This window comes from Siphonobacter aquaeclarae, assembly GCF_900103285.1.
GTDB lineage: Bacteria > Bacteroidota > Bacteroidia > Cytophagales > Spirosomataceae > Siphonobacter > Siphonobacter aquaeclarae.
Window position 1 is genome coordinate 1 of the sequence record NZ_FNGS01000001.1, and the last position, 115,343, is coordinate 115,343.

The following is a 115,343-nucleotide window of genomic DNA, read 5'->3' on the forward strand; positions in this document are numbered from 1 at the left end:
TCCTGATGCGCATACAGACCCGTCAGGTACAGCCGGGTATTGTCGGGCGAAAACGAGACGCCGTATTGTCCCGTAAAATTTCCCAGGCTGCGCGCGTTGGTGATTTCTCCTTTGCCGGCATCGAAATCAAATACCTCAAAAGGACGATCTGTTCCGTAAACAGCGGCCGCCAGCATTTTTCCGTTCGGGGAGGCTTTGAGATAGCCCATCGACTCAGCATCGCTGACTTTTCCTTTCGCATGAAAACTGCCCACCGCCATCCGTTTGCTTTCGGTGATGCCTTCCGACGTCAGCAGATAGACCAGAAAAGCGTCACTGTTCCAGGCATGGGCAAGAATCCAGTAGTCGTGCCCGTTGGCATGCGGAACGGCTGTCAGTTTCTCCGTCGTCATCGACTCAAGCAACCGGTTCTTCTCCGTGACATCACCCAGGCCGTTACGGAGCCGGGTGTCTACCACCGAGTAATGGAGGCCGCCGTCGGGGCCGTCGTCATAGGCTTTGACAGAAAAAAGGTAATACTGCCCCTCCCGGCCCGGAAAGGGAACGATGAGTGCAGACTGGGTGGAGGTCGGACTTCCTTTCAGACCAGTTCCGTTGGGAAGTAACTGATGGTCTTTTCCCCAGACGCTCACGCCGTCGGAGTAAAAGAGGAGCTGCCCGCTTTGGGCGTCCGAAACAACGGCGCTTCCTTCCAGTTGCCGTATCCGGCTTGCTTCTCCGGCCTGAGACAATCCGGACCCGAAGCGAAAGAAGGAGTAGTTACCGCATGCCCAGTGATCGGTTTCGTGCTGGGCAAAGCAGGGACTGCTCACCGACAGCCACCAGGTGCCTGCGAGGAATAAAAACTGTTTCATAGAGAGATTTGGTTGGTAATTTCAGTGGAGAACGGAGTTGAATATTTTCCGGAACGAAACCGAATGGTGCCGGCGGTCTGGTGTAAGGAAGGGTTTTGAAGGAGATAACGTACTTTGTTTTACCTTTCGATACCGGCTTCATAGGTTTGGTTGGACAGGAGGAACAATCAAAGAAACACAATAGGTAAAAAATCTCATATTATTTTCAAAAAAATATCAAAAGGAAATGACTGACCGGCGGAGACCCGGTCAGTCGCTTCGGAAAAATCGGTTGATTAACGATGGAAATAACCAGGCGGTTTGACCGCATTCTGCGGTTGTTTTTTGTGCTTCAGTCCCGGTCTGTGGTCAGCATCGAAGAGCTGCAAAACCGTTTTGACGCAAGCAAGCGAACCATTTACCGCGACCTGAACGCGTTACAGGCGGCTGGTGTGCCTATCGTTCAGGAACACGGAGTGGGTTATTCCATTATGGAAGGATACCGGATTCAACCGTCCCGGTTCACACCCGAGGAAATTCTGAGCCTGACTATTGCAGAAAAGGTCATGCAGGGGCATCAGACGCAGTTTATCAAAACGAACTTTGAATCGGCCCTTACCAAGATCAAAGGGTCTTTTGAGTTGCGGCAGAAAGACCAGGTTCAATCCCTGGAAGACAAGCTTCTGTTCGCGGATCAGACCCGGACCACCGAGTACCTTCCGGATATTATCGACGTCCTTCTGAAAAGTACCGTCACACAAAAAATAGCGCATATCCAATATATAAAAAGCAGCGGGACGGATGCCGTAAGCCGAGAGATAGAGGCTGTCGGCGTGTTTTACCAGAACCAGTTCTGGTATGTACTGGCTTATTGTCACCTGAGACAGGATTATCGGAATTTCAGGCTCGACCGTATCCGCGAAGTGCGGCTTTCGGGGAAGGGGTTTACCCGAAAACACCCGCCGGTCGACGAACTGCGCAGGCAGGATATAGCAGCTTATGCCACCCGGATCGTGATCCACGTCGACCGGGAATTTGCACACTACCTCTTTTGGGAACGGCAGGTATTCGGTTATGAACGCGAAGAGCGGGTGGATGGGCACGTAGTGATGTATTTCACCTGCCGCATGCATCCGACGGCGTTCGTCCGCTGGTTCCTGAAGTATGTAGACATCGGCCATATTGCCGAGCCGGAAGGTTTGCAGGAGGAAGCACTGGCAATTGTCCGGGCGGGATTAAAACGAAACCCCGTCGCCTGACGAGGCGTATTGGATAACCTGCGGAGAACGGTTTTACGGCTTGCCCGGCCGGCGAAACGCTTTTGGCATCAGCCCTTCCGTCCCGTTCCGGATGATTTCGTCAATCCGGGTATGTCTCGTTTCAGGCGTTTTGGCCAGAACGAGCCATTGCAGAAGTACTTTTTGGGCTGATGGGCTCAGTTTGCTGAAAAACAGCTTCGCTTTCGGGGCCGGTATCAACGCCTCCCGCAGATCTTTGGGTACTTTCAGCGCTTCCACCGAATCGAGCAGCGTCCAGGAGCCGTTCTGCCGGGCGACTTTGATACAGGCGAGGCCCGCGGGTTTCATTAAGCCGCTGGCGATCAGTGTTTTCACCTTTTCCTTGTTGATCTTTGACCAGGTACTCCGGGGCTTCCGCGGGCTGAAAAACTGGGCGTAACGCTGTTCATCCAAAGACCGCGCGGTACTGTCTATCCACCCGAAACACAGGGCTTCGTCTACTGCATCGCTCCAGCTCAGGGTGCGGGAGCCCGTCTGTTTCTTGTAGTTAACAAGCCAAACCCCGGTTTTTTCGGCGTGGTTTTCTTCCAGCCAGGCTCTCCATTCCGCCTTGCTTTCTACATAGAGCAGATCCGCTTCGTCGATAATTCTGTTCATTTTAGTCAATAGTAAAAATACCCCGGGCCAACGGTAGTCAACCCAGGGTGGTGAAGTCATTATTTTACGACGGTAGCTTCGAGTTCAATCGTCAATCCGGCAAACAGGCCCTTTACCTCAATGAGCGAGGTAGCCTGCCGGACGTCGTGTTCGGCGATCCACTCCTGATACAAATCGCCACAGGTCGCGAAAAAATCAGTAGTCGATGTAGTATAAACATTCAGCCTGACGATGCCGCTGCAGGCATATCCGGCCTCGCCGATCAGTTGTTCGAGGTTGTGGAATGTTTGCGTCAGCTGTTCCCGCATTGCTGCGGCGAGCGGTGCTCCGTTGGCGTCAATAGCAGCCTGGCCGGAGCAGTAGAGCGTGCCGGAGGGTTGCCGGATCTCGACAGCTTGTACAGAATTCGTGTTTTTACCCCAAGCCCACGGGTCGATGGTTCTTTTTTCCATGATTCGTTATTGAATAGTTCATTGGATGCAAGTATCAGTCCGGACTGACGCTGCAAAGCAAGGATTGGCTGGTGACAGCTGTTTGTCACACTTTTTTGAGAGGGTGACATTTTTTGCCGTGTATGGACCAGACAGGTTGTTTCTCGGATCACGGAAAGCCGGTATACCCAATACGCTCTGTTAGCAAAAGAAAGTACCTGAACCGATACCGGCTACCCCAACTGATCCGCTAAACCGGTATGCTAAGATGATACAGTCACCCGCCAACATGGTAGACATTTCCCCCTGGAAGCCGATATAATTTTGTCAAGCCTGAATTGACTGATTACATGACGCGCATTCTCTTCCTTCTGTTTGCTGCTTTGCCGTCGTTTGCCCGAACGGGACAAACTGTCACATTGGTTTTTCCCGATCATTCGCGTGTGCGCTTCGGCGTTGGAAAAGTAAGAGAGGCTTTGACGACAGCCGGATACCACGTTGTTCCGTCGCGCGGGAAAACTCGTATTGTTGTGACATTCAAAGCAGTATCCGCTGATTCGGTCGGCTGGCCGGGAAAGGAGGGATTTTTCCTCGAAAGAAAATCGGGAAAAAACCTCGTTGTACGCGGGGGAGACGCGTCAGGCGCACTCTACGGCTGCCTGGAGCTCGCGGCGCGTATCCGTGAAAGCGGAAAAATTCCTGAAACCTTGCTGGTAAAAGATCAACCCGAAATGGTCCTGCGAGGCACCTGTATCGGGGATGCATACGCTCCGATTCGGCAAAGGCGTTTGCCTGTTGCTTGGCTTTGTTTCGGGAAACGAAGACCTGCGCACCCGCGAAATCCGCACGAATGTTGACTGATTCATGAGAACCTCTTTCCTCTTTTTGCTGCTTTTCGCGGGAACGCTGTCGGTGCAGGCCCAACGTCTGTATGTACTCAATGGCGACCGTCTCCGGAAAAACGTGGCGTATTTCAATGCCGTCGACGCCGAAGAAGCGGTGAAGAACTACGTACCCAATGCCGCCTCGTACGACTGGCTGATGGCGAATGTCCCTCTTTTCGACTGCCCCGATTCGGTATTGCAGACGGTATATGATTTCCGGTGGTGGTCACTCCGCAAACACCTCAAGGAAACACCTGATGGTTTTATTTTCACCGAATTCATTACCAAAGTCAACCACGCCGGCAAGCACAATGCCATCAGCAGCGCGCTGGGGCACCATATCTACGAGGGGCGCTGGCTGCGGAATCAGCAGTACCTGGACGATTACATCCGTTTCTGGCTGTATGTCGACCCGAAGCATAGCGTGCAGCGTTTCCATGCGTTCAGCAGCTGGATCGACGACGCGGTGTATGCCCGTTACCTCGTGCAGCCCGACGGGGAATTTATCCACCAAAATCTCCCCGCGCTGGCAGCAGACTACCGCCGGTGGGAAGAAGAGCGGTGCCTGCCGGGTGGGCTTTTCTATCAGTTTGATGTAAAAGACGCCATGGAGGAATCAATCAGCGGTTCCCGCAAAGAGAAAAACCGACGTCCGACGATCAATAGTTATATGTTTGGCAATGCGCTGGCAATCAGTCGCATGGCGAAGCTTATCGGGAACGATTCCCTTCAGGTAGTTTATAAAAAAGAAGCGGACCGGCTGCAGAAACTGACTGTTGACAGCCTGTGGGACGCCCGGGCAGTATTCTTCAAAGTTAAAAAGGAAAAAGGCGGCTTCGCCGACGCGCGCGAAGCGATCGGGTACATTCCCTGGTACTTCAACCTGCCTGCCGATAAGCCGGAGTATGCTGCCGCCTGGGACCAATTGACAGACGAAAAAGGATTCCGCGCGAAATGGGGACTGACGACTGCCGAGCGCCGCCACCCGCTTTTCCGGACGCATGGCTCCGGCCACGGATGTGAGTGGGACGGCCCCGTCTGGCCCTATGCTACTACCCAAACGCTCAAAGCCCTCGCCAATCTTTTGGATAATTACCGCCACCACGGTACAATGACCCCGCCCGTGTTTTACGGAGAGCTGCTCCGGTATGCCCGCTCCCATACCCTTAACGGGCATATCTATCTCGGTGAGTATCAGGATGAAAAGACGGGAGAATGGCTCAAAGGAGATATTCCGCGAAGCAAGTTTTACAACCACTCCGGCTTTGCGGACCTGGTCATCAACGACCTGATTGGTATTCGCCCCGCTGAGGGAAATAGTCTGGATATCAAGCCATTACTGCCTGAAAACACGTGGGACTGGTTTTGCCTCGACGGCGTACCCTATCACGGCAGGACGCTGACGGTGCTGTACGACCGCACCGGCCGGAAATACGGAAAAGGAAAAGGATTTTTGGTTTTTGCCGATGGAAAAAAAGTGGCACAGGCCCGGACGGTCCGCCCGCTTCGGGTTACTCTCTAAGCTGATTCCGGTACTCTGGCTGACAGCCGGTATGGTTTCGGCGCAGCAATACGTCGATGTGACGCGTTTCGGCGCCCGCCGGGACAGCAGCCAGTTAGCGACAACGGCTATCCGGAAGGCGATCGAAGCAGCGGCAAAGGTCGGCGGCGGAACGGTCTATTTCCCGCCGGGTCTGTACAAAACAGGTCCTATTCACCTGAGAAGCCACATTACCCTGCTGATCGACGCCGGTGCGGAGATTCATTTTTCGGATGATTTTGACCAGTACCTGCCCATGGTACCGTCCCGTTGGGAAGGTACCGACGTGATCAATTTTTCCCCGCTGATCTATGCCGATCACGCCGAAAATATCGCCATCCAAGGACGGGGATTATTACATGGGCATGGACGAAAATGGTGGCACTATTCCGAAGTAATCGTCAAGAATTCGCCAGGGTCGAAATGGCAGGACGAATTCCATCGTCTCAACAAAGACGTATTACATCCGGATTTACCGGGGTGGGTGGAAAGAGGCTTTCTACGTCCTCCGTTTATCCAGTTCATGCATTGTAAAAATGTGCAGATAGAAGGAGTCACGATTACGAACTCTCCCTTCTGGACGGTCAACCCCGAGTATTGCGACAACGTGACGGTTTCGGGAGTAACGATCGACAATCCCCAATCGCCCAATACCGACGGCATCAACCCTGAATCCTGTAAGAATGTGCATATTTCAAACTGTCACATCAGTGTCGGGGACGATTGCATCACCATCAAATCAGGCAAGGACAGATCCGGCCGGAAAAGCAATGTACCCGCTGAGAATCATACGATTACAAACTGTACCATGCTCTCGGGGCACGGAGGCGTCGTGATCGGCAGCGAGATGTCGGGCGGGGTGCGGAACATCGTGATTTCCAACTGCATTTTCGACGGAACGGACCGCGGCATCCGCATCAAAACCGCCCGCGGTCGCGGCGGGGTAGTGGAAGACATCCGCGTCGACAACGTCATCATGCGGAATATCCGGGAGCAGGCCGTCGTCCTCGACACGCAATACGTCAAAACAAACCCCGAACCTGTTTCCGGGCGGACACCCGCCTTCCGGCGGATTCACCTGTCGAATATATCCGCCAGCGGTAAACAGGCCGGGTACGTCAACGGACTGGAAGAAATGCCGGTTGAGGATATCAGTTTTACCGGATTGCGGTTCCGAACCGAAACCGGCTTTGTACTCGGAAATGCCCGGCAGGTTGTTTTCCGGGATGTTACGCTGACCACAACACAAGGTCCCGCCGTGACAGCCGATCGCGTTTCCGGCTTGGAAATCAACGGATTAAGGACGGAGAAGGCAGTAGCAGGCGCTCCCGTTATCGACCTGAAAAATGTGACAGAAGCCCTCGTTTCCGGGTTATTTCTCCCGGCATTAGCGGACGTCTTCCTGCGCGTCAGCGGATCGGAAAGCGCGGGTATTGTCGTTACCGGAAATCACCTGAAGAAGGCAATCATCCAACGCGAACAGGAAGTACCTGCCGACGCCATTGCCCGGCTTCCATGAAAAAAATACTCGCTTTAGGCTGCTTGCTGTTTGCCGTCGCGACGGTGAATGGCCAACCTTACCGCCTCTGGTACCGGCAACCGGCCGTTAAATGGACGGATGCCCTGCCCCTGGGAAACGGCCGGATCGGCGCGATGGTGTTTGGCGGTACCACTAACGAACGGATTCAGTTTAACGAAGAGACGCTCTGGACGGGCGCCCCGCGCGATTACAACCGTCCCGGCGCATCGGCATACCTCGCGCCGATCCGCAAATTACTTTCCGGGGGAAAACAAAAAGAGGCAGAAGAATTGGCCCAGACGCATTTCATGGGCCTGAAAAGCGAGGAAGAAAGCCGGGACGTCTGGCTGAAAAAAGTCCGCTCCGGTGCCGGAATTCCCGGTAATCCGGCTGACCCGGAGGACGATGACGGCACTTGGGCGACCATGCCTGTCCCCGCCTACGAGGGTTGGGAGAGCGTTGGATACGAAGGCCTCGACGGGGCCGTCTGGTTCCGGACAACGTTTGAACTACCCGCCGGCTGGCAGGGTAAAGACCTGATACTGGATCTGAATCGGGTTCGGGATCAGGATGTTACGTACATCAACGGCGTCAGGGTAGGGGAGACCACCGGTAGCGAACCCCGCAAATACCGATTGCCGAAGGAGGCGCTGCGCCCGGGCCGGAACCTCCTCGCCATACAGGTTCTCAATTTCTTTGATAAAGGAGGCATCGGAGGATACAAGGATACCTCCCGGCACATCGGTATCTACCCTGCCGACGTACCGGCTGGAGACAAGCTATCCCTCAACGGCCACTGGAAATTCCGGATTCAGGACGACGACCCGCCGGCGGTGGGGAAGTACCAGGCGGACTACCAGCCCTTTGGCGACCTGATCATCCGTATGCCTGATCTCGGTAACGTGGCAAACTACGAGCGGGAACTCACCCTGGAAGATGCGGTTTCCCGTACCCGTTTTCAGGCAGGAGGAGTAGGGTACCTCCGGGAAGTATTTGTGAGCCAGCCGGATCAGGTACTGGCGGTACGGCTTTCAGGAGACCGTCCGGGAAAGGTATCTTTCGATGCCATTCTCAAAAGCCCGCACGAAGGATTTTCGACCCGGAAAATCGACGACAATACACTGGCGCTCCGCGTGGCCGTCCGCAAAGGGGCGCTATTTGGTGAAAGCTGGCTACGGATTGAAGCAAACGGAGGTCGTATCCTGGTTACCGATACCTCGGTTTCCGTATCCGGCGCCGACGATGCCCGCCTGTATCTCACCGCGGCGACCAATTTTGTCGATCCGCACGATATTTCCGGCAAGCCGGACCGTACCTGCGCGCGGGTTCTCGGCGCGTTGTCCGGCAAATCCTGGGAAGTACTGCGCGGGCGGCATATCCGGGAGTACCGAGCGTATTACGACCGGCTGACTATGGCCTTTGGAGAAGAGACGGATCCGAAACCGACCGACGAGCGCCTGGCCCGTTTTTCCGAATCGCCCGATCCGTCGTTTATGGCCCTGTATTTGCAGTATGGCCGGTATTTACTCATCGCAGCGTCGCGGCCGGGTACACAACCGGCCAATTTGCAGGGTATCTGGAACGAGTTGCTCTCGCCACCGTGGGGAAGCAAGTATACCACGAATATCAACCTCGAAATGAATTACTGGCCGGCAGAAGTACTGAACCTTCCGGCGCTGCACGAGCCTCTGTTCATGATGATTAATGAACTGATAATCAATGGAAAAGAAACTGCCAGGAAGTACTACAACGCCCGGGGCTGGGTATTGCACCACAACACGGATCTCTGGCGGGGAACGGCCCCGATCAACGCCTCGAACCACGGTATCTGGGTGAGCGGCGCGGCGTGGCTCTGCCAGCATCTGTGGGAGCATTATCTGTTTACGGGAGATGTCGTTTTTCTTCGGGAGAAGGGCTATCCGGCGATGAAAGAGGCTGCCGGATTTTTCTGTGATTTTCTGGTGAAAGACCCCGCAACGGGCCGGTTGATCAGTACTCCCTCCAACTCGCCGGAAAACGGCGGACTCGTGGCCGGTCCGACGATGGACCACCAGATCATCCGAACCCTGTTCCGCAATACGGCCCGTGCGGCGGAGGTACTGGGCGCTGATGATACATTCCGTCAGGAGCTGTTGAAAAAAGAGCAGCAACTGGCGCCCAACCGCATCGGCCGGTACGGGCAGTTGCAGGAGTGGCTGACCGATCTGGACGATACCACTAACCGCCATCGCCACGTATCGCATCTGTGGGGCGTGCACCCGGGAGACGACATTACCTGGCACAAATCGCCGGAGCTGATGCGGGCCGCGCGGCAGTCGCTGACGTACCGGGGCGACGAAGGTACCGGCTGGAGCCTGGCCTGGAAAATCAATTTCCGGGCGCGCTTTCTGGAAGGAGAGCATGCGTTGAAACTGGTCCGCCTGCTGCTGCGACCGACTTCCGGATCAGGAGGTTCGTATACCAACCTGTTTGACGCGCATCCGCCGTTTCAGATCGACGGCAACTTCGGTGGTGCGGCGGGTATCGCTGAAATGCTCCTGCAAAGCCACGACGGAGCCATTGACCTGCTGCCTGCTTTGCCGGCTCTTCTGAAAGACGGAAAGGCAAGCGGTCTGCGCGCCCGTGGCGGCTTTGAGCTGGAGTATGCGTGGAAAGACGGCCGGCTGACAACGCTCCGTGTCAGATCCCTGGCCGGACAACCCTGCCGCCTCCGGTATGCAGGCCAGGAAACGACGTTTTCGACCGAAAAAGGAAAAACCTATGAACTGGATGGCGCCCTGCGCCGCCGGTAGGCACTACTTCGTTTTGTTGAAGTATTTTTTCTTGTACTCCATAGGCGTCACGCCGGTGACTTTCTTGAAATGCCGGTAGAAGTTGGAGACGTTGTTGAACCCGCAGTCGAAGCAGATGACTTCCGTCGGAACCTTGTCTTCCACCAGTGCCCGACAGGCATGGCTGATGCGGATTTCAATCAGAAAATCATAATACGTTTTGTTCGTCATCATCTTGAAGTACCGGCAGAACGACGTGACGCTGAGGTTACTGATCGATGAAATCTCCGCCAGCGTAATCTCCTTGCGGTAATTCGCCAGGGTATAATTGCATACCTTATTGAGCCGCAGCGTATCGGATTCGTTGGATTGATAGAAGACGTTGTGACCGTTGACGATGGTCGAGTACTCGTCCGTTTCCGCCAGAATCTTGAGGATGGAAAGTAGCAGAATAATCCGGTCGAGGTTAGTGGCTGCCGCTGCCGCCTGCATCAGCGGAATGAGTCTTTCCCGCGCTTCGCCTTCGATGACCATGCCGCTTTTCGCCTTTTCATAGAGGCGGGGCAGGAGGTAGGCTTCCGGTAGCCGGAGCAGAAAATCGCCCAGGCAGTTCGGCAAAAACTGCAGCACAATCACTTCAATATGCAGGTCGGGATCATTTCGGAAGTACTCGTCGGAGCTGCGCCAGGTATGGGGCAGGTTTTCGCCGACGAAGACAATCTCCCCATGCGAAAAGTTGCTGATATTATCTCCGATAAACCGCACGCCTTCTCCCCGGACGATGTAGTGCAGTTCGAGCTCCGGATGGTAATGCCAGATATTTTTAAAATGCGGTAACTGGTTGTGCCAGACCGTAAAGGAGGTCTCCGGACTGGCCGTTACCTTGCGAAAAAGAGGTTTCATCGTCAATCGGTCAAGAGGGAAAACCTTTCCGAAAAAGGTCTGTCGTAACAAGAGACGGCTGCCGGAGAAACTTTCCCTGTTGTTTGGGAGAACCGGAGATTCTTCTCTTCAATGCCGTATCACCCGGCATTTCTGTGGCATAGCCCCGTTTTTTACAGAAAATGCCGATTATTGACGGCAAATATAACAATATGGGTATATTATATGATAATTTCATATAGTAACTTGGCAATAACCAGCACAAAACCAGGGCCGTTCCGGGAGAAATTTGTACTATCCTATTGAAAAATAGAACAAGAACAGAATCACATGAATCTTCGAATCGGTTTTTTGGGATGGTGCCTGCTGCTGGTGAGTGCAAGCGGTGTACGGGCGCAGGACGACGCCTACACGCGGGTGATCACAGAGCGTGCCGCAAAAATTACAGCGACACTCGGGCTGACGGACGCGGGCAAAGCCGACCGCGTCACGCAGCTGATCGCCGGCCAGTACCGCCGGCTGAATGACCTGCAGGAATCCCGGAAAACAGAGGCTGCTGACCTGAAAGCCAAAGAAGCCCCGGCCGCAGAAATGACCGCCCTTGAAACCCGCACGGAAAAAAAACGGAACGAACTACATGACGTATATATTAAAGCGTTGTCGTCTGAACTGACGGCTGCGCAGGTTGATCAGGTCAAGGATGGAATGACCTACCGCGTACTGCCGATTACCTATCAGGGCTACCTGGACATGCTTCCGAACCTCACCGCCGAGCAGAAATCGCAGATACTCAGCTACCTGACCGAAGCCCGCGAGCATGCGATGGACGCTGAAACGTCCGAGAAAAAACACGCCTGGTTCGGCAAATACAAAGGCAAAATCAACAACTACCTGTCTGCCTCCGGTATCGACATGAAAAAAGCCGGGCAGGAATGGCAGGAGCGCCGCAACGCGCGTCACTGATACCCTCACTCCTGATACTACGCTAAACTTCTCTGGTAACGATGAATCGAATTCTACCCAAACGGGCAGACCGGCGGATCGCCCTTCTCTGCCTGTCTGCGCTGCCCCTGCTTTGCCCGCCGCTCCGGGCGGAGACGGCGGGCGACCCTCACGCAGGCAGTCGCCTGTCGGTCAGCCGTCCCACCGAAAACATCACCGGGTCGGTCAAAGACAAGAACGGCAAGGGTATTCCCGGCGTCAGCATCCTGATCAAGGGAACCAAAACCGGTACCGTTACAAACGCCAACGGGATCTTCAATATCAACCTGCCAACCGGAAAGGAAACCCTGATTATCAGTTCAGTAGGGTATAAAGTACAGGAAGTATCGGCCAACGGGCAAACGACCATCGAGATCGTGATGGAGGAAGACGCCGCCGCGCTGGACGAAGTGGTGGTCGTGGGATACGGTACCCAGAAAAAGATTCACCTGACGGGCGCGGTCGCGACAGTCGACATGAAGAAAGTACAGGACCTGCCCGTCGGCAGTCTGTCGGCGGCGCTGGTTTCCCAGATGCCGGGTGTAGGGGTTTCCGGCGGAACGAGCCGCCCCGGAGACAATGCGCAGATTACTATCCGCAACCCGATTGTTTTGTCGAAAGACGGAGGCACGCTTCGGCCGCTGTATGTCATTGACAACGTGGTCCGGTCGGAAGACGATTTTAACCTCCTCGACGTCACCGAAGTAGACCAGATTTCCGTCCTCAAAGATGCCGCTGCTGCGATTTACGGCGCGCGGGCCAACCAGGGCGTGGTCGTCATCACGACCAAAAAGGGAAAAGCCGGAGCGCCTAAATTCAGCTACAGCGGTTCCTATGGGATTTCGGACGCGGCGATGCTGCCGAAGATGATGAACGGATACGAGCTGGCTACGTATACCAACGACTACAATTTCGCCGGTGGCAAAGCCGCTTCGGACCCGTTGATTTACAGCCCGGATGAGCTCGATTACTTTAAGAAAAATAACCTGGACTGGCTCCGCACCGCGTGGAAGCCTTCGTCGGTACAGCGTCATGCGCTGAACGTGAGCGGAGGAAATGAGCGGTCGACCTACTTCGCCAGCGTATCCTACAACAACCAGGACGCTAACTTCGACAACGTCAACGCCGATAAATGGACCTTTCGGGCGGCGGCCGATGTCAAAGTAGCCAAAGGGTTCAAAGCCGGTCTGATCGTGGCCGGAGACCTGTCCCAGAAACGCATGTACTTCCTCAAGCAGGGTGGTGAAAGCCCGGAAAAAGACATGCAGAGCCTGCTTTATACGGCGCAATTCAAGCCTGCTTATGTAGACGGACTCCCGGCGCTGACGACGAACTCCTCCGGTTCAGCGAGCGAAAACTTCCACTTTTTCGAAGTGCAGAAAGGCAATAACTACACCATGACCCGGAACACGGGCCTGAACGTGACTGCCAACCTGGAGTACGACATGCCGTTTATCCCAGGCCTGAAGGCGCGGCTGCTTTTCAACAAAACGATGGACAATAACTTCGGGAAGCAGTACGGCACGAAATACAATGTCTATACCTTCAACATGCTCGGCGACCACAAGCATATCTACGGCGGTGGGGTGAAGAGTATCGTATCCCTCAACAACGGCGACCGCATCCGCATTAACCCCGGGTATACCGATTCCTATCAGTTCAACGGATACCTGAATTACGACCGGGAATTCGGTAAACATGCTATTTCAGCGATTGCATTCTTCGAGCAATCCGAGACGTCGGTCGACGGTACCACCGCCATGATTGAAGGCATTATTCCCGACGGTCTCGACAACATGGGCTACGGGACGGGTACCAATACCGTGACGGAGGTGGCGTCGGAATCAGGGACGCTGTCGTTTGCCGGGCGGGTCAACTATGTCTATGACGGCAAGTATCTGGCTGAACTGGCCATCCGCCGGGATGCGTCTACCAACTTCGCACCGGACAAGCGCTGGGGTACCTTCCCGTCGCTCTCCCTGGGCTGGGTGATGTCGGAAGAAAACTTCTTCAAATCGAACATACGCTTCGTTAATTTCCTGAAAATCAGGGCGTCAATCGGGATGCTGGGCGGAGACGCCACCCGGGCTTACAACTGGATTTCCAGCTACTCCACGGCGCAAACCGGCAAGGGCCCCGTATTCGGCGGGAACGCGGACCGGACCATCGTCTTCACCACGAAAAACGCGATGGCCAACCCCAATGCCCGCTGGGACGACAACACGAAGTACAACTTCGGTATTGACGCTCAGTTCTTTAACGGACGCCTGTCGACCAACCTCGACGGGTTCTACGACCACCGCTACAACATGCTGACGGCGATTTCGTCGTCGGTACCACTGACCGTAGGGGCGTCGCTGCCTTCGGAAAACTATGCGTCGGTAGACGGTTTCGGGGGAGAATTTTCGGTGAACTGGAACGGCTCCTTCCGCAAAGACTGGAGCTACCGGATCGGCGGGTTCTTCTCCTGGAGTGATAACAAACAGATCAGGGTGGACGTCGACAAAGGTTTCGTCGGCACCTACCGCGACCCCAACGGTCGCTCCACCGACCGGGGTATCCTCGGCTACCGCTATGCCGGTATGCTGCGTAGTCAGGCGGATGTTGACGCGCTGCTGGCAAAGTATCCCAGCTACACCATTGAAGGCGTAGCGCCCAAACCGGGTATGCTGTACTACCAGGACGTACGCGGGCTGAAGACCTTCAGTGCCGACGGCACGGTGAGCTACGGCGCACCCGACGGCAAAATCACCGAAGAAGACAAGGAATGGCTGACGCCCAAACAGAGCAACCACTTCGGCCTGGGTCTCAACTTCTCGACGAGCTATAAGAAACTGTCCTTCTCGTTTGTCATGGGCGGAAGCTTTGGCGGCAGGGCCATGATCGAAAGCGCCGCCAGAGGCTGGAATACCAGCGCGCAGGTCAACGCCATCACCAATGTGCCGTTTTTCCTGACGGACCACTGGACGCCTGAAAACCCGAACGCGACGTATGGCAGCCCGTACTACCGCGGCCAGAATCAGCTGGATTCCGATTTCTGGTTCAAGAATTCGTTCGAACTATCGGTCCGGAACGCGAACCTGTCGTATGAGCTGTCGCCCACCGTGGCCCGCAACATCGGCGTATCCGGCGTGCGGTTGTACCTGGTGGCGACAAACCCGCTCAACCTGTACAATCCCTATAGTTACAAAACCTATTCCGGCAATTACGATGCATACCCCGTGTTGCGGTCGTTCTCCCTCGGTATCAACCTGAATCTGTAACCGGACTTCAAACAGCATGACGATGAAAAAAGGATATTTCGGGCTTCTGATCGCTGCGGTGGCGCTGGCCGGATGCAAAGACGTACTCAATAAAACAGACCTTTCGGCGGCTGATCCGTCGATTATCTTCAGGGATTCGGCCCTGGCGACGCTCAGCCTGAACTACGTGTACGACCAAAACCTGCCTGCCTGGGGCGGCCCGACGGCCACTACCAGCCTCGGCGGCAGCAGCTATACCGACGAATCATACGGCGAAAGCAAGTACCTGGAAGGGTCGCTGACGGTCACCGACGTCACCGACTTCGGAACCGCTCTCAACGCTACCAACAGCTACGGGAAGATCCGTACCATCAATTCCTTCCTCCAGGATTTGAAAAACGGAACGATCAAAGGCGGTACCCGCAATCGCCTCCTCGGCCAGGCGCTGTTTTTCCGTGCGTGGCGGTATTTCGAACTGGTGAAACTATACGGCGGCGTTCCGCTTGTGCTGACGCCCCAGGAGGCTGTCGGCGTAGAAGCACGGGAAGCGGCGTTTCTCCCGAGAAATTCCACGTCGGACTGCTACAAACAAATCTCGGCGGATCTGGATTCCGCCATCGCGTACCTGCCCGCGAAGTGGAGCAATCCGGCGGTCGACTGGGGCCGCATTACCAGTGGCGCCGCCGCCGCGCTCAAAGGCCGGGTACTGCTCTATGCCGCCAGCCCGCAGTTCAACCCGAACGACGTAACAGACAAGTGGAAAGCCGCGTATGACGCCGGCAAGCAGGCTGTCGCCATTCTCTCGGCTAATGGCGGCGCGCTGCATGCTTCCTTCGATCAGATGTGGTTTCAGGAGCAAAGCAACCCGGAGGCGGTCTTTATCACCGGATACAATACCTCTTCCGGCGACCAGGCGAAGAAGAACAACGGCTACGACAACGCGACCCGCCCGAAGTACACCGGAACCGGCGGTGGCTCGAACCAGCCGTCCTGGGAAATGGTCAAAGCCTTCCCGATGCTCGATGGTAAAAAGCCCGGAGAATCGACGAAATACGCCTACTCCGATTCAACCTTCTTCAAAAACAGAGATCCCCGTTTCGAGAAAACCATTGCCTATAACGGCTCTACCTGGCCGCTCAACGGCAACGCCGGGTACCGCCTCTGGACGTATTATGTCGGGGGAAAGACTACGGAGTCGTCGGCTACCAACACCGGTTTCTATACGCGGAAAGCCATCAATCCGACGCTGGAAGCCAGCCAGGTACAGTATGCCGGAACCGACTGGATCGAAATCCGCTATGCCGAGGTACTGCTGAACCTGGCGGAGGCAGCGGTCGGTATCGGTCAGCTGGAAGAAGCCTATACGCAACTGAAGGCGATCCGGAAGCGGGCGGGTATCGAAGCGGGTACCGACGGGCTGTATGGCCTGAAGGCAAGCATGACCCGCGCCGAACTATTCGACGCTATCCTGTATGAACGCCAGATCGAATTTGCGTTTGAGGGAAAACGTTTCTGGGATCTTCGCCGCTGGAAACGCATTGAAAAAACCCTGAACGGAAAGCGCCGGACAGGGGTGACGGTTGATCTGAAAGCGTCTGTCGACGCCGGTACCTTCCTCACCATCCGCGACGGACTGAAGCTCGAAGAAGCCTATTCCAACTACTTCACCATCACGGTCAAGAACCTCGATACGAAGTACGCCATCAACTGGAAAGACAGTTATTACTATTTCCCGATTCCGTCGTCTGCCATTGACAACAATCCAAAGCTGATTCAGAACTCGGCCTGGGGCGGCGGATTCGACCCGCTGCAGTGAAAATCGGTTTGTATAAAAAGCCCTCGGACGCGTTGTCTGAGGGCTTTTTTGTGGTGTATCAGGCTGGAATCAGCGGGAGTTTTCTGCCGGAAAAAGCGCCAGCAGGTCCTGAAGGCTATTGGAAGACGTCAGAAACCGTTCTTCAAAAGCTTTGAATGCATTGGGGTCGATCCCGCTATTGAGCAGGCTTTCCCGGAAAAAGACGTAGTCGGTTTTGGCACCGGAGGTATGAAGAACGCCGGACAACCATTGCCAGATCCGTTCCTGCCCGAATTCCTGCTCCAAAGCGGTCATCAGCAGCGGAATATACTGATACCGGTAAGTATGATTAACCTCGTTTGTGTTGGAAATACGTCCGAGCGGAACAAAAGAGGTCAGTTTCCGGCTGGCTTCGACATACTGGCTTATCTGCCGGTCGTAGTAGGATTTTCCGACAAGATCCCGGACGGCGAGCAGCGACATATATTCCGTCATACCCTCCAGAAAGGCCCAATGCAGCGTGGAATTGGGTCTGAAAACGGAACCGAAATAGTAGTGCCCTAGCTCATGCGCCAGAAAGGAAAGACGGGCAGAGTCGGAAATGGTCATTGTTTTTTCGTCGACCAGCGTATTCAGCCAGTTATCCGGACTGACGGAGGCGATCGTCGGATAGGTAACGAACATCCAATTGTTGCGTTTGGACACCGGGGTGCTGGCCAGCAGCGTAATGTCGGTTCCGTAGGGAATTTGAAGATGTTCTTCGTAGTACTTTCGGAACTTCGTAAACCAGCCGTCCACGACAAGTGCCTGCCCGGCAGTGAAAGTGGTATTGACAAGCCAGGTATTCCGCTCTTTCTTAAAATCAAAATCGCCGGCAAAAAGCATCAGGGGGTAGGGAGTTGTGGTCTGAAAGCGGACCTCCGGGCCATACTGAGGCGCGGAGCCATTGAGGTAATGGGCTTTGGCGCCGGGGGTGTGAAAGGTCAGGTCATAGGTGACATCGGTATAGGCCCTTCCTTCTTCGGGATCGAGGATGACCGGGTACCAGACGGATTGTTCGGTAGCCCGGATAGTCTGTCCGTTGAACGCGATATTGCCTTTCCAGTCACCCCGCTCGCTGCGCAGAGCCGGATCGTCATGAACAGGAAACGCGCCTACATAGCTGATCCGAAACCGGCCGGGCAGGTAGCGGCCTTTTCCATCCGGTGCAGGAAGCCAGTACTCGCAGCTTTCGGCTGATTTCCCGGTGTCACAGGCCCGCTGGAGGCTGTAGTTGAAGGTGTTGGTACTGTCGCGCAGGAAGCGGATCGCCATGCCCGTATTCAGGCGGAGGAAATAGCGATTGGCAGTAGGCAGGCCGGAGACTTCCAGGTCGGCCCGGAGGGTACCGTCTTTCAATGAAATGAATACATTTCCGGAGATATGCGGCGTCTGAGCTTCTGCACAGGTTCCGGTCAGAAACAGAATAAAAAAACAGAAAAGAGAGCGTGTCATACAACAGTCTGGCCGCTGTCGGGCGGGCAGGGAAAGGACAAGGAATCGGCCGGAATGTTGCATAAGGCCATCCTTTCGACACAGGAAACACAGATTCTCCGCACGCGGTACAAACCGGAACCGCAGAATAATCCATCCCCGTCAGCGAAATAGCTATTTCCGGACACCGGCCGAAGAGGGATTTTGGCGGACTCATTCTGATGCTCTATGAAAAAAACGCTCTGTTTCTGCTTGCTCCTGTTGATGGCCGGCTCCGTCCGCGCGCAGGAAAAAACGCCCCCGGCCGCCCTCGACCGTTTTATGGATCACCGCTTTGGTCTGTTTATTCACTGGGGGCCTGTTGCGCTCAGGGGTACGGAAATCGGCTGGAGCCGCGGTACATCCGTACCGGTTGGCGACTACGACAATCTCTACGAAGAATTCAACCCGACACTGTTCAACGCTGAAAACTGGGTGCTGGCTGCGAAAAATGCCGGGGTTAAGTACCTGACGATCACTGCAAAACACCACGACGGTTTCTGCCTCTGGCCGACAAAAACCATGAACTATTCCATCGCGCATTCACCGTTCAAGCGGGATGTCGTCGGTGAACTCGCCGCTGCCTGCCGAAAACACGGTATCCATTTCTGCATCTATTTTACGGTGCTGGACTGGCATGACCCGGATTATCCGGTGCATTTGCCCGACGGCAAGGGCATCGACCCGAAAAGCGATATGAAACGCTTTGTGGGACGTATGAAGGCGCAATTGAAAGAGCTCGTTACCAACTACCACCCCGAAATGCTCTGGTTTGACGGCAACTGGGAATCGCCCTGGACCGAAGATCTCGGCAAGGACATCTATGCCTACCTGAAATCGCTCGATAAAAATGTTGTCATCAACAACCGCCTCGGCAAGGGCAAGCACCCGGAGCTGGGCAACGGAACGGTAGGGGATTATGCCACACCGGAGCAGTTCGTCGGCGCATACAATCCCGGTATTCCCTGGGAATCGTGCATTACAATCTGCCAGCAATGGGCCTGGAAACCAAACGACAAGCTTAAGTCAACGGATGAATGCCTCAAGACGCTGGTGAAGACCGTCGCCGGCGGGGGTAACCTGCTTTTCAACGTAGGTCCGATGCTCGATGGGCGGATTGAACAGCGGCAGGTGGACCGCCTCGCCGAGATGGGTGCCTGGCTGAAAAAGTACGGAGAGGCGGTTTATGGCACACGCGCGGGCTTGAAAGCGCCGGACAGCGTGTGGGCGTCGACCGTGAAGGGAAACAAGGTATACGTCTTCGTACTCGATCCGAAAGCCCGGAAGATCGTACTGCCGGCAGGCGTGAAAGTACGCCGGGCCGGGTTTATCGGTGGTGCAGCCGTAACGCTGGGCGAAGAGAGCGGCGCGCCGGTACTGACCCTGCCCGCGCAACTGCCGGACCCTGTATGTTCGGTGATTGAACTGGAGCGGTAAGGCGACGGGACGGGGCAAGGGGCTTGTGTTAAGCGCTTTGTCCCATGCTCTCCAATTGGCGGAAGATCGGAATCATCGCCTGGCCTTTGGGCGACAGGGCATATTCGATGTGGAGCGGCTTCAGCGCGACGACGGTTTTCACGAGCAGCTCCTGATCTTCAAGTTCCTTCAGCGCCGTCGAGATGGATTGTTTGTTAGAGCCTTCGAGCTGGCGGAGGAGGGAGTTGAAACGTACGGGGCCGTCGACCGCCAGGCGGAAAATCTGAGGTTTCCACTTTCCGGAGAGCTGTTTCAACAAGGTTTCTGCCGGACAATCGGACTGGGGAGCCTGGGTTTCTTTCATCGCTTGGTAGTTGAAAATCAGCAGGTAAATGATACGAACTGCCGGCTTTTTCCGGCACTGCTGATCGGGTAACGTATCATTCCGACCGATAAATTTCCGGTCAGAAAAAAATGACTAATTGACTGGTCAGACTGACATCACGAACTTTGCCGCATCGTTCAACTACGTAATTATTTATTGGCGGTAATTATCCAACCCGCGTTTTCTTCCCGCCTGATTGAGAGAGGACCACGTGCAGTCAGAAACCCTTCGCGATGATGAATAAGCCATCCACCAATCCGCTTTTGTGCGACATTGAGTCGGGTATGTGTGAAATGCCCGAACCGATTGTCGAAACAACAAAAAACGTTGTTTCGGCTGAAAAAAAACCACTAAAGGTAATTTATTATACCGATCCGATCTGCTCTTCCTGCTGGGGCATTGAGCCGCAGTTACGGAAGCTCAAACTGGAATACGGGCACGCACTCGATATTGAATACCGGATGGGCGGCCTGCTGCCTGACTGGAGCTATAACAGCGGCGGAATCAGCAAGCCTTCGGATGTGGCGCATCACTGGGACGAGGTAAGCGCGTATTACGACATGCCGATCGACGGCGACGTCTGGCTCGAAGACCCCCTTGATTCGTCGTATCCGCCGTCGATTGCTTTCAAAGCGGCGCAGCTGCAGGGTGCGAAGAAGGCCATCGCCTTTCTCCGCAAAATCCGGGAAATGGTCTTCCTGCAAAAAAAGAACATTACCCGGCCCGAATACCTCCGCGCAGCGGCGGAAGCCGCCGAACTGGACGTGGATCGGTTTGAACAGGATTTCCCCGGACGTGCCCGGGAACTCTTCCAGGAAGACCTGGCCCTGGCCCGGCAATTGGGCGTCCGGGGTTTTCCGACGATGTTTTTCGTCGACGAAAACGGGCAAATGGAAAAAGTCTACGGAACCAAGCCTTATGCGGTTTACGAGCAGGCCTTACTCGGACAGGCGCCGGCAGTCCGCAAGGCACCCTACGCGACAAACTGGGAAAGCCTTTTTGCCGTGTACCCGACCCTGACGTCACGTGAGTTTGCCGAACTGGCGGAAACAGCCCGGAAAGACGCCGATCCTTTCCTGCAGCAACTCGCCGACGCCGGCGCGCTGGAGAAAGAAGGAAGCAAGAACGGGGTACTGTGGAAGAGAAAGTAAAACCCGCATCTCGTTGATAAACGCCCGGCCTTCACGGTCGGGCGTTTTGTTTTACGGAGTTTCGCTAGTAGCTTAAGTAGCTGAACAACAGGTGGTTATTTGCCGTTGACAAGCGTCTGCCGCCGGTCCGGTCCGACGGATACATATGAAATCGGTACTTCCAGGCTCGATTCCAGCAGTCTGATGTAGTTTTTCAGCTGATCTGGCAGGTCGGTAACCGAGGAAACCTGCGTCAGGTCTTCTGACCACCCCGGCAGTTCGGTAAATACCGGTTCGGCCTGCGCGCAGTCATACGGCATGTAGTCGATCAATTCACCCTCTACCCGATAATGCGTGCAAACCCGGAGAAACGGGAGACCGCTCAGTACGTCCGCTTTGGTCAATACCAGTCGGGTGACGCCATTGAGCCGGATGGCGTATTTCAACGCAGGAAGATCGAGCCAGCCGGTTCGCCGCGGGCGACCGCTCACGCTGCCAAACTCCCGTCCGTTGTGCCGGAGGGTCTCGCCGGTTTCATCGTCAAGCTCGGTCGGAAACGGTCCGCTGCCTACCCGGGTAGAGTATGCCTTGACAACGCCAATGACCTCGCCGATCTGCCGGGGAGCTACGCCGAGGCCTGTACACGCGCCGGCGGCGGTCGTATTGGACGACGTCACAAACGGATACGCGCCGAAATCAACGTCCAGGAGCGTACCCTGAGCGCCTTCTGCGAGAATCTTTTTTCCCTGGCGGAGGTACTCGTCCACCACCCGGTCGGCATCCACCAGCGGAAACTGCCGGAGCAGCGCAACGGCCTCGAAAAATGCCTGCTCTTCGGCTTCAAAATCAGGCATTTGCCGGTATAGCGCCTGCAGGGTATAGGCATGCTGCGCCGATAGCCGACGGTAGCGTTCCGGAAAATCCGGCCGGACAATATCGCCGATACGCAGGCCGTTCCGTCCGGCTTTGTCGCGGTAGGCGGGACCGATGCCTTTGAGGGTGGAGCCGATTTTCCCGTCGGCGAGTTGGCGTTCGGATGCGGCGTCGAGCAGGCGGTGCGTCGGCAGAATCAGGTGAGCACGCCGGGAAATAAGCAGCTTCTGTGACGCAAGCAGGTCGTACCCGGCGGCTTTGAGGCGGTCCAGTTCCGCTTTGAGACCGATGGGGTCGATCACCACACCATTCCCGATGAGGTTGACGGTATTTCCGAAAAAGATTCCGGAGGGAACCGTATTGAGGACGAATTTCTTTCCGTCAAATTCCAGCGTATGACCGGCATTGGGACCGCCCTGAAACCGGGCAACCAGGTCATAATCGGCACTGAATACATCGGCAAGTTTTCCCTTGCCTTCGTCTCCCCACTGGAGACCGAGTAATACGTCGACAGCCATGCTGATTGGTTTTGATAGTCCGGCCCTTCGGAAAGGGCAATAGAAATCCGTGCAACGCGGACGTTGCTTTATGAAACAGCCGTTCAGGGAAAAGTCAGGGGATATTCCGGCGTATCCGGCTCAGCGACGAAGGAGTAATGCCGAGAAACGACGCCAGCATCGCCTGTGGTACGCGGTTGGCGAGGCCGGGATAGTGTTCCAGAAACGTCAGGTACCGGGTCTGGGCATCCTGGACGAGCATATTGCCCGTCATCTTTAGCTTGTTTTCGAGAACGTAGTACGTGATTTTATGAAAGAGGTCGTGCCATCCCGGTATTGTGGAGGAAAGCTCCGTAAATCCTTCCTTCGAAAAGAGAATCACCCGACAATCGGTAATGGCTTCGATGTACTCGGCAGAAGGAGTTTCGTCCCGGAAACTATTGATATCCACCACAAAACGATTCTCATAAACAAAATAGCGGGTATAACTGTCGCCGGTTTTGTCGTAGTAGCATACCCGGAAAACCCCGTCCGTGACATACCCGATATGCCGGGATATTTTTCCCGCTTCCGCGAAGTAACTTCCTTTCGGATAGGACTTGACGGTTGCCAGGTTTCGTATTCTTTCGCCATCTGTCTCGCTGAGATGGCCAAACTGGCGTAAGTAGGCAATCAGGTCTTCCATACGTCGATAGCCGAAGCAAGGCAGGCGTTGTTTCGGCTGCAAAATTCAGACAGGGAAGAGAATGTTGTATTGCCAATTGGCAAAAAATAGGCGGAGGGAGAGTACTTCGCATCCGTAGGTATCAGAAAGAACCCCAAAACAGCGGCGCTCACAGGAAGGTATCTCCTGTGAGCGCCGCGTGGAACAGACAGCTGCCTCATCGTTTTCCCCGTCGGCCGGGCAACATCCCATACCGTTTATTCCGGAGATCGAGGATCAGTACGGACCGGAGAAACAGCGTATTTCCAGTCATACCGAAACCGGCAGCAACAACAGCATTTACCTCGAATGATAGCGGATTTATCCTTTGACTTCAAACGTATTGACGGCGTCTTTGCTGTCGGGGTTTACCTGGTAAATGAGAATCTCTCCATCTGCGAAGACTTCCACGATCCGGTACCCGGAATAGGGAACGCCCCAGCTTCCGGCAATGTGCCCGTCGAAGAAATAGGCTTTGCCGTTTTTTTCCTTGACACCGTCTTCGGCATGGTCGTGGCCGTGGAATACGCCCCGGAGATTAGCCTGTTTGCTGAAGAGATCCACCAGTTCGGGGCAGTCGATACCGTATTGTGTCCACTTCACGGGCGTGATGTGCATGAAGACGAAGAGGTGCTTTTTGTGATCGTATTTGGGTAGGTTTTCACGTACCCAGCTCATGTCCGGGCAGATGTATTTGCCGGTGACGTCGGCTGTATTGAGGACCAGAAAACCGCAGTCTCCGTACTCGAAACCATAATGCCAGGGTTTGCCCCAGGTTTGCTGCCAGGCATCTTCCGGCACCATATCATGGTTGCCGTGGCTGATGTAATACGGCATTTTCAACCCGTCCCATACTTTTTTTACTTCGGGAAGGAGGCGGGCGTCGTTGTGGAAAATATCGCCGTTGAGGAAGAAAAAGTCCGGCGCTTCCTGGTTCAGGCGGTCCACCATCGCCTGGTGCCGGTCGGTAAACGGTGTGTTCGGTTCGCCGTAGTGCCCGTCTGATGCCGTCGCAAAGCGCAACACGGGTTTTTTGCCAAAAGGAATGGCAAGTGCATCGATTCCGGTGAGGAGAGTACCGCCTACGGTCAGGCGGAGAAAATTGCGTCGGTTGAGCATAACAGAGGTTGACGTTTGCCTCCGAAATAGACGCTTTTTTCGAAGGCAGCCAAATACCCGCGGAGTTTTTAACCGTATTATAAAGCAGAAGTGCCGGAATCAAATCCGGTCGTCTCAAAAGATAACGTAATAACTATACGTCAATAAAACCTGCTCTTTATCCTACTTTGACCGGTTTAGGAATGACAAACTGATTGACGCGTTGGGTGACTTCCGGGTTAACCTGAAATGTTTCGATTTCGCCATTGGAATAGACCTCAACTACCCGGTACCCGGAGTAAGCCGTACCCCAGCTGCCGCAGATATGGCTGTCGAAAAAGTAGGGTTTGCCGTTCTTTTCCTTGTAGCCGTCTTCGGCATGATCATGCCCGTGGAAGATTCCCCTCAGATTGGCTTGCTGACTGAACAACGCTACGATCTCCGGACAGTCAATACCCCATTGCGTCCATTTCATCGGCGTGATGTGCATAAAAACGAAGAGGTGTTTCTTGCCTTTGTATTTCTGGAATGTTTCCCGGGCCCAGGCAACATCCGGACAGATATAATTCCCCTTAATATCAGACGTATTGAGCATCAGAAACGCAGTATCGCCTTTCTCGAACGCATAGTGCCAGGGAGTACCCCAGGTCTGTTGCCATACCTCTTCCGTTACCATGTCATGGTTTCCGTGGGTGACGTAGTACGGCATCGTCAATCCGTCCCAGACCTTTTTGACTTCAGGAAGAAAAGAAGGTTTGTCGTGGAAGAGGTCGCCATTGACGACAAAGAAATCGAGCTGGTGATTTATTTTTTCCTGGTTGAGCCAGCCGATGAGTTTTTGGTGCGTTTCCTCGTAAGGGGTTTTCGGTTGGCCAAAATGACCGTCAGACGCAGTCGCAAAGCGCAGCAAAAGAGATCTTTTTTCCGGCTCTTCCGGGGTGACTGTCTCAGATCGACAACCCGTCAAAGCATATTCGGTACTAATCAGGACAACCCCTTGCAAAGTAAGGGTGAGAAAATTTCTCCGGTTGAGCATATAGTTTAAGTCAGGGGGGTAGTAAATCTTCACACAAGATCATAATTTTTTTTTGAACTAGGCTAATAATTAGTAGTGAATCCATGCACCAACACTGAAAAGCGAAACGCCGACCTGCAACGAATTGCGGCCGGCGTTTTCAGGTATTCTCCGGGTACTACCAGCCCGGGTTCTGCGGAGCGAGTTTCGGATTGAGCGTCAGCTCCTGCGTTGGGATTGGATAGAGGTACATTTTGTCGTTCCAGGTACGCGCCGATACGCTCGTGTAAATGCGGATGTACTGGTTGGCGTCCACCACAACGCCCGAAATCTGGCTGGCAGGGTACTGCGCCCGCAGTTCCGGCGTGAGTTTCATTCCCAGAATCGTCTCCGGATTTTCGATGAGCTTGCCGGCTTTCCACCGAAGCAGGTCGTCCATCCGGAAACCGTCAGCAGCCAGCTCGACACGGCGCTCGCGGCGGATTTCGTCGAGCAGCGCCGGCAGTGCCGGGAAATCAGAGCCAGGGTCTTTGGCAACGTCTGCGGTGAGTTTCGGCATGCCGACGCGGGCACGGATTTTGTTGACCGTACGGTCCAGCAGCGCCTGGTCTGCCTGCCCGAGTTCTGCCTTCGCTTCGGCCAGTATCAGCAGGGTTTCGGCATAGCGGAAGATGAAGAGGTCGAGGGTAGACTGGTTCGCATTCCACTGCGCGAGGTCCGGAGAGCGGCCCTTGATGACCTGGTAGCCGGTAGGGGCAAGGCTCGTGCCGATGCGCGGCAGGTTGATGGTATCCTTCGTGCCGGTAGCGCCGATCTGGAAGACAAACCCCTTGGTACCAATGAGTTGCTTGTAGCGGGGGTCGCGGTTGGCGGCTTCGTCGTCGGGGGTATTGTCGCCTTTATAGAGCGGACTGAGCTTCGTCGGCAGGCCGTCTTTCATCAAAAATGCCCGCGCAAAGTTCTTGCTGTACCCCGTGCCGGATTCTCCCAGCTGGCGGGTCAGGTTATGCATCAGGATATCCTTGAGGTACCGCATCGGCAGAATCGCCTCCTTGTTGGTATTCAGTTCTTCCTGGATAAAAAGGTTGTAATAGTCGGTATTGGGGTTTCCGGTACTCCAGATGTCATACAGGCCGGATCCTGCAACCAGCTCCGCCGCCGAAACAGCCTCCTGCAGAAACTTCTGCTCGTCTCCGAGTGCCTGGTACTTCCGGAAGGTACCTTCCCACAGCGAAATACGGGCTTTGAGTGCGGCAGCGGCGTATTTGTGGAGCCGGCCCGCTTCGGCGTCTTTCGGCAGCGGAAGGTTTTCGACGGCATAGTTCAGGTCCGCCAGTACGGAATCCATCACAACCTTGTGTGAATTCTTCGGATCGTACAGCTCGGCAGACTGATCGTTGAGGTCCTTGCTCAGCCAGGGTACATCGCCGAACTGCACCACTTTCCGCCAGTAGGTATAGGCGCGGAAGAAACGGATTTCGCCGGCGTATTTGGCTTTGATGGCAGACGACGCGTCGGCTTTTCCGTACCGGTTGAGGAAGAAGTTGAGGTTGCGCTCATTCGTCCATGACCAGCCGCCGCCGGAAACCGGCACGATGTATTGCCCCGACAGGAATACATCCTGGGAGTTAGGAACGAAGTTGTCCGACCCGCTTTCCGACTGATAGCTCCGCTGCACCGGCAGCATGGTATAGAACTGGTTGCAGTACAGCTTGAGGTCGCTTTCGTTTTTAAAGAAGGTAGGTTCGGTGATCGAACTCTGCGGGAACCGGTCGAGGAAGTTCTCGTTCCGGCAGGAAGCCATTGTCAGTGCCGACGCGGCAAGGAGGAATAAGGATTGATAGCCTTTCATGTCGTTTCGGGATTATCACAGTCCAAATTGAATACCGGCAGAAACCGCCCGGTTGAGGGGATACACCGCCTGGTTGACGGTTTCCGGATCGAGCGCCTTGTAGAACGAAGTGATTTCGAACAGGTTCTGGCCTGTTACATACACCCGCACGTTTTGCAGCTTGAGCCGGTCGGTGACGGCTTTCGGCAGGGAGTACCCGAGTGAGATATTCTTCAGACGGGCATAGGCGGCGTTTTGGAGGTACTTGGTTTGGGTGGCGAAGTTTCCGCCGCCGCCAAAGCGCTGCCGGGGATAGTAGGCGTTGATGTTGTCCGGCGTCCAGTAGTTGAGGTGGTGAAGGAGGGGCACATTCCATTCACTCGTAAAACCCCAGAACTCCCGGCCACCCACAGCCATATCCCGCTTGCCCACTCCCTGAATGAGGAAGGAGAAATCGAAGTTCTTGTACCGGAGATTGGCGTTTACCCCGAAAACATAGCGCGGTGTACTGTTACCAATGATCCGCTGATCGCCGGGATTGCCAACCGTATTGTCGCCACGCGTGATCTTTCCGTCTCCGTTAAGGTCTTTGTACTGAATATCGCCTGCGAGCCAGGTGCCGGAAAAGAGTTGCTTCTGGTCCGCTTTCGCAGCGGCGTCGTCTGTCTGGAAGAAACCGACGGTTTCATAGCCCCAGATTTCGTTGAGATTCTGGCCTTCGTAGTAGTTTGATCCACCAAACGTCTTGGTTGAGTTCAAGTCGTACTTGGTGATTTTCGTCTTGTTGTCAGAAAGGGATAACGTCACGTCATACGACCAGTCGCTGTTGATCCGGTCACGCCAGTTCGCACTCAATTCCCAGCCTTTGGTGATCAAATTGCCGGCATTGCGACTCGGAGGTGAGGTGCCGAGGATTCCGGGAAGAGGAAACGCGCCGACGATCATATCGCGGGTTTCGCGGGTATACCAGTCGAATGAGCCAGTCAACCGGTTCCGGAAGAAGCCAAAATCTACACCGAAATCCAGTGTCGAAACCTTCTCCCAGGTAAAGTTGGAACTTACCAGACCCGGCGTACCTACGCCGATACCCAGCTGGCTGCCCATGACATAGTTGACCTGACCAGCTGACATTGTCGGGAGATAGGGATAGTTGCCAAGGCTTCCGGTTGCCTGATTCCCCAGCTTCCCGTAAGAAGCCCGGAGCTTGAAGTCGCTGATGGCATTGCGGAGCGGGGCAAAAAAGGCCTCGTCCGATACCCGCCAGCCTACTGAAGCCGAGGGCAGGAACACATACCGGTTGTCACGCGGGAAGCGGGAGGTACCGTCATACCGGCCGTTGATTTCCACGAGGTACTTGCCGGCGTAATCGTAGTTGAGGCGAAAGAACGTACCGCTTACGGCCCACTCGCCGCGGCTGCCGCCGACGGTCGGGTTGGGATCGTTGTTGAGGTTGATCGCCGGCATTGTCTGGTCGATCAGGTTTTTGGCAGAAGCGGAATAGTATCGCGTCTGCTTCAATTCCTGGTTAAACCCGACCATACCCTTGAAATTATGCTTGTCGGCCAGCGTTTTTGTATACTCCGCATAGGCGTTGACAGCGGTGTAATAGTCGTTGTTGTTCTCTTCCGTCACACGGCTCGGGCGCGACCACGGAAACGTACCCAGCAGCACGCCGTTTGCCCCGTATTCGTTGTATTCTTTCCAGTGGCGGATGCTGTTGGCATTGTATCCGTTCCAGGTATAAGTCGAGACGATTTGCAGCCCCGGCAGCGGACGAAGGGTAACGCCGCCGGTCAGCCAGAGGTCGTTCGCCGTCGTCACATACCGCCCGTTCAGCTTCGCCAGTGCGATCGGGTTGGTAAAGCTTCCCTGCCCGGCAAAGTTGCCGTCGGGGTGATACACCGGCATGATCGGCCGGAGGTCGTTGCTGAGCCAGCTTTCGGCGGTACCGCCGGTATTGGCGGGAGTAGGCCGGTTGTTGTCAGTCCGGTTGAGGTTCAGGCGGAAATTCAGCGTCAGCCAGGAATTGACGTCCGAGTTGATTTTCAGCCCGGCGTTGTACCGCTTGTATACCTCTTTGTTTACTTCAATCAGACCTTTCTGATTCAGATAACCGAGGGAAGCCGAAAAAGACGTTTTGCCTTCTCCGCCGGAAAGCGAAAGGGTATGGTCTGTCATCGGCTCCCAGCCGTTGTACTGCTCCTTGATCCAGTCGGTGTTCCCGACGTACCGGTACTTGGAAGGATTGGCGGGGTCGATGTACACCGGCAGGTTATGGGCCGGGTCGTTGAAGTACTTCTGAGCGTTTTCAACATCCAGGTCCGTGAATTTTTCCGTAGCCTGGGCGCCGTTGGTTTTCGCGCCGGTGGCATCGGCTTCGCGGTGCATGCGGATGTAGTCTACTGAATTGACATACTTCGGCAGGCGAGTAGGTGTCTGCATCGTCACCGAGCCGGAATAGCTCACCCGGAGCGGCGCGTTTTTCTTCGGCATTTTGGTGGTAATGAGGATGACACCATACGCGCCCCGTACCCCGTAGATCGCTGCGGAAGCGGCGTCTTTCAATACCGTGACGCTGGCGACGTCCTGCGGGTTGATCAGGTTGGGGTCCATCTGAACACCGTCGACCAATACCAGCGGATCGCTGCCGTTGATCGAGCCCGTTCCGCGGACGTTAAACGTAGCTCCACGGCCCGGCGCGCCGCTGTTGACGTTGATATTCAGGTTGGGAACCAGCCCCTGAAGCCCTTGAGCCAGATTGACGAGCGGGCGGCTTTCGAGTACCTCACCACCGACGGAAGCGACGGCCCCGGTGAGGTTTGCCTTGGTTTGCGTACCATAACCCACCACGACTACTTCGCTGAGGGCTTTCAGGCCGGGTTTCATGCTGACAGTCAGAGTAGTGCGATTACCGACCGTAATTTCCTGTGTTTCGTATCCGACAAAGCTGAAGACGAGCGTTCCGTTTTCGTCCGGAATAGCAATGCGGAATTCGCCGGAAGCATTGGTCGTGACGCCGCGGATGGAGCCTTTGAGGACGACGGATACGCCCGCCAGGGCTTCCCCGTTTTCCGCGGTGACCTTTCCGGAGACGGGCCGCTCTTCTGCCTGAGAGGTTTCTCCGTATGACTTCGACGACAACGGACCGGGCGTGTTGACCGCCTGCGGCGTCAGAATAATCTGCCGGCCGGCTACTTCATACCGGATTTTGATAGGTGTGAACAAGCGGTCGAGTACATCCGCGAGCCGCTCGTTCTGAGAGGTAAGTGAGATACGCTGATCGGCCTGTACGGCCTTGGGACGGTAGGAAAACCGGACGTTGGTTGCCCGCTCAATTTCGCTCAGTACCTGCCGCAACGGCTGATTGGCGACCCTGATATTCACCGATTGATTGAGAATGTCCTGCGCGCCTACCGGCCCGGCGTGCGTGACGCCCTGGAAGACAACACCAACGGCCAAGGGCGTCAGCGAAGTCCTGAGAAGGAGTGAGAAAAGACAGAGTAGCGAGTTCCGCATAGTGGTATACGTTTAGGCATTCGGACAAAAGAATCCTGTTCCTTCGCCGGGCGAAGGAGGAGAGAGAAGGACAGAGGGTGAGCGAATAAGATTACCGGACGGGGGAGGCGTTGTTCTTCATAAAGCGTAACTGGAAGTGGTTAAAGGAATTACTCGGTACAACCTGATCCGCTGACAACAATCTGGGCGTCAACAACCTGGTACGTCGCGCCGATGACTTTGCAGAGGACGTTCAGTTTTTCGAACAATACTTCATCGGTCAGGGACGTCGTGATCCGGCATCGGGCAAAGACCTCTTCGTCGTACACGATCCGGACACCGTAGGCTTTTTCCAGCGCATCGAAAATCTCGGAAAGCGGAGCGTCGTCGAACACAAACCGTTTCAGGTTCTCCTTCGGCACCAGAATCCGCGGGTCCTGAATCAGCCCGCGGCTGAGTTGCAGCTCCTCCCGGAGGAAGGAAGCCTGCTGGTTGGGCGTCAGAAGCAAACCGGCGCTCTCCGGATGAGGACCGGCGGCTTCACTGGGGTACACGGCTACTTTTCCGGTGCGAACCTGGACCGTCACGCGCGGGTCGCGCTCGTAGGCCGTTACGCGGAAACTGGTGCCTAATACTTTGGTAACCAGTCCGTTGGCATAAACAAAGAACGGATGCGCGGGGTCTTTCCTTACCTGAAAAAACGCATCGCCCGAAAGGTAGACTTCCCGCCGCTCGCGAAACGTTGTATCGAACCGGAGCGTACCTGACGGCTCCAGGCTGACCGTACTGCCGTCACTCAGGGTGATGATCTGCACCTGTGTGCCGGTGTTGCGGATTTCCCGGGTTGCGCTGCCGGAAACGGACGCGACCATTTCCCGTACCTTTTCCACCGGTTGTCCGGTATCCCAGATAAACCAGCCGGCTACCAGGGCAATACCCGCGGCGGCCCACCAGAGGGGCCGGAACCGGCGGACCGGCTGCGGCCGGATTTGGCCCTGCACGCGTTGCCAGAGATCCGTGACGTCGCTTTCCGGAACGTCCGGGTAAAACTGCGCCATCTCCCGGATGCGGCGGCGGGCTTCATCCATCACCGGTACCAGGTGTGGATGTGCCGACGCGACCTGCTGCCAGTACCGGTTTTGTCCGGCGTCGGGATATTTTACCCAGCGAACGAACGCATCGTTCTCCAGAAAATCATCCAGGCTGTAATCGGCAAACGGGTCCATCCGGTCGTAAGGGTTTCAAGGATTAGATACAGCGACCATACGGCGTGTACTCACCTATTCCCGAAAATTTTTTAAAAATCAGACAGGCTGTGAAAACAGGAGAAGAAGTATGGCAGAAGGCAACTGTCCGCGAAGCTGGCGGACGGCGCGGAAGAGCAGGTTGCGGGCCGACTGCTCATTGACTTTCATGATGCGGGCGATCTCTTCCGTCGAAAAATCATGGTAATACCGAAGCTGGATCACTTCCTGCTGGCGGACCGGCAGGCGTTCCAGCGCAGCCTGTAACCGGGTCAGCTCCCGGTGCCGGTGTTCGGTTTCTACCCAGGTGGGTTCGGCGTCGACACCGTCGGGAAACCATTCCTCAGACAGGACGCCGTCGACCGTCGGAATGAGCCTGTTGGATTCAATAGACCGTAAAATGCGGTTCCGAAGCGATTTATACAGGTAAAAACGAGGCTCCTGTACATGGCCGAGCCGGTCCCGGTGGTTCCAGAGATGAACAAAAAGGTCCTGAAGGTGGTCCTGCACCAACTGGCGGTCGGACGAAATGCGGTAGCCATACCGGAGCAGGTCGCGGACATAAAAATTATAGAGTTCCGCAAAAGCACCCTTTTGCTGATAGGCGTCCCAGATCTGCTTGTCGTCTGCCATTCGTGACCGGTTGTTTCCCGGAAAAGACCCCGTTGAGTCGTTCATACTCTTTCCGGGAAAAAAATGAATAATCCCAAGAACAAAAAAGGACGGGTAACGCCCCGTCCTTTTTTGTTCCGTACCTGAAATCATCAGGACTTCGGTTTATTGAAAAACTGCTGCATGAAAAGCAGCTGGTACGAAATGGCGTTGTTCCAGTACGGCCAGTTGTGGCCGCCGGGACGGGTGATGTAGTCGTGGACGATGTTGCGCTCCAGCATTTTCTCGTGCAGGTTGTTGTTGACCCGGAAAAAGAAATCGTCGGTACCGCAGTCAATGATCAGCGCGATGGAATTCGGTGTAATCAGGTGAAGCTGATTGATAACCGTATTCTGTTCCCAGCGCTCCGGATTCTGGGCGTAGGTGCCGAGTCGTTTCGCCATATCCCAGTTGTTGGGGAAGGGGCGGATGTCTACGCCGCCGCTCATGCTGCCGGCTGCGCCAAAAACATCCTGATGCCGGATACCGAGATACAGCGCCCCATGACCGCCCATACTCAGGCCTGTAATACCCCGGGCGGAACGGTTTTTGATGGTTTTATACTTGCTGTCGACCCAGTTGACAAGTTCTTTCGAAACATATGTTTCGTATTTCCAGGCCGGGTCTACGGGGCTGTCCCAGTACCAGGAGGAGAAGTTGCCGTCGGGACAAACGAGGATCATCTGGTATGTATCAGCAGCGGTGCGGAAGGCGGCGGATTTTTTAACCCAGTCGCTGTAATTGCCGCTATACCCGTGAAGGACATAAACAACAGGATATTCCTTGCCGGACGAATAGGAATCCGGTGTAAGCACGACCGCTTTGATGGTTTTATTCATCGAGGTACTGAACGTCTCAACGGTATCGATTTTGGCGGCGGAGACGCCGAGGGTTGCCAGCAGGCAGAGAACAGCTATGTACAGGGTTTTCATAAGAAGAGGACAAAATAAACGACCGGCAAGATAGTCGATTTTCGACACGGGAAGCTGATTTTACCTGGGGGAATGACCGTCGTCATGTACAGGTATTACAGGAATAAATAGCTTTGGGGCTATTTTCTTACTTGATACCAATGAATATGACACAAGATGTTTGCGTGCTGTGCGGAAAGAACGAAGACCTGAGTAGCTATGAAGTACCCCCGGCCGGCCACGCCGCCGGTGAAGTAGTACTATGCCGCCCCTGCCTCGATCAGATTGAACGGAAGGCGGAGCTCACGCCGGACTACTGGCGTTTTTTGCCGGATGCCATGTGGAGTGAAGTTCCGGCGGTACAGGTATTGGCCTGGCGGATGCTTACCCGCCTGAAAAACGAAAGCTGGGCGGCAGAAGCGCTGGACGTATTGTACCTCGACGAAGAAACCGAAGCCTGGGCCAAAGCGGTAGGGGAGGAAGACGACTTTGTAGCCGGTCTGGTGCACCGCGACAGCAACGGCGCGATCCTCCAGACCGGAGATACGGTGGTACTGACAAAAACACTCGATGTCAAAGGCAGCCAGATCAGCGCGCGGATGGGAACGGTGGTGAAGAACATCCGCGTCGTCGAAGACAACGCCGAACAGATCGAAGGGAAAGTCGAAGGTCAGCAGATCGTGATCCTGACAAAGTATGTACGGAAGCAGAACGTATAGCGTGTGACGGTAGTTTGCGGGAGAAGGGTTTACAGTTTTCGGTTTTCAGTTTACAGTTTTCAGTTTGGAGGACGGAGCAGGTCGCCTGTCGTGCGTAGCATTCGCTACGCACTTTTTAATTGGCTTGGGCCTACGATAGCTATCACTCTGTGGCAATTTACGACCTGTCGTTTTGAGACGGCGTGGGTCGCCCGCCGTGCGTAGCATTCGCTACGCACTTTTTATTTGGCAGGCTGCGCCTGCTGCTGCCGCTTACCTGCAGATAATTTACGGTCTGTGGTTTTGAGATGGAGCGGGCGACTACACCCCGAAACGACAAGCAATCAACAACCTATGAGAAAGACAGACAGTAGCAGTAGGCATAGCCAACCAACCAAAAAGTGTGAAGCATTAAAAAGTACAGAACGAATGCTACCCACGACAGGCGACCTGCTCCGTCCTCCAAACTGAAAACTGAAAACCGAAAACAATAAACTGAAAACAGTAAACACCAACCAATCCTTTCCAACGCTATCAAAAATAGTATTTTCCCAATATGCTCTTTCATTTATCAGGTGATCTGAAAATAGTGCTTGGTATTCTCATCGGCATTCTTCTACATTTGCGACACAAGACTACTTTTTCTATAGATTTAATCATGTTTAGAATGTCGTCTGCTCTGCTTCGTCCGAATGCCGCCTGTTCTGCTTCGCCCGCCTCCTTCGCCGGAATGGCGTGTTGTTGCTGACCGATTTCCCTTTTCTCTCCCGAACCTTCTCAACAAACACCTGTGAAACAGAAAGCGCCCGTTCGCTTTCTCATTTTATCTACTTGAACTATATATTCTATCGTTCAAATAGTGTTTAATTGTCGAATGCATGGCATCCGACCGGAATGCTGCATGCTCAAATCATCCCAAATGAGGAAAAAAATGAAGGAACGTATACGGTATCTGCTGTTGCTTTCTGCTGTATTTCTGACAGCCGCCGCCGGCGCCCAGACCAAGTTGAACGGGAAAGTCATCGACTCCCGCACCCGCCTCCCGATCGCGTACGCGTCGATTTCCCTCAAGGGAAGTACCAACGGCTCCGTGACGAAAGAAGACGGAAGTTTTGAAATTGTTACCTACAAAGCCCTGCCGGCGACGCTCATTGTACAAAACGTCGGGTATGAGCGGCGTGAAGTGGAAGTACGCGAACTGCCGGTGACCATCGAGCTGACCGAAACGTCGCAGGCCCTGCAGGAAGTAGTAGTTATCGGGTACGGAACCCAGAAGAAAAGCGATATCACCGGATCGATCTCCACGCTGCCCGCCCAGGCGCTGAAACAGCCCATCAGCTCGTTTGACAGGGCATTACAGGGTGTCGTCGCAGGGGTACAGGTGACATCAGTGGCCGGCCAGCCCGGCGCGGCGGTTTCCATCCGTATCCGTGGCGGTAACTCCATCAACGGGTCGAACGAGCCGCTCTACGTCATCGACGGTTTTCCGGTATATAACAGCAACTCCGACGCCGATGCCGGCGTGACGACAGGACCGAATATCAACGCACTGTCGACCCTCAACCCCGCCGATATCGAATCCATCGATATCCTCAAAGATGCCTCGGCAACAGCTATTTACGGCTCTCGCGGCGCGAATGGCGTCGTCATTATCACGACGAAAAAAGGGAAAGCGGGGCAACACTCCTTTACCTATGACGGGTATTACGGGGTGCAGGATGTAGTCCGGACAATACCCCTGCTCAATGCACAGCAATGGGCCCTCCTCAAAAACGACGCACGCCTCGACTCCGGCAAGCAGCCGGCCTTTACCCAGACCCAGATCGACAGCCTCGGGCAACCGGGCGTTGGGACCGACTGGCAGCGGGCAGCCTTCCGGACGGCGCCTATCCAGAGCCACAACCTGAGTTTTACGGGAGGTGACGACAAAACCCGCTTCGCCGTTTCCGGCAATTATTTCAAACAGGACGGCGTACTGGCCAATACAGATTTTGAGCGGTATTCCTTCCGTATCAACATGGACCGGACGTTCACCTCCAAATTCAAACTCGGTACCAATCTCACTGGCAGCAAAACGAAGGCGCAGGTAGCTCCGGCAGGCGTTGTCGGCAACCTGCTGCAAATGCCGCCCACTGTCCCGCTATACGACGCCACCGGCAGCTATACCCTCCGCAGCATCTACGATACGCCCCTCGGCAACCCCATCGCCACGCTCAACCGGCAGCTCAACGAAACCGTTTCCTATCGTGGTTTTGGTAATGCGTACGGCGAGTATCAACTGGCAGAAGGCCTGACCGCCAGGATTTCCGCGGGGATCGATGCGCTGGTGACGAAACAAAACCGATACCTGCCGTCTACCCTGTACGAAGGGGCGTCCTACAACGGACTTGGCTCAATCGGAACGAAATTCGCCATCGGCTGGCTCAACGAAAATACCCTCAGCTACCGCAAAAGCCTCGGTGCCAACCACCAGCTCGACGCCGTCGTAGGGTACACCCAGCAAACTTCCACGACGGAAAATACGGTCGCTTCCGCCTCCAACTTTGTCACCGACGCCTTTCAGCACAACAACCTCGGCGCCGGGACGACCCTCCAGACGCCCAGTTCAAATGCCTTCAGCTGGGCGCTGCAGTCCTTCCTGGGCCGGGTGAACTATACCTTCCGCAACAAATACCATTTCACCGTATCCGCTCGTGCGGATGGTTCGTCCCGTCTCGGGAAAAATCATAAATGGGGATATTTTCCGTCTGCCGCATTTTCCTGGAATGTCAACCGCGAAGAGTTTATCAAAGCCCTGCCGCAGATCAGCAACCTGAAGTTCCGGGTCAGCGCCGGCGTCACCGGAAACCAGGAAATCACGCCGTATTCGTCGCTCGCCCAGGAAAGCTACTACTCCTACATCATCGGAAATACGCTGGTGGCAGGTTACGCTCCTTCGGGAGTAGCCAACCCGGATTTGAAGTGGGAGTCGACTTCGCAGTACGACGCGGGCATCGATCTCGGATTGCTCAAAAACCGGATCAGCATTACCCTGGATGCGTATTACAAAGTCACCAGGGATCTCCTCCTGAATGTACCGCTGCCCTATACCACCGGGTATTCCAGCGCCTTGCAGAACTTCGGAAAGGCTGAAAACAAGGGTATTGAGCTTTCGTTGAATACGGTCAATTTCGAAGGAAAATTCAACTGGACAAGTGCTTTTGTCTTCTCCGCCAACCGGAACAAGGTACTCAGCCTCGGCCCGGGCGTGACGTCCATCATCTCCGACCCGTCGCTTGCACGGGTAGGGGAGGCGCTGGGATCGTTTTACGTCTACAAAACGAATGGTATTTTTCAGTTGACGGATGACGTCGCCAGCCTGCCGCGCCTCAGCGCCAAAGACAAGGCCGGCAGCCAGCGGTATGTGGACGTCAACGGAGACGGAACCATTACCCAGGCCAATGACCGGGTGATCGTCGGCAATGCCCAGCCGAAGTTCATCGTCGGGTTGACAAACACATTCAACTATAAAAACTTCGACCTGACCTTCCTCTTCCAGGGACAATACGGTAACAAGGTCTACAACGTCAACAAAGCCAACCTGGAGCTCGGAACAGGATACATCGGCGCGTCGACGACGATGCTCGACCGTTGGACGCCGACCAACCCGAGCAATACCATCCACCGCGCGATTGAAGAACCTGCGATCGTCATCTCGGACCGCTTCATCGAAGACGGGTCTTACCTCCGTCTGAAGAACATCAGCCTGGGGTACTCGCTGCCGTCGAGCCTGACTTCCCTCCTGAAAGTCAAGCAGGTACGCTTCTATGTTTCGGGGCAAAACCTGGCTACCTGGACCAACTACACCGGCTATGATCCGGAGGTAAGTTCCAACGGGCAAAGCTCCCTGACGCCGGGCGTCGACAATGCAGTCTATCCCAACAGCAAAACCGTACTCGGCGGATTAACCGTCACATTCTGAGGAATTTCCATGAAAAAAATACTCCCGATACTGGCCCTGCTCGCGGTGGGAACTTCCTGCACGACGCTCGACGAAACCCCGAAATCCTTCGTTTCGGAGGAGCAGTTTTTCCAGACCCAGGCGGATGCCGTCGCTGCGGTTAACGCCATTTATTATTGCCTCAACTATTCCGGTCAGACGCCGTACAACGTCCTGTTTTCGACGGGTATGGACATGATGAGCGACGACGTCCAGCCCGGGCCGGGCGCCACCAACGCCGACGTCCGCTCCCAGGCCATTCTCTCGCATTCGTCGACCGGCCTGCGGATTTACCAGATCTGGCAGCAACATTATACCGCGATCAACCGGGCCAACATCGCCGTCGACCGTATTCCTTCCGTCGCCTTCGACGAAACCCTGAAAAAGCGGCTGATTCTGGAGGCGAAGTTTCTCCGGGGACTATTCTACTTCAACCTGGTACGGCTGTATGGCGATGTGCCGCTGGTGCTGCACCAGACGAAATCCCTGAATCCGGAGGATATCTATGTGGCACGGACTTCGACCGACGAAGTATATAAACAAATCGTTTCCGATCTGACTGAGGCAGAGGGATTACCAACGTCGTACAGTGCGACAGACGTAGGTCGTGCGACAGCCGGCGCTGCCAAATCCCTCCTTGCCAAGGTATACCTGACCCGTTCGGACTGGGACAACGCCGCCAAAAAGGCGGAAGAAGTCATCAACGGGCCATATGGTTACGACCTTTTCGCCAACTATGCCGACGTCTTCAACGTCGCCACCAAAAACGGAAAGGAGCATATCTTCTCCGCTCAGTTCAAAGGCAATACCAACTCGCACGGCAACAGCCAGGCGCTGCGGGAGGCGCCGACGGGTATCACCGGTGTCAACGGCAACTACGCCGAGCAACCGGGAAACGGTGTATACCAGCTTTTTAGCGGAAAAGACAAGCGCCGGGATGTAACGTTCATCACGTCGATCACGAGCCCGACGACAGGCAAGACGACCGTCATAGATCCCCACTTCCACAAATACTGGGACAATTCGGTACCGGGTAACCTGACGGAATCGAGTGCCAATGTGCCCATTCTCCGGTTTTCCGACGTTCTGCTGATGCATGCGGAGGCGCTCAACGAAAAGAGCGGTCCGACGACAGACGCCTACAAATCCTACAACCGCGTACGTGTACGCGCCGGGCTGGATGCATTGTCGGGGTTGTCGAAAGAGCAGTTCCGGGATTCAGTCTACCTCGACCGGCGCAAGGAGCTCGTCTTCGAATACTCCCGCTGGTTTGACCTCATCCGGACCAAACGCATGGTCTCCGCCCTTCAGAAAATCGGCAAAACCAACGCGTCCGAAAAACATTACCTCTATCCAATTCCCCAGTACGAAATCGACAATAACCCGAAGATGAAGCAGAATCCGGGATGGTGAGAAACGGGTTTTCTGTTTGCGGTTTTCTGTTTTCGGTTGGGCATCCCTGACTGAAAACAGAAAACCGCAAACTGAAAACCAAAACCTGACTCCAATGCAAGCACGATATACATTACCTCTCCTCACCCTCCTCGCTCTGCCGGCAGCAGCGCAGCACGATCCCGTGCAGAAGTATGAAGGGAAAATCGGTCGTACTGTTGCCGAAACCCGGCAATGGTGGCCGCAACGTACCCGGGCGCAGAAAGGCGCCCCCAATGTGGTCTGGATTTTGCTGGACGACGTCGGTTACGGCGCAATCAGCACCTTCGGCGGCCTCATCCGCACCCCGACGCTCGACAGCCTCGCCAACCAGGGACTGCGGTATACCAATTTCCATACCACCGCCATCTGCTCGCCCACGCGGGCAGCCCTGCTGACGGGGCGGAACTCGCATTCCGTCCACATGGGCCTCTTTCCGAATACGGCCATCGGCACGCCGGGATATGACGGATACATGCCCTTCGAGAAGGCTACAGCAGCGGAAATTCTCCGGGAAAACGGATATAATACGTATGCCGTCGGCAAATGGCACCTCACGCCGCCGTCTGACCAGACAGCCGCCGGGCCGTTTAACCGCTGGCCGACCGGCCGCGGTTTCGACCACTACTACGGTTTCCTGGGCGGTGCGACCGACCAGTGGCACCCCCTTCTCTGGGAAGATACCCGGAAGGTGGAGCCGGAAGCGGACGGCCGTCATTTTACCACGCGGATTACGGACAAGGCCATTTCCTATATCGCCGAACAAAAGGCGGTATCCGCCGAAAAGCCCTTCTTTCTGTATTATGCCACCGGCGCGGGGCACTCGCCTCACCACGTCGCGAAAGAATGGACTGAGCCCTATAAAGGACTCTTCGACGGGGGCTGGGACGCCTACCGCGAAAAGGTACTGGCCCGCCAGATCAGCCTGGGCGTCGTGCCGAAGGGAACGACCCTGCCGCCCCGTAACCCGGGCATCAAAGCCTGGGATAGCCTTCCGGCGGATGAGAAAAAATTGTACGCCCGTTTCATGGAAAACTACGCAGGTTTCCTGACGCATACCGACTATGAAATCGGTCGCCTGGTACAGTACCTCCACAAAATCGGACAGCTCGATAATACGCTGATTTTCATATCAGTAGGAGATAATGGTGCGAGTAAGGAAGGCACGTTTGTCGGGATCGTCAACGGCAATACGCCCGGTCAATCCGAAGAGGAGCGCCTTCGCCGCAACATCGAAAACATCGACCTGATCGGGACGGAAGCCTCGCAACCCAACTACCCCCTGGGCTGGGCCATGGCGGCCAATACGCCCTTCCGCTACTGGAAGCAGGACGCCAACTCGGAAGGCGGAACGCACAATCCCCTGATTGTTTTCTATCCGAAAGGTATTCAGGAAAAAGGCGGTATCCGGACGCAATACAGCCATATCATCGATGTATTGCCGACGACGCTTGAACTAACCGGCGCGAAGGTACCCTCCCTCCTCAATGGCTATCCGCAGGAACGTATCGAAGGTACCAGCCTGGCCTACAGCCTGAACAACACCGCGCTCGCTTCCCGTCATACCGTTCAGCACTATGAAATCCGGGGATCCCGCTCGATTTACAAAGACGGCTGGAAGGCCGGTACCCTGCACAAATCCGGCGACGATTTCGCCGGCGACAAATGGGAGCTGTACCACCTGTCGGAAGACTTCAACGAGCTGCACGACCTCGCTTCACAGCATCCCGACAAGCTCAAAGAGCTCCGGGAACTATTTGACAGTGAGGCGGATAAGTACAATATCTATCCGCTGAAAGACGGCTCCGAAAAAGACCTCGACTTCTCGCACCTCTACCAGCGGGACGGCGCGACGCGCACCGTATTGTACCCCGAAGCGCCTCAGGTATTCGGCATCGCCAGTCCGCTGCCTGTACATAAATCCTACACCATCACGGCTGAAACGGAGCTGAGCAAGGGAACGCAGGGCGTCATCCTGGCGGTAGGCGGTCGTTTCAATGGCTTAAGTCTCTTCGTGCAGGACGGAAAGCTCCAGGTAGCCCACGCCACCGGGCAGAAGAAGTACCTGCTGGCGTCGGCGAGGCCGGTGCAACCCGGTAAGGCGACGGTTCGGCTTGTCGTCAACTACCAGAATGCGAAAGGCCCGGAAGATCCTGCCGGTACGCAGCAGTTGTTTGTCAACGACGTCAAAGTCGCCGAAGGCCCCATCGTCAAAGCGCAGGCCGCGATCCGGAGCACCGACGAAATCAACGTCGGCCGCGACCTCGTCACCCAGGTCTCCGACCGGTACAAGGGCCCGTTCCCGTTTACGGGGAAGATTGAGAGAATCGTAATCGAGTGAGTTTGGAGTTTAGGGTTTGGAGTTTAGGGTTGAACGAATCCAACCTAACCCCAAATCCTAAACTCCAAACCCTAAACTCCAAACCCCAATCAAATGACCACCTCCGACCTCTCCCTCCTCACCAAAAAAATCGCTGTGGGGCTTGTTCTGCTGCTCGTGTCCGTGCTGATCATTTTCGGCGGGCTATGGGCCACACAATACCTGCTTTGGGAAAACTAAACACCTGCCGCTATGAAAATGGAACCCCGGGTGGCCCGGCGGATTTTCCGGAATGCCCTCCTCAGCCTGCTGCTGTATGCGCTGCCGGTGCTGCTCATGTTCGCGACGTTTTACGTCACCGGCGAGCGCCCCTGGCGACAGGCAGCAAAAACACACCAATCCCGCTAAACCATGATCATGTTCTTCGAAGCCCTCTTCAAAAACCTGAGTACCTGGGGATTACCCACGCTGGTACTCCTGCTTGGTCTGGTGGAGTTTTCCCTCGGCCTGTACAAGAAACACTGGAACCGGAACGAGATTCTTCTCGATATAGCCTGCTTCACGATTCCGAAGCTCGTCGTCCGCCCGCTCGTCGCCTATTTCGGGCTGAAAGTACTGCCGCTGGTTTTTCCGGGGTATAAAGACGCGTTTGAGTGGGTACCGTTCTGGTGGGGATTTCTGATCCTCTGCGTGGCCGACGACCTGACGCAATACTGGTACCACCGCCTGCACCACGAAATACCCTTTCTCTGGCGGTTTCACCGGACGCACCATTCGGCGCCGTACATGGGTATGTCGATGGCCAGCCGGCAGAATATCATTTACACGCTGTTCTTTTCGCAGACCTATGTGACGACGACCCTTGTATACCTGGGGTTGGGCTATCCGGCGCTGTTTGTGAAGGGTATCAAATCGATCATTACCACGCTCGCCCACTCCAGTATTCCCTGGGATAAACCTTTGTACGAACGGCGCTGGCTGCACCCGGTAGCCTGGGTACTGGAACGTCTGATTTCCACGCCGGCAACGCACCACGCGCACCATGCTGATACGTCGGACGACGGCGTCGGCTACTACAAAGGCAACTTCGGCAATATGTTCTTTTTGTGGGATATCCTTTTCGGAACCGGACTGATCACGCGGCAGTACCCCGCTTCGTATGGTATCAAGTCGTATCAGCAGGAAGAATGGTACGCCCAGTTTCTCTGGCCCATTCTCAAATCCCGGAAAGAAGGCAGCGAACTGGCACCCAACGGGCCGATGGTTCAGGAAGACGAGCCCGCCCTTCTCCCATCAACCCCGCAACCGGCATGAAAAAACGATATCTTTTTGTTACCGGCGCATTGCTGACTGCCCTTGGCGCAGCTGCGCAGCATACGCCCGTTCAGCCCTACAAGGGGTCAGAAGGCAAAACCCTGGCCGATACCCGGCAGTGGTGGCCTGAGCGGGCGAAGGCAGCCGGCCCGAACGTCGTCTGGATTTTGCTGGACGATGTAGGATTCGGCGCCATCAGTTCGTTCGGCGGCCTGATTCAGACACCCGAACTGGACCGGCTCGCTCAAAACGGCCTCCGCTACACAAACTTCCATACGACGTCGATCTGCGCACCAACCCGCGCCGCGCTCCTCACCGGACGGAACCATCACTCCGTTCACATGGGCCTGTTTCCGGAAAATGCAGTCGGCACTCCCGGGTACGATGCGCAGATTCCGTTTGAGCAGGGAACCGTCGCCGAAATCCTGAAAGAAAACGGCTACAATACGTTCGCCCTCGGAAAATGGCACCTGACACCCCTGGCAGACCTGACACCTGCCGGGCCGTTTAACCGCTGGCCAACGGGCAGGGGCTTCGAGCATTTTTACGGATTCCCCTCACGCGGCAGCACCGACCAGTGGCACCCGGAGCTCTGGGAAGATACCCGCCGGGAGAAGGATCAACAGGGCCGCCATCTCAACCAGCTTCTTGCCGACAAAGCCATCCACTACATCGGCGCGCAGAAATCCGCCAATCCGGACAAGCCTTTTTTCCTGTACCTGGCTACCGGCGCCGGCCACGCGCCTCATCAGGTCGCGAAGGAGTGGTCGGACCGCTACAAAGGCAAGTTTGACGGCGGCTGGGATAAATACCGGGAGGAGGTACTGGCCAACCAGATTCGCCTGGGTATTGTCCCGAAAAACACGGTACTGCCGCCCCGTAACCCGGGGATCAAGGCATGGGACAGCCTTCCGGCAGACGAGAAAAAGCTGTTTGCCCGCTTCATGGAAGTATACGCCGGATTTTTGTCGTATACCGATTACGAAGTGGGGCGCGTTGTCCGCTACCTGGAGGAAATCGGGCAACTGGACAATACGCTCATTTTTGTTTCGGTGGGAGATAACGGCGCGAGCAAGGAAGGGACTTTTGTCGGCGTTGTAAACAACTATGGAACAGACCTTTCGGAAGAAGAAAGACTCCGCCGGAACATCGCCGACATCGACCTCATCGGTACCGAATATGCCAAGGCCAACTATCCCCTCGGCTGGGCCGCAGCTACGAATACCCCCTTCCGCCAATGGAAACAGGACGCGAATACCGAAGGCGGCACCCGTAATCCGCTGATTGTCCATTACCCGGCCCGCATCCGGGAGAAGGGCGGTATCCGGAAGCAGTACAGCCACGTCAATGACCTGCTGCCTACGACACTCGAACTGGTTGGCGCACAAATCCCGGCATCCATCAACGGCTACCCCCAGCAGCCGCTGGAAGGGACGAGCCTGGCCTACAGCATCGACAATGCCTCGGCCAAAGACCGCCACACGCTGCAATACTATGAAATTCTGGGAACGCGGTCGGTCTACAAGGACGGCTGGAAAGCCGGTACCCTGCATGTCAAAGGTCAGGATTTTACGCAGGACAAATGGGAACTGCACCACATAGAGGAGGACTTCAATGAACTGCACGATCTGGCCGCTGCCCAGCCGCAGAAACTTGCCGAACTGCGCGGGGTATTCGAAGCCGAAGCGGCCAAACGCCATATCTATCCCCTGAAAGACGGAACCATACCGACCTTCGGCCCAACGGCTTACAAGGACCGGCAAACCCTGACGCTATACCCCGGCGGGTCGACCATCGTCGATATCGCGAATCCGCTCGCCGGTAAAAAGGCCTTCCGGATTGCGGCGGACGTGGAGATTCCGTCCCACGGCGCCGAAGGCGTCCTGCTCTCCCGCGGGGGCCGGGCGGGAGGGCTCAGCTTTTTCGTCAAAGACAAAGCGCTGTATTTTGCATACAACGTCGGCGATGGCGGCACGTTCGTCGTCCGCGCCGACCAACCGCTCGCTCCCGGCCGGCAATCGGTTCAGGCAGAGCTCGTTCCTGACGGCAAAGGCGGAACCCTCAGCCTCTCGGCCAACGGTAAACCTCTCGGATCCCGGGTACTTCCGCGGTTGTACGGGAACCTGTACCTTCACGAAGGACTGAATCTTGGATTCGACGACCTGACGCCTGTCACGGACGCGTATGTCGTGCCGTTTGCTTTCACCGGAACCCTGCACAAAGTCACGATCGACCTTCCGTCTCCCGAACAAAAAGGAAAATGAAGATCGCCGGGACTGTCCCATGCTGAATCAGAACTACCTGCCGGATCCAACCGGCCAACGGACACACTATGTTACGACGATTGCTGATCACACTCTTGTTTCCCGTGTTTGCGGCGCAGGCCCAACACGATCGCCCGAATATCCTCTGGATCGTCAGCGAAGACAACGATCCGTTTCTGGGATGCTATGGCGACGCCTTCGCGACGACGCCCAACCTCGACCGGCTAGCATCGCAGGGGATACTGTTTGAAAACGCGTTTTCGACGGCGCCGGTCTGCGCGCCGTCCCGTAATACGCTGATTACCGGCATGTACCCGCCTGCGCTGGGCACCGAGCACATGCGGAGTACCTATCCCGTACCGGCCTTCGTGAAGTTCTTTCCCAGATACCTTCGCGAAGCGGGATATTACACCACCAACAACGCGAAAAAGGACTATAACACGACGGATCAGCTGGAAGCGTGGGACGAATCCAGCGGGAAGGCGACCTATAAAAACCGGCCGGAGGGAAAGCCGTTTTTCGCTGTATTTAACCTGAATGTTTCGCATGAAAGCTCACTGCATGAGCCATTGCCGACGCTGAAACACGATCCGGAAAAAGTCCCGCTGCCTCCCTACCACCCGGCTACCAACGAGCTGAAGCACGACTGGGCGCAGTACTACGACAAAATTCAGACCATGGACGAGCAGGCGGGCAAGCTCCTCGCCGAACTGGAAGAGGCTGGCCTGGCCGACAATACCATCGTTTTTTACTACAGCGATAACGGCGGGGTGCTGGCCCGCAGCAAGCGGTTTATGTATGAATCAGGACTGCGTGTTCCGCTGATTGTCCGTTTCCCGAAAAAATATGCCCACCTCGCTCCGCAGGGGGCAGGTACCCGGACGGATCGGCTGGTGACGTTTCTGGATTTCGCGCCGACGGTACTTTCCCTGGCGGGCCTTCCCGTTCCGGCTTATTTTCAGGGAAAGGCTTTTCTGGGGAAAGAACGGCAGCCGGAAGTACCATATGTCTTTGGTTTCCGGGGACGTATGGACGAGCGGATTGACTTTTCCCGTTCGGTGCGTGACAAACGTTTCCGGTACATCCGCAACTACCTGCCGCACAAAATCTATGGTCAGCACCTGGAATACCTCTGGCGCGCGCCGTCGGTACGCTCCTGGGAAGCCGAGTACAAGGCTGGCCGGCTGAATGAAATACAATCCCGTTTCTGGAAGGAAAAGTCGTCGGAAGAGCTCTACGATGTTGCCGCCGATCCGCACAACATCCGGAACCTCGCCGATAACCCCGCCTATCGGAAAGACCTGCTTCGCTTGCGGAAAGCCAATGACAACCAGGCGCTTTCCGGGAAAGACGTCGGGTTCATTCCCGAAGCGATCCTCGCAACCATAGCCGAAAAACAGCCTTTGTACGACTATGCCCGCAGCGGGCAGTATGACGCCGCGAAAATCATCCGCATTGCCGGTATCGCTTCGGATCGCAAAGCCGATCCGGCGCCGCTGAGAGCGGCATTGGGCGACAAAGATCCGGTAGTCCGGTACTGGGCAGCGACTGGCGCGACAATCCATCGCGATAAAGCCGCTGAAAAACAGCTTCTTCCCCTTCTTTCAGATCCGGAGGCCGCCGTGCGGATTGCCGCTGCCGAAGCCCTGTTTCACCTCGGCCGGAAAGACGAAGCGCTGACTACCCTCACGGAAGCGCTGAAGGACCCCGTGCGACCGGCCCGTCTGCAGGCCCTGAACGTCCTCGAAACCCTGGGAGACGCCGCCCGGGTCGCGCTGCCTGTTGCGCAGACGCTCACGGGCGGTCCGGCCGACAACTACGATTCCCGCGCAGCCAAAACGTTACTCGAACACCTGAAAAAATGAAACGCTACTCTGCCTTTCTCCTCCTTTGGATAGGGGGGCTGGGCGCGGCCTTTGGTCAGACAAGGCCCGCCACCCCCAATATCCTCCTTATTTATACGGATGACCAACGTTACGATGCCCTCAGCGTCGTGCAGCAGGAACAGGGCGCGGCCGCACGCTTTCCCTGGTTCCGGACACCGAACCTCGATCGCCTCGCGCAGGAAGGGGTTCGGTTCCGGAATGCCTTTGTCGTCAATTCGTTGTGCTCGCCGAGCCGGTCGACCATGCTCAACGGCCGCTACAACCACCTCAACGGCATCGCCAACAACCACACCCCGCTGACGGATACGACCATTACCTATGCCACCGAACTCCGCAAGGCCGGGTACCGGACGGCCTTCTTCGGCAAGTGGCACATGGGCAATGAAAAGGGTAAGCGCCCGGGATTCGATTATTCCTTCAGCTTCATCGGTCAGGGAAGGTACCAGGATTGCCCGTTCGAGGAAAACGGCCAGCCGGTACAGACGCAGGGATGGGTAGACGACGTCTCCACCACGCATGCCATCGACTACCTGCAGCAACACCGCAAAGGGCCGTTTTTCCTGGCGCTGGGCTTCAAATCCGGGCACGGGCCGTTTCAGCCTGCCGCGCGGAATGCCGAAGCCTATGCCGATGCCGTCCTGACACAGCCGGACAACGAACTCGAATCCGCGCCGTACCGTGGTAAAGTGGAAACCGGCCGGAAAAATGCGGCTGCCGCAACCCCAACCGGGAACTGGACCGAGAAAAACGATAAGAAAATCCGCGACTATTTCCGCACGCTGAAAGGCGTGGATGAGAACATCGGGCGGGTACTACAGGCGCTGGATTCCCTGAAAATCAGTGACAATACGGTGATTGTCTTTACGAGCGATAATGGCTTTTTCTTCGGAGAACACAGTCTCGCCGACAAACGGGCCGCTTACGAAGATGCCATCCGCGTGCCCCTCCTCGTCCGGTATCCGGCGCGGTTCCGCCCGGGAAAACGCATCGACAAACTGGTATTGAACCTGGACATCGCGCCGACGATCCTCGACCTGGCAGGCGTGAAAGCGCCGGCATCGTTCCAGGGCAAAAGCTGGGTACCCCTGGCAGAAGACAAGCCGGCGGCCTGGCGCACGTCGTTTCTCTATGAATACTTCTACGAAAACGGTTTCAATACCCCCACGATCAAGGCCGTACGAACCGAAAACAGCAAGCTGATTCTGTACCCGGGACAGGAAGACTGGTCGGAACTGTACGACCTCCGCGCCGATCCCCGGGAAAAGAAAAACCTGTACTCTACTGCTGAAGGAGCGAAGCTCAAAACGGCTCTCACCAAAGAAATAAGCACACTGGAAAAAGCCACCGGCTACACGGATCCCGCCTATGCCGATCCGAAGCCGGTAGATGCCCAGGGCCGGTACATTCCCCCCAAAACGGAAACACTTCCATGAAAAAATGCCTGCTCGGGCTGCTCCTGCTGGCTTCCGGCGCGACTTTCGCCCAGAAAAAAGCCGAGCGCCCCAATATTATTCTGGTGATGGTCGACGACCTGGGCTTCTCCGATTTCGGCGCCTATGGCTCAGAAATCCGGACGCCGACAATCGACCGGCTTGCCGCCGAGGGCCTCCGCCTGCGGGAGTTTTACAATAATTCCATTTGCGCGCCGACGCGGGCGTCGCTCATCACCGGGCAGTACCCGCACAAGGCCGGGGTGGGGTATTTCAACGTCAACCTCGGGCTGCCGGCCTACCAGGGCTGGCTCAACCGGGAGTCGCTTACCTTCGGCGAAGTGCTGAAGCAGGCCGGGTATACGACGTTTCTTTCGGGGAAATGGCACGTTGGGAACGATAGTCTCTACTGGCCCAATCAGCGCGGTTTTGACCGGTTTTACGGGTTTATCGGCGGAGCGAGCAACTATTACGACATCCATCCGTACACCGAAAAGGTACCACCCGTCGAACTCGTCGAAAACAACCGCCGCCTGAACCTGGAGCCCGGCAAGTACCTGACAGATGAGATCACCGGTCACGCGATTTCCTACATCCGGGAGGCGAAAGACAAGCCATTCTTCCTCTACCTGGCCTATAATGCGCCACACTGGCCCTTGCAGGCGCCGGCCGAGGATATCGCCCGGTACAAGGGCCGGTATGCCATTGGCTGGGACTCGCTCCGGCAGGAACGCCTGACCCGGCAGATTCGCCTGGGTATTGCCGATCCGAAGCAGGCTGTTGCCGCCCGGGATCCGGAAGTGGTGGAATGGCAAAGCCTTACCTATGACGAGCAGCAGCTCTGGCAACGGAAGATGGAAGTATACGCTGCCATGGTGGATCGCGTTGATCAGAACCTGGCACGTCTTCTCGGAGAATTGCAGCGCCTGAAAAAAGACAAAAACACGCTGATCGTACTGATTTCTGACAATGGCGCCCAGGGCGGGTTGAATCAGACCGGTCGCCGCCGCCCGCGCAATTCCGGCCCGATCGGGTCGTCGGGATCGTACGATTACCAGGAACAGAACTGGGCGTACGTCTCCAATACGCCATTCCGCAACTACAAAGCCACACCGTATGAAGGCGGAATCAGCGCGCCGTTTATCGCCTGGTATCCCGGAAAAATCAAAGCCGGGACGATTGCCAAAGGAACCGGCCACCTGATTGACCTCGCACCGACGTTTTACGACCTGGCCGGGGCAACCTACCCAACCGCATTCAACGGCGTCAAAACCCATGCACTACCGGGCAAAAGCCTGAAAAACCTGCTGCTCGACGGAGCGCCGCTCCCGGGCGAACGACCCCTTTTCTGGGAGCGGGCCGGTAACCGGGCCGTCAGGAAGGGCAAGTGGAAAGTAGTCTCAATTTTCCCACAAAACCGCTGGCAACTGTTTGATATCGAGACGGATCGCGGGGAGACGACCGACGTCGCCGCGCAACACCCCGACATCGTGAAAGACCTCGACGCCGAGTATGAACGCTGGGCGGTGCAGAATGATGTCGAGAAATACGAAAAATTACGTCCCCAAACCCCCGGCCGCCGAATCGAATGAACTACCTGAAGATACTCATTGCCCTGACGCTTCTCACCGGGCAGCAGGCCCTGGCACAGTCCCGCAAACCCAATATTATCCTGATTCTGGTGGACGACATGGGCTACTCGGACCTCGGCGCATACGGCTCCGAAATCCGCACGCCTCACATCGATCGTCTGGCCCGGGAGGGCCTGAAACTGAAGGAGTTTTACAATAATTCCATCTGTGCGCCGACGCGTGCCTCACTCATCACCGGCCAGTATGCCCACAAGGCCGGCATCGGCTACTTCGATGTGAACCTGGGCCAGCCTGCGTATCAGGGATTTCTGAACCGGGAATCGCTGACGTTTGGCGAGGTACTCCGGGAAGCCGGGTACTCAACGCTGCTTTCGGGGAAATGGCACGTCGGAAAGGATAGTCTCTCCTGGCCGAAACAGCGGGGATTTGACCGGTTTTACGGGATTCTCGGCGGCGGAGCCAACTACTTTGATGCCGGTCCGCTTGCAACGGGCAGGCCGTCGCCGGTGACACTGCTGGAAGACAACCTGCGTATCCGGCCGGAACCGGGTTCCTACTATTTCACCGATGAAATTACCCGGCATGCGGTCCAGTTTCTTGACGAGCAGCAGAAGGAGGACAGGCCCTTTTTCCTTTACCTCGCCTATACCGCGCCGCACTGGCCGTTGCAGGCCCTGCCCGAAGATATCGCCCGGTACCGTGGCAGGTATGACGCCGGCTGGGATGCCATCCGTAAGGAGCGTCTAGCGCGCCAGGTGCAGTTGGGGATTATTTCTCCGGAGCAGGCAAAAGCAGCCGCTGAGCGTGATGCCGAAATTCCGGATTGGGATAACCTGACATTCGAAGAAAAACAGCTCTGGAAGGCGAAAATGGAGGTATACGCCGCTATGCTGGATCGCGCGGATCAGGGAATCGGCACGGTACTGGAGAAAGTACGTCAACTGAAAAAGGATGACAATACGCTCGTATTGTTTCTCTCGGATAATGGCGCACCGGCCGAGGACGTCGCCCACTGGGGTAACCGCGCCGGCCGGAATACAGGTCCGGTAGGAACGGCCGGTTCGTTCGAAGCGCAGGGGAAAAACTGGTCGTACGTCTCGAATACGCCATTCCGTTCGTTCAAGTCGTTCGCTTACGAAGGCGGAATCCGGACGCCGTTTGTCGCCTGGTTTCCGGGAAAGATACCGGCAGGACGCCTCGAGCGGGGCACCGGCCACCTGATCGATATCGCGCCGACGCTGTATGAAGTCGCGGGAGCGAAGTATCCTCTTGATTTTCAGGGAAAAAGAACCAATACCCTTCCCGGAAAAAGCCTCACGGGGCTGCTCTTCGGCTCCGGCGGATGGAACGATCAGCGGCCACTGTTCTGGGAATGGGCCGGAAACCGGGCCGTGCGCCGCGGCAAGTGGAAGCTGGTGTCGATCTACCCGTCGTATCAGTGGGAACTGTACGACCTGGACCAGGACCCGGGCGAAACGCGCAACGTCGCGCAGCGGAACAGCAACCTGGTCGACGAGCTGTCCCTGCTCTATTTTCAATGGGCGAAAGAAAACGACGTCGTCGACTACGACAAAATCAAGCCGAAACAACCGCTTCTTCCTGTCCCTAAAAAGCCTGCTACCGGCAGCCGAAACTTCTGATACGCATGAAAAAATTGCTTCCGGTGGTATTCGCGCTGATTGCGACGGGCGCTTTTGCCCAGCGAATCACCTTCCGCCGCTTCGCGGATAACCCCATTATCCGGCCCGAACAGCTGCCGGGTACCGATGGGGAAAACATCAACGGCCCTAGCCTGATCCGGGTGCCTGACTGGCTGCCGGGAAAGCTCGGAAAGTACTACCTCTATTTTGCGCATCACAACGGGCATTACATCCGGCTGGCCTATGCCGATGATCTCAAAGGTCCCTGGAAGATTCACGAACCCGGCACCCTCCGCCTGGACGAGTGCGCCTGCAAAGGTGAACCCGGTGATTTGCTGGGAAAGAGCAAGCATATCGCGTCGCCGGATGTATTTGTGGATGAGGCGAACCGGCAGCTCGTCATGTATTTCCATTGCCCGATCTACGCGTCAGGCGACAAAGGAAAAAAAGCCAGCTATACGCAGCTGACACTTCGGGGTACTTCCGGTGACGGCCTCCGTTTCAGGGCGGATACGACCCGGCTGGGTGAATCCTATTTCCGGGTATTTGAGTGGAAAGGGGCCTTTTATGCGCTGTCCCGGCTGGGGGTTCTGCACCGGTCTCCGGACGGCATCGCACGGTTTGAAAAGGGCCACAATCCTTTTGATAAAATCCAGCATCCGTCTACGCTGCGCCATGCGGCGCTCTACCGCAAGGGCGACCGGCTCTGGGTATTTTACAGCCGCATCGGCGACACGCCCGAACAGATTTATGCTTCGGTGATACCCCTGACAGGCGACTGGACAACCTGGACGCCCTCCCCGCCGCAGCCGGTTGCGCTACCGGAAAAAGACTACTAAGGTGCAGATTTGCCGCTTGCCGCATCGAAAGAAGGCCTGTCGTTGCAGCGGGTCCGGCAACTACGGGACCCGTATGTGTTTGGGGAAAACGGGAAGTTATACCTGCTGTATTCCGTCGCCGGCGAGAAAGGAATTGCCATCGGCGAGCTGACGGTCGACTGATACCAAAGTTGTTTTCAATCTGGCTGAAAAATAATAACCTATTAAATCTATAGATAAACAAGTTTTAACAAGTTTCTTTGTCGAACGAAAAAACACGATCCGCATGAAAACCCTCTTCGCTTTGCTCGCTTTCGCATGGGTATGGCCTGTTGCCGCCCAAACCCGCGAACCGTTATTGTCTTTCGATGAATTCGAAACCCGCCTGAAAAAAGCCGGCGCCGATGCCCAGATTCTGGATGCCCGGTCGGAAGAAGAATACATACAAAACCACCTGATCGGCGCGGTCAGCGTCGCAACCGAAGCCGACTTTCAGCAAAAAAGCGCCCGTCTGAGCAAAGAAAAGCCGGTATTTGTTTACTCGATCGGAAACGGCCGCAGCGGCAAGCTGGCGAAGGAACTGAAGGAAAAGGGATTCCGGGAAGTATATGAACTGCCGGGCGGCCTCAGCAAATGGATCGGGTCGGGCAGACCGGTGGAGTCGACCGTTGGCCCCGGCCTTTCACTTGCCGAATACACGGCCAGCCTCGGTCCGGACGATCTCGTGCTCGTTGACTTCGGTTCCCGGTACTGCGGTTCCTGCAAACGCCTCGCGCCGACCGTCGAGGAAGTAAAGAAAGAGCAGGCAGGCCGCGTCAAAGTCATTACCATCGAAGCGTATGACAACAAGTCGCTGACCAAAGAAGTAGGCGTAAACGCGCTGCCGACGCTGATTCTGTATAAAAACAAGCAGGTTGTCTGGCAGAAATCAGGCGTAACGCCGAAGGCGGAAATCGTCGCGGCGCTGGCTGAAAATTCGCTTTGAGCCGGGTTCATTCAAAACGACGTCTTCCATGAGAAAACGAGTACTTTTCTGTTCGCTCCTCGCCCTTTTCTCCGCAGCGCACGCACAGAAAAAGCCGAATATTATCCTGATTGTAGCCGACGATCTCGGCTGGAACGATGTCGGGTACCACAACCCCGCAATTGTTTCTCCCAACCTGAACGCCCTGGCGGAAAAGGGAACGGAGCTGCGGCGGTTTTACGTCGCTTCGATTTGCAGCCCGACCCGCTCCGGTCTGCTTACCGGTAAGTATCCCGACCGGTTCGGTATCCGGAACGAGGTCATCCGCCCGAACCGGATCGGCGGTCTGCCGCTTTCCGAACAAACCCTGGCCAATGTCCTCGACAAAGCGGGGTATACCCGGCGCGGGGCTTTCGGCAAGTGGCACCTCGGGCATTCCGACAAGCGCTATCACCCGCTGCAACGCGGATTTACCTCGTTTTACGGGCATTATAACGGCGCGATTGATTATTTCACGCATTTCCGGAACGGTGCGCTGGACTGGCACCGCGGCTATGAAGCAAGCCGGGATACCGGCTATTCGGTGGCGCTGGTGGGTAATGAAGCTGCGAAGTTTATCCGGGAGTCGGCCGGCAGCCCGTTCTTCGCTTATGTAGCGTTCAACGGCGTCCATGCGCCCAACCAGGCGCGGAAGCAGGATCTGCTCCGGAATGGATATGATCCGGCCGGTACCCGTTTGGAGGGAAAATCAGGAGAGGGAGCGGAGTACAACACCGCCGACTACGGGCAGCGCGGCCGGGGTAATACCCTTCGCCAGACGTTCTCGGCGCAGGTGACGGGTCTCGATGACGCCATCGGAACGATACTTCGTGCGGTTGAGGACAAAGGCATCGCCGACAATACCCTGATCTGGTTTTTGAGCGATAACGGCGGTACGCCGACCTTCGGCGGCAACAACGACCCCCTCCGCGGCGTCAAGAATACCGAGTGGGAGGGAGGCGTGCGCAGTACTTCGCTGATCTATTGGAAAGGAAAGATAGGAGGGGGAAAGAAAGTGGATGAAGTAATTGCCTTCATCGATGTACTCCCGACGCTTGCGGCGTGGACCGGTGCACAAATACCCGCCGGACTCGACGGCATCGATGCCCGCTCGGCTATTCAGGGGAAGGCTCTGCCTGACCGTATTCTCTTTCTCGGGCGGGAAGCCGCCGTTTCCAAACGATGGAAGCTGAACCAGGGGCAGTTCTTTGACCTGCAGGCTGATCCTTCGGAAAAAAAGAACGTAGCGGAAGAGTATCCGTCTGAATATAAGACCTTTACAGAAGCGCTGACGTCCTTCAAGAAATTTGTTCAACCTTTTTCCCTTGCTGCGCAGCCGGCCGGCTGGCGGCCGCCTGAAAACTGGACTATCGCCGAGCCCTGATGCTTTTGACCGCTTACTTTCTCTGATATGAAACGACTCCTGATTCCGGCGTTGCTGCTGGCCGCCCTGAGCTCCCGGGCCGAAGAACAGCCGCCGAAAAAGTACAACGTATTGTTTATCGCTGTAGACGACCTCAACAATGATCTCGGGTGCTACGGCAATACTTTCGTGAAGACGCCGAACATCGACCGGCTCGCGCGGCGGTCGGTGAAATTTGACCGGGCATACACGCAGTTTCCGCTATGTAGTCCGAGCCGCTCGTCGCTGCTGACGGGCCACCGGCCGGACGTGACGGGTATTTATGAATTGCAGACGCATTTCCGGAAAAACCTCCCGGACGTTGTCACGCTTCCGCAGCTTTTTAAAAATAACGGCTTCTTTGCCGCCCGGATCGGGAAAATATACCACTACGGCGTACCGGGGCAGATCGGTACGGATGGCCTCGACGACCCGATTTCCTGGGAACGGGTCGTGAATCCGAAAGGCAGAGATAAAACGGAAGAGTCGCTCGTCAAAAACCTGACGCCGGGCCGTGCCCTGGGCAGCGCCCTCTCGTGGCACGCGGCAGAGGGGACAGACGAGGAGCAGACGGATGGCCTTATTGCCACCGGAGCGATTCAGATACTGGAAGAAAAGAAAAACGAACCGTTCTTTCTCGCAGTGGGCTTTTTCCGTCCTCATACGCCCTATGTAGCCCCGAAAAAGTACTTTGATCTGTACGATGTAAACCGGATTCCGCTGGCAAAGGAAATACCGAACGACCTGGACGATGTACCGGACGCGGCGCTGTTTACCAAGCCGTCGCACTGGGGTCTCGGCGAACCCGAGCGCCGGGAAGCGCAGAAAGGCTACTACGCCGCGGTGTCGTTCATGGACGCGCAGGTGGGGCGGGTGCTCGACGCGCTCGACCGCCTCAAACTGGCTGATAATACGATAGTTGTACTCTGGAGCGACCACGGGTACAACCTCGGCCAGCACGGTCAATGGATGAAGCAAAGCCTGTTTGAAAACTCTGCCCGGGTGCCGCTGATCGTTTCGGTACCGGGAGGCGTGAAGGGAAAATCGTCCGGAAGAACGGTGGAGCTGGTTGACCTGTACCCGACGTTGGCAGAGCTCTGTGGTCTCCAGGCCCCGAAAGACCTGGAAGGAAAGAGCCTGGTGCCGCTTTTGAAGAATCCGGCGGCAGCGTGGGACAAGCCCGCTTACACCCAGGTACGGCGAAATCAGCTTTTTGGCCGGAGCGTCCGGACGGAGCGGTGGCGGTACACGGAATGGGATGGCGGAAAGGCCGGCGCTGAGCTGTATGACCACGAAAAAGATCCGGAAGAGTTCACCAACCTCGCTGCTGCGCCTGAACAGGCGAACCGGGTGAAAGAACTGGCCGCGTTGTTGAAAAAAGGGTATCCGCTGGCGAAGGAATAAAGGCAGCCGTCGAACTGAAAAGCCAAAAAAACACCCTCCAGCAATGCCAGGGGGTGTTATTCTTTAAAAAAAGCATCCGTTAATGAATACTTTTCCTTAACCGGTGCAAAGAAAAAGGACGAGGAATAAAGTTTAATACCAATAATTAAGTAAGATCTCCTTTTACTTAACCCTATTCTTTCGGCTTTTGAAGCGCGTGAAGCGTCAGACGACCCGCCAACGCGGGAAGTCCCGAGGCTCCGATCCCAAACAAAAATCCCCGCCTGCTAAAAGCTGGCGGGGATTCTACGAATTGATGGGACCTCCCTCCTGCTGTTTCCGATCAAAAACCAATGGCGGGAACAGGTTCCGTACTCAAAGGTCGTGACTAGTCGTTTCAGCGCAGGTTGGAGAAAACAGTTTAAATATATCAGATAAGACCTATAGATGAATCATAATAATTGAATTTTATCCGTTATTCCTATTAAGTGTATATGCTTATTGTCCGGTCAAAAGCTTTTTAAGAGACCTACGCGGGGTATTACCTGCGGGAATTGGGTGGGCAAAACCGTCCGGCGTAGCTGATTATTCTTCCGGTAAAAGGCTTCAGAAGAAAATGTGGCGGGATCATCGTTATATTTGTTTGTATATATCGAGAGTGCCGCCACGACCTCCCCCGACTCGTTCCCTTCTGATGATCCCTTCTGCTCTCGTCTGGTTACACCTGTCAGCTTCGGCGATTCGCCCGGATACCCTTCCTCGGCGCGATACGATCCGTGTGAATGAATTGGCGGAAATTGTCATATCGGCTTCCCGTGTACCTGAATCGGTGCTGAAATCTCCGGTAAGTATCGACGTACTGGATGCCCGCCGCATCAGACTTTCTGCCCAGCCGTCTTATTTCGATGCGATAGAAAATATCAAGGGAGTTCAGTTACTCACCTCCAGTCTCGGCTTCAAGGTTTACAATACCCGTGGCTTTGCAGCTACAACCAACGTCCGTTTTGTGCAGCTTGTCGACGGGCGCGACAACCAGGCGCCGCATATCGGCGCGCCGATTGCCGCCGCCCTGGCTCCGTCGGATCTGGATATTCAGCAGGTGGAGGTATTGCCCGGAGTCGCTTCGGCGCTATACGGCATGAACGCGCTGAACGGTATGGTGAATATTCTGACACGAAATCCTTTTGATTATCAGGGTCTTAGCGTAGGGCAGAAAACGGGAGTGAACCATGTCGGCAGTTCCGCCGCATCGGCGCAGGCGTATTCCGAAACCAGCCTGCGGTATGCACAGCAATGGAACAGGCGATTTGCTTTCAAGGTCAACCTCGTTTACCAGCGGGGGTATGACTGGGTGGCGGATAACCGGTCTGACCTGAACCCGAACGGCAATGCTTCGCTGCAGCTTTTCGGGCGGGACAACCCCGCCTATGATCCCGTCAGCGGATACGGAAACGAGGCCGCGAACCGTCGCACGCTCACCCTTGGCGGAAAACGCTACAGCGTCGGCCGGACAGGGTATTACGAGGACGAAGTAACAGATTACCACTTACAGAATTTACGGGGAGACATCGCCCTGCATTACCGGATTTCGCCGACCGTTGAGCTGGTATATGCTTACCAGGCCGCGACCCTCAACAACGTCTACCAGCGTACCAATCGCTTCCGCCTGGAAAATTACCGGCTGGATCAGCACAGCCTGACCCTGACGACGCCCTCCGTGCAAATCCGGGCGTACAGGTCCCGCGAAAACACCGGCGATTCCTATAATATCCGGTCGATGGCCGAGAATATCGACAAATCGTTCAAGACAGATAATCAATGGTTTGCGGACTTTACGAGCCAGTTTAATACCGATACCAAAAACGGTCTGGCGGTGCCGGATGCGTTGCGTAATGCCCGCTCCGTTGCCGATCAGGGACGGCCCGTTCCCGGGACGGCGGCATTTAATAACCTGATCGGCAAACTCCGGGATATCAATAACTGGGACATCGGCGCGGCGCTCCGCGTGAAATCGTGGATGTATCACGTTGAAGGCCAGGTAGAACCGACGCGGGTACTCTGGCGGCAGTTTCGCGACAGGACCGGCGTCAGTATTCAGGCAGGGTTTGATTTCCGGCGGTATGTGGTGTATCCGGACGGCAATTACTTCATCAACCCGACCGAGCCGGACAAAAACCTGGTTTATGGTAAAACCGGTGGGTTTGTTTCGCTCAGCCGCACGTTTTTTGCGCAGAAATTAAAGGTAGCCGGGTCGTTTCGTGTCGACAAAAATTCCTATTTCGATGCCCGTTTTAATCCGAGAGTATCTGCTGTTTATTCACCTTCGGAAGGGCATAGTATCCGGTTGTCGTATCAGAACGGATACCGTTTTCCTTCGCTTTTTGAAGGCTTTACGAATATCAATTCCGGCGGGGTAAAACGGGTAGGCGGGCTGCCGGTTATGTCGCGGGGGATTTACGAAAAAGCGTATCTGGTGACCTCCATCAATGCCTTTCAGTCTGCGATTACGGCCGATGTAAATACGAATGGTTTAACGACCGAACAGGCTATCCAAAAAAACAAAGCACTGCTGAATCCAAGTCCCTACACGTACCTGAAACCGGAACAGGTAAACAGCGTCGAGACGGGATACCGGGGGATGCTGCTAAGAGGCCGGTTGTATCTGGATGTCGACGCCTATTATACTGCTTACCGGAACTTCATCGCCCAGGTAAATGCCAACCTGCCGCGGGGAACGAATCCGGATTCTCTCGCCTACTATTTTTCGTCTTCCGCGACGCAGGAACGGTATCGGCTTTGGACAAATTCCCAAACCAGGGTATTCAATTACGGCGTGAGTGCGGGAATCCGGTATTCCCTTGGCGGAGACTGGTCCGTTGCCGGAAATGCTTCGTTTGCGCAGCTGGACCGGGTGGATAAGGGAGACGGTCTCGAAAGCGCCTTCAATACGCCGAAATGGATTACCAACCTGAGTATTACCAACGGAAACCTCTGGAAGGGCCTCGGGTTTTCGGTAAACTACAAGCACCAGGATGCATTTTTGTGGCAATCTGAGCTGGCCACAGGAACCGTCGCCGCCATCAACACCCTCGACGCACAGGTAAGCTACCGTATTCAGGCGTGGAATATGCTGCTGAAAGCCGGCGGTACGAACGTTACCAACCGGCCTTACTACACCTTTATCGGCGGTCCGGCCGTAGGCGGGTTTTACTATACAAATGTGGTGTGGGAGTGGGGAAGAACTGTTGGAAAGAAGTAGTGTCGGTTCCGATTGCCGCTGGAAACTGCCCGGCTTTTTCACAACAATAGGCAATCCCGGAAAAAGAGGTTACATTTATGAGAATTCGGACTGATCCGGATTCTCTGAAATGCTTCGTATCCAGGATACCGGTTCAGAGAATATCTTACCTATCCGGCTTTTTACAGGTCTGAGGCCTTTTCTTCCGGAAGCGCAACCTACCTTTTCTTCTCTCTTACTCAAGGTCAGGTTATGAGCAGGAACATAACAGGAATGGTCATTGAATTGGCTGATGTTCTTTCGATGGAATTCAGCAGGGGTGGCGCGACCAATTTGCTGGATATCTGTGAAAAGGAATATATTGAAATGGTGGAGGATGACTACGGTATGGCCTTTGACAGCATGCTGATCAGAAATGCGGACCGTACCGCGATTCACCTCAATACCGGCCGCGGAATCCGGTCTGATAATCACCAGGGGCGTATTGCCATTGCGCATGAATTGGGTTGCTACTTTATTGACTTGCTCGAAAACGATCCCACAGCGGGAACGTTGTTCATGCATGTGCTGAAAACGGAAGTCATTTATTCCGACTGGGCGGAGAAAACCGCGGAGCACTTCGCGCAACGCCTGTTGATACCGGTCGCCGATTATACCGATAACCGGGAGGCATCCGAATTTTCAATGGAAGTAGTGAAACGGGTATCCGAAAAATGTGACGTCAGCCTGATTTTTACGCTGCTCAGTATTTTGGAAGCAGGTAGCTATCCGCTGATGGCGGTGTTCTCCAGGAATCAGCAAATATGCGGGTCGACCAGAAGTATCTGCTTTCCCGGCCTTGAAAATAAGTTCCGGCGATGGAGTCCTCTTCCCGCCGGTAATCCGGAGGAGCAGGATGATGCGCAGCCGAAGGAGTGTTACTCAGTCGTCAAAAAAGGAGATATGGGGAGTTGGTTTAAATACGGCGAACTGCTTTCCGAAAGTCAGTTATTTGAACAGCGGCTTTATTCGAAGGAATTTGACCTTTCTGTTAACCTGCTTTGGTTTGAAGGAAACGGATAATCCGGCTGGCTGAAACAACCGGGCGGATGTTTTTACTCATTCGGAAAAACGTATCGATGCCGGATTAGTACTCCGTCGAATCGGTCGGCAGACGCTGTAGTCCGGCAAAAAACGAGGAATAAAAAGCAAAGGCGATGCCGGTTAAAAGCATCGCCTTCACACACTATATTGATTGGATAATTAGATAACCTTCACGTTAATGGCACTCGGGCCTTTCTGGCCTGCTGTTACTTCATAGGTAACGGCGTCGTTTTCCCGAACCTGGTCAATCAGACCGGATACGTGAACAAAAACATCCTGACTGCCATCTTTAGGCGCAATAAAACCAAAACCTTTGGATTCATTGAAAAACTTTACTATTCCTTCCTGCATTTTATTTTGATAAGAAATGAGGTGTAAAGGTAAGTGTATTATTTTGATAATCAAGGAGTTTTGAATAATTATCGGCCGAGGGGCCCGAAATGGAAATAAAGCATAAATAAATAGGATATGCGACAAAATGGCCTCACATTTGTCGGTTGAGCTTGCTGGAATTGGTTTTTCCGATCGCGGTGAAAAACGCGTATCTGATCTGGATACGCGGGCTGATACTATACAAAATCATTTATGGCAAGAGCAAAAGAAACATCGTCAAAAAAGGAAAATGCAAAGCGGAAAAGTCTCAAAAAGCTAGAGAAGCAAAATAAAAAGGAGATACGGAAATCATCGTCCGACAAAGGGAAAAGTCTGGAAGAAATGTTGATGTATGTCGACGAAAACGGCAATTTGTCTTCCAGCCCTCCGGGCGTGAAAAAAGCGACTGAAAACAAACCGGAAAGGCCTGCAGCCGGCCCTGTACAAATGAGGCATACCGGCATTCTGGAGCGTTTTAATGAGTCAAAAGGATACGGTTTTATCAAAGATCAATTAACCAGAAAAACAGTTTTTGTACACGTTCATAATGTCGACGGGACGTTACAGGTAAATGACATGGTGGAATTTGAGGTACAGGAAAGTCCCAAAGGAGCCGCAGCCGTAAAAGTCCGGAAAATCTCGGTTTAGCGACCGGGCTTTCTCTGTCCGGCGGTCTCATTCGCGCCGGAAAACGCAACGTTTCTCCGGCACGAATGAGGTACTGATTCCTGTTGAAGGAATGTCAGGGCTGAATCAGTTTGTGGTAGACTGCCATGTAGTAGGGCAGCAGGAAAAACGTTCCCTCGTGTTCGTCCTGGCCGTCGCCTTCGGTCATTTTGAGTGCAAATCCGTCGCGATCCTGCCGGACGTGCCCGCGCTCGTCGATTGGAAGCGCATAGCCGTCGGTACGCCAGCCTTTGGTCGGGTCCTGCCGCGGCATGGGATCCAATACGACATCCAGCCGGTGGGTATTATCCATCGCGTAGCCAATTAAGTCCAGCGGTATTTGCTGCAGGTTTTCAACGATGAACGCCGGATTGTTGGATGCTTTGTAGTGGTCCTGAACGACCGACGGCGCATAGAGATGATTTTCTGAAAACAGGTTTTTCCCTTCGAAATACTTCTGGTCAGCGAGTGCAGTAAACCCATTGGCAGACGACTGGTAGATGGCATCCCAAAACGCATTTTTTTGCTTGCTGACATGCAGCCAGGCATTTTCCAGCGCCTGACGGTACATCAATAACAAAGAAGGATCGGTTTCGTATTTGATCAACCCGTAAAGGCTCATCAGGCAGAGGTTATGGTCCCACGAAACGACGTTTTCGGGCGGAAAATACTCTTTCGGGTGAAGGGAGAAAATGTGGTAATTATGCTGCTTCCGAAGCTTATCTGCTTCGAGATCATACTTGCCGTCGCCGGTTACATGTTTCGCGACATTGAGAAAGGACAGCATCATCATCGAGTTCAATCCCCGCTGATCGTAACCGTATACGGAGTGGAAATATTCCGGCGAGAAATTACCCCATCGGGTTACTTTTCCGTCGTGGTCAACCAGCTTATAACCATGACGAATCATGTGGTCCGTTATGGCGGCAACGACCTTTTGAGCAGCCTTTTTTTCTTCGCTGGTTTCGGCTACCAGATCATAATAAACCCCGTAAAAGAAGAAATGACCTGCCAGTTCGTCTGAGCTGGTGTCGCATTTCCACCGGTACTTTCCGTCTTTGCTTAACGGAAAACGGGGATAAATATCTTTCCACATCGGGTCTGATTCCTGCTGGCGCTTGTTGTATGCGTGACCGTATTGTTCGTTGACCGGTTCGGGCCAGTCAACCGGAATAATAACCCGCGCCGGGAAACCGGATTCGTGCGTAATATCGACCAGCCATTTGCAGGATTTAAAACAACGGTCAGCGAGCGCTTTCGCCTCCGGGTCGCGCGTGGCGGCATACCGGAAGGCCTGGGCCGCACCATACATGGCAGTATACATGCCATCGTTATCGGAAATGGCGTGTTCTGAACTTTCAATAGCGAAGCGTTTGGTCAGATGGCTGTGGGTAATAAAGCCCATGCGGTTGTGCCGCTGTTCAACCTGCTGTGTGAAATAGTCCGCCTTCTGCTTCAAAGTCAGAGAGGTAGGCGTAATGCAGCCAACGCCGTTGTCGGTTGCAAACCAGGCTGTTCCGTCTTTCCCTACGGCGATTTCGTTCACGTAGTCGCCGGGAAGCCAGCGCCGGCTGAAGCGGTACTTAAACACCCCGTTTTCGAATTTAATGGCGCCCCGGGTAGTACCAAACCAGACGCTGCCATCGGGCGCGGCGACGCCGCAGGTGAACTGATTATACGGCAGTCCTTCTTTGCCTGTAAACAAGTGCCAGTCGTTTCCTTCGAGGTACCCCACGCCTTCTTCTGCCGCGAACCACAGGCGATTCCGGGAGTCTACCAAAACTACAGATACATGCCGCAGCGCCCAATTATAGGTGTTGTTGGATGGAAATAGCCGCTCGGTTTTTTTGCCGGTCCGGCGATAAAGTCCCTTTTCCGTACCAAGTATCTGAGCGTTTTTCCAGGAAACAGAAGAGAGAACTTTCGCGCCTTCCACGAGGGATAAAACGGGCGCAGATTTGACCGGTTCCGTGCTGGTTCGGGGCTGCCAGGTAGCGCCGGATAGCTGATATGAGCGCGTGTTTTCCCAAGCCACGGCGACGTCGTTTACCAGTTTTATGCCGGTTATTTTTCCTTTGGGAAGGCCGTTTTCAACGGTATAAGCTTTTGCAATTTCCTGTATGAATAATTGCCCGGAACAAACGTGGGAGCTAGATAAGAGAGAAACTAAGAGCAGCAGGGCAAATCGCAGTTGGGGTTTCATTGAAGACAATTGTTTGACGTTTTGCCTATATTACATGCTCACTTCTCGAATAGGCTATGTGTAGCTGGCCTAGGAATGAAATATATGGAAGAGGCTACCCGTAGATTATAGCCAAATCGGGTATTTTTTCGGAAAGAAGCCCATTTACGTTTGCCAAAAAAGACAAGCAAATGTATCTAGATATAGGTCTATTTGCCATTAGTAGGATTGAATTTAGATTTGAGAATGCCAATCTTTGAAGATTAAGCCCGGAATCTGCGTTTCGATTATGTATATTTTTAATTGTAGATATTGAATTTTTATTCTTAATATAAGCGGTATTTATTTTTACTCTTAGAAGTTAATAACTTCATACACTATAGCAAATAAAAATTAAACCAATATAACAAATTCATAACTAGAATATGATGCCTCAATCTTCACTATAGTCGTCAGGTAATTCTCGAATCATTCTATCTTCCAAGGTCTTAAGTTTAGGATCTATTTTGATATCAGCTATTTTAAAAGCTTCGGATATTTTACTTGTAATTCCTAGTACAAATCTGCCGGTATGTTTATGGTATTCTTTTTTTAACACTGCTATATGTGTCTTAAATGATCCATCGCGACAAATAATTATTATATCGTCATCAGTATTGTTTAATATCAATTCCCAATTGATTTCGTCTCCAATCGAAGCCTTCCCTTGACTGGTTGGAGGATTTCCTTTTAATTTTCTTTTTTCTGCATTTGCAAGTATGAAGTCATCCATCTTTAATAATGTATCATTTTTTATAGCGTAGTTTGTAAGTTCATTAAAAAAGAAAGCAACAGGATCGTGAGTTTCAGAGTCGATAAATCGCTCAATTGCTGTCCGTACTTTGTTTCTCTGATCTTCATATTGCTTTTGTATTTTTATTAATTCCTTATATTCGCTAGTATCATTTAGTAGAGAACTTGGAATATTTTCCAATTTTGAGTCTTTCATAAAAAGGCCCTTAAGCTCATTTAGTATTTTCTCTCTATTGCGATGAAATTCATCAATAATTTGATCGATCAGTATTATTTTGTCCGAGTGTTCTGTTAGTGAATTCAGCAACTGTATGCTCTCGTTGTTATAGCGATAGAAGTCTAAGTATATATTGGTGTCGATCAAAAATTTCATAGTTCTAACTTTTGAAGTATAAATCAAATAAAAATAATAATTTCTATTTGATTGGCTATATGTTATTTAAGGAAATCAGTCCCTTATAGGTATGAAGATATATGGAAATAATGGAAGATATAGAGATACTAACTTAATTTGCATGTAAACGGTTTTTAATGAGAATGAATTTATACGAATGATTGGATACGGTGTTAGTATTTGTTTTAAGTATTTATCACCTATTGGCACTAGTCTGGCGTCTATTATTGGACTATAGAGCAGTATGCTAAGAAAGATTGAAAATGGTTTTTGATTGGATAGATCATTTGAGATAAAGTCGTTGACAAGCTACGTCAGCGTACTGGCATAAGTATTTATATGATTTGGTTTTCTATATAATAGAATAAAATGCTCAGAATATTGGTTAAAATAAAATGATCTTAAAATGGTTATATTTATCGTGCCTCTTTATGGTTATATATGTGAATGTTATTTGCAACGCGGCTTAGTTAGATTGTTTTGGGATAAGTATTTTACACATTCCGTGATGTTAATTGGGCTTCTGGAAGGGCTGTCTGTTGCCGCATTTCGGACAAATTGAATTAGCTTCTCCTATACGGGATCATTCCACAACCTTCTCTCCACCGGAAAAGGCTCCTGACGGACTATTTTAACCTCCTGAAACAGGGGATGAAGCGGATGAAGCAGGTAGTTGTAGGACATCGTCACGACGACTGAGGGTACTGCCACTGCGAGCGTATCCGGTTTGCGGAGCCAGTCCTCCAGGATCCATTGCGAGCGTTCATAGCCGGGATCCTGCCAGTAGGCGGGAAGTTCGTCGGCCGGAAGGTAGCGGACGCTGTCCGGGATTTCGAGGGTGAAGAGCCACATCGCCGGCAGTTTTTCGTAGCGTACCCGCGGCGCATGTACCAGTGACTCCACCAGGGCGAGCGCCGGTGAGGAAGTGGTATATAAAACCGGAAAATTCTTGGGATTCCAGCGGCCTCCGGCAATGCGCGCGCCTTCGGTCGACAAAGGATCGCCCTTATGCTTGTCTTTAATCGTCCGATAAACCGTCAGCATACGTTACCCCACGATTCCGTATTCGATCCGGACCAATACATCGTCGACGAGGCCAAAGCCCGTCGCGGTGTCAAGAAGTTGCACCGGAGACTGATCGTTCAGCTCCCGCAAAGGCGTCCGGAACCACTCGGCGAGGGTCTCCCCGTCGTTGTCGAATACGTCGTAACCGTGACGCAGCAGGTTGGTCAGGAGCAGCAGCCGCTCCGAAGCATCCCGGGCGAGGCGGTCCTCCGGCTTGAGCCGGTGCAGGTTCCGTTCCGACATGTTCAGAATCCGGGCCATCTCCTTGTCTGTCAGGCCGATAATCCCGGCGATCTTGTCGACCTCGGCGCGGGGCATGCCCTGCCGGGACTTGTCGATCACCAGGTAGGGCGCGTAGACTGCTGTTGCGTAAGCCATAGTGAAGTGAATTATTGCACGAATATAACTGCAATTTGGCATTAATTGTTTCCCCGGCTTATTCTTTTCACTTCGGAGGAAGAAGAAGGCAGGGGAAAATACCGTCTTTTCCCCGATATTCAGGTTTTATACCTCTGAATCTGTTATGAATCGACTTCTTCTTTTGTTGTTCCTGCTGCCGGCGGGAGCATTTCCACTGCGTGCCCAGGGTCCGCCCTGGTGGAAAGCCAACAACCTGCGCGTCATTCAGGTGAACCTGCCCGCGTATGAAGCGGCAACGCTGAATCCGGATTCCCTCGTGCATGACCTGCAATCATTTTCAGCCAATACGCTGATTATCAATGCGGGTGGTATCATGGCGTTTTACCCGACAGATCTGGATTTTCACTATGTCAATCCTTACATGAAACCCGGAACACTGGCCGCAGTCGTCGAAAAATGCCACCGATCCGGTATTCGCGTCATCGTCCGGTTTGATTTCAGCCGGGTACACGAAAGCATTTTCAAGGCGCATCCGGACTGGTGTTATGTTTCGCCGAAGGGAGAGCGGATTATCAACACGGATATGTATGTCGTGTCGATCAACTCTCCTTACGTGCAGGACAAGGCGTTCCGGATTATCGGAGAAGTACTGGAGAAATTCCCGGTCGACGGCATCTTCCTCAACATGCCCGGTTATCAGGTCAACAACCCTTATGAAGGCCGGTACCACGGCATCGATCAGAACGACTACGACCGAAAAGCCTTCGCGGCTTTCAGCGGGGGAAAAACGCTGCCGGTTGAAGAAAACAAAGCCGATCCCGTGTACCAGGAATACCTGTCGTTCAAAAAAGCGACTATCGAAAAGTGGTCGGAACGCCTGCATCAGCTCGTCAAATCCCGCAGTCCTCAACTAGCCATCTGTACTTATCTCGACAAGCATGTAGACATCATCCGGCACGAGTCCCAGACGAATTCCCTACCGTACTGGCCCTATTCCGCTTCAGATAACGTCGGGAATGCCGGCAATACCTTTCCCGATCACGTCATCAGCAACGCGAGTATCCAGCAGATCTCCTTTCAGTCGCGGTACAATGCCGTTGAGCCGGAAGAAGTACGCATCCGCCTCTACGAAAACATCGCGAACGGTTCAGGCCTGGATATCAGCCTCATGGGCGATCTGCGGGGGTATGAGGACGAACGCAATTTCCCTGTTATTCGGGAAGTATACGCCCATCACAAAAAGCACGAACGCTACTACGGCAAGTATACGTCGCCGGCCCGCGTAGTGGTAATAGCGCCCGGTTCCTGGCCTTCCGGCGAGCCCATGCAGGAATACCGCGGACTGCTTCTGATGCTCAAGGAAGCACATATTCCGGTTGATATACTGGAGGATGCGCAGCTCGCCAGCCGCGCCGACGCCCTCAAGCGCTACCGCGCCATTTTGCTTCCGGATATTACCTACCTCTCAGCGACAGGCCTGGATGTACTCAAAACCGCCTGCCGGAACGGCGCTGCGCTGATTGCCACCAACCGCTCATTTTCAGACAGTCCGGAAACATTGCAGGATCTTTTCGGGGCGAAAATCATCCGTCGCGACCGGGAAGGGGCCGGGTTTTACCTCCAGCCCGGGCCGCGATCTACCTTCACCCGCTTTCCCGGCCAAAAGATGCTTTTCTGGAAATTCAACCTCGGGGAGTATGATTTCAGCGGCGCCGACGAACGCGGTTTGCCCATTCTGGCCAAAGGCCGCCCCGGTCCGCCGGAAATCATCGGCGGGCACGATCCTACCGGAGTGTATGCGATGGGGCTGAAAAACTACGGCAACGGCAAGGCGGTCCTGCTGCCGGGAAATCTCGGAAAACTCTATTACCTGCATGGTTATCAGGAACATAAAAATCTGCTGCTCGACGTATTATACCACGTGTATCCTGACGCCGGGCAATTGTTGCAGACGGACGCTCCCGCCCGTGTCGAAACCATCCTCCAAAACCACGCTCCGACGGGCGGGCAAATCCTGCATTTGATCAACCTCACCGGATTCAGCGGGAATACCTACTTTCCGCCGCTACCTGTTCGCAACCTGTCGTTCCGTATCCGGACAGGCTTCCGGCCCCCGGCGCTGAAATCCCTGAAAACGGGCAAGCCGGTGGCATTTTCCTGGAAAGACAATATCCTTTCCTTCCGGCTTCCGGAGCTCGGCGATTACGATGCTGTCATCATCAATCGCTAGTCCTTTTCATCGAGTAGAAAAATGGCTACATTGACGGGGAAACGGGCTACCGTTCCTGATACAAACCTCTAACACCGCTTCCTCTTTCCATTATGACTGTCAGTCGTCGCGTATTTATGCAGCAACTGGGCCTCGGCGCCCTGCAACTGGGCGTAGTCAGTGCCCTGCCGGCCGCTTTACGGGCCGAACCGCTGAGATCGATTCAGCTTCCGCGCAGTACGCCGGAGGCGCAGGGCGTCGCTTCCTCGGGTATTCTCCGTTTTGTGGAAGCGATCGAAGCCGGAAAACTCAATGTACACAGCCTGATGGTCGTCCGCCACGGCAAGGTAGTTGCCGAAGGCTGGTGGGCGCCGTATGCCCCGACGCTCAGGCATACGCTCTATTCGCTGAGCAAGAGTTTTACGTCGACGGCCGTTGGGCTCGCCGTCGGCGAAGGTCGCCTCAAAGTCACCGACAAAGTCATTTCCTTTTTTCCGGACGACCTTCCGGCAACGGTCAGTCCTAACCTCGCGGCCATGCGGGTGAAAGACCTGCTGACCATGTCCACCGGTCATGAAAAAGATACTACTGCCCGGTTGCGCGAGTCATCCACCTGGGTGAAATCTTTTCTATCCCTGCCGGTGGAGAAGGAACCCGGCAGCCTTTTTGTGTATAACAGCGGCGCGACTTACATGCTGTCGGCCATTGTGCAGAAGCTCACCGGCCAAACGGTGCTGCAATACCTCACGCCGCGCCTCTTCCGCCCGTTGGGTATCGAGGGGGCCGACTGGGAGCAGGATCCCTCCGGCATCAATACCGGCGGTTGGGGTCTTCGCCTGAAAACGGAGGACATCGCCAAATTCGGACAATTGTACCTGCAGAAGGGCATGTGGAACGGCAAACGCCTGATTTCCGAAAACTGGATCGCCGACGCGACCCGATTTGAAGTACAGTCTGCCGGCGGGTCGCGGCCCAAGGCAGAAAACGACTGGCTGCAGGGCTATGGATACCAGTTCTGGCGCTGCCGGCACAATGCGTACCGCGGCGACGGCGCTTACGGACAGTACTGCATCGTTGTGCCCGAACAGGACCTCGTCATCGCCATGACCAGCGAAACGGGGAATATGCAGGCTATTCTGGATGAAGTCTGGACCCATATCCTCCCCGCGGCGACTACCGCAGGTCCGGACGCCCGGACCGAACTGAAGCAGAAACTCGCTTCGCTCCGCCTCCCGGTCGCGGAGGGATCGGCCGAGTCGCCGCTGGCGGAAAAAATATCCGGAAAGAGCTTCCGCTTTGATACGAATGAACTCCAGGCAGAGAGTATTTCACTGGCATTCAGCGGAAAAACCTGCCAGGTAACCTGGAAGGACAAGGAAGGAGCGCATCCGGTTGCCGTCGGATTAGGTTCCTGGAAAGAAGGGACGACGAACCTGTCGACCGAACCGCTGAAACTGGCTTCCGGGAAAATCCCCGGAGAGACGACTACCCGTATTGCCGCCAGCGGCGCCTGGAAAGACGCGGATACCTTCGAAATGACGTGGCGATTCAACGAAACGGCTCACTATGAGAATGTTACCTGCCGGTTTAAGGGAGATACCGTGGAGGTATCCTTCCTGCGGAGTATTTCCATTCTGACCAATACAAAGGATACCCGGCCGGTATTGACCGGGAAACTCGTATAGCGGCGTATCGCGGTTTCCATCGCAATGGAACACATATTCGGGGGACTGGTCGACGAATCAGTCTGCCTCCTGCAAACGGGCGGTATTATGCCGCCCGTTTTGTATCTTTCTGGGAAGTAACGGATTGAGTACCAGTTTTTAAACTTCCATTCCCATGGTCAGACTGGCTACCGTATTTTTCGTTCTCCTGGCGGGAGTCGCCCGGGCCAACGCCGTCCTCGTACCGATGGACGAACTACAGGCCAATCACCTCAAAGCATACGGTATCGCATACTGGGAGCTGAAGGCCGACCGGGAAGTAGAGTGGCTTCTCAACTACCGGGGAGGTAGTTTTATGATGGCTGCTTCCAACGCGCTTGAGCTGGAATGCAAGGTTCGCGGAGTATCCTATGAAGTCATATCCGATGCCGACGCCGAACGTATCCGCCGGGAGCTCGCCGATCCCAACGTCAACAGGGAAGTCGTCAAACTGCTTAAAGCGGCCAAAATCGTCGTTTACAGCCCCATCAAAGTCAGCAAGGCCAGTTTTGAAGATACCGACGCCGTACTGCTTGTCCTGAAATATGCCGAAATACCGTTCGAAGTCGTTTACGACGAGGAGATACTGAAAGGAGACCTCGCGCTGTACGACTGGCTGCACCTGCACCACGAGGATTTCACGGGCCAGTTCGGGCGCAACCGCCGGCGTATGTCGCCGGAAGACGTTGCCGCACAGACCGCTATCGCCAAAAAATACGGCTTCGCGAAGGTATCCCAGCTCAAGCTCGAAGTGGCGAAAGCAATCAAAGGCTTCTGCGCAGGCGGAGGCTACCTGTTTGCGATGTGTTCCGGCACGGAATCGCTGGATGTGGCACTTGCTGCGGAAGGCTCGGATATTGTTCCGTCGATTTTTGACGGAGACGGTGTGGATGCCCATCCCAATCTTGACTTCAGCAAAACGATAGCCTTCCAGAATTTTCAGCTCGATGTGTCAGAAGAAGACTACCCCGGTATGTCTTTTTCAACGATAAACGCCTCTTCGATGGGCTGGGGAGAAGAATCCTGGTTTTCGCTGTTTGATTTTTCGGCGAAGTGGGATGTTATTCCGGCGATGCTCGTTCAGAACCACGAATCCACCATCCGGGAGTTCATGGGGCAGACAACGGCTTTCAACAAAAATACCGTCAAGCCCGGCGTGCTCGTCATGGGGCAGAGCCGGAACTCGTACCGGTACATTTACGGAGAGCTCGGCCGTGGGCAGTTTACCTTTTACGGCGGGCATGATCCGGAAGGGCAGCGGGGCTTTCACCGCATGCCGACCGACCTCAACCTCCACCCGCACTCTCCCGGATACCGCCTGATTCTCAATAATGTACTCTTCCCGTCGGCCCGAAAGAAAAAACGAAAGACCTAGGAAAGTACGTCATTCCCGGGCCCGTATACCTCCCGGAAAAACGCGTCTACCCGGTGCTGGTCTTCCGGAAAATTGAATACTTCGGTGATCTTCCCGCCCTCCATCTTCCACAGCAGGCACGACATCGCATCGAGGTTGGCGATGTTTGAGAGGGAACTCCAGTTCCGGTGGCAATCGATCACATACTGATCGCTGACGCCCATAACAATCGGGCTGGCCTGAAAGGCCGCTTTTCCCAACTGACTCAGGTAGTCAAGTACTTCGGCGATGCCGGTTTTGACGCCGCTCAGCGGGTGATTGCCCGGAATATGCCAGCGGACGGACGGGGAAAGAATGGCTTCAACGCCGGCCTGATCGCCGGTTGCGTAGGCCTGAAAGAAGCGGTGGACCAGCTCCAGATTCGGATGTGTTGTCATAAAAAGGACGATTGTAAACCTTGCCGGCAAAGGTACAGGCCGTTATTTTGAGACTTTTACGCAAAAAGGACTCTCTTTTATCGGCATCGGCCATGGAAAGACAACCTATCAGCTGCCGTTCGATTATCGACCGGGCCGAAGAACCCTTCGTTCTCTTTCACGAACAGCTTGGCTGTTTTCAATCGGATTGGCATGCACACGCCTGGGGGCAGCTTGTGTATGCGGAGAAAGGCTGTATTCACCTCCGGAGCGAGGGCCGGAAGAGCCTGATTCCCGGCGGCTACGGCGTCTGGATTCCGCCGGATGCGGGGCACCAGATCTGGTCGGATAGCGTCTCCCTGCACATGCGGGCGCTGTGTTTTCCGGTGGGAGAGGGTATTTCGGGGGATGATATCGCCGTATTCCCCGTCTCATCATTGCTGCGCGAACTGATCCGGTATACCGAAAAATGGCGAGAGGGCGGAGATGATACGGTACAGCCTTTTCTCCGGGTGATTACTACGCTGATTCCGGAAGAGCTGAAAAAGGCAACGCTTGTTTACCTGCCGTCTACCGGGCACCCGAGGTTATCGGTTGTGCTTAGCTATATCCAGGCGCATCTTGCTGAATCGTTTTCGTTTGAATGGCTGGCCGGCGAGTACGGGTTTTCCGTGCGTTCGCTCAGCCGTCTTTTTCAGGCGGAATTGGGGACGTCTTTCTCCGGATACTGCCGGATCGCCCGCATCATGCGGGCGCTGGAACTGATCGAAGGCGGGGCAGATCATGTATCCGGACTGGCGGAGGACGTAGGCTATGAAAGCCTGCCTACTTTCAGCAATAACTTCCTGGAAATCTGCGGTCAGCGGCCCGCGCTATTTATCCGCAGCCGGAAAGGGCAGGTGGATGAGGCGGTTTCGGACTGACGGCATTCCTGCCTGAACGCCGAATCTTCCGGATTTTCGTTTATAACTATTCTAAATAAAGCCTACTTTTGCACGCAGCAACTCAATTCTGCACAGCATGAAAATACAGCTCCTCGGCCTGATGCTTTCCCTGGCCGTTACGGGCGCCTCTGCCTCCGGTATCGGCGGCGATACGACCCGCACCTATGCTATTCCGACGGTTTCGCTCACGCCGAAAGGCACCGTCGCCCTTTCCTGGACAGAAAAGGACGACAGGAATATCGTTCACTACTATTGGGCTGAGTCGAAAGACCAGGGCCGTACGTTTGGCGAAAAAAAGCAGATTTTTGAATCGCCGGGGATGAGCGGCTCCCGCCTGATGCGCCCGAAACTCCTTTTTAAGAAAGACGGAACCTGGGCCGCGGTATTTGCCCTGCGCGGTGATGTGCCGGCGGCAGCGGCTTCGACCGGCGGCCACGAGCATCATCATGGCGGCGAGGCGCCAAAGGCGCCGTCCGGTCGCCCGTCAGACCTGCAGATCGTCTTCAGTCTTTCCAAAGACCAGGGCAAAACCTGGTCGGCTCCCGCGCCGGTACACGCCGACCGTACCCCGAAAGTAGTGCGTGGTTTTTTTGATGCGACGGTACTTGCGAACGGCGAAATCGGTGTGGCTTACCTCCGCGATATCGACGGCCGGCCCCACGAGCGCGATTTGCGCTTTGTTACGTCTTCCGGAGATACCTTCGGCGGCGAGACCGTGCTGGATCCTTTTGTATGTGACTGCTGCAACATCAGCCTGCTGGTGGACGACAAAGGTATTCTGAACCTGTACTACCGTGAAAATCAGGAGAATATCCGTGACATTGCGAAAATGACGTCTTCTGACAACGGAAAAACGTTCTCAAAACCGCAGATTCTCTTTGCTGATAACTGGAAGATCAACGGCTGTCCTCACTCCGGCCCGACCTCCGCAGCCGGTCCGGGCGGAAACGTCATTTCCTGGTTTTCCGGAACGACGGAATCTCCGGGGATTCGCCTCGTAACACAGGAAGGCAAGCGCCTGCTGGTCATCGCCGACGCCTCCGCGAAAAACATGTACCTGGCAGCCGGCAGCAAATCCGCGGCGCTGCTGTGGGAGCAGCAGGGAACGGAAAGCGATCAGACCGTCCTGGCCTACCGTACAGTAAAGAAAGACGGTGTGTCGGAAGCAAAAGTACTTGGCAAAACGGCAAACGGGACCAATGCGAGCGGCGTTATCGCCGGCAATCGGCTGGTCGTCGCCTATGAAGTAAAAAACAGCCGGAACAAGAACACACTGGCGTTTGAATCCGTAGAACTCTGACAGGTTTCTGCCCGAAATAAAAGAAGAGCCCGTGCGTGAGTGCGGGCTTTTTTGTGCCTGCTTGCTCGCTTACCCATGCGGTTACGCGCTCTTTTACATCCTTGTACGCTCATTTTGACTTCCGTCGCATGCGACCTTCCGCGTCGGGTGCTTTGAGATGTTTTTTATCTTTTTTGTAACAATTTTGCCAAAAAGTAACAAGTCACCAGAAACAATTAGGTAGGTTTCGGGTTGTTACGGCGTGACAGGTCCCGCACCGTTCCACAAGCACCTGACGCAGATATACCTCACATGATTTTACTTGTCGACGACAGGCCGGAGAATATTCTTCCGCTGAAGAAGATACTGGAGTTGCACGGATTTACAGTCGATACCGCTGAGTCGGGGGAAGAAGCCCTGAAAAAAGTCCTTCGTGCCAACTATTCGGTGATGATCCTCGATGTGCAGATGCCGGGAATGGACGGATTCGAAGTCGCCCAGGCCCTGAGCGGTTTCAGCAAGGCGCGGGATACGTCGATTATCTTCCTTTCGGCGGTCAATAAAGAGAAACGCTTCATTACCAAGGGATATACCTCCGGCGGGATCGACTACCTGACCAAGCCCGTCGATCCGGATATCCTCGTCCTCAAAGTCAAAATACTCGACAAGCTATACCGGCAGCAGCAGGAGCTGCTCCGGATACAGGCTTCGCTCGAAAACGAAATCGACGTACGCAAGCGGGCGCAGGACGAGCTCGCCGGGCGCATGGACGAGCTTCGGTTTGTACTCGAATCGCTTCCGCAGATGGCTTTTTCCATCCGGCAGGACGGTGAAATCGAATTCGTCAACCGGCAATGGTTCCGCTACGCCGAGCATGCTTCGGTCTTTCCGGAGACACATCCCGCCGATGCCATCTGCGACGACTGGAAGACACATTTTCAGGCGGGTAAGGAGTTTTCCGCTGAAGTCCGCCTGCGCGACCGCGTTTCCGGCGAGTACCGGTACCACTTGCTCCGGATTATCCCCGTTGTCCGGGACGACGAATCTGTCGGCCATTGGGTGGGTACGTACACGGACATCCACGCGCAGAAACGCGCTTCTGAAATGCTGGAAGAAGAGGTGGCACTCCGCACGCGCGAACTCCTGGCTAAAAACGAGGAGCTGGAGCGGACCAACCACGAATTGCAGCAGTTTGCCTGGGTAGTATCGCACGATCTGAAGGAGCCGCTTCGCAAGATCCAGATCCTGAACCACGCAATCCGGGAGAAATTTCTGAAGGATGACGACGAAGCCGCTTCCTACCTCGATCGCTCGATCGCTTCTTCAGCCCGTATGTCCTTGCTTATCAATGATTTGCTGGAATACTCACGACTGTCGGCGCCGGATGCGTTTGAATGGACAGACCTCGACGAACTGGTCCGCGGCCTCCTGCGGGACTACGACGAACTCCTGCTCAGCAAAGGCGCGAGGGTAGAAGTAGCGCCGCTTCCGCCGATGCAGGTGATTCCGGGGCGCATGCGCCAGGTCTTTCAAAACCTGATCAGCAACGCCCTCAAATTTTCAGAGCAGGCGCCTGTTATCCGCATTGCCGCCGAGCGCATCGCCGAAAAAGCCATCCATGCCGAGCCGGATGACGAAGGTGAATTCTGCCGGATTACGGTGTCAGACAACGGCATCGGGTTCGACGAGAAATTCCTCGGCCGGATCTTCATTATCTTCCAACGGCTTCACGAACGAAGCCGGTACGAGGGAACAGGCATCGGCCTGGCTATCGCCAAAAAGAATATCGACCGCCATAACGGGCTGATCTCCGCCCGCAGTACGCCCGGAGACGGGGCTACTTTTATCCTTGTTTTACCGATCCGCCAGCCGGACTGAACCACTGCCTGTTCCGAACTATGTCTTCCAATACCGTCATCCGGCAACTACAGGTCGTTTTTTCGATCTCGATTGCCCTACTGATTGTCAGCCTGGTTGCTTCGTATTACAGTACTCAGAAACTCATTGACAACTCGCAGCTGGTCAACCATACCAACGAGGTATTACTTGAAGCAGAGAACATCATTTCGCTGATGAAAGATGCCGAGACCGGCCAGCGGGGCTACATCATCACCCGGAATACCTCGTTTCTGCAGCCGTACGAAGGCGCGGCGGAAAAGGTGGCAGACAGCTACGCGTCTCTCAAAAGACTGACGGCCGACAACCCGGCGCAGCAGCGGAACCTCGAGGATGCCAAAGGGTTTGCCGACGAGAAATTCCGGCAGATGCGCCGGGTCATCGACGTCACCCGAAAGATGGGAAGCACGGCCTCGGATACCGCTCTCCATCACGCCGAAATGGTGAAGGGCAAAGAGGTAATGGACGCCCTTCGCGGCACCGTTAACCGGATCAAAACCGAGGAAACCCGGATTCTGAAGGAGCGGATCGAGCAGCAGGATATCTACATCCGCTTTACGCCGGTATTGCTGGTACTGGCTGCGCTGCTGTCTATCGTGATTACTATTTCGTCCTATGTCCGGATCAAGAAAGACCTCGACGAGCGCATCGCCAAGCAGAAGCGCGACGAAGCCGAGTACCGCGAAACTACCCGGCGCATCGGCGTGACGGAAGACCTGACCCGGCGTATCGCCGACGGCGACTACTCCGCCCGCTCCGCCGATGATAAAGACGATGACCTCGGCCGCATTTCCAAAGGCCTGAACAGCATGGCCGAGGCGCTCGAGAAAAACTTTACCGACCTCGAAAACCGGAACTGGCTGCAAACCGGTACAGTACAACTGGCGGACGCCATGCGGGGTACGCGGGACCTGAAAAATACGTCTGTCGCAGTCCTGGAAACGCTGGTATCCTACCTTTCCGCCTCGGCCGGTACGCTTTACACCTGGAACGACAACGATACCTTCGAACTGCAGGCGTCGCTCGGCGCCGTTGAGCCGCCGAAGCAGGTAGTGACGGGCGTCGGCCTTGCCGGCCACGCGATCCGCTCCGGAAAAGTACAGGTGGTCTCCAACGTACCCGAAAACTACCTGACAATTCAGTCGTCGCTCGGGACCGGCGCGCCAGCCTCCCTTGTCTTCATCCCTCTTCTGTATGGCGGAGGGTGCATCGGGTTGGTTGAACTCGGCCTTTTCCGGAAAGTCGACGCCCGCGACCGCGAATTTTTCGACCACAACCGGGAATCCCTGGCAATCGGCCTGAATTCGGCGATGGATTACCTGCGGCTGCAACACTTTCTGGAAGAAACCCAGGCGCAGTCCGAAGAATTACAGGCTCAGCACAACGAGCTCGAAAACCTCAATGCCGAACTCGAAGCCCAGGCGCAGAAATTGCAGGCTTCCGAAGAAGAACTGCGCGTGCAGCAGGAGGAACTGCTGCAAACCAATACCGAACTGGAAGAGCGCGGACTGTTGCTCGAACAGCGCAACGACGAAATCGCCCGGAAGGCAGGTGAGCTGGAGCTGACGACGCGGTATAAGTCCGAGTTTCTCGCGAATATGTCGCACGAACTGCGTACGCCGCTGAATTCCATTCTCTTACTCAGCCGGTTGCTGTCTGAAAACCTGGAACAAAACCTGACCGGCGATCAGGTGGAATATGCCCGCGTGATTCAGTCGTCCGGAACGGGCCTGCTCGCCCTGATCGATGAAATCCTCGACCTGTCCAAAATCGAAGCAGGCCAGATGAAGCTCGAATTCGAGACCTTCCGCCTGCTAGAGCTGACAGAGGAGATTCAATCGCTGTTTTCGCCCGTTGCCCGGGAAAAACAACTCGAATTCGAGATTTCGATTCAGGACGATGTACGTACAGAGTTTGAATCAGACCGGATGCGTCTCGGCCAAATCCTGAAAAACCTCCTTTCCAATGCTTTCAAGTTTACAGCGGAAGGAAGCGTCCGGCTGGACATCCGCCGGGAAGGGCTCGATCGCCTGGTCTTTTCGGTGAAGGATACCGGCATCGGCATTCCTCCCGAAAAACAACAACTGATTTTTGAAGCCTTCCAGCAGGCCGACGGGTCGACGAAACGCAAATACGGCGGCACGGGATTAGGCCTGTCGATCAGCCGGGAAATTGCGAGGTTGCTCGGAGGGGAATTGACGGTTACCTCGGTCGTCAACCTCGGAAGCGAGTTCCGTCTGCTGCTGCCGCTCTCCGCAGAAGTGCCCGCGGCGGTAGCCGAAACGTCCCCCGCTCCGCGCCGGTACATCAGTACTTCGATTCCGGAGAGTATCCCGGACGATCGCGCGTCTATTGTTTCCGGAGACAAGGTAATTCTCATCGTGGAAGACGATACGTCCTTTGCACGTTCGCTGCTCGACTATGCCCGGAAGCAGGGGTATAAAGGTATTGTGGCCGTTCGGGGCGACGAAGGACTTGAACTGGCCGGGCAGTACCGGCCTATGGGCATATTGCTGGATATCCAGCTGCCGGTAATGAGCGGCTGGGAGGTGATGGACGCCCTGAAAAACAACCCGCAGACGCGCCCGATCCCGGTGCATATCATGTCGTCACACAAGCTGAAAACGGAAAGTCTTCAGAAAGGCGCCGTGGATTTTGTGGACAAGCCGGTGGCGTTCGAGCAATTGACAGAAGTATTCCGGAAGATTGAATTTGTCCTGAACCGCGAATCGAAAAAGGTACTGATTGTGGAAGATAACCCGCGCCATGCCAAGGCGTTAGCCTATTTCCTCGAGACGTTCCAGATACACTCCGAACTGAAAAGTACCCTTTCCGACAGCGTCGAGGCATTGCAGCAAAAAGAAGTAGACTGCGTCATACTCGACATGGGTATTCCGGATACGCGGTCTTACGAAACGCTGGAAGCGATTAAGAAGAACCCCGGACTGGAAGGTCTGCCGATTATCATCTTCACCGGAAAGAGCCTGTCGATGGTAGAAGAACTGAAAATCCGGAAGTATGCTGATTCCATCGTCGTCAAAACCGCGCATTCCTATCAGCGGATGCTCGACGAGGTATCGCTCTTCCTGCATTTGGTGGAAGAAAACCGGCAGGCGCCCGTCAGCCCGGAGCTGAGAAGGCTGGGAGCACTCGAAGACGTACTGCGGGATAAGACGGTACTCATCGCCGACGACGACGTCCGGAATATTTTCTCACTCACAAAAGCCCTCGAGAAATACCAGATGCATGTAGTGACAGCGCTGGATGGAAACGAAGCCCTCAGCCATCTGAAGGAGAATCCGTCTGTCGATATCGTCCTCCTCGATATGATGATGCCGCAGATGGATGGCTACGAAACCGCCCGTAAAATCCGCGAGAATTTCAACTGGCGAAACCTGCCGGTCATCGCCGTCACCGCCAAAGCCATGACGGGCGACCGGGAAAAATGCATCGAGGCGGGCGCGTCCGACTACATCACCAAACCTGTTGACATTGACCAGCTGCTGTCCCTGCTCCGGGTCTGGCTCTACGAACGTTCCTGATGGGTATGCCGAAACGATTATTGCTCGTCGACGACGACGCCAAGAATATTTTCGCTCTCACGGCGGTACTGAAAGCCCGGTCGTTTCAGGTGCGGTCGTGCCCCGGTGCACGGGAAGCGATTGCCTTGCTGGAAGCGGGGGAGGAAGTCGACGCCCTTTTAATTGACATGATGATGCCCGAAATGGATGGGTACGAAGCCATTCCGCTCATCCGGAGCCTTCCGGGGCGGGCAGACCTGTATATCCTGGCCGTTACGGCACAGGCAATGCTGGGCGACCGGGAGCTGTGTCTCCGCGCCGGAGCCGACGAGTACATCTCTAAACCGATCGACATAGACAGGCTACTAACACTACTCAACGGAGCCCCATGATGCTGGACGAAGAAGAGATTTCCCTCTTGCTGAGCGACCTGTACGATCTCTACGGTTACGATTTTTCGAACTATGCGCGGGCGTCCCTGCGTCGGCGGATTTCCCGCCTGTGCTTGCTGGACAAATTCCCCAGTTTTGCGGAACTGCGCTACCGGGTGCGGACGGATCCGGATTACCTGATGCGGTTTGTCGAGGAGATTACCGTGAATGTCACCGAGATGTTCCGCGATCCGGAATTTTACCGGTTCGTGCGGGAAACCGTCCTGCCCGACCTTGGTTCCAAACCCTTTATCCGGATCTGGCATGCCGGGTGTTCGACGGGCGAGGAAGTATACTCGATGGCTATTCTCCTGCAGGAAGCAGGACTGCTAAAGAAATCGCTGCTGTATGCGACGGATCTCAACCCGTCCGTCCTTGAAAAGGCCAGACGGGGTATCTTTCCGCTCCACATGATGAAACAGTACTCCGAAAATTACGTCATGGGAGGGGGAAAGGCCGATTTTTCAGACTACTACACGGCACACTACGGCCAGGCCAAGTTCCGGGAAGAGTTGTCGGAGAAGATGATCTTCTCGACACATAACCTGGTATCCGACCGGTCTTTCAACGAATTCGACTTCATACTCTGCCGCAACGTCCTCATCTACTTCGACAAGGACCTGCAGGAGCACGTCCTGCGCCTCTTCGACGCCAGCCTGGGTACCCTGGGGTACCTCGCGCTGGGCACGAAGGAAACCATCCGGTTTTCTTCGGTCCAGCGCTCGTACCGGCAGGTAAGTAAGGAAAAGGTGTGGAGGAAGGTGGAAAACTAGCTCTCCAGGAACTTCGGCAGACTCTTTCCCAGAATAGAGGTCCACCCTTCCACAAAATTCCCCGGTGCAAAATCCGCTACCTCTTTCGGGAATGTTTCCAGGCCCCGGTGCGTCAGGAGCAGGCGGGTATCCGTCCCTTCCGGAAACAGCTCGAAAGTGACGAAGGAATTACCTGCGTAACCATCGTACCGCCAGCTGTAGGTGAGTTTCCGGCCGGGAACGACTTCGGTGATTTCGCAGAGGTGCCGGTACTCCCTGCCTTCGCGTCCGCCGAGAAATTCAAAGCGGTAGCCGACCACCGGCTGGAAGCCGGGAATATCGAAATACCACTGCTTCATTTTGGCGGGATTGACCAGCGCGTCCCAGACTTTTTCGGCCGGGGCATGGTAGGTACGATCAAATGTGATGGGCGTCATAGTTATTCGGGTTTTGAGAGAAATTCGTCCAATGCGTCCAGTTTGGCATTCCAGAAGGACCGGTATTGTTCCGTCCATTCCGCTACCTGCCGGAGCGACGCCAGGTCCGGGTGGCAGTACCGCTCCCGGCCTTGCTTCCGGATCGTAATCAGCCCGCATTCTGTCAGAATCCGGATATGCTTTGAAATAGCCGGTCGACTGATCGGAAAGTGGTCTGCTACCGCGTTGAGGTTCAGTGGCTGCCGCGAAACCAACCGGATAATTTCCCGGCGGGTGGGGTCAGCAATGGCGCCAAATACATCCCTGTTCATAAAATAGGTAACCTTTTGGTTACAAATTAAAATGAAACCTTTTGGTTACGCAATAGGCGAAACAGACTTTTCTGAATAAATCTCAAAAAAATCTTGCACGGCTAGTTGCGAAACCGATCGATTGCGCATACATTTGCAATCGATCGGTTTCGCAATTGTCTTTTTACCTGATAACGACTATGAGAAGGGATATTTTTCAAGCCATCGCCGACCCCACCCGGAGAGCCATCATCGCCCTGATCGCGCTCCAGGCCATGACGCCCAACGCCATTGCCGAGCATTTCGACAGCAGCCGGCAGGCTATCTCCAAGCACCTGCGCATCCTCACCGAATGTGAGTTGCTGCAGCAGGAGCAGCAGGGGAGAGAAATCTATTATTTGCTGAAAGTCGACAAAATGAAAGAGATAGATCAATGGCTCGAACAGTTCCGGAAGATCTGGGAAAGCCGCTTCAGCCAGCTGGACGATCTGTTAGCCACCCTCCAACAAAACAAGCCCGATGAAACTGCACTTTGATTTTCTGGTCAACAAACAAGACAACACCCTGACGATCCGGCGGGAATTCCGGGCGCCGAGACAGCTCGTCTGGAATTGCTACACCCAAAGCGATCTGCTCGAAAAATGGTTTGCCCCCAAGCCGTTGACAGCAAAGACGAAATCCATGCAGTTCCGGGAAGGGGGCCACTGGCACTACGCCATGGTCGAACCGAATGGTACCGAATACTGGGGTTTCACCGAATTCCTGTCGATCCATCCGATTGATTTTTATACGTCGCTGGACGCGTTCAGCAACGAAAACGGAGAGATCAATCCCGACCTGCCCAGAGCCCGGTGGAAAGTCACGTTCACGGATAGCCAGGCGAATACCGTCGTCGAAACGGTCGTCACCTACCAGTCACTGAATGACCTCGAAACCGTTATTCAGATGGGTATGGAGCAGGGTATGACCTCTACCCTGGAACGCCTCGACGAACTGCTGGAAACGCTGGTTTAGTCCGATATCCCGTCAAAAAACCTGTCGGAAAAAGACCCCGGAATTGTCGTTTTCAGCCATTCCGGCCCGACAATTTCTACCGTAAGTTTGCCTTGTTCAAATTCATCTATCTAAAAAACACGTTACCATGAGCGCTGAAAAAATCACCATCGAAGCCACCGTCAATGCCCCCGTTGAAAAAGTATGGGAAGCCTGGAATACGCCTTCGCATGTAGTTCAATGGAATGCCGCGTCGCCTGACTGGCACTCTCCCAAAGCCGAAAATGACCTCCGCGAAGGCGGCAGTTTCCTCTATCGGATGGAAGCGAAGGACGGCAGCTTCGGATTTGATTTCGGAGGAGTTTACGACGAAGTAGTGCCCCTGAAGCGGCTCGCTTATACCCTCGGCGACGACCGTAAAGTCGAAGTCAATTTCACTGAGCAGGACGGCGGCACCTTCATTTCCGAAACCTTTGAAGCCGAAAGCCAGAACCCGGTTGATATGCAGCGCTTCGGCTGGCAGTCGATTCTGGATAACTTTAAGGCATACGCGGAGAAGGTATAGGGCTGAGGGCATGGGGTGACGACGCGCGCCATACCTGGATTCATTAGTCTCAGCGGTTTTTGAAGTGGCGTGGGGCAGAGGGCATAGGGGCGAGTATGCCACCCCATGCCCTATGCCCTCTGCTCTTTGCTACTTCCCCGCCGCGTACTCCTTCGGCGTCTGGCCGTACATTTTCTTGAATTCCTTGCTGAAGTATTTCCGGTCTTCGAAACCGACGGTATAGGCTACTTCGAAGACGGCATACTGATTTTGCCGCAATAACTGAGCTGCTTTTTTCAGGCGGATGGACTTGATGAGGTCATTGACCGACAGGCCCGTCAGCGCCTTGACCTTCCGGTAGAGCACCGGCGCGCTCATCCCCATCTTCACACAGAGCATCGCTACGCCAAAGGCGGTATCTTCCAGGTGCGCTTCTATGATGTCTGTCATTTTTTCGAGGAAATGGCCGTCGGGTGTTTCCACGACTGCCTTCTTCGGTTCAAGCAATACCTGCTTCGCGAATTTCTCCTGCATGCGGTGGCGCAGGCGCAGCAGATTCCGGACATTCAGCTCCAGTACCTGCACGCTGAACGGTTTGGTCAGGTAGGCATCCGCGCCGGTTTCCAGGCCGTCGATCTGGTGGGGAAGGGCCGCCTTGGCAGTCAGCAGAATCACCGGAATGTGGCTTGTACGCGGATCGTCCTTGAGCTGACGGCAAAGGGTAAGTCCGTCCATCTCCGGCATCATGACATCGCTGATAATCACGTCCGGGATTTGAGAAACGGCCGTTTCCCAGCCCTCTATACCATTTCCGGCAATGACGAGGTGATAGCGGCCGGCGAGCGACTCCTGAATGAAGGTCTGCATTTCCGGGTTGTCTTCGACCAGCAACAGCGTTGGTTTGCCTGATGCATCGGCCTGGGGTTCCGGAGCCGGGCCTGCGGGCGACGGCAGCGCCGCCGGTGCATATACAGGGTCCTGGACAAACTGAGCTTTATCAAAATGCGCCATTCCCTGCAACAGGGTGAGGGTAAAGCAGGTACGCCCGGCCCGCGGCCCGTCGGGGAGGTCGCTCTCAGCGGTGAGATTTCCGCGATGCAGTTCGGCAATGCTCTTCGACAACGCCAGACCGATACCGTAGCCCGTATTCTGGAAGCCATAGTCCTGTACCTGAAAAAAATTGGTGAAGAGCTTCCGGAGATTTTCCTGGGTGATACCGCGGCCGGTATTGACAAACCGGACTTCCGCCGCAGTCGGATTGGCCTGAATGAGTATGCTGATCACCCCGCCGTCGGGCGTAAACTTGAACGCATTTGTCAGGAGGTTGTAGATGATCTTTTCGATCTGCTCGCGGTCGAAATACAGAGGCAGCTGATCTACTTCCGCCAGAAAATCCGTTTGAATATTCCGGTTTTCAGCCTGCTCCTGAAACTGGCTGAAAATCTCCCGGATAAAAGACACGAGGTCGTTTTCCGAAACTTTCAGGGTCAGGTTCCGGGATTCGACTTTCCGGAAATCCATCAGCTCGCTGACAAGTTTCAGCAGCCGGTCGGTATTGGTCTGCACATAGGTCAGTTGCCGGTGCAGGGCCGGTTCTTCCCGGGCGGTAAGCAGCAGTTTTTCGACCGGGCCGATAATCAGCGTGAGGTGAGTGCGGATTTCGTGCGAAATATTGGTGAAGAAGTTGAGCTTCAGCTGATGGAGTTCGTAGTTCCGCCGGAAGGATTCCCGAAGCCAGAAAAAACGGATAATCAGAAACGCAATCCCCGCCAGCGTCAGCGCATAGAGGCCATACGCCCACCACGTAGCCCAGAACGGCGGCAGTACCCGGATAGGCAGGCGAATCGGTTCAGTGGTCCAAACGCCATCGTTGTTTCCCGCGCGGACTTCAAAGGTATAGTCGCCCGGCGGCAGGTTCATGTACGTTGCCGACGGAATACGGACTTGGTTCCAGTCGGTTTCGAGGCCGACCAACCGATAAGCGTACCTGTTTTTGCCCGATTTGATGTAGTTCAGAAGGGCGAAGTCGATCGTGAAAATAGATTGTCCGTGTGAGAACGTGAGTTCTTTTACCCGGCCGAGGTCTTCGCTGAGCAGGCCGGTAGCATCGCCGATTTCGACCGGCTTGTTGAAAAGCCTGAGACCGGTGAAAACCAGCGGCGGAACGTAATCGTTGGAGACAATCTGCCGCGGATCAAACCGTACCAGTCCGTGATAACCGCCAAAATACAGTTCTCCTGACGGTGCACGATAGGCAGCGCTGGGGCTGAATTCGTTGCCGGGGAGGCCGTCGCTCGTCGTGTAATTTTTAAACGTTTTCCGGACAGGATCAAAACGACTGAGGCCGTTATCCGTGCTGATCCAAAGGTATCCCTGATCGTCGTACAAGATTCCCTGCACGTTGTTATGCGCCAGGCCGTCCTTTTCGTTGTAGGCGGTGAAGGTACTGTCGTCCGGGTTGAGGCGGCAGAATCCGCCACCCGTCATCCCGACCCAGATCGTTCCGCGGGCATCTTCCTGAATGCAGTTGACTTCGCCGGAGGGTAACCGGTTGCTGCCGCCGGGCGTAAACCAGGTCAGCTGACGGCCGTCGGCGCTGAGCCGGTTGAGGCCACTGCCGGTTCCGATCCAGAACCGCCGGCGGGAATCCCGGAAAAACGTCCGGATGCCGGCACTCGTGATACGCAGCGAATCGCTGCCATGCCGGAAGCCGTTCTTTTCCAGGATATTCACGCCATCCCGGTCGGTACCCGCCCAAAGGCGTCCGAGGCCGTCTTCTCCTACTGCGATGACGTTGTCGGAACTAAGGGAGGACCGGTCGCCGGGCCGGTGCCGGTACGAAATAAAGCGGTCTCCTTCTTTTCGTTGCAGGCCGCCGAGGTGCATACCCACCCACCACTGGCCGCTTCCGTCCCGGAAGACGGCTTTGACGAGGTTCGACGCCAGCCCGGAAGGATTTCCCGGTTGACTTTGCCGGTTGCGGAAGGTACCGGTTTGCGGGTCGAAGAAATTGATGCCGCCGCCTTCCGTTCCGACCCAGAGGTGGCCGTCGGGATCTCCGGAGATGGAGCTGATGACGTCCTGGCTGAGGCTCGTGGCCGCTTTCTGATTCTGGTAGGCGAGGAAGGGTGTCGTGGACGAATAAACAATGTCTACACCACCATAGTACGTACCGATCCAGATCGATCCATTGGTATCCTGAAAAAGCGAATACGCTGAGTTCTGAGCGAGGCTTTTCCGGTTTTCCGGTTCGTGGCGGTAGTGGGAGAGGAGATTCCGGGAAGGATCGAAGAGACTGATCCCTTCCAGCGTAGCCATCCAGATTTTTCCGGAGCGGTCAGCCATGAGCGAGCGCACGTTCGGACTCAATAAGGGTTCTGGAAAAGGCCGGAAGGAATCAGATGCGGCATCATACCGGCTCACGCCGCCGTATTTGGTTCCCGCCCAGAGGGTACCCTGCCGATCTTCCAGGAGGCAGGTGACGAACGTATCTTTCAGGGGGTATTTTTTATAGCGGTACCCGCCCGGCACTTTCCGGAGGCGGAAGAGCCCGGAGGAGGTAGCTGCCCAGAGATATCCTCGGCGGTCTTCGCAAACCGCCCGTACTTCGTTCCCTTCCTTGCCTGGCCGGGCTGCCAGAAAAGGGACAAACCGGTCGGGACCTGTCCGGAGGTGCAGCCCGTTGCCCGTTCCTACCCAGAAATGATGGTGTTTGTCTTCGTATAGGCAATGGATCACGCTGCTGCGGAGGCGGTTGGCGGGATTGGCGACAATGCGGTGAAAACGACCGGATTTCGCGTCGTACCGGTTGAGACCGTAGGACGTTCCGAACCAGAGGTCTCCGCGGGAGTCGCAGAGGCTGGAGTGAACGTAATTGTTACTGATGGACGTGGAGTCCCGGTTGTCGTTAAGGAAGACGCGAAAATTTCGTCCGTCAAACCGGTTGAGTCCGTGACGGGTACCGAACCACATGAATCCGTTCCGGTCCTGCACGATGGTCAAAACCGAATTCTGGGATAATCCGCTCTCTACATTGAAATGATTAAAAGCGATATTCTGTGCCTGAGAACGGACAACCGGCATCGCAACCGATAGCCAGATCAGGAACCGAAGGACGGCGGGGGAGTAGTGTTCAGTCATAACCTCTTGCAGCACGCAGGGAAAAGACCGGAATTCCGGTGTTCTACCCTGTTTTCCATCAGATACTATTGAAGAATTCCGGGGGAAAAAAGTACAAATTCCAAGCCGGTCAATTTGGTCTGTCCAGAGTCCAAATCCTATGAATCTTTGGCACTTTTTTCGTTTCCCGTAATAAAATAGGGCATAAAAAGGGACGATTTAAAATATTCACCCCTTTCTTTTAGGATTTTCTCCCCCCTCCCGGACGGCCCCCGGTCAACTTTGTCTGCACCAATCTAAAGGAAAGCCTATTCCATTTTTTACTATCGTAAACCGATGATTTATTCCATGATCAGGAGCAGGAATCGACTGATTCCTCCATTAAACCGAACAGCCTTTCCGAAGCTGTTCATCCTTGTCGGCCTGCTGTTCTGGCTGGCTGCGGGAAGCGTATCCGCGCAGACGGGTGACCGGAAAATCACCGGAAAAGTAACGGACACCCTGGGGCAGGGCATTCCGGGTGTAAGCGTCGTGGCGAAGGGTTCTACCAAAGGAACTGTCACCGGCGCAGACGGGACATTTCAACTGACTACTTCCGCCGGGACGCTCGTTTTCAGCTCCGTCGGATTCACCACGCAGGAAGTACAACTCGGCGCCCAGACGGATCTGAAGGTATCCCTGAGCGAAGAAAACAAGGCCCTGAACGAAGTAGTCGTGGTCGGCTATGGCACGCAGAAGAAGGTGAACATGACCGGTTCTGTGGCGACTATCGGCGCGGCGAGTATCGAAAACCGGCCCGTCACCAACGTATCTTCTTCCCTGGCCGGTCTGGCTCCCGGGGTGTTCGTCCGCCAGGGTTCCGGCAAGCCGGGTTCCGACGGAGCGACCATACGTATACGTGGTACCGGTACTCTGAACAACAGCGACGCGCTTGTCATTATTGACGGTATCATGGGTTCGATGGACGCCGTCAACCCGAATGACATCGAGAGCATTTCCATTCTGAAAGACGCCGCCTCGGCCTCTATCTACGGATCGCTCGCTGCGAACGGGGTTATCCTGATTACGACGAAGAAAGGATCGGCCAACCGCGTCAGCGTAAGTTATACGGGCTTGTTTTCGTCTTCGACGCCGATGAACCGGCCGACGTTCGTTTCCGACAACGTCCGCCACATGCAGCTTTTCAACGAAGGCGCGCGTAACATCGGCCAGTCTGACGTGTATTCTGCCGCCACCATCGCGCTGTGGCAGGAAGCGAACAAAAATCCGAACGGACTGACATCCCTCGGCGTTCCGAACTATGTTGCCTATCCGAATACCGACTGGGGGCAGGTAGTCCTGACAAACAACGCCGTGCAGAACCACAACATTTCGGTAAATGGCGGAAACGACAAGGCCCTTTACAACCTGTCGATCGGCTACCTCGACAACCAGGGTCTGATGAAAAATACCGGTTCAAAGCGGTATCAGCTGCGGGCGAATGTAGAATCGAAAGTGGCTAAATTCCTGACCCTCGGCACGCAGACATTCGCGTCGATCCAGACCGTCGGCATGGCCAATACCGATAACCTCTTCAACTACCTCCGCCAGACGACGCCGGGTATTTATCCGTATTACAACGGGAAATATGGTTTCGCCCCTGCGCCGGAAGAGCCGGTTACGAACAACAACCTGCTGACGTACCTCGACGGAACGGGTGGTCACAACCGTACCAGCCGACTGAACACGACGCTCTATGCGACCGTCAACCTCATCAAAGGCCTGACGCTGGAGACCAAGGTCAACTACCAGCTCCGCCAGCAGGAGCAGAACTCCTACAGCAACCCGATTGAGCGCTGGGACTTTGCGACGAATATCCTCCGATCACAGGCAACTACGCCCGATCAGCTTTCGACGTCGTATTCGTACAACAAGGATTACCTGCTGACATTCGACAACGTACTCCGGTACAACACAACCATCGGCGGGGATCACGATCTCGGCGCGCTGGCCGGGTACAACCAGTACTACTTCAACTACTATGATTTCAGTGCGGCGAAGAAAGGCCTGATCGATTACAACAGCACGACGCTCGGTTCGGCATCGGAGATGCAATCCATTGGCGGACAGGAATATGACCGCGCGATGCGCTCGTTCTTCGGTCGTGTCAACTATGCTTACAAGTCGAAGTACATGGTGGAAGCGAACCTCCGGTATGACGGATCGTCGCGCTTCTCGCCGCAGAGCCGCTGGGGTATTTTCCCGTCGTTTTCCGCGGGATGGCGTTTGTCGGAAGAAGCCTTCCTGCAATCCCTGCACCGCCACGTTCAAAACCTGAAACTCCGGGCATCGTGGGGGAAACTGGGTAACAACGCATCCGGCGATTACGACTACCAGGCGACCTACGGCAAGGTGAACTACTCCTTCAATAACCTCGCGGCTTCGGGCCTGGTGCAATCCAAGTTTGCCAACCCGCTGCTGCAATGGGAGTCGACCACCGTGACGGATATCGGCCTGGAAGGGAATGCGTTCCGGGGTAAGATGAACTTCGAGATCGACTACTACAACAAGCTGACCGACGGTATCCTGACTACGCCGCCGATCTTCCTGACGGCAGGTACGAAAACCGCGCCGACGCAGAACACCGCCGCTGTACTCAACCGCGGGGTAGAACTCCTCCTCGGCTGGAAAGACAAGGTCGGCGACGTAAACTTTTCCGTCACCGGTAACTTCTCCTACAACCTCAACAAGGTAACCAACTACAAAGGGCAGCTTCAGGAAGGCTGGACGACAGACGCCAGCGGCAACCGGGTGTACAGTTCCAACCTCGGAACCGTATCCAGCGGCGGCGACAACCGCATCCTCGAAGGAAAGAAAATCAACGAATACTACCTGCTCAACGTGTACCGTGGCGATGGCTCGCACAACCGCCCCGATGGTACGGTGAATGTAAACGGCGGTCCAAAAGACGGAATGATCCGGACGCAGGAAGACATGGCCTGGCTCCAGGCGATGGTCGCCGCCGGGTATAGCTTCCAGCCGGTCGGCAAAGTCGGCAAAGCCCAGATCTACTACGGGGATATCATCTATGCGGATACGAACGGAGACGGTATTTACGGAAATACGTTCGACCGGACCTTCACCGGTACGTCGTCTGCTCCGAAATACAACTTCGGTCTGAATCTCAGCGCGTCCTGGAAAGGTTTCGACCTGTCGATGCTCTGGGCCGGCAGCAGCGGTTTCCAATACTACTGGAACGCAGAAGGCTACAACAACTCGATTGTACGCCTCGGCAACGGCATCGCTACCCGCATCGCCAACGATCACTACTATTACAACGACGCGAATCCGAGCGATCCCGCCAACAACATCAACGGGAAGTTCCCCCGGTTGAAGTACAACGGCGACAGCCAGAACACGGCGTCCAGCAACAACTGGCTCTACGACGCCTCCTATGTGAAGCTGAAAAACGTACAGATCGGCTACTCGCTTCCGCAGTCGCTCCTCGGCAAGATCGGCGTCAGCCGCGCCCGGGTATTTGTCTCCGGTGAAAACCTGCTGATGATCACGGCCTTCCCGGGCCTCGATCCGGAAATCGGCGGCGGCGTAGGCTATCCGACCATGAAACAATACGCTCTCGGGCTCAATGTAACTTTTTAAGAAACGATGAAAAGGAATTTTTTCGAGGGAATCGCCAAACCCGCAGGGCTGCTGATAGCCCTGATGCTGACGGCGGGCAGCTGCCGGCAGAACCTGCTCGATACTACTCCGTACGGGTCGATCAGCTCGGCAAATATGTGGACGACGGACAACCTGACCGACCTCGGTATCACCGGCGTATATCAGGCTCTCCGCCAGGGAATTACGAACTCCGGCGCTTCGGGCCGGGAACTGTATCACTTTGACCGGCTGGGCTTTACAGGCCAGACGACAGGTGGGGACGAAGTAGTCAACGGGACCGTAGCCGCCTCCAGCGGACTCTTCAGTAACGTCTGGAAAGAGATGTACGAAGGCGTTCACAGGGCAAACGACGCCATTGTGAATATGCCGAAGATCTCACCGTCGCCGGCCGAAAAGAAAGCCCGGTACATCGCCGAAGCCAAAGTCCTCCGCGCCTATTACTACTCCCGTCTCAACCAGTTATACAAAGGGGTACCCATATACTTGGAGCCGGTCACCGTCGAAAACATGACGAAAGGCCGCGAGACAGAAGCCAAAGTATGGGAAGTTGTCATTCAGGACCTCACTGACGCGATCAACGAACCTAACCTGCCGGCCAAGTATGCCAAAAGCGCCGGTCAGTATGGTCACGTCACCAAGGGTGCTGCGTATGCGCTCCGCGGAAAAGCCTACCTCTACCAGAAAAAGTGGACCGAAGCTGCCGCTGATTTCGCGAAAGTGAAAGAAGCCGGCTACCTGCTTTTCTCCGACTATCGGACTCTGTTCAAGGAAATAAATGAGCAATGCGATGAAATGATCTTTTCCATACAGAATATTGGAGTAGACGGATATGGATCAACAACGCAATGGTATTGCGGCAATCGTTCGTCGTTTGGGTCGGGTTCTACTGCCGGGGCGGGATGGAACACCTTCCACGTATCGCCTAACTTGGTTGATTTGTATGAAAATGCCGACGGCTCCAATTTCAACTGGGACGATGTTTTACCCGGATATACCAAGATGGATGTTGCCAAACGGGAGGTGTTTTTCCTCCGGAATAACCTGACAGATACCGAAATCACGACGTTCAAAAATAAGGGTCTCGACATGTCGCTCTACCTGCCTTCCGGTAATGAAGAGCGCATCAAGAAGGCTTACGAAAGCCGGGATCCCCGTTTGAAACTCAACGTCATTACGCCGTATGCGACGTACGTGGGTCGCCCCATCAACGGCGCCGACCAGACCTTCACCTCCCGCTGGCCGAACCGGAACGAAAACCCGCCCGTACTGGACCTGGCGACGGATACCAAGGGTCAGTTCTATTACCTGTACCGGAAGTTTGTGTACGAAGGTTCGACCGAACTCATCAACCGGCAGTACGGCCCGATCGACTTCCCGATCATCCGCTATGCCGACGTACTGCTGATGTGGGCCGAAGCCCTCACCGAGCTGGGGCAGCTGACCGACGCAGCCGCACTGGTGAACCAGGTACGGGCCCGCGCCGGCGTAGCATTGCTGAACTCGTCGGCAGCGACGACGGTGAAAGACCAGGCCGACCTCCGCGAGCGCGTGCGTAACGAACGCCGCCGGGAATTTCCGAACGAAGGCATCAATTATTTCGACGAACTTCGCTGGGGTACCTGGAAAACCAAGGTATTTGCCCAGGGATCCGGCGTGAAGCAGATCTGGGGCGCCGTGGTAGTACCTTACAACCTCAAGGGCGACTACCTCGAAACCTGGCCCGTTCCGCCGACCGAAATTCAGATGAACCCGACCCTGACCCAAAACCCGGGCTGGATCAACTAATACCACTTGCCGGGCGGCGCGCAGCGCCGCCCGGCCTTTTGCTACCCGCTTCGCGATGACCCGTCTTCTGCTTTTTTTTCTGCTTATCCCGGCTTGTCTCTATGCCCAGAAGCCGTCGGCCCGTAAACTTGTCTGGTCCGACGAGTTCGACGGCAACGGCCGTCCCGATCCTTCCAAATGGACCTATGAAAAGGGCTTCGTGCGAAACAAAGAACCTCAGTACTATACCGTCGACCGGACCGAAAACGCCCGCGTTGAAAACGGTATGCTCGTCATCGAAGCCCGCAAGGAGACGGATTTCAGTGACGGCGAACAAATCCCGTATACCTCCGCCAGCCTGATTACACTCGGCAAACACGCCTGGAAATACGGACGCTTCGAGGTACGCGCCAAAGTGCCCAAAGGCCTGGGCTCCTGGCCCGCGATCTGGATGAAAGGGGCAAACTATCCCGGTACCAAATGGCCCTTCTGCGGAGAAATTGATATCATGGAATTTGTCGGAAAGGACTCCAGCCTGGTATATGGCACCGTCCATTATGCCGATTCTACGGGGAAGTACCGAATGGAAGGCAAGAAGCCGTCCGTCGGCGCGCCGTATGACGATTTTCACGTCTATGCCCTTGAGTGGTCAGAAGATCACATGGATTTTTATTACGACGATTTGAAGTACTTTACCTACGAGCTGAAAAAGGCGGATAACCGGACCGCCGGCAACCCCTTTCAGAAAGAGTTTTTCCTGATGCTGAACCTGGCGCTGGGAAATCCGAAAAACCTGGGCGGACGCCTCGACGACCGCATCCTGCCGGTTCGCTTCTACGTGGACTATGTCCGCATTTACCAATAAGACGATGCTTCGTTTCCTTTTTTTCTTCCTGTTATTGACGACTACCCTCGTTCAGGCTTCGGACCGCGTGCCGCTGAACGAAGGCTGGGAATTTCATTTTTCATACGACGTCCGGCAAAAACTCAAAAATCCCGTCGTCACCCTGCCGCATACCTGGAATGCCGGAGAGGTTGCCGAAGGGAAGATGGACTATACCCGTACGTCTGCCATCTACATCCGTAACCTGCACGTTGGAGAGGAGTGGAAGGACAAGCGACTGTTTTTGTGGTTCGACGGCGTCAATTCCGTCGCCGATGTATTCGTGAACCAGAAGCGCGTGGGTTCGCATCACGGCGGGTATACGGCTTTCTGCCTGGAAATCACACCTTTTGTCCGCGTGGGCGCCGACAATAAAATCACGGTGCAGGTCAGCAACGAACATCGCCTCGACGTCCTGCCCCTCACCGGAGACTTCAACGTGTATGGAGGTATTCACCGGCCCGTTACCCTGCTGGTGAAGGAAGCGAACTGCCTGTCTCCACTCGACTATGCTACATCAGGCGTGTATGTAACGCAAACGAACGTCTCGCGTACTTCCGCGGATGTCCGCGTCGCAGCCCGCCTGTCGCTACAAAAACCGAAAGCAACACTTAAGGTACATACCCGCATTGTCGACGCAGCGGGAAAAACGGTAGCAGAGCAAACCTCCGCTGCTGGCAAAGACCAGCTGTTTTCCCTCAAAAACCCGCACCTGTGGCAGGCAAAGGCCGATCCGTACCTGTATTCGGTCCGCACGGAGCTGGTCGACGGTACCCGCGTTCTGGATAGTGCCGAAGAGCCGCTGGGCCTGCGGTACTACTACGTCGACCCGGAAAAAGGTTTTTTCCTGAACGGTACTCACCTGGACCTCCACGGATTCGGCTACCACGAAGACATGCAGGGAAAAGGATCGGCCTATACCCCGGCTGATTATGAGGCAGATATGAAGCTGGTGCTCGAAAGCGGCGCGACGGCCGTCCGCCTGACCCACTACCCGCACGGCAAGTATTGGTATGAACTATGCGACCGGGCAGGTATTGTCGTCTGGTCGGAGATTCCGCTCGTTGGCCCGGGCGGCTATACGGGTATGGGGTATGTCAAAAGTGCGGAGCTGGAGGCGCATGGCCGTCAGGTTATGACTGAAATGATCCGGCAGCGGTATAACCATCCTTCCGTGTGTTTCTGGGGACTATTTAACGAGCTGAAACTTGACTACGACGATCCTGTTCCGTTTGTGACCTCCCTCGGGCGTCTCGCTAAAAAAGAAGACCCGACCCGTCTGACCACCTGCGCCAGTTTTCTCGACAACCCGACGTTCAACGGCGTTTCAGACCTGATTGCCTGGAACAAATACTACGGCTGGTACGGCGGCAAGCCGGAGCAGATCGGCGCCTGGGCGGATAAACTGCACGCCGAATTTCCCCGGAAACCCATCGGCGTCAGCGAGTACGGCGCTGGCGCCAGTCCTGAAAAACATACCGAAGACCTCAAGCCCGTCGACCCTTCCGGCCGTTTTCACCCGGAAGAATGGCAGACTTATTATCACGAAAAAAACTGGGAAGAGCTCCAAAAAAGAGATTTTGTCTGGGGAAAATACGTCTGGGTACTCGCCGATTTCGGCTCGTCGATCCGGACGGAAGGCGATCATGACGCCATCAACGATAAGGGTCTCGTGAGCTACGACCGTCGTACAAGGAAGGACGCCTTCTATTTCTACAAGGCCAACTGGAGTTCAGAGCCCTTTGTATACCTTGCCGAACGCCGGAACAGGGAGCGCACCCGTCCGCAGGTGCCGGTGAAAGTCTTCGCCAACGTCCGCGAAGCCGAGCTGTTCGTCAACGGCGTGTCGCAGGGTATCCGCGCTGCCGACGGGCTGCACCGGATTACCTGGCCCGCGATTACCCTCAAGCCGGGCGCGAACCGGATCGACGTACGTTCAGGCGCTCTTTCCGATACCTGTGAATGGCAATACGTGGCCCCCGCCGCCAGCCGAAACGATTAACGACATGTACCGATTTCTCTTCCGGATAATCCTCCTTGCGCTCGCCTTGCCGGGCTTCGCCGCTGACATGCCGCCGATTATTCCCGTGCCGGTCAGCTATCAGGCTGTCTCAGGATCTTTTTTATTAACGGACGAAACGCCCGTCATCGCGGCAGAGCCCGCTTTCTCAGGTACTGCGGCATACCTCCGCAATCGCCTGCTGGCCGAAACGGGCGTCCGGACGACCCGCACGGGAAGCCAGCCCGGTATTATCTTCCGGAAAGGATCCAGCTCAGTTGCTTCTTCCTATGAAATCAGTATGACGCCCCGCGGCGTTATCATTTCCGCGCCGGATGAAGCGGGCGCATTTTATGGCGCCGTTTCCTTTCTTCAACTGGCGAATGGAAAACGAATCGTACCCTGCTGGTCCATCAAAGACCGGCCGGCCTGCGAGTGGCGGGGTTTTATGCTCGACGAATCCCGGCATTTTTTCGGGAAAACAGTCGTAAGACGCCTGCTCGAGCAAATGGCTTACTACAAGCTGAACCGCTTCCACTGGCACCTGACCGATGAGCCGGCCTGGCGGATCGAGATCAGGCAGTACCCCCGCCTGACGCTGTTCGGCGGTGTCGGCACAACGTCTGATTCCCTGGCGCCTGCTCAGTATTACACCCAGGAAGATATCCGGGAGATTGTCGCATTCGCCGCCGAGCGGCACATCGAGGTGATTCCGGAAATTGACATGCCCGGGCATGCCACGGCAGCCAATAAAGCTTATCCGGCCTATAGCGGCGGCGGATCCGACAAGCACCCCGAGTTTACCTTCAATCCGGGTAAAGAAGAAACCTACCGGTACCTGTCCAATATTCTTAAGGAAGTAGACGTCCTGTTTCCCTCCGGCATGGTGCATATCGGGGGTGATGAAGTGAGCTTCGGAAACGATAAGTGGCTGAAAGATCCGGCGATTACGCAGCTGATGACCAAAAACGGCTATAAGACCGCGCTGGACGTCGAACATTATTTCCTCCGCCGCATGGCCGATACCCTCCGGAAACGGAATCTTCGCCTCCTGGCCTGGGATGAAGTAACCCAGGCAGGACTATCTCCGGAAAATACCCTGGTTTTCTGGTGGCGGCACGATCAGCCCGCACAGCTTCGGGCGGCGCTCGAAAAGAAGTACCCGGTGGTACTCTGCCCGCGATTGCCGTTTTACTATGATTTTGTACAGGACAGTACCCATGTTTCCGGACGAAAATGGGGAGGGCGCTTCAACCCGCTGCGGGAGGTATATGCCTTCAACCCGGCGAGCTATGGTTCTCCGGAACTGATCAAAGGTATTCAGGCGAATCTGTGGACGGAGACCGTCGCCACGCCCGAGCGGATGGAGTTCATGACCTTCCCCCGTATCCTGGCGCTGGCCGAGGCAGCGTGGAGCCGGGAGAAAGATTATGCCGCGTTTGAACAGCGGTTACCGGCTCATTTGCAACGGTTTAAGCGACTGGGTATCCGGTATTTCGACCCTTTCCGGCCGAAAGACAGTCCGGAACCGCTTCGCTGACGTCCGAACTGTTTTGCTCCTCCTCCGGTTTCCCGCAGTGTCCAGCGACCTGCGGGAATACTTTTTTTGAGCAGGTGCTGTAATTCCATCCAACTAAGCCTATGTCAACGTTCAGAATCGGAGGAGACCTGGAAGTGAACCGCCTCGGGTACGGCGCCATGCAGTTATCGGGAAAAGGCGTATTCGGCGACGCTGTCGACCGCGATAACGCCGTTGCCGTACTCCGGGCAGCCGTAGCGGCCGGCGTCAACTTCATTGATACGGCGGAAGCCTACGGTCCCCGCTACAACGAAACACTCATCAAGGATGCCCTGTATCCTTATGCGCCGGGAGTAATAGTCGCTACAAAAGGCGGGTTCGACCGGCCCGGACCGGGTACCTGGGTGCCGAACGGCGAGCCGGCCGTCATCCACAGCCAGATAGAAGGAAGCCTCAAACGGTTGCATGTCAATACGATAGACCTGTGGCAGCTGCACCGGATTGACCCGAAAGTGCCGGTGGAAGAAACGCTCGGGCCGGTAGTGGAGGCTGTCGCCGCCGGAAAAATCCGGCATGTCGGGCTTTCGGAAGTGACGATTGAACAGATCGAACGCGCCGAAAAAGTACTCCCGATTGTGTCGGTGCAGAACAGGTATAACCTCGGAGATCGCCAGTGGGAGGAAGTACTTGACTACACCACACGGCGGAATATGGCCTTCATCCCGTGGTATCCGCTGGCTTCCGGACCGCAGAAGCTGGAAGACAAAATCGGGGCTATCGCCGCCAGGCACAAGGCTACGACGGCACAGATCGCCCTGGCCTGGTTGCTGAAACGCGCGCCGAATATCCTCCTCATTCCCGGAACAAAATCTGTGGATCACCTGGCTGAAAACATGCGCGCCGCCGAAATTGAACTAAGCGACGAAGAGTTTGCCGAACTGAGCTAATACCCTGTACTCCCTGTTCGATGAACCCGCCAGAGCACGACGCTTCCCGCAAGGAGAAAGAAGACCGTCCAACCGGTAAGCAGGGGATTTTCGCCTGAAAATCCCCCGAGAAAAAACCAGCTACCAAAATACCCGTGAAACCAGGCGGGTACGAGCCAGGCGACGGCCGGCAGCGGTTCCGTTGCCGACCCGCGTCTGCCCCGCCAGATCGCCAGCAGTATCACGAGCGCGGCAATGAACAGTACCTTCGTTGGCCACCCGAATACCTGATTGACAAAGTGCCGCAGGGTATGGATCAGCAGCCACAACGCTCCCTGGGAAAGAAGAACCGCCGCCGGCGCGATTGCCCAGGCATTCAGCCTTCGTTCCAGTAACCGGAAAAAGAATGAATAGCAAAAGACGACGCACAGCCAGCCGTAGAAATTGCCGTAGGGGATACCAAACCATTGCCCGGTGAGCGGATCCAGATGCCGGGACTCCCAGTCCCAATGCCACATATGCAGGCGATACGCCACCACGTCCATCCCCAGGTCGATCAGAAAAGCGAGTAATGCATCCGCCGCAGCCGATACAACGGGCGTCCAGGGCCGGGCATTCGTCACGAGCCGGGCAGTATACATAATGATTCCCCAGCCTATGCCGATGCACAGCGGCACGTCTTTCGGCGCTTTCCCCAGCATAATCACAAACCTGCCGTAGACATAGCCGGTATTGGCGGCGATATTCAGGTACTCCAGCATGACGCCGAAAAGAACGCCGCCCAGCAGGTAGGCCAGGTCGTGGTGGCTGCGACGCCGTGCATCCATCAGACATAAAAGAAACAATCCATAGATCGACGCCTCGGCGAGGTAGTAAGCCGCGGCGGGAGGATAATCGTAGGGAATTCCGGGAAAGGGACGCATAGAGACGACGGACAGGTCCTTAAAAATAGGCAACGGAAGCCGAAAAGCGGTCGTACCTTTGCCGCATGGAGTATTTCGAGCGGCTGTTAGCCCTATTGAAAATTGAACGGGAAGAGGACAAACAAGCCTACCTGAAACAGACGGAGTCGTCCTCCGCAGCCGAACGCCGTGCCACCGGACTTGCCTGGTACCCGATTGCCATCCGGGGGACGGAAATGACCCGGGGCGACTACCTCAGCGTGGAGCTCGAACGCACTACCCATCAGGAATTACCACACCAGTTCCGCTTCGGAATGCCGGTGGAATTGTTTTCCAACCACGATCCGAAAGAGTACCGGATCGAAGCCGTCATTAATCACCAGAGCGGCAACCGGATGCGCATTACGTTGCGGACGGATGAACTGCCCGACTGGTCACGCGATGGAAAGCTCGGCGTCAACCTGCTGTTTGACGACAACAGTTACGACGAAATGCAGGAAGCCCTGCAAAAAGCCTCCCGTGAGACAGCAAAAAGCCACCTTTTTCAGGTACTGACCGGAGAAACCTTTCCGACCTTCGGGCATAGCGCGCTGCCGTTTCCGACACTGAATACGTTTCAGCAGGACGCGGTGAATAAAATACTGTCCGCCAACGAGTTGGCGGTTGTGCATGGCCCTCCCGGTACCGGCAAAACCACGACCCTGGTGCAGGCGATCAAAGCGCTGTGGGAGCGGGACCGGAAGCAGATTCTCGTCGTCGCGCCGAGCAATACGGCCGTCGACCTGCTCAGCGAAAAGCTTTCCGAAGCAGGCATGTCGGTTCTCCGTGTCGGAAACCCGGTACGCGTGTCAGAACGGTTGCAGTCGCTGACGCTCGACAGCAAAATGTCCGATCACGCCCGTATCAAAGAGATTAAAACGCTCAAAAAGCGAGCCTCCGAATTCAAGAACATGGCGCATAAATACAAGCGGCAGTTCGGAAAGGCAGAACGTGAGCAGCGCAAAGCGCTGTTCGACGAGGCACATCGGATCATGAAAGAGGTAGAGGCGATGGAGCAGTATATTATTGAAGATGTTACGACAAAAACCCAGGTGGTGACAGCCACTTTCGTCGGAAGTAATCATTACACCGTTCGGGATCTGACGTTTGATACGGTTATTATTGACGAGGCGGGTCAATCGCTCGAGCCGGCCTGCTGGATTTCCATCCGAAAAGCGAAACGGGTGATTATGGCAGGAGATCACTGCCAGTTGCCGCCGACGGTCAAGTCGTCCGGCGCTGCGGCGCTCAACCGTACGCTCCTGGAAAAATGCGTGGAGCTGCACCCCGAGGCTGTTGTCCTGCTCGAAGAACAATACCGCATGAACAAGGTCATCATGGGGTATTCTTCCGATGTTTTTTACGATGGACGGCTCAAGGCCTACGCCGGCGTCGCCGATCAGGTACTTTTTGCCGGAGAAGCTCCGCTTACCTTTGTGGATACCGCCGGCTGCGGATTTGACGAAAAGCCGGAAGGCACCAGCGTCACCAACCCGGAAGAGGCATCGCTGGTCCTCCGGCACCTGACCGACCTGGTAACGGCGGCGCAAAAGCACTACACGCAGGAAAACTTCCCGACCATCGCCGTCATCGCGCCGTATAAGCAGCAGGTCAACGTCCTGAACGAACAACTACCCCATTTCCAGGCACTCAAAGAGCTGGGCAACAGGCTGGCTATCAATACGGTCGATAGCTTTCAGGGCCAGGAAAGGGATATCGTGTACCTGAGTATGACACGCAGCAATACCGAAGGAGAAATCGGGTTTCTGTCCGATATCCGGCGGATGAACGTCGCCATGACCCGCGCCCGGAAAAAGCTGGTGGTTGTCGGCGACAGCGGAACCTTGTCCGTCCTTCCTTACTACGAAGAATTTATTGCCTATGCCGAGCGTCACGACGCGTACCGAAGCGCGTGGGACTGGATGTAACGTTCACAGTACCAATTCCCGGAAGAGGCGCGCAAGCGTCTCTTCTGCGTTTTCGCACAATCCGGTATGGACGGGAGAGGTCTGCACCACGGTACTCCGCGCGGCCGTCAGCCACCGGAAACGGACCGACGCCGGCAACTGACCGATCGGGCCGCCTTCCTTTCTTCCGGCGCAAATCTTCTGAAACGCGCAGAGGCGCTCCTTCCATTCGGCAAAATCGGCCTCAGGCGCGCCGAAGGCGCGCAAACGATCTTCATCGAACTGATAAAGGGTATGCAGAAATCCCTGGGACGGACACGAGAGAATGACGCCGGCATTCAGAAACTCTCCCCGTTCTACCCGTGGAACCAGGCGGATGACAGCGTATTCAAACAAGTGCATTTCGGGCATAAAGGGCAGCATTAACAAAAACCGACGAGTGGGCGAGGCGGGAAGTGAGAAACTTCGCATAGACATCGCGCTGGGAGGCGGGGTCGTCGAGCCATTCGTCGGGGACCAGATCGGCGAGTTCCCGGAATACCTCCGGCGTGAGGAGCGCCCGGTACTCCGCGTCCACTTCCTCCAGCCGCGATGCGTATGGCAGCAGGACATGGTCCTTCACCTGCGCGAAGGGCCGCACGCTTTGTTCTTCCCAATTTTCCCAGGAATGATGAAAATAGAGGGAAGCGCCGTGGTCGATGAGCCATAGCTCCCGGTTCCATATCAGGAGGTTGGTATTGCGCGCCGTTCGGTCGACATTGGTAATCAGGCAGTCGAGCCATACCACACGCGAGGCTGTCAGGGCGTCTACATCGTTGACGACAGGATCGAACGTACTGGATCCCGAGAGGTAGTGCACGCCCAGGTTCAGGCCGCCGCTCGCGCGGAGCAGGTCCTGGATTTCTTCGTCCGGCTCGAGCCGGCTCAGCGCCGGGTCCAGGTCGGAAAAGACGATTTCAGGAATGCGAAGACCCAGAAAACGGGCAAGCTCACCGCCGATCAGTTCAGCGATGAGCGCCTTGGGCCCCTGGCCGGCGCCCCGGAATTTTTGCACGTATAAAAAGCCGTCATCGGCCTCGACGATAGCCGGCAGCGAGCCGCCTTCGCGCAGAGGTGTGACATATCGGGTAACCCGAACCGAGCGGAGTGGCGAAATCTTCACAGTACTTGTCGGAAAAATATGCCCGAAAGTACGGCAAATGCCGGTATTGTCGGCTAAAGTCCGGCCGGTACCTCGGGTTCACCGTCAAAAAACGCTCCTTTTTTCCCCTGTGTCAGCGCCCAGCGGTGAATCCAGGAGATACCTCCCTTGCCGGTATAGGTATCCGGACTCGCGTAAACAGGATCGGTCAGCGCCTGATCGAGGGAAATAAACTGTACGCCTCGGGCCTGCAGTCGACCGAGCAAAACCCCCAGCCAGTGCGCATTAAGGGTATTGGCGTGCAGCAGGAGAATATGTGACACAGACCGGCCGGTCAGGGCTTGGCCCTGGGCGTCGTAATAGGTGATACAGCGCAGGAGGTACTCGACAAACTGAGTACCGATACGACGGGCTGCGGCAGTATCTCCGGCCAGCAGGGCCTTATCATAGGCGGCTGAGAAACGATAATCGGCGTTGTCGATAGAGGTCGGCGCTTCCCGGTATCCCAGTTCTTTCAGCAGCGCCTTCAGGGAGTCCTGCCGTGCGACAGAATGCCCGCGGTGCAGGTAAGGCGAGCGGAAGTAGCGCGGTTTGTAGCCGGCGCTGACGAGCGATTGATGCTCCCGACGGATATCTTCCAGGTGTTCAGCAGACGGAACATGGTGAAAATCAGTGTGCCGGTAGGTATGGTTGCCTAGCTCCATGCCGGCGTCCTGCCACTGGCGGAGCAGCGGATTGTGCGCATCGCCGATAACGAAGCCGGTTGCCCGGATTCCATACTGTTTGAGATGGCCCAGCAACAGTTTGGTCAGCGTATCCTGCCCGGCCGGTGTGGCATACCGGGCCGATACAGCGGGAAGATCATCGAAAGTAAAGGCCATACTTCGCTGGGAAAATGCCCCGAAAGGAAGAAAGGCGAGCACAATAAGCAGGAAACGGGAGGACAGACGGAGCCGTTCAGAACGCATAGAACCAGTGTTGTTTTAGAAATTGGCGACAAAAAAGTAGTATATGATACAAATTTAATTTGCAGAATTAGTAACGACTGTTATTTTTGAGACAGGTTTTTACGGAAGGATCTCCGCTTCATGCCTTGTCCGGAAAATCAGCATTCTCCCGCCGTGTAAATTACTTTCCGCCTTTGCTGATTCATACTGAGCCTGAAGGGCTTGGCACTATCTCTATTTGCTGTTGAATTAACCCTTAAAACTTCCTGTAAAAAGGAAGAGTTAGCCCTTTTGCTTTTTCTTCGTTCTCCCGCCGGTTGTTGATTTTTTGCGTGATCGGAAAAGGAAAGGCGATTGCCTTTGCTTAGTGAAGATACGCGCTATTTTCTAATTATCCGCCTGCCTTAATCGATTCTCTCCTCCTGGCTCTCTACAGCTCAGGACGCGGTTTTACTGCTTTCGGTCTGCGAACAGACCGACCGCAATTGTCATGCCTAATACACCGGATTAACCCCTTTCAACTTATGAAAAAGATCCTTACATCTCTCCTTTTAATAGCCTGTTATCTCCCTTCTGTACATGCTCAGTTAGCCGTATATTGCTTCGATTCCGGAGCTCAGGGAAATGGACAGGATTTTCAGATTTATACCAACCCGGCAACAGTTACCGGAGCGAATGTTACACTGGCCGGACCGGATAATTCCAATACCGTTGGAAACGGGCAGGTTGCCGGACAGGATAAATACCTTTCTGCAAAAAAATGGGACAATTTCACCTCCCGAAACGCGAATCAATACATCGAATTTTCCTTTACTGTTCCGGCAGGTCATACCGTGACGTTTGGTCAGGTCGGGTTTGACGCGCGGTTGGGAAACGGCAACGGTACCCCGCCAGCTATCCAACTGGAATACAGCCTCACCGGCACATTCCCAGGGACGGTATTGCTCCCCGCCACTAATCTGACAACGGCCTGGACCAAGTACTTTTCCCCCAATGTCAATGTGTCCATTCCGGGAGGAACAACGATGACCTTTCGCCTTTTCGTCTGGAATGTAACCGGACAAAACGTGGAAGTTAACATGAATAACCTGACCTTGTTCGGTCTGTTTGACGGAGCCGTTCCCAACAAACTTTTCTGCGGCGGCGAAACATCCCTGCCCGTGCGGCTCGTCTCTTTTGGCGCCAACGAACGCGACGGCGCCGCCAGCCTCAGCTGGGTAACTGCCTCGGAAGAAAACAGCGCCTACTTTGCCGTAGAGAAAAGCACCGACCTCCGGTCGTTCGAAACCATCGGAACGATAAAGGCCCAGGGTACCACAACCCGGCGGACAACCTATGCCTTCCAGGATAAAGCCCTCATTACTACGTCCTACTACCGGCTCCGGCAGGTGGACAACGATGGTAAAATGACCTTTTCCCAGACATTGTCCGTCGTTCCTTTCAACGAAAGTCTTCGCAGCGTATCTGTTTATCCCAGCCCGGGCAACGGGCAGCTCTCCCTAAGCGGAGACAAAGATCTCCGGGTTTCGGTTTACTCCGCCGACTCCCGGAAGTTCGGCGACTACGCCGTTTCCGGCCGTCGCGACATCGATCTCTCCGCTCTCCCGAATGGCGAGTACCTGCTCGTCCTGAAAACATCGCTCGAACAGGGAACCCGTAAAGTCATCATTCGCAGATAATCAGGGAATGGTGCAGGGTGAAGTGGAGAAACGGGTCAGGACGACGGTCCTTTCCACGCCTTCCCGACACGCCGTGACTGAATCAGCGGAGGTTTGGTCGCGGAAGTCGAACCAGAAAACGGGTGGAAGCTGATCGGTTCGGAGACCGGTTACTTCCACCACGTTTTCTGTACCGTCGGGATGACGGGAACGAACATCGGCATTGGTTACCCGGACAAGCGGAGCCCGGCAACCCGTGCCGTATAACCGCCCTTTGTACGGCAGGCAGACTTTTTTCTCAGTCACCCCGCACGACGAAAGGCTCATCATCAGAATAAAGCGGAAGAAGGTTTTCATGCCGGTGGGACACCGGCGGAGGCGTTCCGGTTGGAGAGGGCCGGGCGGATATCCGTCCGGCTCTGCCGCCGTTTGTCACGCTTTTCCGTTTATTAACAGAAATCTGCCGGTTATTAAGTGAAAAGGAAGGAAATGTGCCGTGGACACGGCTAATTTCGGGGCGAGAAACCGGCCGTCAGGCCGGGGAAACGGACCGACCATGAAAAAATTTATCCTGTTCACGACGCTTTCCCTGGGAGTTCTTCCTTCCCAGGCCCAGATTTTCGACCGGATCCGCAACAAGGTTCAGCAGAAAGTCAACGAAAAGATCGACGAGACCATCGATCAGACCACCCGTAAAAAAAAGAAGGACGCGCCGGCTGAAACGCCTCCGGCCGACGGGCCCGTCGCTTCGAAACCAGGAGAAACCCCCGCGGCGCCGGGTACTGCTTCCTCCGGGCCGGTTGCACCCGTCAGCATTACCTCGTATTCCCGCTTTGATTTTATTCCCGGAGACAAAATCATCATTCAGGAGGATTTTGCGCAGGATGCCGTGGGCGACTTTCCCGACCAATGGAATACCCGCTCCGGAGCCGAGGTGGTGACGGTGAGTAACCGCCCCGGAAAATGGCTGCGCCTGTCGCAGGACGGCGTGTTTTATCCCGAATACCTCAAAGAGGACCTTCCGGAAAACTTCACGCTGACGGCTGATATCATGGCCACCAACGGTATCTCGAATATCGGCAAGCTGACACTGACATTGTTCCAGGCCAAAACGACCGACGAGAAATTTGAGTGGGGGGACGACGATGCGACTTCGTCGACACCCAACTTCAAGCTTCACCTCATCCCAAAATCCTCGGGCGGCGGTGACATGGATTATTCCAGCAACGTCATCGGTTCGCAGCACCGGGGCGGCCTGCCGCAATTCAATGTTCCGGTTAAAAACCACGTGCGCCTGTCGCTCTGGCGGCAAAAGCAACGGGTCCGTGTATACCTCGACAGCACGAAAGTACTGGATTTGCCCCGCGCGCTCGACGCCGGTGCGTTGCTGAACAGCCTGGCCTTTTCGGCCTATGCTCCGGATTTTGATAAAAAAGACGGCGCCTTCTTCGTTGGTAATATTCAGCTGGCTGTCGGCGCGCCGGATACCCGAAACAAACTCATCACCGAAGGCAAGTTCAGCACCCGCGGAATTACGTTTGGTGTGAACAGCGCCGAGATCCGCCCCGAATCGTTCGGGACCTTGCAGGATATTGCCAATGTATTGAAAGAGAATGCGTCTGTTCGGGTGAAAGTTGTCGGACACACCGATTCTGACGGTGCGGATGCCGCCAACCTTGACTTATCGAAACGCCGGGCGGAATCCGTCCGGGAGACACTGGCGACGGTTTTCGGTATTCCGAAAGAACGCATCGAAGCCGACGGAAAAGGAGAATCCGAACCGACTGATTCCAACGATACGCCGGCCGGAAAGGCCAATAACCGCCGGGTAGAGTTTATCCGGCTTTAAGAAAAGGAAAGGCGACCATCCGGTCGCCTTTCCTTTTCTCAGCGGGCGTGGCGAAGTATCTTCCGGTCGATGTAAAACGTCCCGAAGGGTACGACGCAGGCAAGAAGTACTTTCCAGGTAGTGGTCCGGAATTTCCATCCGAGCTCTACGCCGACAGACAGCGTGTTGAGTACGAATAGCAAAAAGAGCAGTCCGTGTACAGGCCCCAGCGCCTTTACCCAGGAAGGGTCTTGGGCCAGGTACTTCAGGGGAACGGCGATGCCGACGAGCAGGAGCAGGGAAATACCCTCCAGAAAGCCGACCACGCGCAGGAAGCGAAGTTTCGATTTCATCAGAATGAGCGAAGCAGCGGCCGTTGGGCCAGTGGCGAGAAAGGCCAGGGAATGGCCGCAAAAAGGATAAGAAACCCGATTCCCATCCAGATAGCCAGGGTTCGGAAACGGGCGGTGTCGGTGACCTGCCGTTTGGCGGCCGACGAGCCGATGGTAATCAGCACGACGGCCAGCGTCATCAGCGCGATGTGAATCAGGCCGAAAAAGAGGAGATCCGGTTGCTTCCGCGCTTCCGAAAACTGAGACCGGAAATAGGTGACCACCGGACTATTAAAATACAGCAGATAGCCTACCGTAAGCTGTGTATGGGCCAGGGTGGCAGTAGTATGCCGGATGAAATTATCCCGGCGGGCGAATACCCGACCGGTATACCATCCCCGGAAACCGATAAAAACGGCATACGAAAGGCTCAGGACAACCAGCCAGCGCAGCAGAGAATGCAGGGTTAACAAAAACGCGTACATAGAGGGATCTTGAATGAACCCTGCAAAACAACGGCTCAACTCCCTTTCACGGCTAGGACGCACTCCGCCGAAATCAGGACTTTTCCATCTTCTTCCGGAAAACAAGCGGCGTCACGCCCTCATACTTGCGAAACATGCGGGTGAAATAGGACGGATCGGAGAAGCCAATCTCCGCAGCGATTTCCGAAACAGGTAAGGAAGTCTGGTACAAGAGGACCTTGGCTTCCAGCAGCAGCGTCCGGTCGATCCACTTGGTCGGCGATTCCCCGCTGGCTTCCCTGACAGCTTTTTGCAAATGGTTGGGGGTGACGTTCAGCTTCCCGGCATAGGCCGACACGCGGTGTTCTTCCCGGATATGTTTATGAAGCAAGGCCTTGAACCGCCGGGTGAGAAGCTGGGCGGCTGTCGGCGGAAAGAGGCTCTCTTCCTGATCCCGGTATCGCGCCGCTTCATAAAGAAACGTCATCAGGTACGAGCGGATCAGCGACAGGGACTGAAGGCCGGTCCGCGTGTACAGATCCAGCAGGCGGACCAGCAGCGGCTCAATCCAGGCCGGTTCTTCCGGGCGGATCAGCAGGTTGTCTCCCGGACCGAGAAACGGAAAATCAGCCGCGCTTGCGCCAAAGCGTACCGACAGGATATCCGGGTGAAAATGAAGCAGATAGCCGGTGTTCACGTCCGGCGTACCGAACGAGAATACCTGACCGGCCGGTACGAACAGCAATTGCCCCGCCGCCGCCGTATACCGGTCCCCGCCAATCTGCATGATCGCTTCACCGCTGGTTACGAAGAGGCAACTATGTGAGAGAGACCGCACCGGCGGGACGGGCAGGTGAACATGCGGAAACATGTCTTCTATCCGCACGATGAAAAACCGCGCCGGATCGGGATGCAGCAGCGCGTCGATTTCCGGCAGAGGCATGAATCGGTTCCGGAATCCGGATGTATCGTAGGTAGGGATGGACGACATGGTTATCCGACGGCGACACAGAGCTGGTCCCGAAGCGTCAGAAACCGCGACGGCGGAACGCCCAGGTAATACTGAAAATCACGGATAAGATGGCTCTGATCGTAATAGCCACCGGCTTCGACGACTTCGAACCAGTCGACCGGTACCCGTTTTTCGACTTTTTCGTCGAGAAACCGGAGCGCTTCCCGGAAGCGCTGGTACCGGCTCATGTCCTTGGCGGTATAGCCGAGGTACTTTTTATGGTTAAGCTGGACCGTCCGGAGGTGTTGCCCTGCGCCCGCCGCCGCGGCTTTGATCAGCGGACGGTCATATACTCCGCTCTCTATCAGCCTTTCAGCGGGGTTTTCCCGCTGGCGTAGATAGGTCGCCGAAAAAGCAAGTATGCATGCGGCGCGGTCTTCCGGCGTGGCGAGTGACCGAAGGTCTTCCCGCAGCCCGGCGAAGCAATGGCCGAGGGCTTCAGGCAACTGCCTCGGTACCCAGGAATGAAGCGAAGGCCCGAAAAACCGGTAAAAGGCATCGAACCGGAAATTCACGACCACGATATCGCTCCCCGCCGGCAGGGTATAGTGGAGGGTTTCCCGCAGCGGACCCAGGACGATACTCCCGGAAACGATGATTTCTTCCCCCTGCCATGAGAGACTGGCGGGCGTTCCGAGGCTGAATACCAGCAGCGTGCGCAGGTTCGGCAGCAGCCGGTGTGAAACAGGGACGGGGTCATCGTTCCGGGCGAAGTACAGCGGCGCGAAAACATCCTCCCATTCGGGCGGTACGGCGACTGTCTGGCTGAAATATCCCATGGACTTGGCAGGTAGTTTCCCAAAAATACGGACTACCCGCCGAATCGTCCCCGGAAAAATACCCGTACCTGCCCTTAATTGGCCGGATATGCCGGAGCAGCAGAACACCCGCCTGACGCCCGAACGCGGTTCGGAAAGCGGGAAAAGTGAGTCAACCTCCCCAAAAAAAACGGGCGCCGCAGCGCCCGTCTCCATCGTCAGGTGTTTAGAACCGGTAGGTGACAACCCCGGAGAAATTGCGGGGCTGTATTTTGTCGATGAACGATGTCCGGTAGGCATCGTACCCGACGGTATTGAACAGGTTGTTGCCGAGTGCGCGAATACCCCATTGCTTGTTGAACTGATAGCCAACCTGGGCGTTCACGAGCGTGTAGGCTTTGTTGTACCAGGGCTCTTTGCTGGTATCGAGGCCGTGGGTGAGGTACCCGACCTGCGTCCAGTCGTTGTACGGGCGCTCGCCGAGGTAGTAGACGCCTGCTCCGATCATCAGGTTTTTCAGTACGCCACGGTCTACGGTATAGTTCAGCCAGCCGTTGAAGGTATGTTTCGGCGTGTTGTTGGGCGCTGATCCTTCGACGTTTACAACCGTATTCCGGTATTTCGCGTCGATGAGGGAATAGCCGATAATCGCCTCCAGGTTGGGAAGTACGCGGCCCGTCAGTTCGACTTCAATGCCCTGACGGCGGTCGTCTCCGCTGGCGCGGTAGACATAGCGGCCGTTGGACGTAACCGGATTATTGTTGACGTCGTACAGCTGTTCGATCAGGTTTTTCTGTTCGATGCGGTACAGGGTGAGGTTGAAACGCAGGCGGTTGTTGAGCCAATCTGACTTGATACCTGCTTCGAGCTGGTTGACAAACCCGTTGCCGAAGGTATTGCCGTTTTCATCCACCTGGCTGACATTCTCGGGCCGGGTGCTGTTGGTATACGAAGCAAACAGGTTGAGGCCTTTCTTCACCGTCACCATAACTCCTCCGAGCGGGTTCCAGAAATGGGTACGGGTGAAACCGGGATTCAGCGGAGACGAGCTCTGGTTGGTGCTGTACCGAACGCCGACAAACGCTTTCAGCCAGTCAGTCAGGTAAATCACATCCTGCGCGGTGATCCCCATGTTGGTAGTGGTACTGATGGTTTCGCCGGTTTTGGTGAAGTTCGGCGTGTTGTAGGGCAGGGTATTGGAAATCGTCGACGGATCAAACACGTTGATGATTCCCGGAATGTTGATCGTATTGTAGGACGTCTCGGTCAGGTTGGTCATTTTGTAATCTGCGCCGACCATGAACGTATGCCGGATGGCGCCGGTTTCGATTTCTTCGCCGACGAGGTCAAACTGAATCACCGTGTTTTTGTCGAGACGCGGCAGGTTATGGCTGATGGAACGACGGTAGAAGTTTACCTGCCGGTCGTTGGTATCTTTCTTCGCTGCGAGCGCCGTGAGGGAAGTACGGACGGCGTCTGTATCAAAAACAGAGCGATAAACCGCACCGCGGACGTAGAGTTTGTTGCCTTCGTCGAGGTACCGCTTGAAACTCGCGGTGTAGGTACTGTGCTTCGAGGTGGAGATGTCCGTTTTGAAACCCAGCATGCGGTCGTCCGGAATGTCATAGATCTGGTTGGCGACATTTCCGACTGACAGGTTTACCGTACCCGCGTCAATGGTTTGATTGACGTTGTAGAAGTCCATCTCAAGCGTAATCTGGGTTTTATCGTCCGGACGGATAGCCAGCGAAGGGTTAACGTAGAAAGATTCGTACTCCATCCCTTTGCGGAACTTGCCACCGGTCTGGTAAGCGCCATTGACGCGGAAGGCGATTTTCTTCGAATCACCCAATAAACCCTGTACATCAAATGTCGGACGGAAGAGACCCCAGGAGCCTGCGCGCAGCGATACCGCGCCTTCGTTCGTGAATTTCGGTGTTTTGGTGACGACGTTGACGAGTCCGCCCGGTGCGCCAAGGTCCGTTGCCTGACCCGAGGCCTGACCGAGGCCCTGTGTCAGCGAGGTAGCCCCTTTCATTACCTGAATATTCTCAACACCCTGCATATCCGTGGGATAGCCCATTCCTCGAAAATCAGTCATGACCCGCACGCCGTTTTTCAGCGTCGGAATACCGCGGAACCCGCGCGAGGAAATACTCTCTTTTACCCCGCCATAGGTCGAATAGGTGTAAACCCCGGGTACGTTCCGGACGCCTTCGATGACCGTCAGCGCGCCCTGCTGCTCGATCAGCTTGTCCGAAATCACCGAAATACTCTGAATCTGATCGCTGGGTTTGAGCGGAAGACGGGTAATTGCATCCAGCTTTTCGGGTTGCTTCCCGCGTGCGCCGAATACTTCAACGACTTCGAGATCGCCGGCAGCCGCCTGCAGGACCACGGCGACACGGTGCGTATGTCCTTCGCGGATGGCTACCCGGCGACTGTTCGGTTTATACCCGATGCTGGAAACAAGCAGCTGGTAGGTGCCGGGCGCAACCCCGGATAACGTAAAATGGCCGTTTTCGTTGGTCGCAGTACCCCAACGGGTACCTTCCAGTACAACGCTGGCGGAAGGAACGGGTTCGCCGGATTCGGCCGTGACGCGGCCTTCCAATACCTGGCTCCAGGCACTGAAGGTCAGCAGTATCAGGCACGCCAAAAGGAAAAAACGATTCATACGGTGTAGTGGGAAGCGGTTGAAAATGCTGATTCGTTATTTAGATTAATTAAAAATTATGCAAATTTGACGCACCAACCCCGGAGTGCGTTATCGCAATCGGGATAAAAACTAACGCGAAACGGATTTTTTGAATGGAGATAGACGTACGAGTCAAAGGGACCGATTACCAGTTATGCCGGCAAACACTGGCGGGCGGTACCCCGGGCGGAGCAGTAGAAAAAGACGTTTTGCTGCAGCACGAAACCATCGGGACGATCAGCGAAACGCAGACGGTAACCGGCCCGTACTTCACCTGCGATATTGATTTTGATGTCGCCCGGCCGACAGTACTCGAAAAGAAAACCACCGGAGAGGCGATTCAACTGCATTTTGTCACAGAAGCCGATGGCCGGCTGACGATACACGGTCCCGGGAAGCAGCATATTCTGGAAGGAGGCCGTCACAGCCTCGCCTATGTACCGGCTTCGGAAAGTGCGTATGAACTGACGCCCGGCGACCGGCCCATTGCCTATTTTACCGTTGTGATACCGACCGAAACCTACTTTGGCCTGGTGGAGGCCGACAGTCCGCTTCACGCCGGTTTTTTCACCCGGAGAGATCGTTACTACCTCGCTCCCGAAACGGGCATCGTAACGCCGGAAATGGGGAAAATCATTCGGTCGCTGCGGGAATGCCAGCGCTCGGGCACCCTCAAGCGCCTGTTCTGGGAGGCGGGGATACTCGAACTGCTGATGTTGCAACTGGAGCAGTTTGATACCGGCCGTGTTGGCCGGATTTCCGGTCGAAGAGACGAAGACAAGCTATTCGAAGCGCGGGAAATACTCGACGAATCGCTCCGAAAACCGCCTGGTATTCAAGAGCTTTCCCGTTTGATCGGCCTGAATGAGTTCAAGCTCAAACGGGGGTTCCGGGAGCAGTTCGGAACCACGATTTACCAATATGTCACCGCCCGGCGGATGGAGCAGGCGCAGGAATGGCTGCGCGACGGTAGCCGGCCCATCGGCGAAATTGCCTACCTGGCCGGCTACAAAAACCACGCACATTTTACGGCTGCCTATAAGCGGATTTTCGGTGAACTGCCGAGTCAATACCGGACTCTTCGCCACCTTTAAGGGGATTGATCAATAAGACGATGATGTGCCAATGTACGCTTACTGACGTTGCGTTACTTTTTTAAATTCGAGATCCTGAAAATCAAAACTAAAGTCTGTCAGAGGCGATATTGCTTCCATGCGAAAGCCGGATGCCCGACCATCCTTATCCAGGCTGAACACGACGTAAGCGTCGGCATTCATACTCCGGTCGTTCCAAGTTGCTACCAGGGTATTTCCTTTGTAAGGAAGGAGTTCTCCGTTCAGTTTTCCCGATCTGGCAGCTCTAAACCATAGCTTATCATTTTTTAAAGAAATGGTTACATCACCGAACCACTCGTCCCTGTAAGTTCCGGTAAAAGAGTGCAAGTCAATGTTACCTTTGATTTGCTGCTGTTCGCGGATCTGTTTCCAGACATTCTCATTTACCTGCTTTTCATAAGCTTCTGCCCGAAGTTGTTTTTTACGTGAAAATTCCACCCATTCCGTTTTGATATTCAGGTAACAATCCTTGATCGTGTTCGAAATGGCTGTAAATGCGCCGCTTGCCTGCTGGTTGGTCAGTACAATGATACCAAGTTTTAATTCCGGCAAAAGTAAGACCTGCGTTACTATACCAGCCAGGCCGCCTGTATGCATGACCTGCTTATACCCGGCAACATCGCTGATATTCCACCCCAGTCCGTAGGAAGCAAACCGGGTTTTATAGGGGATATATACAGTACGAACCGGTATGATGGTTTGAGGCGTCCACATTTCACTATGGACCTCGGCACTGATCAGTTTTCGGGAAAGACTATCGCCGTATTTGCCTTCATTTAACTGCATCAGTACCCACCTGGACATATCTGTGAGGTTGCTCCAGATACCGCCGGCTGCATTGGCCTGTTCACTGATGTGGTTTTGTATCGGCTGGATTTTGCCATTTAACGGGGCATGAGGGCTTATCATGGCAGATTTATCCTTGATATGACTTATCGATGCCGCACTGCCTGTCATTTGAAGCGGTTTCATAATACGCGTTTCGATAAAACGCTCCCAACTTATGCCGGATACCCTGGCGATGACTTCTCCCGCAACGATATAGAGCAGGTTGTCATAGTCATATTTCGTCCGAAATCCGGAAACGGGTTTCAGATAACGTAAATTTCGAATGATATCCTGTTTTGAGAAAAGGGTACTGTCCGGCCATATCATCAAATCTCCTGCTCCGAGCCCTAAACCACTCCGGTGCGTAAGGAGATCCCGGATGGTAAATTCTTCCGTTACATATGGATTGTACAGCTTGAATTCGGGAATGATATCGGTGACTTTAGTGTCCCAGGTAAGCTTGCCTTCATCTATCAATATACCCAGGGCTGTGGAAGTAAATGCCTTTGTATTGGACGCTATGCCGAATAGTGTATGTTCATCCACTTTTTTGTTGGTGACGAGTGATTGAACGCCGTATCCTTTTGAATGGATTATCTTGCCGTCTTTGATGATGGCGACGGCAATACCGGGAACATCGAATGCTTTTTGTGTCTGTGCAACCAGCGAATCAACCGCCGCAGAACTGATCGACTGGGCGGATAAATAGATCGTTGTATGCAGAATAAAAAACAGAATAAAAATAAATCTCATGTTGGCGCTATTAAGAGGTTTAAGGATTGTATTCAGATTTTTTGTGCCGATAACATCACGTCTTATCCGGCAGCGGGTTCAGTGGCGTTGTTTGCGTTTCCGGTTATGGAAACCGGAAAAAAACGGACAGGTTACAGCCTGACGAAAGAAAATACAAAATGTCGTTTTCGTCGCGCCGGGAAGGAACTGGTTGATCGGGACCTGTCTGCTCCAACAGGACCTGAAGTTGTGCTGCATCGTCCGGCTGGATTGATAAGCAAGGCAGAAAGATGGGAAAGGGTTGATGCGAGTAGTATGTTACCCCTGACGAGTATGCCTTTGAGGAGGTCACCCTTCCTCAGCAGATGAGTTGGAATACTTTGCTTTCGTAAACAGGCACAGCGTTTTGATCCGGAAGGCAGCCGAATTCAAAGCACTCCTCGAAAAGCAGCCTTACGATGGTCCTGGCGGATCGTGGGAAAGGCGCAGGACAGACC

General features: G+C 54.9%; 88 protein-coding genes. 53 read left to right on the forward strand and 35 right to left on the reverse strand.

Annotated features, from left to right (window positions below; translation table 11 throughout):
• Positions 1–854 (reverse strand): hypothetical protein (locus BLR09_RS00005; protein WP_093196273.1); only part of this gene is annotated, 854 nt, incomplete at its 3' end.
• 281 nt (positions 855–1,135) lie between these two features.
• Between BLR09_RS00005 and BLR09_RS00010 the strand changes: the two genes are divergently transcribed.
• The gene (locus tag BLR09_RS00010; protein ID WP_093196275.1) at positions 1,136–2,092 is read left to right on the forward strand and encodes a helix-turn-helix transcriptional regulator; all 957 of its coding nucleotides are present in this window, start codon (positions 1,136–1,138) and stop codon (positions 2,090–2,092) included.
• A gap of 33 nt (positions 2,093–2,125) precedes the next feature.
• Here the strand turns inward: BLR09_RS00010 and BLR09_RS00015 are convergent, their stop codons facing one another.
• Both BLR09_RS00015 and BLR09_RS00020 read right to left on the reverse strand, forming a co-directional pair.
• The gene (locus BLR09_RS00015; protein ID WP_093196277.1) at positions 2,126–2,728 is read right to left on the reverse strand and encodes a YdeI/OmpD-associated family protein; all 603 of its coding nucleotides are present in this window, start codon (positions 2,726–2,728) and stop codon (positions 2,126–2,128) included.
• A 59-nt stretch (positions 2,729–2,787) separates the two neighbouring features.
• Positions 2,788–3,180: a RidA family protein gene (locus BLR09_RS00020; RefSeq protein WP_093196279.1), complete on the reverse strand. Its 393-nt coding sequence runs from the start codon at positions 3,178–3,180 to the stop codon at positions 2,788–2,790.
• A 329-nt stretch (positions 3,181–3,509) separates the two neighbouring features.
• On the opposite strand from BLR09_RS00020, the gene BLR09_RS00025 reads away from it, so the two are divergent.
• Genes BLR09_RS00025 through BLR09_RS00040 form a run of 4 tightly spaced genes read left to right on the forward strand, consistent with a single transcriptional unit; the run spans position 3,510 to position 9,894 of the window.
• Positions 3,510–4,016 carry a hypothetical protein gene (locus BLR09_RS00025; RefSeq protein ID WP_093196281.1) on the forward strand — a complete coding sequence of 169 codons (507 nt, stop codon included), beginning with the start codon at positions 3,510–3,512 and terminating at the stop codon, positions 4,014–4,016.
• A gap of 7 nt (positions 4,017–4,023) precedes the next feature.
• Positions 4,024–5,565, forward strand: a complete 1,542-nt coding sequence (locus BLR09_RS00030; RefSeq protein WP_093196283.1) for an MGH1-like glycoside hydrolase domain-containing protein — start codon at positions 4,024–4,026, stop codon at positions 5,563–5,565.
• Positions 5,510–7,102, forward strand: a complete 1,593-nt coding sequence (locus BLR09_RS00035) for a glycoside hydrolase family 28 protein (protein WP_093196285.1) — start codon at positions 5,510–5,512, stop codon at positions 7,100–7,102. Before BLR09_RS00030 ends, BLR09_RS00035 begins: the two co-directional genes overlap by 56 nt.
• A complete protein-coding gene (locus tag BLR09_RS00040) occupies positions 7,099–9,894 on the forward strand; it encodes a glycoside hydrolase family 95 protein (protein WP_093196287.1) in 2,796 nt (931 codons plus the stop codon). Before BLR09_RS00035 ends, BLR09_RS00040 begins: the two co-directional genes overlap by 4 nt.
• A gap of 3 nt (positions 9,895–9,897) precedes the next feature.
• Here BLR09_RS00040 and BLR09_RS00045 read toward each other — a convergent pair whose 3' ends face one another.
• Complete coding sequence (locus BLR09_RS00045) at positions 9,898–10,776, reverse strand: AraC family transcriptional regulator (RefSeq protein WP_093196289.1); 879 nt, start codon at positions 10,774–10,776, stop codon at positions 9,898–9,900.
• 309 nt (positions 10,777–11,085) lie between these two features.
• On the opposite strand from BLR09_RS00045, the gene BLR09_RS00050 reads away from it, so the two are divergent.
• Genes BLR09_RS00050 through BLR09_RS00060 form a run of 3 tightly spaced genes read left to right on the forward strand, consistent with a single transcriptional unit; the run spans position 11,086 to position 16,794 of the window.
• A complete protein-coding gene (locus BLR09_RS00050) occupies positions 11,086–11,718 on the forward strand; it encodes a DUF3826 domain-containing protein (RefSeq protein ID WP_093196290.1) in 633 nt (210 codons plus the stop codon).
• Positions 11,719–11,759: 41 nt separating this feature from the next.
• A complete protein-coding gene (locus BLR09_RS00055; RefSeq protein WP_093196292.1) occupies positions 11,760–14,999 on the forward strand; it encodes a SusC/RagA family TonB-linked outer membrane protein in 3,240 nt (1,079 codons plus the stop codon).
• 22 nt (positions 15,000–15,021) lie between these two features.
• On the forward strand, positions 15,022–16,794 hold the full coding sequence (locus BLR09_RS00060) for a RagB/SusD family nutrient uptake outer membrane protein (RefSeq protein ID WP_093197742.1): 1,773 nt from the start codon (positions 15,022–15,024) through the stop codon (positions 16,792–16,794).
• Between the two features lie 69 nt (positions 16,795–16,863).
• Here the strand turns inward: BLR09_RS00060 and BLR09_RS00065 are convergent, their stop codons facing one another.
• Complete coding sequence (locus tag BLR09_RS00065) at positions 16,864–18,267, reverse strand: M1 aminopeptidase family protein (RefSeq protein ID WP_093196294.1); 1,404 nt, start codon at positions 18,265–18,267, stop codon at positions 16,864–16,866.
• A 207-nt stretch (positions 18,268–18,474) separates the two neighbouring features.
• Between BLR09_RS00065 and BLR09_RS00070 the strand changes: the two genes are divergently transcribed.
• The gene (locus tag BLR09_RS00070; RefSeq protein WP_093196296.1) at positions 18,475–19,722 is read left to right on the forward strand and encodes an alpha-L-fucosidase; all 1,248 of its coding nucleotides are present in this window, start codon (positions 18,475–18,477) and stop codon (positions 19,720–19,722) included.
• 28 nt (positions 19,723–19,750) lie between these two features.
• Here BLR09_RS00070 and BLR09_RS00075 read toward each other — a convergent pair whose 3' ends face one another.
• Positions 19,751–20,065 (reverse strand): winged helix-turn-helix transcriptional regulator, encoded by a 315-nt coding sequence (locus BLR09_RS00075; RefSeq protein WP_093196298.1) that lies wholly within the window; start codon positions 20,063–20,065, stop codon positions 19,751–19,753.
• Between the two features lie 257 nt (positions 20,066–20,322).
• Between BLR09_RS00075 and BLR09_RS00080 the strand changes: the two genes are divergently transcribed.
• On the forward strand, positions 20,323–21,237 hold the full coding sequence (locus tag BLR09_RS00080; RefSeq protein ID WP_317039177.1) for a ClpXP adapter SpxH family protein: 915 nt from the start codon (positions 20,323–20,325) through the stop codon (positions 21,235–21,237).
• 95 nt (positions 21,238–21,332) lie between these two features.
• Here the strand turns inward: BLR09_RS00080 and BLR09_RS00085 are convergent, their stop codons facing one another.
• Complete coding sequence (locus BLR09_RS00085; protein ID WP_093196301.1) at positions 21,333–22,607, reverse strand: adenylosuccinate synthase; 1,275 nt, start codon at positions 22,605–22,607, stop codon at positions 21,333–21,335.
• A 94-nt stretch (positions 22,608–22,701) separates the two neighbouring features.
• Entirely contained in the window at positions 22,702–23,271 is a 570-nt protein-coding gene (locus tag BLR09_RS00090; protein ID WP_093196303.1) for a Crp/Fnr family transcriptional regulator, read from the reverse strand.
• A gap of 178 nt (positions 23,272–23,449) precedes the next feature.
• Between BLR09_RS00090 and BLR09_RS25400 the strand changes: the two genes are divergently transcribed.
• Positions 23,450–23,602: a hypothetical protein gene (locus tag BLR09_RS25400; RefSeq protein ID WP_176785382.1), complete on the forward strand. Its 153-nt coding sequence runs from the start codon at positions 23,450–23,452 to the stop codon at positions 23,600–23,602.
• Positions 23,603–23,610: 8 nt separating this feature from the next.
• Here BLR09_RS25400 and BLR09_RS00095 read toward each other — a convergent pair whose 3' ends face one another.
• The 7 genes from BLR09_RS00095 to BLR09_RS00125 form a co-directional block, all read right to left on the reverse strand.
• Positions 23,611–24,408: a metallophosphoesterase family protein gene (locus BLR09_RS00095; protein WP_093196304.1), complete on the reverse strand. Its 798-nt coding sequence runs from the start codon at positions 24,406–24,408 to the stop codon at positions 23,611–23,613.
• Positions 24,409–24,565: 157 nt separating this feature from the next.
• Complete coding sequence (locus BLR09_RS00100; RefSeq protein WP_176785383.1) at positions 24,566–25,297, reverse strand: metallophosphoesterase family protein; 732 nt, start codon at positions 25,295–25,297, stop codon at positions 24,566–24,568.
• Positions 25,298–25,580: 283 nt separating this feature from the next.
• Positions 25,581–27,254, reverse strand: a complete 1,674-nt coding sequence (locus tag BLR09_RS00105) for a RagB/SusD family nutrient uptake outer membrane protein (RefSeq protein WP_093196308.1) — start codon at positions 27,252–27,254, stop codon at positions 25,581–25,583.
• Between the two features lie 15 nt (positions 27,255–27,269).
• A complete protein-coding gene (locus BLR09_RS00110; RefSeq protein WP_093196310.1) occupies positions 27,270–30,749 on the reverse strand; it encodes a SusC/RagA family TonB-linked outer membrane protein in 3,480 nt (1,159 codons plus the stop codon).
• Positions 30,750–30,898: 149 nt separating this feature from the next.
• Positions 30,899–31,954, reverse strand: a complete 1,056-nt coding sequence (locus BLR09_RS00115; RefSeq protein WP_093196312.1) for a FecR family protein — start codon at positions 31,952–31,954, stop codon at positions 30,899–30,901.
• Positions 31,955–32,032: 78 nt separating this feature from the next.
• A complete protein-coding gene (locus BLR09_RS00120) occupies positions 32,033–32,605 on the reverse strand; it encodes an RNA polymerase sigma factor (protein ID WP_176785384.1) in 573 nt (190 codons plus the stop codon).
• A gap of 131 nt (positions 32,606–32,736) precedes the next feature.
• Complete coding sequence (locus BLR09_RS00125; RefSeq protein WP_093196316.1) at positions 32,737–33,555, reverse strand: alpha/beta hydrolase; 819 nt, start codon at positions 33,553–33,555, stop codon at positions 32,737–32,739.
• A 140-nt stretch (positions 33,556–33,695) separates the two neighbouring features.
• Between BLR09_RS00125 and BLR09_RS00130 the strand changes: the two genes are divergently transcribed.
• The 19 genes from BLR09_RS00130 (at position 33,696) to BLR09_RS00205 (ending at position 60,994) form a co-directional block, all read left to right on the forward strand.
• Positions 33,696–34,253, forward strand: a complete 558-nt coding sequence (locus tag BLR09_RS00130; protein WP_093196318.1) for a PhnA domain-containing protein — start codon at positions 33,696–33,698, stop codon at positions 34,251–34,253.
• Between the two features lie 910 nt (positions 34,254–35,163).
• Complete coding sequence (locus BLR09_RS00135; protein WP_218126555.1) at positions 35,164–38,193, forward strand: SusC/RagA family TonB-linked outer membrane protein; 3,030 nt, start codon at positions 35,164–35,166, stop codon at positions 38,191–38,193.
• 9 nt (positions 38,194–38,202) lie between these two features.
• A complete protein-coding gene (locus BLR09_RS00140) occupies positions 38,203–39,624 on the forward strand; it encodes a RagB/SusD family nutrient uptake outer membrane protein (RefSeq protein WP_093196320.1) in 1,422 nt (473 codons plus the stop codon).
• 94 nt (positions 39,625–39,718) lie between these two features.
• The gene (locus tag BLR09_RS00145; RefSeq protein WP_093197747.1) at positions 39,719–41,983 is read left to right on the forward strand and encodes an arylsulfatase; all 2,265 of its coding nucleotides are present in this window, start codon (positions 39,719–39,721) and stop codon (positions 41,981–41,983) included.
• Between the two features lie 93 nt (positions 41,984–42,076).
• On the forward strand, positions 42,077–42,202 hold the full coding sequence (locus BLR09_RS25825) for a hypothetical protein (RefSeq protein WP_262507449.1): 126 nt from the start codon (positions 42,077–42,079) through the stop codon (positions 42,200–42,202).
• Positions 42,203–42,214: 12 nt separating this feature from the next.
• Complete coding sequence (locus BLR09_RS25730; protein WP_176785385.1) at positions 42,215–42,370, forward strand: hypothetical protein; 156 nt, start codon at positions 42,215–42,217, stop codon at positions 42,368–42,370.
• 3 nt (positions 42,371–42,373) lie between these two features.
• Positions 42,374–43,276 (forward strand): sterol desaturase family protein, encoded by a 903-nt coding sequence (locus tag BLR09_RS00150; protein ID WP_093196322.1) that lies wholly within the window; start codon positions 42,374–42,376, stop codon positions 43,274–43,276.
• Positions 43,273–45,540 (forward strand): arylsulfatase, encoded by a 2,268-nt coding sequence (locus tag BLR09_RS00155; protein ID WP_093196324.1) that lies wholly within the window; start codon positions 43,273–43,275, stop codon positions 45,538–45,540. The genes BLR09_RS00150 and BLR09_RS00155 overlap by 4 nt, the downstream gene beginning before the upstream one ends.
• Positions 45,541–45,608: 68 nt before the next feature.
• On the forward strand, positions 45,609–47,405 hold the full coding sequence (locus BLR09_RS00160; protein ID WP_093196326.1) for a sulfatase-like hydrolase/transferase: 1,797 nt from the start codon (positions 45,609–45,611) through the stop codon (positions 47,403–47,405).
• Positions 47,402–48,859 carry a sulfatase family protein gene (locus BLR09_RS00165; protein WP_093196328.1) on the forward strand — a complete coding sequence of 486 codons (1,458 nt, stop codon included), beginning with the start codon at positions 47,402–47,404 and terminating at the stop codon, positions 48,857–48,859. The genes BLR09_RS00160 and BLR09_RS00165 overlap by 4 nt, the downstream gene beginning before the upstream one ends.
• Positions 48,856–50,448, forward strand: a complete 1,593-nt coding sequence (locus BLR09_RS00170; RefSeq protein WP_093196329.1) for an arylsulfatase — start codon at positions 48,856–48,858, stop codon at positions 50,446–50,448. Before BLR09_RS00165 ends, BLR09_RS00170 begins: the two co-directional genes overlap by 4 nt.
• On the forward strand, positions 50,445–52,088 hold the full coding sequence (locus tag BLR09_RS00175; RefSeq protein ID WP_093196331.1) for an arylsulfatase: 1,644 nt from the start codon (positions 50,445–50,447) through the stop codon (positions 52,086–52,088). Before BLR09_RS00170 ends, BLR09_RS00175 begins: the two co-directional genes overlap by 4 nt.
• A 5-nt stretch (positions 52,089–52,093) precedes the next feature.
• Positions 52,094–52,927 (forward strand): glycoside hydrolase family protein, encoded by an 834-nt coding sequence (locus BLR09_RS00180; protein WP_218126557.1) that lies wholly within the window; start codon positions 52,094–52,096, stop codon positions 52,925–52,927.
• 9 nt (positions 52,928–52,936) lie between these two features.
• The gene (locus BLR09_RS25625; RefSeq protein ID WP_218126558.1) at positions 52,937–53,089 is read left to right on the forward strand and encodes a hypothetical protein; all 153 of its coding nucleotides are present in this window, start codon (positions 52,937–52,939) and stop codon (positions 53,087–53,089) included.
• A 103-nt stretch (positions 53,090–53,192) separates the two neighbouring features.
• Positions 53,193–53,891, forward strand: coding sequence for a thioredoxin domain-containing protein (locus BLR09_RS00185; RefSeq protein WP_093196333.1), 699 nt, complete (start codon positions 53,193–53,195; stop codon positions 53,889–53,891).
• 28 nt (positions 53,892–53,919) lie between these two features.
• Complete coding sequence (locus BLR09_RS00190; protein WP_093196334.1) at positions 53,920–55,293, forward strand: arylsulfatase B; 1,374 nt, start codon at positions 53,920–53,922, stop codon at positions 55,291–55,293.
• Between the two features lie 27 nt (positions 55,294–55,320).
• Positions 55,321–56,715: a sulfatase gene (locus tag BLR09_RS00195; protein ID WP_093196336.1), complete on the forward strand. Its 1,395-nt coding sequence runs from the start codon at positions 55,321–55,323 to the stop codon at positions 56,713–56,715.
• A gap of 673 nt (positions 56,716–57,388) precedes the next feature.
• The gene (locus BLR09_RS00200) at positions 57,389–59,953 is read left to right on the forward strand and encodes a TonB-dependent receptor (RefSeq protein ID WP_093196338.1); all 2,565 of its coding nucleotides are present in this window, start codon (positions 57,389–57,391) and stop codon (positions 59,951–59,953) included.
• Between the two features lie 231 nt (positions 59,954–60,184).
• Complete coding sequence (locus tag BLR09_RS00205) at positions 60,185–60,994, forward strand: hypothetical protein (RefSeq protein ID WP_093196340.1); 810 nt, start codon at positions 60,185–60,187, stop codon at positions 60,992–60,994.
• A gap of 180 nt (positions 60,995–61,174) precedes the next feature.
• On the opposite strand, the gene BLR09_RS00210 is transcribed toward BLR09_RS00205, so the two are convergent.
• Positions 61,175–61,366, reverse strand: coding sequence for a cold-shock protein (locus BLR09_RS00210; protein ID WP_093196342.1), 192 nt, complete (start codon positions 61,364–61,366; stop codon positions 61,175–61,177).
• A gap of 234 nt (positions 61,367–61,600) precedes the next feature.
• Between BLR09_RS00210 and BLR09_RS00215 the strand changes: the two genes are divergently transcribed.
• On the forward strand, positions 61,601–62,035 hold the full coding sequence (locus BLR09_RS00215) for a cold shock domain-containing protein (protein WP_093196344.1): 435 nt from the start codon (positions 61,601–61,603) through the stop codon (positions 62,033–62,035).
• Positions 62,036–62,129: 94 nt separating this feature from the next.
• Here BLR09_RS00215 and BLR09_RS00220 read toward each other — a convergent pair whose 3' ends face one another.
• From BLR09_RS00220 to parS, 4 genes are all read right to left on the reverse strand, one after another.
• Positions 62,130–64,088 (reverse strand): hypothetical protein, encoded by a 1,959-nt coding sequence (locus BLR09_RS00220; protein ID WP_143010969.1) that lies wholly within the window; start codon positions 64,086–64,088, stop codon positions 62,130–62,132.
• A gap of 580 nt (positions 64,089–64,668) precedes the next feature.
• Positions 64,669–65,400 carry a PIN domain-containing protein gene (locus BLR09_RS00225; RefSeq protein WP_093196349.1) on the reverse strand — a complete coding sequence of 244 codons (732 nt, stop codon included), beginning with the start codon at positions 65,398–65,400 and terminating at the stop codon, positions 64,669–64,671.
• 594 nt (positions 65,401–65,994) lie between these two features.
• Complete coding sequence (locus BLR09_RS00230; RefSeq protein WP_093196352.1) at positions 65,995–66,465, reverse strand: RES family NAD+ phosphorylase; 471 nt, start codon at positions 66,463–66,465, stop codon at positions 65,995–65,997.
• A 3-nt stretch (positions 66,466–66,468) separates the two neighbouring features.
• Positions 66,469–66,864 carry a type II RES/Xre toxin-antitoxin system antitoxin gene (gene parS, locus BLR09_RS00235; protein ID WP_093196356.1) on the reverse strand — a complete coding sequence of 132 codons (396 nt, stop codon included), beginning with the start codon at positions 66,862–66,864 and terminating at the stop codon, positions 66,469–66,471.
• Positions 66,865–67,009: 145 nt separating this feature from the next.
• Between parS and BLR09_RS00240 the strand changes: the two genes are divergently transcribed.
• The 3 genes from BLR09_RS00240 to BLR09_RS00250 all read left to right on the forward strand — a co-directional run bounded on the left by BLR09_RS00240 (position 67,010) and on the right by BLR09_RS00250 (position 72,133).
• Positions 67,010–69,076, forward strand: coding sequence for an alpha-amylase family protein (locus BLR09_RS00240; protein ID WP_093196358.1), 2,067 nt, complete (start codon positions 67,010–67,012; stop codon positions 69,074–69,076).
• 92 nt (positions 69,077–69,168) lie between these two features.
• Positions 69,169–70,740, forward strand: a complete 1,572-nt coding sequence (locus tag BLR09_RS00245; RefSeq protein WP_093196360.1) for a serine hydrolase domain-containing protein — start codon at positions 69,169–69,171, stop codon at positions 70,738–70,740.
• Positions 70,741–70,894: 154 nt separating this feature from the next.
• Positions 70,895–72,133, forward strand: coding sequence for an asparagine synthetase B (locus BLR09_RS00250; RefSeq protein ID WP_093196362.1), 1,239 nt, complete (start codon positions 70,895–70,897; stop codon positions 72,131–72,133).
• Here BLR09_RS00250 and BLR09_RS00255 read toward each other — a convergent pair.
• A complete protein-coding gene (locus tag BLR09_RS00255; RefSeq protein ID WP_093196365.1) occupies positions 72,130–72,549 on the reverse strand; it encodes a nuclear transport factor 2 family protein in 420 nt (139 codons plus the stop codon). The genes BLR09_RS00250 and BLR09_RS00255 overlap by 4 nt on opposite strands.
• Before the next feature lie 92 nt (positions 72,550–72,641).
• Between BLR09_RS00255 and BLR09_RS00260 the strand changes: the two genes are divergently transcribed.
• The 6 genes from BLR09_RS00260 to BLR09_RS00285 all read left to right on the forward strand — a co-directional run bounded on the left by BLR09_RS00260 (position 72,642) and on the right by BLR09_RS00285 (position 81,372).
• Positions 72,642–73,451: an AraC family transcriptional regulator gene (locus BLR09_RS00260; protein ID WP_093196367.1), complete on the forward strand. Its 810-nt coding sequence runs from the start codon at positions 72,642–72,644 to the stop codon at positions 73,449–73,451.
• Between the two features lie 97 nt (positions 73,452–73,548).
• Positions 73,549–74,772, forward strand: a complete 1,224-nt coding sequence (locus BLR09_RS00265; protein WP_093196369.1) for a sialidase family protein — start codon at positions 73,549–73,551, stop codon at positions 74,770–74,772.
• A gap of 291 nt (positions 74,773–75,063) precedes the next feature.
• Entirely contained in the window at positions 75,064–76,629 is a 1,566-nt protein-coding gene (locus tag BLR09_RS00270) for a hybrid sensor histidine kinase/response regulator (protein ID WP_093196371.1), read from the forward strand.
• 20 nt (positions 76,630–76,649) lie between these two features.
• The gene (locus BLR09_RS00275; protein ID WP_093196374.1) at positions 76,650–80,189 is read left to right on the forward strand and encodes a response regulator; all 3,540 of its coding nucleotides are present in this window, start codon (positions 76,650–76,652) and stop codon (positions 80,187–80,189) included.
• A 5-nt stretch (positions 80,190–80,194) separates the two neighbouring features.
• Positions 80,195–80,560, forward strand: coding sequence for a response regulator (locus BLR09_RS00280; RefSeq protein WP_093197750.1), 366 nt, complete (start codon positions 80,195–80,197; stop codon positions 80,558–80,560).
• Positions 80,560–81,372: a CheR family methyltransferase gene (locus tag BLR09_RS00285; protein ID WP_093197752.1), complete on the forward strand. Its 813-nt coding sequence runs from the start codon at positions 80,560–80,562 to the stop codon at positions 81,370–81,372. Before BLR09_RS00280 ends, BLR09_RS00285 begins: the two co-directional genes overlap by 1 nt.
• On the opposite strand, the gene BLR09_RS00290 is transcribed toward BLR09_RS00285, so the two are convergent.
• Positions 81,369–81,788, reverse strand: coding sequence for an SRPBCC family protein (locus tag BLR09_RS00290; RefSeq protein ID WP_093196377.1), 420 nt, complete (start codon positions 81,786–81,788; stop codon positions 81,369–81,371). The two genes, BLR09_RS00285 and BLR09_RS00290, sit on opposite strands and share 4 nt — an antisense overlap.
• 2 nt (positions 81,789–81,790) lie before the next feature.
• On the reverse strand, positions 81,791–82,099 hold the full coding sequence (locus BLR09_RS00295; RefSeq protein ID WP_093196379.1) for an ArsR/SmtB family transcription factor: 309 nt from the start codon (positions 82,097–82,099) through the stop codon (positions 81,791–81,793).
• A gap of 179 nt (positions 82,100–82,278) precedes the next feature.
• On the opposite strand from BLR09_RS00295, the gene BLR09_RS00300 reads away from it, so the two are divergent.
• From BLR09_RS00300 to BLR09_RS00310, 3 genes are all read left to right on the forward strand, one after another.
• Positions 82,279–82,614: an ArsR/SmtB family transcription factor gene (locus tag BLR09_RS00300; protein WP_093196381.1), complete on the forward strand. Its 336-nt coding sequence runs from the start codon at positions 82,279–82,281 to the stop codon at positions 82,612–82,614.
• Positions 82,598–83,092, forward strand: a complete 495-nt coding sequence (locus BLR09_RS00305) for an SRPBCC family protein (protein WP_093196383.1) — start codon at positions 82,598–82,600, stop codon at positions 83,090–83,092. Before BLR09_RS00300 ends, BLR09_RS00305 begins: the two co-directional genes overlap by 17 nt.
• Before the next feature lie 127 nt (positions 83,093–83,219).
• Complete coding sequence (locus BLR09_RS00310; protein WP_093196385.1) at positions 83,220–83,636, forward strand: SRPBCC family protein; 417 nt, start codon at positions 83,220–83,222, stop codon at positions 83,634–83,636.
• Between the two features lie 129 nt (positions 83,637–83,765).
• Here the strand turns inward: BLR09_RS00310 and BLR09_RS00315 are convergent, their stop codons facing one another.
• On the reverse strand, positions 83,766–87,755 hold the full coding sequence (locus BLR09_RS00315; protein WP_093196387.1) for a hybrid sensor histidine kinase/response regulator transcription factor: 3,990 nt from the start codon (positions 87,753–87,755) through the stop codon (positions 83,766–83,768).
• Positions 87,756–88,070: 315 nt separating this feature from the next.
• Between BLR09_RS00315 and BLR09_RS00320 the strand changes: the two genes are divergently transcribed.
• The 6 genes from BLR09_RS00320 (at position 88,071) to BLR09_RS00345 (ending at position 98,506) form a co-directional block, all read left to right on the forward strand.
• Positions 88,071–91,373 carry a SusC/RagA family TonB-linked outer membrane protein gene (locus BLR09_RS00320; protein WP_093196389.1) on the forward strand — a complete coding sequence of 1,101 codons (3,303 nt, stop codon included), beginning with the start codon at positions 88,071–88,073 and terminating at the stop codon, positions 91,371–91,373.
• Positions 91,374–91,379: 6 nt separating this feature from the next.
• Positions 91,380–93,179: a RagB/SusD family nutrient uptake outer membrane protein gene (locus BLR09_RS00325; protein WP_176785387.1), complete on the forward strand. Its 1,800-nt coding sequence runs from the start codon at positions 91,380–91,382 to the stop codon at positions 93,177–93,179.
• Positions 93,180–93,234: 55 nt separating this feature from the next.
• Positions 93,235–94,023 carry a glycoside hydrolase family 16 protein gene (locus BLR09_RS00330; RefSeq protein WP_093196392.1) on the forward strand — a complete coding sequence of 263 codons (789 nt, stop codon included), beginning with the start codon at positions 93,235–93,237 and terminating at the stop codon, positions 94,021–94,023.
• Between the two features lie 4 nt (positions 94,024–94,027).
• Positions 94,028–96,043 carry a glycoside hydrolase family 2 protein gene (locus BLR09_RS00335; protein WP_176785388.1) on the forward strand — a complete coding sequence of 672 codons (2,016 nt, stop codon included), beginning with the start codon at positions 94,028–94,030 and terminating at the stop codon, positions 96,041–96,043.
• Positions 96,044–96,047: 4 nt separating this feature from the next.
• The gene (locus tag BLR09_RS00340) at positions 96,048–97,580 is read left to right on the forward strand and encodes a beta-N-acetylhexosaminidase (protein WP_093197756.1); all 1,533 of its coding nucleotides are present in this window, start codon (positions 96,048–96,050) and stop codon (positions 97,578–97,580) included.
• A gap of 101 nt (positions 97,581–97,681) precedes the next feature.
• The gene (locus BLR09_RS00345) at positions 97,682–98,506 is read left to right on the forward strand and encodes an aldo/keto reductase (protein WP_093196396.1); all 825 of its coding nucleotides are present in this window, start codon (positions 97,682–97,684) and stop codon (positions 98,504–98,506) included.
• Here the strand turns inward: BLR09_RS00345 and BLR09_RS00350 are convergent.
• On the reverse strand, positions 98,503–99,408 hold the full coding sequence (locus BLR09_RS00350) for a carotenoid biosynthesis protein (protein WP_093196398.1): 906 nt from the start codon (positions 99,406–99,408) through the stop codon (positions 98,503–98,505). The two genes, BLR09_RS00345 and BLR09_RS00350, sit on opposite strands and share 4 nt — an antisense overlap.
• A 65-nt stretch (positions 99,409–99,473) precedes the next feature.
• Between BLR09_RS00350 and BLR09_RS00355 the strand changes: the two genes are divergently transcribed.
• Entirely contained in the window at positions 99,474–101,354 is a 1,881-nt protein-coding gene (locus BLR09_RS00355) for an AAA domain-containing protein (protein WP_093196401.1), read from the forward strand.
• 3 nt (positions 101,355–101,357) lie between these two features.
• On the opposite strand, the gene BLR09_RS00360 is transcribed toward BLR09_RS00355, so the two are convergent.
• Genes BLR09_RS00360 through BLR09_RS00370 form a run of 3 tightly spaced genes read right to left on the reverse strand, consistent with a single transcriptional unit; the run spans position 101,358 to position 103,442 of the window.
• The gene (locus tag BLR09_RS00360) at positions 101,358–101,744 is read right to left on the reverse strand and encodes a DUF3037 domain-containing protein (protein ID WP_093196403.1); all 387 of its coding nucleotides are present in this window, start codon (positions 101,742–101,744) and stop codon (positions 101,358–101,360) included.
• Entirely contained in the window at positions 101,722–102,489 is a 768-nt protein-coding gene (locus BLR09_RS00365) for a HipA family kinase (protein WP_394331396.1), read from the reverse strand. Before BLR09_RS00365 ends, BLR09_RS00360 begins: the two co-directional genes overlap by 23 nt.
• A 59-nt stretch (positions 102,490–102,548) precedes the next feature.
• Positions 102,549–103,442 carry a polysaccharide deacetylase family protein gene (locus BLR09_RS00370; RefSeq protein ID WP_093196408.1) on the reverse strand — a complete coding sequence of 298 codons (894 nt, stop codon included), beginning with the start codon at positions 103,440–103,442 and terminating at the stop codon, positions 102,549–102,551.
• A gap of 503 nt (positions 103,443–103,945) precedes the next feature.
• Between BLR09_RS00370 and BLR09_RS00375 the strand changes: the two genes are divergently transcribed.
• Positions 103,946–105,100 (forward strand): T9SS type A sorting domain-containing protein, encoded by a 1,155-nt coding sequence (locus tag BLR09_RS00375; protein ID WP_093196410.1) that lies wholly within the window; start codon positions 103,946–103,948, stop codon positions 105,098–105,100.
• On the opposite strand, the gene BLR09_RS00380 is transcribed toward BLR09_RS00375, so the two are convergent.
• On the reverse strand, positions 105,101–105,436 hold the full coding sequence (locus BLR09_RS00380) for a hypothetical protein (RefSeq protein ID WP_093196412.1): 336 nt from the start codon (positions 105,434–105,436) through the stop codon (positions 105,101–105,103).
• 199 nt (positions 105,437–105,635) lie between these two features.
• Between BLR09_RS00380 and BLR09_RS00385 the strand changes: the two genes are divergently transcribed.
• On the forward strand, positions 105,636–106,928 hold the full coding sequence (locus tag BLR09_RS00385) for an OmpA family protein (RefSeq protein WP_143010970.1): 1,293 nt from the start codon (positions 105,636–105,638) through the stop codon (positions 106,926–106,928).
• A 38-nt stretch (positions 106,929–106,966) separates the two neighbouring features.
• Here the strand turns inward: BLR09_RS00385 and BLR09_RS00390 are convergent, their stop codons facing one another.
• From BLR09_RS00390 to BLR09_RS00410, 5 genes are all read right to left on the reverse strand, one after another.
• Positions 106,967–107,260, reverse strand: a complete 294-nt coding sequence (locus BLR09_RS00390) for a DUF3817 domain-containing protein (protein ID WP_093196417.1) — start codon at positions 107,258–107,260, stop codon at positions 106,967–106,969.
• On the reverse strand, positions 107,260–107,724 hold the full coding sequence (locus BLR09_RS00395) for a hypothetical protein (protein WP_093196419.1): 465 nt from the start codon (positions 107,722–107,724) through the stop codon (positions 107,260–107,262). The genes BLR09_RS00390 and BLR09_RS00395 overlap by 1 nt, the downstream gene beginning before the upstream one ends.
• Positions 107,725–107,797: 73 nt before the next feature.
• Positions 107,798–108,694, reverse strand: coding sequence for an AraC family transcriptional regulator (locus BLR09_RS00400; protein WP_093196421.1), 897 nt, complete (start codon positions 108,692–108,694; stop codon positions 107,798–107,800).
• 2 nt (positions 108,695–108,696) lie between these two features.
• Complete coding sequence (locus tag BLR09_RS00405; RefSeq protein WP_093196423.1) at positions 108,697–109,494, reverse strand: AraC family transcriptional regulator; 798 nt, start codon at positions 109,492–109,494, stop codon at positions 108,697–108,699.
• Between the two features lie 205 nt (positions 109,495–109,699).
• Complete coding sequence (locus BLR09_RS00410) at positions 109,700–112,150, reverse strand: TonB-dependent receptor (RefSeq protein ID WP_093196425.1); 2,451 nt, start codon at positions 112,148–112,150, stop codon at positions 109,700–109,702.
• Positions 112,151–112,284: 134 nt separating this feature from the next.
• On the opposite strand from BLR09_RS00410, the gene BLR09_RS00415 reads away from it, so the two are divergent.
• Positions 112,285–113,265 carry a helix-turn-helix transcriptional regulator gene (locus tag BLR09_RS00415; RefSeq protein WP_093196427.1) on the forward strand — a complete coding sequence of 327 codons (981 nt, stop codon included), beginning with the start codon at positions 112,285–112,287 and terminating at the stop codon, positions 113,263–113,265.
• Between the two features lie 39 nt (positions 113,266–113,304).
• Here BLR09_RS00415 and BLR09_RS00420 read toward each other — a convergent pair whose 3' ends face one another.
• Positions 113,305–114,867 carry a serine hydrolase gene (locus BLR09_RS00420; protein WP_093196429.1) on the reverse strand — a complete coding sequence of 521 codons (1,563 nt, stop codon included), beginning with the start codon at positions 114,865–114,867 and terminating at the stop codon, positions 113,305–113,307.
• Between the last annotated feature and the right edge of the window lie 476 nt (positions 114,868–115,343).

Excerpts from the sequence above, each read along its gene's own strand:
- BLR09_RS00325 (WP_176785387.1), top strand. The coding sequence starts at position 91,380 with ATGAAAAGGAATTTTTTCGAGGGAATCGCCAAACCCGCAGGGCTGCTG.
- parS (WP_093196356.1), bottom strand. The coding sequence starts at position 66,864 with ATGGCTTACGCAACAGCAGTCTACGCGCCCTACCTGGTGATCGACAAG.
- BLR09_RS00385 (WP_143010970.1), top strand. The coding sequence starts at position 105,636 with ATGAAAAAATTTATCCTGTTCACGACGCTTTCCCTGGGAGTTCTTCCT.
- BLR09_RS00180 (WP_218126557.1), top strand. The coding sequence starts at position 52,094 with ATGAAAAAATTGCTTCCGGTGGTATTCGCGCTGATTGCGACGGGCGCT.
- BLR09_RS00270 (WP_093196371.1), top strand. The coding sequence starts at position 75,064 with ATGATTTTACTTGTCGACGACAGGCCGGAGAATATTCTTCCGCTGAAG.
- BLR09_RS00210 (WP_093196342.1), bottom strand. The coding sequence starts at position 61,366 with ATGCAGGAAGGAATAGTAAAGTTTTTCAATGAATCCAAAGGTTTTGGT.
- BLR09_RS00110 (WP_093196310.1), bottom strand. The coding sequence starts at position 30,749 with ATGCGGAACTCGCTACTCTGTCTTTTCTCACTCCTTCTCAGGACTTCG.
- BLR09_RS00275 (WP_093196374.1), top strand. The coding sequence starts at position 76,650 with ATGTCTTCCAATACCGTCATCCGGCAACTACAGGTCGTTTTTTCGATC.
- BLR09_RS00165 (WP_093196328.1), top strand. The coding sequence starts at position 47,402 with ATGAAACGCTACTCTGCCTTTCTCCTCCTTTGGATAGGGGGGCTGGGC.
- BLR09_RS00205 (WP_093196340.1), top strand. The coding sequence starts at position 60,185 with ATGAGCAGGAACATAACAGGAATGGTCATTGAATTGGCTGATGTTCTT.
- BLR09_RS00145 (WP_093197747.1), top strand. The coding sequence starts at position 39,719 with ATGCAAGCACGATATACATTACCTCTCCTCACCCTCCTCGCTCTGCCG.
- BLR09_RS00405 (WP_093196423.1), bottom strand. The coding sequence starts at position 109,494 with ATGGGATATTTCAGCCAGACAGTCGCCGTACCGCCCGAATGGGAGGAT.
- BLR09_RS00190 (WP_093196334.1), top strand. The coding sequence starts at position 53,920 with ATGAGAAAACGAGTACTTTTCTGTTCGCTCCTCGCCCTTTTCTCCGCA.
- BLR09_RS00225 (WP_093196349.1), bottom strand. The coding sequence starts at position 65,400 with ATGAAATTTTTGATCGACACCAATATATACTTAGACTTCTATCGCTAT.
- BLR09_RS00290 (WP_093196377.1), bottom strand. The coding sequence starts at position 81,788 with ATGACGCCCATCACATTTGATCGTACCTACCATGCCCCGGCCGAAAAA.
- BLR09_RS00285 (WP_093197752.1), top strand. The coding sequence starts at position 80,560 with ATGCTGGACGAAGAAGAGATTTCCCTCTTGCTGAGCGACCTGTACGAT.
- BLR09_RS00260 (WP_093196367.1), top strand. The coding sequence starts at position 72,642 with ATGGAAAGACAACCTATCAGCTGCCGTTCGATTATCGACCGGGCCGAA.
- BLR09_RS00135 (WP_218126555.1), top strand. The coding sequence starts at position 35,164 with ATGAAGGAACGTATACGGTATCTGCTGTTGCTTTCTGCTGTATTTCTG.
- BLR09_RS00095 (WP_093196304.1), bottom strand. The coding sequence starts at position 24,408 with ATGCTCAACCGACGCAATTTTCTCCGCCTGACCGTAGGCGGTACTCTC.
- BLR09_RS00150 (WP_093196322.1), top strand. The coding sequence starts at position 42,374 with ATGATCATGTTCTTCGAAGCCCTCTTCAAAAACCTGAGTACCTGGGGA.
- BLR09_RS00315 (WP_093196387.1), bottom strand. The coding sequence starts at position 87,755 with ATGACTGAACACTACTCCCCCGCCGTCCTTCGGTTCCTGATCTGGCTA.
- BLR09_RS00015 (WP_093196277.1), bottom strand. The coding sequence starts at position 2,728 with ATGAACAGAATTATCGACGAAGCGGATCTGCTCTATGTAGAAAGCAAG.
- BLR09_RS00300 (WP_093196381.1), top strand. The coding sequence starts at position 82,279 with ATGAGAAGGGATATTTTTCAAGCCATCGCCGACCCCACCCGGAGAGCC.
- BLR09_RS00420 (WP_093196429.1), bottom strand. The coding sequence starts at position 114,867 with ATGAGATTTATTTTTATTCTGTTTTTTATTCTGCATACAACGATCTAT.
- BLR09_RS00255 (WP_093196365.1), bottom strand. The coding sequence starts at position 72,549 with ATGACAACACATCCGAATCTGGAGCTGGTCCACCGCTTCTTTCAGGCC.
- BLR09_RS00075 (WP_093196298.1), bottom strand. The coding sequence starts at position 20,065 with ATGAAAGAAACCCAGGCTCCCCAGTCCGATTGTCCGGCAGAAACCTTG.
- BLR09_RS00085 (WP_093196301.1), bottom strand. The coding sequence starts at position 22,607 with ATGGCTGTCGACGTATTACTCGGTCTCCAGTGGGGAGACGAAGGCAAG.
- BLR09_RS00170 (WP_093196329.1), top strand. The coding sequence starts at position 48,856 with ATGAAAAAATGCCTGCTCGGGCTGCTCCTGCTGGCTTCCGGCGCGACT.
- BLR09_RS00295 (WP_093196379.1), bottom strand. The coding sequence starts at position 82,099 with ATGAACAGGGATGTATTTGGCGCCATTGCTGACCCCACCCGCCGGGAA.
- BLR09_RS00200 (WP_093196338.1), top strand. The coding sequence starts at position 57,389 with ATGATCCCTTCTGCTCTCGTCTGGTTACACCTGTCAGCTTCGGCGATT.
- BLR09_RS00125 (WP_093196316.1), bottom strand. The coding sequence starts at position 33,555 with ATGAAAACCCTGTACATAGCTGTTCTCTGCCTGCTGGCAACCCTCGGC.
- BLR09_RS00065 (WP_093196294.1), bottom strand. The coding sequence starts at position 18,267 with ATGACACGCTCTCTTTTCTGTTTTTTTATTCTGTTTCTGACCGGAACC.
- BLR09_RS00195 (WP_093196336.1), top strand. The coding sequence starts at position 55,321 with ATGAAACGACTCCTGATTCCGGCGTTGCTGCTGGCCGCCCTGAGCTCC.
- BLR09_RS00055 (WP_093196292.1), top strand. The coding sequence starts at position 11,760 with ATGAATCGAATTCTACCCAAACGGGCAGACCGGCGGATCGCCCTTCTC.
- BLR09_RS00185 (WP_093196333.1), top strand. The coding sequence starts at position 53,193 with ATGAAAACCCTCTTCGCTTTGCTCGCTTTCGCATGGGTATGGCCTGTT.
- BLR09_RS00330 (WP_093196392.1), top strand. The coding sequence starts at position 93,235 with ATGACCCGTCTTCTGCTTTTTTTTCTGCTTATCCCGGCTTGTCTCTAT.
- BLR09_RS00010 (WP_093196275.1), top strand. The coding sequence starts at position 1,136 with ATGGAAATAACCAGGCGGTTTGACCGCATTCTGCGGTTGTTTTTTGTG.
- BLR09_RS00155 (WP_093196324.1), top strand. The coding sequence starts at position 43,273 with ATGAAAAAACGATATCTTTTTGTTACCGGCGCATTGCTGACTGCCCTT.
- BLR09_RS00415 (WP_093196427.1), top strand. The coding sequence starts at position 112,285 with ATGGAGATAGACGTACGAGTCAAAGGGACCGATTACCAGTTATGCCGG.
- BLR09_RS00280 (WP_093197750.1), top strand. The coding sequence starts at position 80,195 with ATGCCGAAACGATTATTGCTCGTCGACGACGACGCCAAGAATATTTTC.
- BLR09_RS00025 (WP_093196281.1), top strand. The coding sequence starts at position 3,510 with ATGACGCGCATTCTCTTCCTTCTGTTTGCTGCTTTGCCGTCGTTTGCC.
- BLR09_RS00265 (WP_093196369.1), top strand. The coding sequence starts at position 73,549 with ATGAAAATACAGCTCCTCGGCCTGATGCTTTCCCTGGCCGTTACGGGC.
- BLR09_RS00115 (WP_093196312.1), bottom strand. The coding sequence starts at position 31,954 with ATGGACCCGTTTGCCGATTACAGCCTGGATGATTTTCTGGAGAACGAT.
- BLR09_RS00120 (WP_176785384.1), bottom strand. The coding sequence starts at position 32,605 with ATGGCAGACGACAAGCAGATCTGGGACGCCTATCAGCAAAAGGGTGCT.
- BLR09_RS00035 (WP_093196285.1), top strand. The coding sequence starts at position 5,510 with ATGGAAAAAAAGTGGCACAGGCCCGGACGGTCCGCCCGCTTCGGGTTA.
- BLR09_RS00060 (WP_093197742.1), top strand. The coding sequence starts at position 15,022 with ATGAAAAAAGGATATTTCGGGCTTCTGATCGCTGCGGTGGCGCTGGCC.
- BLR09_RS00160 (WP_093196326.1), top strand. The coding sequence starts at position 45,609 with ATGTTACGACGATTGCTGATCACACTCTTGTTTCCCGTGTTTGCGGCG.
- BLR09_RS00230 (WP_093196352.1), bottom strand. The coding sequence starts at position 66,465 with ATGCTGACGGTTTATCGGACGATTAAAGACAAGCATAAGGGCGATCCT.
- BLR09_RS00215 (WP_093196344.1), top strand. The coding sequence starts at position 61,601 with ATGGCAAGAGCAAAAGAAACATCGTCAAAAAAGGAAAATGCAAAGCGG.
- BLR09_RS00070 (WP_093196296.1), top strand. The coding sequence starts at position 18,475 with ATGAAAAAAACGCTCTGTTTCTGCTTGCTCCTGTTGATGGCCGGCTCC.
- BLR09_RS00345 (WP_093196396.1), top strand. The coding sequence starts at position 97,682 with ATGTCAACGTTCAGAATCGGAGGAGACCTGGAAGTGAACCGCCTCGGG.
- BLR09_RS00175 (WP_093196331.1), top strand. The coding sequence starts at position 50,445 with ATGAACTACCTGAAGATACTCATTGCCCTGACGCTTCTCACCGGGCAG.
- BLR09_RS00400 (WP_093196421.1), bottom strand. The coding sequence starts at position 108,694 with ATGTCGTCCATCCCTACCTACGATACATCCGGATTCCGGAACCGATTC.
- BLR09_RS00380 (WP_093196412.1), bottom strand. The coding sequence starts at position 105,436 with ATGAAAACCTTCTTCCGCTTTATTCTGATGATGAGCCTTTCGTCGTGC.
- BLR09_RS00410 (WP_093196425.1), bottom strand. The coding sequence starts at position 112,150 with ATGAATCGTTTTTTCCTTTTGGCGTGCCTGATACTGCTGACCTTCAGT.
- BLR09_RS00045 (WP_093196289.1), bottom strand. The coding sequence starts at position 10,776 with ATGAAACCTCTTTTTCGCAAGGTAACGGCCAGTCCGGAGACCTCCTTT.
- BLR09_RS25825 (WP_262507449.1), top strand. The coding sequence starts at position 42,077 with ATGACCACCTCCGACCTCTCCCTCCTCACCAAAAAAATCGCTGTGGGG.
- BLR09_RS00250 (WP_093196362.1), top strand. The coding sequence starts at position 70,895 with ATGGTCAGACTGGCTACCGTATTTTTCGTTCTCCTGGCGGGAGTCGCC.
- BLR09_RS00355 (WP_093196401.1), top strand. The coding sequence starts at position 99,474 with ATGGAGTATTTCGAGCGGCTGTTAGCCCTATTGAAAATTGAACGGGAA.
- BLR09_RS00360 (WP_093196403.1), bottom strand. The coding sequence starts at position 101,744 with ATGCCCGAAATGCACTTGTTTGAATACGCTGTCATCCGCCTGGTTCCA.
- BLR09_RS00370 (WP_093196408.1), bottom strand. The coding sequence starts at position 103,442 with ATGCGTTCTGAACGGCTCCGTCTGTCCTCCCGTTTCCTGCTTATTGTG.
- BLR09_RS00395 (WP_093196419.1), bottom strand. The coding sequence starts at position 107,724 with ATGTACGCGTTTTTGTTAACCCTGCATTCTCTGCTGCGCTGGCTGGTT.
- BLR09_RS00305 (WP_093196383.1), top strand. The coding sequence starts at position 82,598 with ATGAAACTGCACTTTGATTTTCTGGTCAACAAACAAGACAACACCCTG.
- BLR09_RS00050 (WP_093196290.1), top strand. The coding sequence starts at position 11,086 with ATGAATCTTCGAATCGGTTTTTTGGGATGGTGCCTGCTGCTGGTGAGT.
- BLR09_RS00130 (WP_093196318.1), top strand. The coding sequence starts at position 33,696 with ATGAATATGACACAAGATGTTTGCGTGCTGTGCGGAAAGAACGAAGAC.
- BLR09_RS00040 (WP_093196287.1), top strand. The coding sequence starts at position 7,099 with ATGAAAAAAATACTCGCTTTAGGCTGCTTGCTGTTTGCCGTCGCGACG.
- BLR09_RS00245 (WP_093196360.1), top strand. The coding sequence starts at position 69,169 with ATGACTGTCAGTCGTCGCGTATTTATGCAGCAACTGGGCCTCGGCGCC.
- BLR09_RS00090 (WP_093196303.1), bottom strand. The coding sequence starts at position 23,271 with ATGGAAGACCTGATTGCCTACTTACGCCAGTTTGGCCATCTCAGCGAG.
- BLR09_RS00335 (WP_176785388.1), top strand. The coding sequence starts at position 94,028 with ATGCTTCGTTTCCTTTTTTTCTTCCTGTTATTGACGACTACCCTCGTT.
- BLR09_RS00240 (WP_093196358.1), top strand. The coding sequence starts at position 67,010 with ATGAATCGACTTCTTCTTTTGTTGTTCCTGCTGCCGGCGGGAGCATTT.
- BLR09_RS00030 (WP_093196283.1), top strand. The coding sequence starts at position 4,024 with ATGAGAACCTCTTTCCTCTTTTTGCTGCTTTTCGCGGGAACGCTGTCG.
- BLR09_RS00390 (WP_093196417.1), bottom strand. The coding sequence starts at position 107,260 with ATGAAATCGAAACTTCGCTTCCTGCGCGTGGTCGGCTTTCTGGAGGGT.
- BLR09_RS00340 (WP_093197756.1), top strand. The coding sequence starts at position 96,048 with ATGTACCGATTTCTCTTCCGGATAATCCTCCTTGCGCTCGCCTTGCCG.
- BLR09_RS00310 (WP_093196385.1), top strand. The coding sequence starts at position 83,220 with ATGAGCGCTGAAAAAATCACCATCGAAGCCACCGTCAATGCCCCCGTT.
- BLR09_RS00140 (WP_093196320.1), top strand. The coding sequence starts at position 38,203 with ATGAAAAAAATACTCCCGATACTGGCCCTGCTCGCGGTGGGAACTTCC.
- BLR09_RS25730 (WP_176785385.1), top strand. The coding sequence starts at position 42,215 with ATGAAAATGGAACCCCGGGTGGCCCGGCGGATTTTCCGGAATGCCCTC.
- BLR09_RS00080 (WP_317039177.1), top strand. The coding sequence starts at position 20,323 with ATGAATAAGCCATCCACCAATCCGCTTTTGTGCGACATTGAGTCGGGT.
- BLR09_RS00105 (WP_093196308.1), bottom strand. The coding sequence starts at position 27,254 with ATGAAAGGCTATCAATCCTTATTCCTCCTTGCCGCGTCGGCACTGACA.
- BLR09_RS00320 (WP_093196389.1), top strand. The coding sequence starts at position 88,071 with ATGATTTATTCCATGATCAGGAGCAGGAATCGACTGATTCCTCCATTA.
- BLR09_RS00350 (WP_093196398.1), bottom strand. The coding sequence starts at position 99,408 with ATGCGTCCCTTTCCCGGAATTCCCTACGATTATCCTCCCGCCGCGGCT.
- BLR09_RS00020 (WP_093196279.1), bottom strand. The coding sequence starts at position 3,180 with ATGGAAAAAAGAACCATCGACCCGTGGGCTTGGGGTAAAAACACGAAT.
- BLR09_RS00375 (WP_093196410.1), top strand. The coding sequence starts at position 103,946 with ATGAAAAAGATCCTTACATCTCTCCTTTTAATAGCCTGTTATCTCCCT.